Origin of the sequence: Sphaerothrix gracilis Ecp01 (assembly GCF_030405905.1) — a bacterium.
Classification (GTDB): Bacteria; Cyanobacteriota; Cyanobacteriia; order Phormidesmidales; family Phormidesmidaceae; genus Sphaerothrix; species Sphaerothrix gracilis.
Window position 1 is genome coordinate 1 of the sequence record NZ_JASATW010000018.1, and the last position, 112,841, is coordinate 112,841.

Annotated in this window: 102 protein-coding genes and 1 tRNA gene; 57 read left to right on the top strand and 46 right to left on the bottom strand. The window is 53.4% G+C overall.

Annotated elements, in window-relative coordinates:
- A partial coding sequence (locus QJQ48_RS18765) for a ribonuclease toxin HepT-like protein (RefSeq protein WP_346292782.1) occupies positions 1-469 on the top strand: 469 nt, incomplete at its 5' end.
- Between the two features lie 48 nt (positions 470-517).
- Here QJQ48_RS18765 and QJQ48_RS18770 read toward each other — a convergent pair.
- Entirely contained in the window at positions 518-781 is a 264-nt protein-coding gene (locus QJQ48_RS18770) for a hypothetical protein (RefSeq protein ID WP_346292783.1), read from the bottom strand.
- Between the two features lie 401 nt (positions 782-1,182).
- Positions 1,183-4,140, bottom strand: a complete 2,958-nt coding sequence (locus QJQ48_RS18775; protein ID WP_346292784.1) for a tetratricopeptide repeat protein — start codon at positions 4,138-4,140, stop codon at positions 1,183-1,185.
- A gap of 318 nt (positions 4,141-4,458) precedes the next feature.
- On the opposite strand from QJQ48_RS18775, the gene clpB reads away from it, so the two are divergent.
- Both clpB and QJQ48_RS18785 read left to right on the top strand, forming a co-directional pair.
- The gene (gene clpB / locus QJQ48_RS18780) at positions 4,459-7,077 is read left to right on the top strand and encodes an ATP-dependent chaperone ClpB (protein WP_346292785.1); all 2,619 of its coding nucleotides are present in this window, start codon (positions 4,459-4,461) and stop codon (positions 7,075-7,077) included.
- Positions 7,078-7,548: 471 nt separating this feature from the next.
- Entirely contained in the window at positions 7,549-8,169 is a 621-nt protein-coding gene (locus tag QJQ48_RS18785) for a late competence development ComFB family protein (RefSeq protein ID WP_346292786.1), read from the top strand.
- A gap of 3 nt (positions 8,170-8,172) precedes the next feature.
- Here the strand turns inward: QJQ48_RS18785 and QJQ48_RS18790 are convergent, their stop codons facing one another.
- Positions 8,173-9,411 (bottom strand): glycosyltransferase, encoded by a 1,239-nt coding sequence (locus QJQ48_RS18790; RefSeq protein ID WP_346292787.1) that lies wholly within the window; start codon positions 9,409-9,411, stop codon positions 8,173-8,175.
- 313 nt (positions 9,412-9,724) lie between these two features.
- On the opposite strand from QJQ48_RS18790, the gene QJQ48_RS18795 reads away from it, so the two are divergent.
- On the top strand, positions 9,725-10,264 hold the full coding sequence (locus QJQ48_RS18795; protein WP_346292788.1) for a DoxX family protein: 540 nt from the start codon (positions 9,725-9,727) through the stop codon (positions 10,262-10,264).
- 163 nt (positions 10,265-10,427) lie between these two features.
- Here the strand turns inward: QJQ48_RS18795 and argH are convergent, their stop codons facing one another.
- From argH to QJQ48_RS18830, 7 genes are all read right to left on the bottom strand, one after another.
- Complete coding sequence (argH, locus tag QJQ48_RS18800) at positions 10,428-11,822, bottom strand: argininosuccinate lyase (RefSeq protein WP_346292789.1); 1,395 nt, start codon at positions 11,820-11,822, stop codon at positions 10,428-10,430.
- 56 nt (positions 11,823-11,878) lie between these two features.
- Positions 11,879-12,184, bottom strand: a complete 306-nt coding sequence (locus QJQ48_RS18805) for a hypothetical protein (RefSeq protein WP_346292790.1) — start codon at positions 12,182-12,184, stop codon at positions 11,879-11,881.
- Between the two features lie 83 nt (positions 12,185-12,267).
- On the bottom strand, positions 12,268-13,806 hold the full coding sequence (locus QJQ48_RS18810; protein WP_346292791.1) for an N-acetylmuramoyl-L-alanine amidase: 1,539 nt from the start codon (positions 13,804-13,806) through the stop codon (positions 12,268-12,270).
- 235 nt (positions 13,807-14,041) lie between these two features.
- Positions 14,042-15,379, bottom strand: a complete 1,338-nt coding sequence (locus tag QJQ48_RS18815) for a DUF2330 domain-containing protein (RefSeq protein WP_346292792.1) — start codon at positions 15,377-15,379, stop codon at positions 14,042-14,044.
- Between the two features lie 53 nt (positions 15,380-15,432).
- On the bottom strand, positions 15,433-16,299 hold the full coding sequence (locus tag QJQ48_RS18820; RefSeq protein ID WP_346292793.1) for an RnfABCDGE type electron transport complex subunit D: 867 nt from the start codon (positions 16,297-16,299) through the stop codon (positions 15,433-15,435).
- A 137-nt stretch (positions 16,300-16,436) separates the two neighbouring features.
- Positions 16,437-16,901, bottom strand: coding sequence for a hypothetical protein (locus QJQ48_RS18825; RefSeq protein WP_346292794.1), 465 nt, complete (start codon positions 16,899-16,901; stop codon positions 16,437-16,439).
- A 281-nt stretch (positions 16,902-17,182) separates the two neighbouring features.
- Positions 17,183-18,058 carry an alpha/beta fold hydrolase gene (locus QJQ48_RS18830; RefSeq protein WP_346292795.1) on the bottom strand — a complete coding sequence of 292 codons (876 nt, stop codon included), beginning with the start codon at positions 18,056-18,058 and terminating at the stop codon, positions 17,183-17,185.
- 262 nt (positions 18,059-18,320) lie between these two features.
- Between QJQ48_RS18830 and QJQ48_RS18835 the strand changes: the two genes are divergently transcribed.
- From QJQ48_RS18835 to mgsA, 4 genes are all read left to right on the top strand, one after another.
- Positions 18,321-18,893 carry a hypothetical protein gene (locus QJQ48_RS18835; protein ID WP_346292796.1) on the top strand — a complete coding sequence of 191 codons (573 nt, stop codon included), beginning with the start codon at positions 18,321-18,323 and terminating at the stop codon, positions 18,891-18,893.
- A 790-nt stretch (positions 18,894-19,683) separates the two neighbouring features.
- A complete protein-coding gene (locus QJQ48_RS18840) occupies positions 19,684-22,419 on the top strand; it encodes a caspase family protein (protein WP_346292797.1) in 2,736 nt (911 codons plus the stop codon).
- 103 nt (positions 22,420-22,522) lie between these two features.
- On the top strand, positions 22,523-25,282 hold the full coding sequence (locus QJQ48_RS18845; protein WP_346292798.1) for an AAA family ATPase: 2,760 nt from the start codon (positions 22,523-22,525) through the stop codon (positions 25,280-25,282).
- 17 nt (positions 25,283-25,299) lie between these two features.
- Positions 25,300-26,634: a methylglyoxal synthase gene (gene mgsA / locus QJQ48_RS18850; protein WP_346292799.1), complete on the top strand. Its 1,335-nt coding sequence runs from the start codon at positions 25,300-25,302 to the stop codon at positions 26,632-26,634.
- 31 nt (positions 26,635-26,665) lie between these two features.
- Here the strand turns inward: mgsA and QJQ48_RS18855 are convergent, their stop codons facing one another.
- Complete coding sequence (locus tag QJQ48_RS18855) at positions 26,666-26,893, bottom strand: photosystem II protein, Psb35-related (RefSeq protein WP_346292800.1); 228 nt, start codon at positions 26,891-26,893, stop codon at positions 26,666-26,668.
- Positions 26,894-27,287: 394 nt separating this feature from the next.
- On the opposite strand from QJQ48_RS18855, the gene QJQ48_RS18860 reads away from it, so the two are divergent.
- The 3 genes from QJQ48_RS18860 (at position 27,288) to QJQ48_RS18870 (ending at position 30,435) form a co-directional block, all read left to right on the top strand.
- Positions 27,288-27,557: a hypothetical protein gene (locus QJQ48_RS18860; RefSeq protein ID WP_346292801.1), complete on the top strand. Its 270-nt coding sequence runs from the start codon at positions 27,288-27,290 to the stop codon at positions 27,555-27,557.
- A gap of 53 nt (positions 27,558-27,610) precedes the next feature.
- Positions 27,611-27,850 carry a membrane protein insertion efficiency factor YidD gene (gene yidD, locus QJQ48_RS18865; protein WP_346292802.1) on the top strand — a complete coding sequence of 80 codons (240 nt, stop codon included), beginning with the start codon at positions 27,611-27,613 and terminating at the stop codon, positions 27,848-27,850.
- Positions 27,851-28,161: 311 nt separating this feature from the next.
- Positions 28,162-30,435 carry a DEAD/DEAH box helicase family protein gene (locus QJQ48_RS18870; protein ID WP_346292803.1) on the top strand — a complete coding sequence of 758 codons (2,274 nt, stop codon included), beginning with the start codon at positions 28,162-28,164 and terminating at the stop codon, positions 30,433-30,435.
- Between the two features lie 14 nt (positions 30,436-30,449).
- Here QJQ48_RS18870 and QJQ48_RS18875 read toward each other — a convergent pair whose 3' ends face one another.
- Entirely contained in the window at positions 30,450-31,385 is a 936-nt protein-coding gene (locus tag QJQ48_RS18875; protein ID WP_346292804.1) for a glycosyltransferase family 2 protein, read from the bottom strand.
- Between the two features lie 63 nt (positions 31,386-31,448).
- Entirely contained in the window at positions 31,449-34,709 is a 3,261-nt protein-coding gene (locus tag QJQ48_RS18880) for a valine--tRNA ligase (protein ID WP_346292805.1), read from the bottom strand.
- A 46-nt stretch (positions 34,710-34,755) separates the two neighbouring features.
- Here QJQ48_RS18880 and QJQ48_RS18885 point away from each other — a divergent pair, with 46 nt between their 5' ends.
- Both QJQ48_RS18885 and QJQ48_RS18890 read left to right on the top strand, forming a co-directional pair.
- Positions 34,756-35,001, top strand: a complete 246-nt coding sequence (locus QJQ48_RS18885; protein ID WP_346292806.1) for a hypothetical protein — start codon at positions 34,756-34,758, stop codon at positions 34,999-35,001.
- A gap of 131 nt (positions 35,002-35,132) precedes the next feature.
- Positions 35,133-36,011, top strand: a complete 879-nt coding sequence (locus QJQ48_RS18890) for an NAD(P)-dependent oxidoreductase (protein ID WP_346292807.1) — start codon at positions 35,133-35,135, stop codon at positions 36,009-36,011.
- A gap of 104 nt (positions 36,012-36,115) precedes the next feature.
- Here the strand turns inward: QJQ48_RS18890 and QJQ48_RS18895 are convergent, their stop codons facing one another.
- Entirely contained in the window at positions 36,116-36,316 is a 201-nt protein-coding gene (locus QJQ48_RS18895; RefSeq protein ID WP_346292808.1) for a hypothetical protein, read from the bottom strand.
- Between the two features lie 192 nt (positions 36,317-36,508).
- Here QJQ48_RS18895 and QJQ48_RS18900 point away from each other — a divergent pair, with 192 nt between their 5' ends.
- A complete protein-coding gene (locus tag QJQ48_RS18900) occupies positions 36,509-37,480 on the top strand; it encodes an alpha/beta hydrolase family protein (RefSeq protein WP_346292809.1) in 972 nt (323 codons plus the stop codon).
- Between the two features lie 174 nt (positions 37,481-37,654).
- Here QJQ48_RS18900 and QJQ48_RS18905 read toward each other — a convergent pair whose 3' ends face one another.
- The 3 genes from QJQ48_RS18905 to QJQ48_RS18915 all read right to left on the bottom strand — a co-directional run bounded on the left by QJQ48_RS18905 (position 37,655) and on the right by QJQ48_RS18915 (position 41,030).
- Positions 37,655-38,014 (bottom strand): Lin0512 family protein, encoded by a 360-nt coding sequence (locus QJQ48_RS18905; protein WP_346292880.1) that lies wholly within the window; start codon positions 38,012-38,014, stop codon positions 37,655-37,657.
- Between the two features lie 8 nt (positions 38,015-38,022).
- Entirely contained in the window at positions 38,023-40,281 is a 2,259-nt protein-coding gene (locus tag QJQ48_RS18910) for an amylo-alpha-1,6-glucosidase (protein WP_346292810.1), read from the bottom strand.
- 269 nt (positions 40,282-40,550) lie between these two features.
- Positions 40,551-41,030, bottom strand: a complete 480-nt coding sequence (locus QJQ48_RS18915; RefSeq protein WP_346292811.1) for an Hsp20/alpha crystallin family protein — start codon at positions 41,028-41,030, stop codon at positions 40,551-40,553.
- Positions 41,031-41,065: 35 nt separating this feature from the next.
- Here QJQ48_RS18915 and QJQ48_RS18920 point away from each other — a divergent pair, with 35 nt between their 5' ends.
- The 4 genes from QJQ48_RS18920 to QJQ48_RS18935 all read left to right on the top strand — a co-directional run bounded on the left by QJQ48_RS18920 (position 41,066) and on the right by QJQ48_RS18935 (position 44,902).
- Entirely contained in the window at positions 41,066-41,191 is a 126-nt protein-coding gene (locus QJQ48_RS18920) for a hypothetical protein (RefSeq protein ID WP_346292812.1), read from the top strand.
- A gap of 295 nt (positions 41,192-41,486) precedes the next feature.
- Positions 41,487-42,917 (top strand): folate/biopterin family MFS transporter, encoded by a 1,431-nt coding sequence (locus tag QJQ48_RS18925; RefSeq protein WP_346292813.1) that lies wholly within the window; start codon positions 41,487-41,489, stop codon positions 42,915-42,917.
- 89 nt (positions 42,918-43,006) lie between these two features.
- Positions 43,007-44,509 carry a carotenoid oxygenase family protein gene (locus QJQ48_RS18930; protein ID WP_346292814.1) on the top strand — a complete coding sequence of 501 codons (1,503 nt, stop codon included), beginning with the start codon at positions 43,007-43,009 and terminating at the stop codon, positions 44,507-44,509.
- 75 nt (positions 44,510-44,584) lie between these two features.
- A complete protein-coding gene (locus tag QJQ48_RS18935; RefSeq protein WP_346292815.1) occupies positions 44,585-44,902 on the top strand; it encodes a hypothetical protein in 318 nt (105 codons plus the stop codon).
- A gap of 15 nt (positions 44,903-44,917) precedes the next feature.
- On the opposite strand, the gene QJQ48_RS18940 is transcribed toward QJQ48_RS18935, so the two are convergent.
- Entirely contained in the window at positions 44,918-45,406 is a 489-nt protein-coding gene (locus QJQ48_RS18940; RefSeq protein WP_346292816.1) for a hypothetical protein, read from the bottom strand.
- A 23-nt stretch (positions 45,407-45,429) separates the two neighbouring features.
- Here QJQ48_RS18940 and folD point away from each other — a divergent pair, with 23 nt between their 5' ends.
- The 5 genes from folD (at position 45,430) to QJQ48_RS18965 (ending at position 49,340) form a co-directional block, all read left to right on the top strand.
- Positions 45,430-46,308 (top strand): bifunctional methylenetetrahydrofolate dehydrogenase/methenyltetrahydrofolate cyclohydrolase FolD, encoded by an 879-nt coding sequence (gene folD, locus QJQ48_RS18945; RefSeq protein ID WP_346292817.1) that lies wholly within the window; start codon positions 45,430-45,432, stop codon positions 46,306-46,308.
- A gap of 54 nt (positions 46,309-46,362) precedes the next feature.
- Positions 46,363-47,283 carry a geranylgeranyl diphosphate synthase CrtE gene (crtE, locus tag QJQ48_RS18950; RefSeq protein WP_346292818.1) on the top strand — a complete coding sequence of 307 codons (921 nt, stop codon included), beginning with the start codon at positions 46,363-46,365 and terminating at the stop codon, positions 47,281-47,283.
- Positions 47,284-47,293: 10 nt separating this feature from the next.
- The gene (locus tag QJQ48_RS18955; protein ID WP_346292819.1) at positions 47,294-47,749 is read left to right on the top strand and encodes a divergent PAP2 family protein; all 456 of its coding nucleotides are present in this window, start codon (positions 47,294-47,296) and stop codon (positions 47,747-47,749) included.
- A gap of 90 nt (positions 47,750-47,839) precedes the next feature.
- Positions 47,840-48,487, top strand: coding sequence for a Uma2 family endonuclease (locus QJQ48_RS18960; RefSeq protein WP_346292820.1), 648 nt, complete (start codon positions 47,840-47,842; stop codon positions 48,485-48,487).
- Between the two features lie 253 nt (positions 48,488-48,740).
- Positions 48,741-49,340: a YkvA family protein gene (locus tag QJQ48_RS18965; RefSeq protein WP_346292821.1), complete on the top strand. Its 600-nt coding sequence runs from the start codon at positions 48,741-48,743 to the stop codon at positions 49,338-49,340.
- An 86-nt stretch (positions 49,341-49,426) separates the two neighbouring features.
- Here QJQ48_RS18965 and QJQ48_RS18970 read toward each other — a convergent pair whose 3' ends face one another.
- Entirely contained in the window at positions 49,427-49,816 is a 390-nt protein-coding gene (locus QJQ48_RS18970; RefSeq protein ID WP_346292822.1) for a XisI protein, read from the bottom strand.
- Positions 49,817-50,144: 328 nt separating this feature from the next.
- On the opposite strand from QJQ48_RS18970, the gene QJQ48_RS18975 reads away from it, so the two are divergent.
- A complete protein-coding gene (locus QJQ48_RS18975) occupies positions 50,145-50,408 on the top strand; it encodes a hypothetical protein (protein WP_346292823.1) in 264 nt (87 codons plus the stop codon).
- A 111-nt stretch (positions 50,409-50,519) separates the two neighbouring features.
- On the opposite strand, the gene QJQ48_RS18980 is transcribed toward QJQ48_RS18975, so the two are convergent.
- Positions 50,520-50,960, bottom strand: coding sequence for an iron uptake porin (locus QJQ48_RS18980; RefSeq protein ID WP_346292824.1), 441 nt, complete (start codon positions 50,958-50,960; stop codon positions 50,520-50,522).
- A 141-nt stretch (positions 50,961-51,101) separates the two neighbouring features.
- Here QJQ48_RS18980 and thrB point away from each other — a divergent pair, with 141 nt between their 5' ends.
- From thrB to QJQ48_RS18995, 3 genes are all read left to right on the top strand, one after another.
- Positions 51,102-52,004 (top strand): homoserine kinase, encoded by a 903-nt coding sequence (gene thrB, locus QJQ48_RS18985; RefSeq protein WP_346292825.1) that lies wholly within the window; start codon positions 51,102-51,104, stop codon positions 52,002-52,004.
- 287 nt (positions 52,005-52,291) lie between these two features.
- Positions 52,292-53,908, top strand: a complete 1,617-nt coding sequence (locus QJQ48_RS18990; RefSeq protein WP_346292826.1) for an NAD(P)H-quinone oxidoreductase subunit 4 — start codon at positions 52,292-52,294, stop codon at positions 53,906-53,908.
- 231 nt (positions 53,909-54,139) lie between these two features.
- Positions 54,140-54,748 (top strand): hypothetical protein, encoded by a 609-nt coding sequence (locus tag QJQ48_RS18995; protein ID WP_346292827.1) that lies wholly within the window; start codon positions 54,140-54,142, stop codon positions 54,746-54,748.
- Between the two features lie 93 nt (positions 54,749-54,841).
- Here QJQ48_RS18995 and QJQ48_RS19000 read toward each other — a convergent pair whose 3' ends face one another.
- The 4 genes from QJQ48_RS19000 to QJQ48_RS19015 all read right to left on the bottom strand — a co-directional run bounded on the left by QJQ48_RS19000 (position 54,842) and on the right by QJQ48_RS19015 (position 58,986).
- The gene (locus QJQ48_RS19000; protein WP_346292828.1) at positions 54,842-55,441 is read right to left on the bottom strand and encodes a fasciclin domain-containing protein; all 600 of its coding nucleotides are present in this window, start codon (positions 55,439-55,441) and stop codon (positions 54,842-54,844) included.
- A 194-nt stretch (positions 55,442-55,635) separates the two neighbouring features.
- Complete coding sequence (locus tag QJQ48_RS19005; RefSeq protein WP_346292829.1) at positions 55,636-56,457, bottom strand: sulfite exporter TauE/SafE family protein; 822 nt, start codon at positions 56,455-56,457, stop codon at positions 55,636-55,638.
- Between the two features lie 162 nt (positions 56,458-56,619).
- Entirely contained in the window at positions 56,620-57,534 is a 915-nt protein-coding gene (locus QJQ48_RS19010) for an alpha/beta fold hydrolase (RefSeq protein ID WP_346292830.1), read from the bottom strand.
- A gap of 111 nt (positions 57,535-57,645) precedes the next feature.
- A complete protein-coding gene (locus QJQ48_RS19015) occupies positions 57,646-58,986 on the bottom strand; it encodes a hypothetical protein (protein ID WP_346292831.1) in 1,341 nt (446 codons plus the stop codon).
- Between the two features lie 297 nt (positions 58,987-59,283).
- Between QJQ48_RS19015 and QJQ48_RS19020 the strand changes: the two genes are divergently transcribed.
- Positions 59,284-60,489 carry an argininosuccinate synthase gene (locus QJQ48_RS19020; protein WP_346292832.1) on the top strand — a complete coding sequence of 402 codons (1,206 nt, stop codon included), beginning with the start codon at positions 59,284-59,286 and terminating at the stop codon, positions 60,487-60,489.
- Positions 60,490-60,635: 146 nt separating this feature from the next.
- Entirely contained in the window at positions 60,636-61,655 is a 1,020-nt protein-coding gene (locus QJQ48_RS19025) for a hypothetical protein (RefSeq protein ID WP_346292833.1), read from the top strand.
- A 62-nt stretch (positions 61,656-61,717) separates the two neighbouring features.
- Here the strand turns inward: QJQ48_RS19025 and QJQ48_RS19030 are convergent, their stop codons facing one another.
- From QJQ48_RS19030 to QJQ48_RS19045, 4 genes are all read right to left on the bottom strand, one after another.
- Positions 61,718-62,128 carry a DUF1499 domain-containing protein gene (locus QJQ48_RS19030; protein ID WP_346292834.1) on the bottom strand — a complete coding sequence of 137 codons (411 nt, stop codon included), beginning with the start codon at positions 62,126-62,128 and terminating at the stop codon, positions 61,718-61,720.
- A 77-nt stretch (positions 62,129-62,205) separates the two neighbouring features.
- On the bottom strand, positions 62,206-62,652 hold the full coding sequence (locus QJQ48_RS19035; protein ID WP_346292835.1) for a PPC domain-containing protein: 447 nt from the start codon (positions 62,650-62,652) through the stop codon (positions 62,206-62,208).
- Positions 62,653-62,924: 272 nt separating this feature from the next.
- Positions 62,925-64,934, bottom strand: a complete 2,010-nt coding sequence (locus QJQ48_RS19040) for a serine hydrolase domain-containing protein (protein WP_346292836.1) — start codon at positions 64,932-64,934, stop codon at positions 62,925-62,927.
- 77 nt (positions 64,935-65,011) lie between these two features.
- Complete coding sequence (locus QJQ48_RS19045) at positions 65,012-65,851, bottom strand: alpha/beta hydrolase (protein ID WP_346292837.1); 840 nt, start codon at positions 65,849-65,851, stop codon at positions 65,012-65,014.
- Positions 65,852-65,859: 8 nt separating this feature from the next.
- Here QJQ48_RS19045 and QJQ48_RS19050 point away from each other — a divergent pair, with 8 nt between their 5' ends.
- The 3 genes from QJQ48_RS19050 (at position 65,860) to QJQ48_RS19060 (ending at position 70,177) form a co-directional block, all read left to right on the top strand.
- On the top strand, positions 65,860-66,498 hold the full coding sequence (locus QJQ48_RS19050; RefSeq protein WP_346292838.1) for an ABC transporter permease: 639 nt from the start codon (positions 65,860-65,862) through the stop codon (positions 66,496-66,498).
- Between the two features lie 49 nt (positions 66,499-66,547).
- Positions 66,548-69,235, top strand: coding sequence for an MGH1-like glycoside hydrolase domain-containing protein (locus QJQ48_RS19055; protein WP_346292839.1), 2,688 nt, complete (start codon positions 66,548-66,550; stop codon positions 69,233-69,235).
- A 633-nt stretch (positions 69,236-69,868) separates the two neighbouring features.
- Positions 69,869-70,177, top strand: a complete 309-nt coding sequence (locus QJQ48_RS19060) for a P-II family nitrogen regulator (RefSeq protein WP_346292840.1) — start codon at positions 69,869-69,871, stop codon at positions 70,175-70,177.
- 27 nt (positions 70,178-70,204) lie between these two features.
- On the opposite strand, the gene QJQ48_RS19065 is transcribed toward QJQ48_RS19060, so the two are convergent.
- The 4 genes from QJQ48_RS19065 to QJQ48_RS19080 form a co-directional block, all read right to left on the bottom strand.
- On the bottom strand, positions 70,205-70,831 hold the full coding sequence (locus QJQ48_RS19065) for an ABC transporter permease (protein WP_346292841.1): 627 nt from the start codon (positions 70,829-70,831) through the stop codon (positions 70,205-70,207).
- An 87-nt stretch (positions 70,832-70,918) separates the two neighbouring features.
- Complete coding sequence (locus QJQ48_RS19070) at positions 70,919-71,884, bottom strand: ABC transporter ATP-binding protein (RefSeq protein WP_346292842.1); 966 nt, start codon at positions 71,882-71,884, stop codon at positions 70,919-70,921.
- Between the two features lie 66 nt (positions 71,885-71,950).
- Entirely contained in the window at positions 71,951-72,859 is a 909-nt protein-coding gene (locus tag QJQ48_RS19075; protein ID WP_346292843.1) for a glycine betaine ABC transporter substrate-binding protein, read from the bottom strand.
- 77 nt (positions 72,860-72,936) lie between these two features.
- Entirely contained in the window at positions 72,937-73,806 is an 870-nt protein-coding gene (locus tag QJQ48_RS19080) for a LysR family transcriptional regulator (protein WP_346292844.1), read from the bottom strand.
- 116 nt (positions 73,807-73,922) lie between these two features.
- Between QJQ48_RS19080 and QJQ48_RS19085 the strand changes: the two genes are divergently transcribed.
- Positions 73,923-74,411, top strand: coding sequence for a redox protein (locus QJQ48_RS19085; protein ID WP_346292845.1), 489 nt, complete (start codon positions 73,923-73,925; stop codon positions 74,409-74,411).
- Here the strand turns inward: QJQ48_RS19085 and QJQ48_RS19090 are convergent.
- On the bottom strand, positions 74,408-75,565 hold the full coding sequence (locus QJQ48_RS19090; RefSeq protein ID WP_346292846.1) for a quinone-dependent dihydroorotate dehydrogenase: 1,158 nt from the start codon (positions 75,563-75,565) through the stop codon (positions 74,408-74,410). The genes QJQ48_RS19085 and QJQ48_RS19090 overlap by 4 nt on opposite strands.
- A 338-nt stretch (positions 75,566-75,903) precedes the next feature.
- Here QJQ48_RS19090 and QJQ48_RS19095 point away from each other — a divergent pair, with 338 nt between their 5' ends.
- The 3 genes from QJQ48_RS19095 (at position 75,904) to QJQ48_RS19105 (ending at position 82,941) form a co-directional block, all read left to right on the top strand.
- Positions 75,904-78,741 carry a sensor histidine kinase gene (locus tag QJQ48_RS19095; RefSeq protein WP_346292847.1) on the top strand — a complete coding sequence of 946 codons (2,838 nt, stop codon included), beginning with the start codon at positions 75,904-75,906 and terminating at the stop codon, positions 78,739-78,741.
- A 74-nt stretch (positions 78,742-78,815) separates the two neighbouring features.
- Positions 78,816-81,935, top strand: a complete 3,120-nt coding sequence (locus QJQ48_RS19100) for an ATP-binding protein (RefSeq protein ID WP_346292848.1) — start codon at positions 78,816-78,818, stop codon at positions 81,933-81,935.
- Positions 81,913-82,941 carry a diguanylate cyclase domain-containing protein gene (locus QJQ48_RS19105; protein ID WP_346292849.1) on the top strand — a complete coding sequence of 343 codons (1,029 nt, stop codon included), beginning with the start codon at positions 81,913-81,915 and terminating at the stop codon, positions 82,939-82,941. The genes QJQ48_RS19100 and QJQ48_RS19105 overlap by 23 nt, the downstream gene beginning before the upstream one ends.
- Before the next feature lie 13 nt (positions 82,942-82,954).
- Here the strand turns inward: QJQ48_RS19105 and QJQ48_RS19110 are convergent, their stop codons facing one another.
- Positions 82,955-84,253: an aspartate aminotransferase family protein gene (locus tag QJQ48_RS19110; protein ID WP_428843066.1), complete on the bottom strand. Its 1,299-nt coding sequence runs from the start codon at positions 84,251-84,253 to the stop codon at positions 82,955-82,957.
- Between the two features lie 196 nt (positions 84,254-84,449).
- Here QJQ48_RS19110 and QJQ48_RS19115 point away from each other — a divergent pair, with 196 nt between their 5' ends.
- Positions 84,450-84,872 carry a hypothetical protein gene (locus tag QJQ48_RS19115; protein ID WP_346292850.1) on the top strand — a complete coding sequence of 141 codons (423 nt, stop codon included), beginning with the start codon at positions 84,450-84,452 and terminating at the stop codon, positions 84,870-84,872.
- A 311-nt stretch (positions 84,873-85,183) separates the two neighbouring features.
- Here the strand turns inward: QJQ48_RS19115 and QJQ48_RS19120 are convergent, their stop codons facing one another.
- Positions 85,184-85,714, bottom strand: coding sequence for a hypothetical protein (locus QJQ48_RS19120; RefSeq protein WP_346292851.1), 531 nt, complete (start codon positions 85,712-85,714; stop codon positions 85,184-85,186).
- A 277-nt stretch (positions 85,715-85,991) separates the two neighbouring features.
- On the opposite strand from QJQ48_RS19120, the gene QJQ48_RS19125 reads away from it, so the two are divergent.
- The gene (locus QJQ48_RS19125) at positions 85,992-86,579 is read left to right on the top strand and encodes a DUF2808 domain-containing protein (protein WP_346292852.1); all 588 of its coding nucleotides are present in this window, start codon (positions 85,992-85,994) and stop codon (positions 86,577-86,579) included.
- A gap of 26 nt (positions 86,580-86,605) precedes the next feature.
- On the opposite strand, the gene QJQ48_RS19130 is transcribed toward QJQ48_RS19125, so the two are convergent.
- Entirely contained in the window at positions 86,606-88,000 is a 1,395-nt protein-coding gene (locus tag QJQ48_RS19130; protein WP_346292853.1) for a glycosyltransferase family 2 protein, read from the bottom strand.
- A 492-nt stretch (positions 88,001-88,492) separates the two neighbouring features.
- On the opposite strand from QJQ48_RS19130, the gene ebsA reads away from it, so the two are divergent.
- The 5 genes from ebsA to QJQ48_RS19155 all read left to right on the top strand — a co-directional run bounded on the left by ebsA (position 88,493) and on the right by QJQ48_RS19155 (position 91,834).
- On the top strand, positions 88,493-88,873 hold the full coding sequence (gene ebsA, locus QJQ48_RS19135) for a type IV pilus biogenesis protein EbsA (protein ID WP_428843067.1): 381 nt from the start codon (positions 88,493-88,495) through the stop codon (positions 88,871-88,873).
- A 300-nt stretch (positions 88,874-89,173) separates the two neighbouring features.
- Positions 89,174-90,265, top strand: a complete 1,092-nt coding sequence (locus QJQ48_RS19140) for a phosphotransacetylase family protein (RefSeq protein WP_346292854.1) — start codon at positions 89,174-89,176, stop codon at positions 90,263-90,265.
- 66 nt (positions 90,266-90,331) lie between these two features.
- On the top strand, positions 90,332-90,847 hold the full coding sequence (locus tag QJQ48_RS19145; protein WP_346292855.1) for a DNA recombination-mediator protein A: 516 nt from the start codon (positions 90,332-90,334) through the stop codon (positions 90,845-90,847).
- A 61-nt stretch (positions 90,848-90,908) separates the two neighbouring features.
- A complete protein-coding gene (locus tag QJQ48_RS19150) occupies positions 90,909-91,307 on the top strand; it encodes an MAPEG family protein (RefSeq protein WP_346292856.1) in 399 nt (132 codons plus the stop codon).
- Positions 91,308-91,342: 35 nt separating this feature from the next.
- Complete coding sequence (locus tag QJQ48_RS19155) at positions 91,343-91,834, top strand: YajQ family cyclic di-GMP-binding protein (RefSeq protein ID WP_346292857.1); 492 nt, start codon at positions 91,343-91,345, stop codon at positions 91,832-91,834.
- On the opposite strand, the gene QJQ48_RS19160 is transcribed toward QJQ48_RS19155, so the two are convergent.
- From QJQ48_RS19160 to QJQ48_RS19175, 4 genes are all read right to left on the bottom strand, one after another.
- A complete protein-coding gene (locus tag QJQ48_RS19160) occupies positions 91,821-92,306 on the bottom strand; it encodes a GNAT family N-acetyltransferase (protein WP_346292858.1) in 486 nt (161 codons plus the stop codon). The genes QJQ48_RS19155 and QJQ48_RS19160 overlap by 14 nt on opposite strands.
- Before the next feature lie 16 nt (positions 92,307-92,322).
- Positions 92,323-92,544 carry a hypothetical protein gene (locus tag QJQ48_RS19165; RefSeq protein ID WP_346292859.1) on the bottom strand — a complete coding sequence of 74 codons (222 nt, stop codon included), beginning with the start codon at positions 92,542-92,544 and terminating at the stop codon, positions 92,323-92,325.
- Between the two features lie 48 nt (positions 92,545-92,592).
- Positions 92,593-94,404: a sodium:solute symporter family protein gene (locus QJQ48_RS19170; protein WP_346292860.1), complete on the bottom strand. Its 1,812-nt coding sequence runs from the start codon at positions 94,402-94,404 to the stop codon at positions 92,593-92,595.
- 70 nt (positions 94,405-94,474) lie between these two features.
- Entirely contained in the window at positions 94,475-95,644 is a 1,170-nt protein-coding gene (locus QJQ48_RS19175) for a cysteine desulfurase family protein (RefSeq protein ID WP_346292861.1), read from the bottom strand.
- 749 nt (positions 95,645-96,393) lie between these two features.
- On the opposite strand from QJQ48_RS19175, the gene QJQ48_RS19180 reads away from it, so the two are divergent.
- Together QJQ48_RS19180 and QJQ48_RS19185 are read left to right on the top strand one after the other, a co-directional pair.
- Positions 96,394-96,723, top strand: a complete 330-nt coding sequence (locus QJQ48_RS19180; RefSeq protein WP_346292862.1) for a hypothetical protein — start codon at positions 96,394-96,396, stop codon at positions 96,721-96,723.
- Positions 96,724-96,955: 232 nt separating this feature from the next.
- Complete coding sequence (locus tag QJQ48_RS19185; protein WP_346292863.1) at positions 96,956-97,252, top strand: small RNA NsiR4-regulated ssr1528 family protein; 297 nt, start codon at positions 96,956-96,958, stop codon at positions 97,250-97,252.
- Positions 97,253-97,308: 56 nt separating this feature from the next.
- On the opposite strand, the gene cysH is transcribed toward QJQ48_RS19185, so the two are convergent.
- Entirely contained in the window at positions 97,309-98,040 is a 732-nt protein-coding gene (gene cysH / locus QJQ48_RS19190) for a phosphoadenosine phosphosulfate reductase (RefSeq protein WP_346292864.1), read from the bottom strand.
- Between the two features lie 295 nt (positions 98,041-98,335).
- On the opposite strand from cysH, the gene QJQ48_RS19195 reads away from it, so the two are divergent.
- The 5 genes from QJQ48_RS19195 to QJQ48_RS19215 all read left to right on the top strand — a co-directional run bounded on the left by QJQ48_RS19195 (position 98,336) and on the right by QJQ48_RS19215 (position 104,044).
- Positions 98,336-98,620, top strand: coding sequence for a glutaredoxin family protein (locus QJQ48_RS19195; protein WP_346292865.1), 285 nt, complete (start codon positions 98,336-98,338; stop codon positions 98,618-98,620).
- 30 nt (positions 98,621-98,650) lie between these two features.
- Positions 98,651-100,162, top strand: coding sequence for a UDP-N-acetylmuramoyl-L-alanyl-D-glutamate--2,6-diaminopimelate ligase (locus tag QJQ48_RS19200; RefSeq protein ID WP_346292866.1), 1,512 nt, complete (start codon positions 98,651-98,653; stop codon positions 100,160-100,162).
- A gap of 215 nt (positions 100,163-100,377) precedes the next feature.
- Positions 100,378-101,883, top strand: coding sequence for an ATP-binding protein (locus QJQ48_RS19205; protein ID WP_346292867.1), 1,506 nt, complete (start codon positions 100,378-100,380; stop codon positions 101,881-101,883).
- A gap of 80 nt (positions 101,884-101,963) precedes the next feature.
- Positions 101,964-103,157, top strand: coding sequence for an NAD(P)/FAD-dependent oxidoreductase (locus QJQ48_RS19210; protein ID WP_346292868.1), 1,194 nt, complete (start codon positions 101,964-101,966; stop codon positions 103,155-103,157).
- Between the two features lie 224 nt (positions 103,158-103,381).
- Positions 103,382-104,044, top strand: a complete 663-nt coding sequence (locus QJQ48_RS19215) for an HAD-IA family hydrolase (protein WP_346292869.1) — start codon at positions 103,382-103,384, stop codon at positions 104,042-104,044.
- Between the two features lie 287 nt (positions 104,045-104,331).
- On the opposite strand, the gene QJQ48_RS19220 is transcribed toward QJQ48_RS19215, so the two are convergent.
- Positions 104,332-104,404: transfer RNA gene (locus QJQ48_RS19220), tRNA-Arg, on the bottom strand.
- 321 nt (positions 104,405-104,725) lie between these two features.
- On the opposite strand from QJQ48_RS19220, the gene QJQ48_RS19225 reads away from it, so the two are divergent.
- From QJQ48_RS19225 to QJQ48_RS19235, 3 genes are all read left to right on the top strand, one after another.
- Positions 104,726-105,400 (top strand): Npun_F0813 family protein, encoded by a 675-nt coding sequence (locus tag QJQ48_RS19225; RefSeq protein ID WP_346292870.1) that lies wholly within the window; start codon positions 104,726-104,728, stop codon positions 105,398-105,400.
- A 303-nt stretch (positions 105,401-105,703) separates the two neighbouring features.
- Complete coding sequence (locus tag QJQ48_RS19230) at positions 105,704-106,606, top strand: hypothetical protein (RefSeq protein ID WP_346292871.1); 903 nt, start codon at positions 105,704-105,706, stop codon at positions 106,604-106,606.
- Positions 106,607-106,718: 112 nt separating this feature from the next.
- The gene (locus QJQ48_RS19235; RefSeq protein WP_346292872.1) at positions 106,719-107,927 is read left to right on the top strand and encodes a transposase; all 1,209 of its coding nucleotides are present in this window, start codon (positions 106,719-106,721) and stop codon (positions 107,925-107,927) included.
- Positions 107,928-107,958: 31 nt separating this feature from the next.
- Here QJQ48_RS19235 and QJQ48_RS19240 read toward each other — a convergent pair whose 3' ends face one another.
- Positions 107,959-109,212 (bottom strand): cysteine desulfurase-like protein, encoded by a 1,254-nt coding sequence (locus QJQ48_RS19240; RefSeq protein WP_346292873.1) that lies wholly within the window; start codon positions 109,210-109,212, stop codon positions 107,959-107,961.
- A gap of 312 nt (positions 109,213-109,524) precedes the next feature.
- Here QJQ48_RS19240 and QJQ48_RS19245 point away from each other — a divergent pair, with 312 nt between their 5' ends.
- Complete coding sequence (locus tag QJQ48_RS19245; protein ID WP_346292874.1) at positions 109,525-109,701, top strand: hypothetical protein; 177 nt, start codon at positions 109,525-109,527, stop codon at positions 109,699-109,701.
- Here the strand turns inward: QJQ48_RS19245 and QJQ48_RS19250 are convergent.
- Complete coding sequence (locus QJQ48_RS19250) at positions 109,698-110,348, bottom strand: DUF1361 domain-containing protein (RefSeq protein WP_346292875.1); 651 nt, start codon at positions 110,346-110,348, stop codon at positions 109,698-109,700. The genes QJQ48_RS19245 and QJQ48_RS19250 overlap by 4 nt on opposite strands.
- Before the next feature lie 299 nt (positions 110,349-110,647).
- Between QJQ48_RS19250 and QJQ48_RS19255 the strand changes: the two genes are divergently transcribed.
- Positions 110,648-111,010: an ArsR/SmtB family transcription factor gene (locus tag QJQ48_RS19255; RefSeq protein WP_346292876.1), complete on the top strand. Its 363-nt coding sequence runs from the start codon at positions 110,648-110,650 to the stop codon at positions 111,008-111,010.
- A gap of 41 nt (positions 111,011-111,051) precedes the next feature.
- On the opposite strand, the gene QJQ48_RS19260 is transcribed toward QJQ48_RS19255, so the two are convergent.
- Positions 111,052-111,282 carry a helix-turn-helix domain-containing protein gene (locus QJQ48_RS19260; protein ID WP_346292877.1) on the bottom strand — a complete coding sequence of 77 codons (231 nt, stop codon included), beginning with the start codon at positions 111,280-111,282 and terminating at the stop codon, positions 111,052-111,054.
- Between the two features lie 132 nt (positions 111,283-111,414).
- On the opposite strand from QJQ48_RS19260, the gene QJQ48_RS19265 reads away from it, so the two are divergent.
- Complete coding sequence (locus tag QJQ48_RS19265; RefSeq protein WP_346292878.1) at positions 111,415-111,666, top strand: hypothetical protein; 252 nt, start codon at positions 111,415-111,417, stop codon at positions 111,664-111,666.
- A 111-nt stretch (positions 111,667-111,777) separates the two neighbouring features.
- Complete coding sequence (locus QJQ48_RS19270) at positions 111,778-112,350, top strand: REP-associated tyrosine transposase (protein ID WP_346292879.1); 573 nt, start codon at positions 111,778-111,780, stop codon at positions 112,348-112,350.
- On the opposite strand, the gene QJQ48_RS19275 is transcribed toward QJQ48_RS19270, so the two are convergent.
- On the bottom strand, positions 112,339-112,841 hold a 503-nt coding region (locus QJQ48_RS19275), incomplete at its 5' end, for a WD40 repeat domain-containing protein (RefSeq protein WP_428843068.1). The two genes, QJQ48_RS19270 and QJQ48_RS19275, sit on opposite strands and share 12 nt — an antisense overlap.

The window sequence follows — 112,841 nt, forward strand, 5'->3', positions numbered from 1 at the left end:
GACCCCTCAGAATTCTGCCTTAATTGGGCGGCTTCAGCGGAACCTGGCCGATATCGAACAAGTTGTCGATCGAACGGATGCACTTCTGCAGAAATATCTGACAACTCAAGATGAAGATTACTTGGGTACAATCGCTCTGAACCTGCATGGCTTTTATACGGGCACAGAGCGCGTGTTTGAGGAAGTTGCCCGCAGTCTGGATGAGTCTTTGCCCGCTGGCTCGGATTGGCACCGACCTTTATTGCAGCAGATGTCGGCTGACTTGCCTGAAATTAGGCCCGCTGTTATTCAGCCTGCAACCAGACACCTGCTTGATGACTACCGAGCATTTCGGCACGTTGTTCGCAATATCTATACGTTTGATTTGCGGGGTGACAGAATTCAAGCTCTGGCCGCAGGCTTACGAACCTGCTACCAGGAGGTAAGACAAGACACTGATCGGTTCTGCGCTTTTTTGCGGCAGCTATAGCAAAAGCACGCTCAAGGAAGCCAGGCCCCTTGAGCGTGCGAATGCCGACTACTCTAGACGCACCAGCTTGACTAGCAAGCTCATGACGTGACCTGCATCCGGGGTGATGATGATCCGATCGCCGGGGATGCTGATGGCGTTTGTCCAGCGGGCGAACTCGGCATAGTGCAGGGTGTGCAGGTGCAGCTTGGTGCGCTCGACTAGGGGCGGCGGGCCGATGAGAATATGGCGGATGGGCTGGCGATCGCCGTCGCTAGGAACTGTCAGCTCAGCCGGGAGAGGCTGAGCCGGATCTGGGCCATGTTGAAACATGGGGATTCTCCGTTTTTTTGGGTTTACAGGTTCCCTGTGTCCCAGGTGCGATCGCCGTTAGCGGGTTTTCACACCTGGGCTGAGTGTCAGGGAAGGAAACCCAAAAATTTACCGCCCCGTTTGCCAGAGTGTTGCAAGTCGGAGCGGCTAGAGTAAAATACCCCAAGCCCATGCTTCCGGACTGGTCTGTTCAGTCTGGCTGGGTTAGAGGCCCGTTGTTGTTACAGCAACTTCGGGTCTCGCGCGGACAAATTTTTGGGAATAACGCAGGCGCAGGGAAGAATTTTGCAGACCTCCGTTAAGCCCACACATTAGCGTGTCTGGGAATTGGAGTCAATATTTTTGAGTCAGGGACAACGAGGGGCGATCGCCTCCTGCCCTTAAAATCCAATACTTTTTGCTTAGCCCTCTTCTAATAACTGCTGAAATCGCTCATCATCTCGAATTGCATCAAAGTCTGAATCTGTTTTAGCCATTTCTCGATATTTAGAATCAAGCTCAATGGCGCGACTGAGAAATTCAATGGCTAACTCAGTTTCTTTTTGCAACCCATAGCAACAAGCCTTGTTATAGAGCGCTTCGTGCAAGTCTGGCTTGGTGCTCAGCGCCTGCTCATAGCAGGCGATCGCTTCTTCTTTGCGGCCTAAAGCAGATAACGCTACCCCTTTGTTGTTGAGCGCTTCATAATAGTCTGGCTTGATGCTCAGCGCCTGTTCATAGCAGGCGATCGCTTCTTCTTTGCGGCCTAAATCATCTAACGCTACCCCTTTGTTGTAGAGCGCTTCGTGCTTGTCTGGCTTGATGCTCAGCGCCTGCTCATAGACGGCGATCGCTTCTTCTTTGCGGCCTAAAGCAGCTAGCGCTAACCCTTTGTTGTTGAGCGCTTCGTGATAGTCTGGTTTGATGCTTAGCGCCTGCTCGTATGCGGCGATCGCTTCTTCTTTGCGGCCTAAAGCAAATAACGCATTCCCTTTGTTGCAGAGCGCTTCGTGATCGTCTGGCTTGATGCTCAGCGCCTGCTCATAGGCAGCGATCGCTTCCTCTTTGCGGCCTAAATCATCTAACGCTACCCCTTTGTTGGTGAGCGCTGCGTGATCGTCTGGCTTGATGCTCAGCGCCTGCTCATAGGCAGCGATCGCTTCCTCTTTGCGGCCTAAATCATCTAACGCTACCCCTTTGTTGTAGAGCGCTTCGTGCTTGTCTGGCTTGATGCTCAGCGCCTGCTCATAGGCAGCGATCGCTTCCTCTTTGCGGCCTAAAGCAAATAACGCATTCCCTTTGTTGTAGAGCGCTTCGTGCTTGTCTGGCTTGACGCTCAGCGCCTGCTCGTAGGCAGCGATCGCTTCCTCATAGCGGCCTAAAGCATCTAACGCTACCCCTTTGTTGTAGAGCGCTTCGTGCAAGTCTGGCTTGATGCTCAGCGCCTGCTCATAGAAGGCGATCGCTTCTTCTTTGCGGCCTAAAGCAGATAACGCTACCCCTTTGTTGTAGAGCGCTTCGTGCTTGTCTGGCTTGACGCTCAGCGCCTGCTCGTAGGCAGCGATCGCTTCCTCATAGCGGCCTAAAGCATCTAACGCTACCCCTTTGTTGTAGAGCGCTTCGTGCAAGTCTGGCTTGATACTCAGCGCCTGCTCATAGAAGGCGATCGCTTCTTCTTTGTGGCCTAAATCAGCTAACGCTAACCCTTTGTTGGTGAGCGCTGCGTGATCGTCTGGCTTGATGCTCAGCACCTGCTCATAGAAGGCGATCGCTTCTTCTTTGCGGCCTAAATCAGCTAACGCATTCCCTTTGTTGGTGAGCGCTTTGTGATCGTCTGGCTGGATGCTCAGCGCCTGCTCGTAGGCGGCGATCGCTTCTTCTTTGCGGCCCAAGAAATACAAAGCATTTCCCTTAAAGAACCAAACAGTATCATCTTTGGGTTCGTACTCTAAAACTTGGGCAAAGAGGGTAACGGCTAACTCGTACTTCTCCAACTGATGAATAAACAGACTAAAATCTCTCAAAGATGACAGACAGGTTGCTGGATCTTGTTCGGTCAGCCGCTGCAAAATTTTGATTAGCTTGGGTAAATACTGACCAATATTGAGCGGAGCTGCGCTTCTGGCCTCAAGTTGCCCATCCGCTGGAGTCAAAATGCCTTCAAAGTGAATGAGATAGTCTAACGCGGCCCGAAGCTGCCAGATTCGCCAGATATCTAACCTCAGCCTGTGTGTCAGCAACATGCGGGCCGTTGCTAGCACAATTGGCTTTTTCAGTTCTACATTCACCTGCCGCAGCAGATCAACCGCATTATAGAGATACTTTGCCACCGGATATTGCTTGACTACGGTTCGATAGCTTTCTATCCAGGTACCCTTTAGCGTTTCTTCAAACGTCGCTAAACTCAGCTTATATTTGCGGTTGTGGGCTTGCTTGAGCTGTTTCACAATATTGCGATAGTTGCGATCGCTCTTGCGAGCCATTTGAGGAATGTCTGCTGTTTCAATTGAGATGTTGGCAGTTTGGGTGCGATTGCTTAGCACCGCTGCAATATCGTCTACATCTGGCTTCAACAGCTCGTAGTGTGAAAAGTAATCTCGAAACTGAGGGAACTGATTGAAATTCAAGATCTCCGCTGGACTCAGTACGCTAGGGACATCCGGTTCTGTCTCATTTCGAGCCGTAGCAATCACCCGTACCCGTCCCGAACACGCTGTCTGATAGAACCGCAGCGTTTCCACTAGCCGCTCTTGAAACGGCACCTTCAGCGGATCAGCAATCGACGCATCTTCCGCTATCGGCGCTGACTGCCTACCCAGAAAAATTGCCTGAGTTAGGTCATCTAGAAGAAATAGCAAAGAAGGCTGAGAACCCAGACGATTAGCATCAAAGTGGGTCGGCACATTTAGCCACTCGTGATTTTTGAGCTTGAGAATCGTCCAGCCCTCGTGATTAAGCTGTCCTGCTAGCTGAATCGCTTCCCGCGTTTTACCTCGCCCCGACGGCCCTAAAATCAAAACGCTCCGTTTTCCAACCCTGAGCAAAGTTTCCAACTCCGCCTGCACATCTCGCCCTTCCTGCGTCGGCTGATAGGGAATATTGACATCTGCAAGCACATCATTTTGATCTTGCTGATTCGGCCAAAGCGCTGCCATCACATTTGGGGTCTTGGGAGCAATCACCTCAAATGGAAACGAGTCTATTTTAGGTAGCGGCTTAGGCTGAGAGCGTCGTCTGAGCGATCGCCAAATTTTAGGAATTCTTGTTGCCAGCCACCATAGAAAGCCTAAGATTCCACTGGCAATGGCAACGGCTATTTCTTGGTTGTCTAACGACCACTGCCAGAGATCGGTTAAAAGCTGCCAGAGGGTAGTGAGCAAAAGATACTAAGGCTCAAAAGACTTGCCCCCAATTCTAACCAGTGTTGACTGCGTTGGGTTTCGCTATGCTCAACGCCAACCTACAAAAGCCCTAATTCTAGCTGTGTCATGAAATATTGTACTGACAACGAAACTTAAGAAAATCATCTTGAAGGCGGGCAGTGCCCGCCCTACCGTGATAACCGTCCCCAGATGGCCTTTAGACGGCAACCCCCCTTAGAAACAGCGTGAACACCGATCCCTGCGATCGCTCCTGGCTGCCTACAATGCAGACATATCATGTTGACTCAAAATCATTGCTAGCCGGGGAGAGCGTGTATGCAACCAACCAACCCCAATCAGTTCACCGAAAAAGCCTGGAGCGCGATCGCCCGGACCCCGGAGATCGCCAAGCAGTCTGGGCACCAGCAAATTGAAAGCGAACATTTGATGGCAGCCCTGCTAGAGCAAGAGGGCTTGGCTATCAGCATTTTGAATAAGCTGGAAGTGCCCGTACAGCAGCTCCGCGATCGCACCGACGCCTTTGTCAAAAAGCAGCCCAAAGTTTCAGGCAGTGCCTCTTCTGTATATTTAGGGCGATCGCTTGATGCCCTGCTCGATCGCGCTGAGAACTACCGCAAAGAATACAGCGACGACTTTATTTCGATTGAGCATCTCATTCTGGGCTATCTCAAAGACGATCGCTTTGGTAAAAGCATTTTTCAAGAGTTTGGCATCAGCGAAAATCGGCTACGAGATGCCATCACTCAGATTCGAGGCAATCAAAAAGTGACCGATCAAAATCCTGAAGGCAAATACGAATCCTTAGAAAAATATGGCCGCGACCTGACCCAGCTGGCTCGTCAAGGCAAGCTTGATCCGGTGATTGGCCGGGATGACGAAATTCGCCGCACCGTGCAGATTCTCTCCCGCCGCACCAAAAACAATCCGGTGCTGATTGGCGAACCCGGCGTCGGTAAAACCGCGATCGCCGAAGGGCTGGCCCAGCGGATTGTCAAAGGCGACGTGCCAGAATCCCTGCGCGATCGCAAGCTGGTAGCCCTCGATATGGGAGCGCTGATTGCCGGGGCTAAGTATCGCGGTGAGTTTGAAGAACGGCTCAAGGCGGTGCTCAAAGAAGTAACAGACTCCAGCGGCCAGATTATTCTCTTTATCGACGAAATTCACACCGTTGTGGGCGCAGGGGCGACCCAGGGCGCGATGGACGCGGGTAACCTGCTGAAGCCGATGCTGGCGCGGGGCGAGCTGCGCTGCATTGGGGCCACGACCCTAGACGAGTACCGCAAATACATTGAAAAAGACGCGGCTCTAGAGCGGCGTTTCCAGCAGGTGTTTGTCGATCAGCCCAGCGTGGAAGATACCATTTCCATCCTGCGGGGTCTGCGAGAGCGCTATGAGGTACACCACGGGGTGAAAATCTCCGACAACGCTCTAGTGGCTGCTGCGACGCTTTCGACTCGCTATATCAGCGATCGCTTCCTGCCCGACAAAGCCATTGACCTGGTAGACGAAGCCGCCGCTAAGCTGAAGATGGAAATCACTTCCAAGCCAGAGGAGCTAGACGAGGTAGACCGTAAGATTCTGCAACTGGAAATGGAGCGGCTGTCTTTGCAAAAAGAAACCGACCCGGCTTCTTTAGAGCGGTTGGATCGCTTAGAAAAAGAGATTGCTGACCTGAAAGAAGACCAGCGCACTCTCAACGCCCAGTGGCAGGCGGAAAAGGGCAGCATTGACCATATCCAGTCCCTGAAAGAAGAGATCGATCAGGTCAATATCGAAATTCAGCAGGCCGAGCGGGACTATGACCTCAACAAAGCCGCCGAGCTGAAGTACGGCAAGCTGACTGACCTGCAGCGGGAGCTAGAGCAGGCGGAAACCCAACTGGCTGAGGCCCAAACCAGCGGCGCGTCCCTGCTGCGGGAAGAAGTCACCGAAGAAGATATTGCCGAAATCATCTCCAAGTGGACGGGCATTCCGGTGAGCAAGCTAGTGGAGTCAGAAATGCAAAAGCTGCTCAACCTGGAAGAGGAACTGCATCAGCGGGTAATCGGCCAGGAAGAAGCTGTAACCGCCGTAGCCGATGCAATTCAGCGATCGCGGGCCGGACTGGCTGACCCCAACCGTCCCACCGCTAGCTTCATCTTCCTTGGCCCCACGGGCGTCGGCAAAACGGAACTGGGCAAGGCCCTAGCGGCCTACCTCTTCGACACCGAAGACGCGATGGTGCGCATCGACATGTCAGAGTACATGGAGAAACATTCCGTCTCCCGCCTGATCGGTGCCCCTCCGGGCTACGTCGGCTATGACGAAGGTGGTCAGCTCACGGAGGCGATTCGGCGACGGCCCTATTCCGTCATCCTGTTCGACGAGATTGAAAAAGCTCACCCCGACGTGTTCAACGTCATGCTGCAAATCCTCGATGATGGCCGCGTCACCGATGCTCAAGGGCACACGGTTGATTTCAAAAACAGCATCATCATCATGACCTCCAACATCGGCTCCCAGTACATCCTGGATGTGGCCGGAGACGATGAGCAGTACGACGAAATGCGATCGCGGGTGCTAGATTCCCTGCGCTCCAACTTCCGGCCTGAGTTTCTCAACCGGATTGACGAAATCATCATCTTCCACGCCCTGCGCAAGGAGCAGCTGCGGGAAATCGTCAAGCTGCAGGTGCAGCAGCTTTCTAAGCGTCTTGATGATAAGAAGATGGCCTTACGCCTGTCGGAGGCAGCCTTAGACTTCCTAGCCGAAGTGGGCTACGACCCCGTCTATGGGGCCCGGCCTCTAAAGCGAGCTATTCAGCGCGAACTGGAAACCCAAATTGCCAAGGCCATTCTGCGCAGCGAGTTCACGGGCGGCGATACCATCTATGTCGATGTCGAGAATGAGCGTCTGTCCTTCAAGCGCTTACCGGCAGAGCTGCTGACCACATAGCCCACAGCGACTGATCTTGTCTGGATTGGGTACGAGGCGGCGATCGCACTTACCCAATCCGCCCTTTTCTCGTGCTTTTCTATGAAAAAAGGTGATCTTTGGCGGATCTACCATCGAAACAAGCGAAGTTAACAAAATAAGCTGTGTGATCTTAGTTGTTAAAACGGATCCATAGTTTATAGAATAGTGTTCTAGGACTGGGTGCTTGTTGCTCTAGTAAAAATCCGCAAAGACATCATTAAAATTTCGACAAAAAAGTCTTTGCTATTACATCTTAAGTCCGTAAACTCTAGCAAAAATCAGGTTTACAAGACTCTAGGCAGTAAAGAAGATTTGGGTTGGTACGTGGCTACAGTTAGCAGTCGATGATCGAGCGACGGCTTGATTAGCGTTCCAACAAGCAGCAGATAGCGCTTGACTATCAGGGATCGTGCATCGTTTACCCCATGCTGTTAGTGCGAGTTGTAATACATGACCGTGGTTCCCACAGCCCCGAAACGGGAATACATCAACGTGATGGAGGTCTTAGTTGCGGAAGAAGTTGTCCAGCAGCTAAAGAAACTCCCCCCGCGCGTTTTGAAATACGTTAAGCGTGCAGAAGTTGAAACCTATGCTCTGAATCGACTGCCAGCTCTCTATGCCTCTAGCGAGAAGGGCTGGGAGCATCAGGTTGAGAAGGCTCAGGGAGAGCTGCACAGCAAGATTGTGCACGCGGTGCGTCAGGCTTTTGCAGCCGTTCAGGTTGATCCAATTCGCCTATCCCAGCCGCTCAATTTACAAGCAGAGGCGGATTCGCAAGCGATTTTACAGGCTTTTCGCGAACTGCTGAAGCAGCCTGACCTTTCCTGGGAAGAAGTGCTCAAGCGCATCAAGCAGATAATCCGTACCAAGTCCTCAGCGCCACCGCCACCGCCACCCCCGCCACCCGGTCAGCATGGAACTTCTTGGCGTCCGGGAACTTACGGCGGCGAACTCTCCTGGCGACACCGACAGCCGCGATCGCCCCAACCTCCTCGTCCCCCCCGTCCCTCGCAGTCTTCACAGGGAAGGACCTCTTCCTACGGCTGGGATGACCCCCACTACCGCACCTAGACGTTAAGAACTAGATACGGTCATCTGCTTGAGTCCCTGCTTCAGGCGCGTCGCCGTCGCCGGATCGGTTTTTTCGTAAATTGCAATGGCCTGCTGGAATGCTTGCTGGCTCTCCGGCAGCTTGCCCAGCTTAAACAAAGCCACGCCCAGATTTTGATGGGCCTCCGCGTAATTTGGCTGTAGCGCGATCGCCTGTCGGTAAGCACCTATAGCCGATTCTAAATAGCTATAGCCTCGTACTCGGTAAGCTAGGCCCAAATTGTAATGGGCGATCGCTAAGCTAGCATCAACCGCAATTGCTTTTTGGAAGCAGTCAATTGCTAGCTCTGGCTGCTGCTGGGCCAGGTAGACAGCGCCTAGGTTGAGGATGGCCCCTAGCTTCAGCTTGGCCAAAATGGGCTGGGCGATCGCCTGCTCATAGTGCGCCGCTGCGCCGCTTAGATCTTGCAGGTGGCGATGAGCTAGCCCTAAATGATAGTGCAGCTCGTACAGCGTCAGCGCCTCTGTTGCGGCTGCCGGAGCCTGAGCGGCTGCGAGTCCTCGATTTAGCAGCTCTATTCCCTGCTGCCAATCTCCCGCCTGACCGTAGAGCGCGCCCAGCTTGTTGTAGGCATAGGCATCCTGGGGCTGCGCCGCCAAGTAGCCCGCTAGAATCTCTCTGGCCCGGTTAAACTTGTCTGCAGCCGCGATCGCCTCAGCGGTGTAGCCTTCATGCCAAATGGCAGCTTGGGGCCAGTCAGCGACCTGCCAGTGAGTCTCCTGGGCCAAAATGGCCTGAACGCTGTGGTCTATGGTTTCGTGATAGGGGCGATCGAAGCGGATATCGGCCCGATTGCGAAACAACCGCGAAACCAGCGTATAAGGTGACTGGCTCGCCCCTACCTCTCGGCGCAGCAGGTTAAGAACGAGGACAGGCTCTAACGAGAAGCCGTTAAGGGTTTGGCCTTGTAGTAGACGTTTGATCTGAGCCGCCGCCTGAGGCATTAGGGCTTCATCGCCGTCAAGGACAAGCACCCAGTCCTGCGTTGCTTTGGCGAGAGAAAAATTGCGCGCGGCGGCAAAGTCATTCTGCCAGCTAAAAGAGTAGACCTGCGCCCCTAAACTTTCAGCGACCTGGACAGTCTCATCCGTCGAACCTGTATCCACCACAATGATTTCATCAGCCAGTTGCTCAACGCTGCTGAGGCAGCGGCCAATCCGGGCAGCCTCGTTTTTGACAATCATGCAGAGGGACAAAGCCATAGGTAGAAATGACGGGCGATCGCCGCAATAACGTCTCAGCCAGAAAAGCAGCCCTATTAGCCCGCTAATCCGGATGCCAACTTTTCCCGATCCAGTGTATACCCCAGCTCGTCAAATCAGGCTGTCTATCAAAAGTGATGGCCAAACCAGCCGTGGTTGATACCGACCTGCTGCTTTGGACTGAGCGAGAGCAAAAACCGCCTCTGACAGATATTCCTATGGACAGAGAATATTAGCCACCCCATTTACTTTCCTTAATATTCTCGTTAAGATTATTAATATATATGAAGCCACTCTCATGCACTCCTCACCTATGTCTATTACCTCTTTAGCAACTCGTGTCTTTAAGCCCAACGTCAGCCCCAACTTCTGGAACCAAACGACTTGGGCCATCCTACGGGTCGTCATCGGCGTTGTCATGGTTCACAACGGTCAGGACAAACTGGCCAATATCGAAAGCTTCGCTCAGGCTTATGTGGCCTATCTCGGCCTGCCGTTTCCCATCTTTCTCAGCTACGTTGCCGCCTTCACTGAGCTCATTGGCGCACCTTTAGTTGCGTTTGGTTTCCTCACTCGCCCAGCGGCTTTGGGACTCTTCTCTACCATGTGCGTGGCGATGTACCACCACGTCTCAGTAGCGGGCCTCAGCTTGCCCTATCTGGAACTCTCTGCCATCTACGCAGCTTCCTTTCTGTTCTTCTTTGTCAACGGCGCAGGTCTGTTCTCAGTTGATGCGCTGCTAGCCAACTGGTTAGACACCTCGGCCCTCTCCGCCCGCGCGAAGCAGATCATGCGTTTAGAGAGCGCTTATCAGGCCAGCACCGAACCAGAGACTGCCGATACGGCTGCTTAGTAAAGCGCATTTACGTTCGATTCTGAGTAGTTTCAGGCTTGAGCCTGCTCAGCTAAAACCGGTTGAGGACGGTGTTCGTAGCACCGTCCTCATCCTGTCAGGAGGTGAGGCGGCGGGAGCCGCGTCTTTCGACTAAATCAGTGCCTAGTTTGTCTAACCAGGCTCATGACTGCATTTTAGCCGCTGCCGCTGCGATCGCCTGCCGCACCTGCTCGAAGCCAGTGCCGCCATAGCTATTGCGAGCCGCGACAACCTGATGGGGCGCGATCGCCTCGTAGATATCCGCCTCAAAAGCCGGATGGAGGGTCTGCCACTCTTCCAGGGTCAGATCTTTCAAAAGCTTGCCAGCCGCCAGCGACGTTTTCACCACTTTGCCCACCAGGTTGTAAGCCTCGCGGAAAGGAACGCCTTTGCCCGCTAGATAGTCAGCCACGTCTGTTGCATTAGAAAAGTCTTCAGCAACGGCCTGGGTCAGCCGCTGGGGCCGAAACTCCAGTCCTTCCTGCAGCAGAATCGTCATAGCACGCAGACAAGTTTGCGTCGTCTTGACGGTATCAAACAGAGCTTCCTTATCTTCCTGCAGGTCTTTGTTATAGGCCAAAGGGAGTCCCTTCATCATCACCAGCAGTCCCTGCAGATGCCCAAAAACCCGCCCGGCTTTACCCCGCACCAGCTCCGGTACATCAGGGTTTTTCTTCTGGGGCATGATGCTGGACCCTGTAGAGCAGCTATCTTTGAGGGTGACAAAGCGAAACTCTTCTGAGGCCCAAAGAATAATTTCTTCAGATAGGCGAGTCAGGTGCAGCACAATCAGGCTGGCACCGCAGGCAAACTCGATGGCAAAGTCGCGATCGCTGACGCCATCGAGACTATTGCTGTAGGGGCGATCGAAGCCTAAAAGCTCAGCCGTGTAGTGGCGATCGATGGGAAAGGTGGTGCCGGCTAAAGCGCCACAGCCCAGGGGGGAAATATTCACCCGCTTTAAAATATCGCCTAGGCGCTCCCAGTCCCGCTGAGCCATTTCAAAATAGGCTAGCAGGTGATGGGCCAAGCTCAACGGCTGTGCCCGCTGCAGGTGGGTGTAGCCCGGAATTAAGGTTTCAACATGCTGCTGAGCCTGCTGTAGCAGAGCTTGCTGAAACTCTCTCAGGAGGGTACGAATTGTCTGAATTTGCGATCGCAGGTATAGCCGCGTGTCGGTGCCCACCTGATCGTTGCGGGAGCGGGCCGTATGCAGCTTTTTGCCCACATCTCCCACGATCTGGGTTAGCCGATGCTCTACCGCAAAATGGACATCTTCATCGTCAACGCCTGGCTGTAGCTGCCCCTGACGATATTCCTCTAAGACCTGAGCCAGCCCTTGTACAAGCTGCTGACCCTCCGCAGCGGAAATAATGCCCGTTTTAGCCAGCATTTTGGCATGGGCCTGGGAGCCAGCAATATCGTACTCAATCAGGTTGATGTCAAAGCCAATGCTGGCATTGAACTCAGCAATCTCAGGATGTAAAGCCGACTCAAATCGCTGGCTCCAAGTTGAGGAAGAAGGGGATGTACTCAAGGTCTCTAGATTCCTAAGCGGTTAACCACCTCACAGAATATAGCAGCCCTGTTTACTTAGTTATAGGTTGTCATGCCGCGAATTAAATATCCGATGACAATACCGATGATCAAAGCCCAAATCTGGCCTGACTGGTAGAAAGTGCTAAAAGCGTTGCCAAAGTCACCTAAGACATCTTGATCAAACTGTTGGGCAATGACCGCTGACTCAGGCCGGAAAGAGAGGTCACTAGCCATAGGAGTAGGCTGGATAAAGGCGATCGCCGGAACTTCAGAATTCCAACCATCGCTGACGGCGGGGAGGGGGCTGAGCTGTGAGGGGACAGCCGCAGCACTTTCACGCAGAACTAACTGTTTCAGCATAGACAGGTCTCCAGCAGCATAGAAGGGATACAACCCCAAACTATACAGCAGAAATTTCGAGATGATCCGGGTTTGACTCGGGGCTAGCGCAAATAGGTATTCACATATTGCAAAATACCGTCAGCAATTCCCTGGGCCATCCGCTCGCGCCAGCCGGGATCTGCCAGTAGAGGAGCATCTTGGGCACCCGTAACAAAGCCAACTTCTAGCAGGACAGCAGGCATGGAGGTATTGCGAATCACGTAGAAACGGGCTTGTCGCACCCCCCGATCATTGAGGCCCCCCGCTGCCAGCATACTGGTGTGCATGATCCGGGCTAAACGCAGCCCAGCATCAGAATAATAATAGGTTTCGGTGCCGTTTACCTCCGGGCGGCTGAGGCTGATGGCATTGGCGTGAATGCTGACAAACAAGTCCGCATCAGCCCGCTCTGCAATTTGCACCCTGGGTTCTAGATCGAGGGTGACATCCTGTTCGCGGGTCATCACTACGCTGACGCCGTTTTGCTCCAAAATTTCCCGCACTCTCAGCGAAATCGGAAAGATCACCATCTTTTCTTGCAAACCGCCGCGGCCCACCGCCCCTGGATCGCGGCCTCCATGTCCTGGATCAAGGGTGATAACAACGCGCCCCTGCTGGGCGGGTAGGGGGCTGACAACGGGCGGTGTCACCGTCGGTGGAATGGCAGGCGGGTTGGGGCGAGGGGGAATAACAGGTGCCTGGGGTGCCGGCGGCACGGGGATGGGTTCAGTTTGAGTGCTGGCAGTCGATGAAGGGTTAGAAGCGCCGGGGCGATCGCCAATTGAGTTAATCGAAACCCCAGCAGGCGGCACGATAATAATGCCGCCCAGATTAGTCGTGTTAATTTGCCAGTCGGGGCTGCCAGCAGCTAAATCTAAGGTGATCTGAGCACTCGGCGGCGAGGTCTGCTGCTGGGTAATCTGCCAGCTACGGATACTGTAGCGATTGTTGGGCAGGTCTTGAGCCGAGAGACTGGCGGCGATCGCCGTATTGGGCAGGTCAATCGTAATTTGACGGTCATCGCGCCGTCCGCTGCGCTGCACCTGAATATCCGGTACCTGTCCGCGGGTCCGCACGAAGAAGCCATCCGGAGTTGCAGTCACCGATTCTAGTCGGGTCGCCGCTCCAGCTGCTGGCTGACCGCTGACGGTATTGGGCGAAGGCCCAGCCGCAGTCGCTGGCGGCGGTGACGCCTGCGCGGCAACTCGCTCCGGCGTCGGTAGCTGCACCACCCACTGATTGGCCCGCTGTCCCCGCACCTGTACCTGCTGCGGATCGACCGTATAGCCTGCATCCAGCTCAATCACCAGGCGGGCGGTTTGCTCGTTGAACTGTCCGGCCCGGACTTCGCGGATAGCCCCGCCGACCGGCTGGCGAGACGTGGGACTGCCTAAAACCGTATTGGGCAAGTCGATTACTATCCGGGTGGGATTAAAAATGAGCTGGGCACGCGGTTGAACACCAACGTCGGTTGTAAAGACTAGCTGATTCTCGCGGGCATCAAAGCGCCAGTACTGTAACCGAGCTGCCTCAGCGGGAAGGGTAACGACGAGTGCGCTAGCAGCTCCTAGAGCGCTCGGTATTAGCCAATTAAATCGCAAACTGCCTCTCTCTCCTCAATTGCTAGACGCAACTGCAATGACGGTGTGACCGTTAAATCGGTGCCAGGGGATACGCAAATTTGGCCAGTCAGGCTAGTGTCGCACTTCATTGAAACCTGTGCAATGCCTCGCTACTTGATTCAGGGCTGGCTCTCCCAATTCAGGAGAAACTGGGCAATTATGCTTGCCCATTGTGCCCTGACTGAGCTAAATTCGCCTATCCCCCCCGACGGGACTAATCCCACAGCCGCCGCCACCAGGGTTCTGGAGCGATCGCAGTGGCTTCAGGCAGTTTGGCCCGAATCTCGCTGATGTCCCATCCCGTCAGCCGCGCTAGAGTTTGCGCTTCCTGCTCAAAACGCTCCGGCAGCGATCGCTGATAGGCTTCCCCAGCCGGGCAGTCCATCTCGCCCGTATAGGGATGACGCAGGATGTAGCGTCCTTGGAAAAACTGCTGGTTTGAGGTGGACTGAAAGATCAGATCTTCGGGAAACTTGTCGCGGGTGTAGCGAACATGCAGTCGGGTCACAAAAGCGCGGCTCGTAGGGCCAGGGCGAAAGCGATCGCTCGGCTGGCTCAGCCAAAAAACACCCGCTTGACGCAGTTCCTCCGGGGACAGCGGATCTGCCGCACAGGGATCACAGCCCGCCATGTTCCAGGCATATTCTAGAAACGCTACGTTGCGGCCCTCTCGCTCATAGGCCGTCTGAAACATGGCCTGATAAAAGTCGCCAAACTCTTCTTTAACAAACACCGGAATTTCGGCATCAGAAGGTACATTCACAGTGCGATAGTTGGTCAGTTCCGCCTGCCCCTCCGGCGTGATGATATAAACCACTAAGTCCTGCGCGGCCTGAGCGTTAATCATGCCTAAGCGAATTGGCAACATGAAGCGGGGCGACTCGTACGCCATTTGCAGCGGGCGCAGCGACTGAAAGCCAGCGCGATCGAACTCTTCCAAGTTCACCTTAGCTACAAAAAACTTCATCCCCTGGCGAATATAGGGCCGCAGCAGCTCGCTGGCACCGGGGGGAATGCGATAGTTGTTTTGACGCAGCCAGGTTTCTAGCCCGTCCGACTCGCGGGCGCTGAGAATCACGATGTCGTACTCACCGACCGTAAAGCTCGACTCAACCGTCACCCCTAGCACCTCATCCTCTGCCTGCTCTGCGACAGCATTGTTGGCTCGCTGCAGCAGGGCATCCGCAGCAGGCGCATAAACCAGCGGCGGGCGGCAGGGGTCGGGGTCAAAATACTCCACTAGGCGCGGGGCGCTGAAGGCGTCTAATCGCTCCACAATTGCTGGCTCACCCACGTTTACCTGTTCTTCTGCCAATACGGTGGGGACAGGAACCACCATGGCAAAATCAGTTACCTCTCCCTGATAGTCATTCGCCATCGTCAGTACCGTGCGATCGCCATCGCGGGCAATAATCACCTGTGAGGCTTGGTTATAGAGGCTAGTGTCGGCTTTGGCAACGTAAAAGCCGCAAAAGGCCCAGGCACTCGGCGCCAACCCCAGAAAAAAAGCGATCGCCGCTAAGCTTAGAAAAAGAGAACGCCAGCGATTCATAACTCCAACTCCCACTGCAAAACTTCCTACTTACTTGCAACCTGCTACTCGTCTTAATTTCCCTCCAGCAGGGCGGCTGATCGTGTCCCTGCCTGCCATTCAAACCGCTGAGCGCTCCACAGACGATCCAGCAGCAACGTACCAGGAGAAACAATAAACAAGGCCCAGAAAACGGCGTCCGGCTGATAGAAATAATTACGTAGAACAAAAGTAAGCACAGCGATCGCACTGGCCCACAGCAGCCGCGCCGCTCTGGCATTAGGAATTGAGCGCGGATCGGTCACCATGAACAGCGCAAACAGCAGCAGGGAGCCGCTCATCAGTCGGTGGGCCAAGACATCCCAAGTCCAGCCCAAATAGACGTTGCGCAGCGCTTCCAGCAGCGTGTAGCTGCCCAAAAAAGCCACCGTTGTATCCCAGCGACCTACCCGCTTCAGCACTAAACCGCCTGCCCCTAAAAAGATCAGGCCGTACCACATATCTTCGCCCCACTGCCCCGGCGAAACCCAGGCATCCTGGGTCAGCAGCAGCACTGCAATAATGCCAAAGTTGGCCGGATTGAAAAAATGCTTATCCTCGGTTTTAAGCAAAAACTTGCTGGCGATCGCTAAGCTGCTAGCTAAAGCCATCGTGCTGAGGTGATCGACTCGCAGTAGTAAACTCAGGCCCAGAGCAGTAATCAGGGGGCTGCGCCAGTTGAGCTGAAGATGAGATGCTTTGGGCTGAGCCGATTGCTCGTTGAGACTGCTGGGCTGCAGCCAGCGACTCTGCAGCAGTGACAGCAGCCCCTGCGTGCTCAAACAGGTCACGGCGGCGATCGCCACCATCTCTGGTCGCAGAGTCCAGTCTCGTAGGGCTATCCCCAAGACTAAGAAGAGACTCAAAAACAAAATTTGGTAATCACGGGCATCGCGTAGCAAGGGTTTACCTCCTTTGCCAGCTAACGTTGCCCCTAGTATGGCTATTCAATTGGGAAAATAGGTCAGAGTTTCAGGTTCTGTAACGAAGCCGAGATGCATCAGAATGACCACTACCATAGACGCTGTTGACGCTCGCTCTAGGTCAACGCCGAGGTAGGTAACTGCCAGCAGGGAGAGGGGACGCTAGCGGGCATCTCTTGCAAAAGCCACTGGGTGGGTTCCCAACCGGAAGCAATCCAGCAAGAACCATCAAAGACAGAAGCTTCCCCGCCGCGATCATTGAAGCTAAAAAAGGCCCCTGAAGCGGTATTAGTGCCTAAAAATAAAACTTTGGGTGAGTCCAGATGAAACTGACCAAAACCTTGATTGAAGTGAAGCTGTATTTGATTAGCCCGGTCTAGGTAAACCGCCTCAACCGCGTGGAGGTTAAAGGCTAAATTCGGCAAGTTGCACAGCACTTCACCCCTGACCGTCCCCTGAACAAGCTGCCTTGGCCCAAACCGATAAAAAAACTTGAAATTAGCCATTCGCAAACGCTTCCGAGAGCGATCGCGTTTAAACCAGCCTTGATTCTGCACTAAATTGAGCTTGTTTACCTGCATGGTATTCATTAACTGAAGCGAAAAATTTTAGAGTCGCTTTTAGGCCAAATTGCCTAACTTTTGCGCAATTTGAGACTTGCCCTTGTCAGCCGGTAAAACTACGGCTTTTGCCCCTAAGCCTGATTCTTCAAAAGATTTGCAGATACAGCCCGTAGTCATATATACGGATATGTCTCTAATCAGCGTAAGAGATCTAAATAGTGGATCTGGGTGTAAACCCAGAATCTTTATCAGTCCTTTGCAAATATTTAGAAATTATCTCTGAGATCGCGACTGTCTTGTCACTCTGTTAACCCTCGCAGCCACCGCTCTATCAGACCAATCATGACCGCCGGGACTTCTAGCTGCGGCGTTAGCCCAACTCCCGCCAAGATTTCCAAAGATTGAAAAGCCTGCGGATTGAGTGCCATCAAACGCTCTCCGATTGCGGGCGGCGTAAACTGGGCGGCGCTCCCCCAGATTAGAGCGGTGGGCGTCGATAACTGCTCAATCCCTTCAGCGACATCAAAGCAAAGATCGCCTCTGACGAAGGCTAAAGCTGCCGCTGCCGCGTTGGGCTGCTGGGCCGATTGTAAATAGGCGGTGACAATCTCAGCCGAGATGCGCTTAGCCTCAGCGAACTGTCTTTGTTCCAAAAAACTGCGAATTCCCACTTCTGTAGCGATCGCGCCGCTGTACAGAAGCTGCTCTACAACCGGGAGACTGACTAGCTGCGAGAAGAAGTTGCCGTAGTTTTCGCCAAAATCAGACAGTCCTGCCGGAGCCACCAAAATTAAAGCCTGAAATAGCTGAGGCTGAGCGATCGCCAGCCGAATTGTCATAGCAGCGGTCAGAGAGGAAGCAACAGCAATCACGGGCTTGGAGCTGACCTGCCCTAGAAAGTCTGCCAGCGTCTCTAAATAGTCTTCTAGCTGATAGCGCCGTTCAGGATGGTCAGATCGGCCCCAGCCCAGTAAATCAGGAGCCAGTATCCGGTAGCGCTCAGCAAAAGCCGGATACACCTTTGACCATTCATAGGCAGAGGACCCCCCGCCAAAACCGTGCAGGAAGATCAGTGCTGTCTTATCCGGCTCGGATGATTGACTAGACCTGTAGTAGACTAGAGTGCCCAGCCGGGTCACAACAGAGTTGGATTCAAAGCCAGGCGGGATCAGCATTATTCTGGAGATTTTTGATAAGGAACTGATGAAGTTGGCGGGGCGTCTTTTAAAGTTGTTATGCCATGATAATGATAGGGCAGAGACTGTGAGAAACGTGCAAGCACAAATCGATCTACGCCAAAACACGTATATTTACGGTTTCAACCCATATTTTTTTGAGCAATCGTGCAAAATATGGGTGAAGGCATCTACTAGATTGTGCGGATTCTTGTTTGATTGACTAGAAAGCAGTCTTAGCGTCTTTTTACCCAGTTTTTTTATGGTTCCTCAACAATCCCGGCAACCGCTTTCATCACAACCCTTTGCAGATGCGCAGTACGATTGGGACAGTATTGCAGTAGAGGCGATTCCCCAGCTTTTAGAGATTGAAGCAGCGACAGAAGCGCCACTAGCGCCTCGTTCGATCACTGAAACCTGCTTGAACTGGGACAGTCTTTCGACCTTCACCTTGCTCAGCGACCAGTTCCAGGATTTAGGCGTTGTTTTTGACAATGCCGTGGTGGTGGAGCCTTCTAATCCGGCTTATCCTACCTACTCTGGCGATCGCCTTGTCACGGGTTCGCCCAAGTCAGGCTGGATCACGGCCTCCTTTATTCGGCCGGTCAAGTCAGTGAGCGGGCGTATCACCTGTTCCCAGCCCATGCTGCTCATTGCCTTTGATCCGCAGCAGCGCATTGTGGCTCAAGAAGAAATTACCGACGCCAATTTGGCTACCTCGGAAACTGGCCTCGACCCCAATCAGCTCTTGCAGGTCAAAGCAGAAGATATTCAAAGCGTTAAGTTTCACTGCTTAGGCGGACAGCTCACCATTGCCGAATTTTCTTTTTACTAAAAGCAGGCCAGATTTCACTATTAACTGCTCTCTCTATTAAAAAACTGGGCAAGGAAAAATCAAAGACTTAGCTAGCAGCCTATTAAGGCAGCTACACAGTTAGACTCATTTATCTATCAGAACGCTTTTTAGCTGTCGGTGTTTCAATTCCTAGCGATCGCCGCTTCTAATGATTGCGAATATTTAATATTTTATTCAATCCCGCAAATCGCTTTAAGATTACGACTTTTAGCTGAAACTCCACTAACGCTACTGTGGCAAATACTTAGAAACCGTTTCATTAGTCAGTAAAAACTACTAAGCCAAGTTTAAACATCCCCTTTCTTCGGCCTTTAGAATCACAGAATATGCTGAGAAAGCGGCAAAGTTATTGCGGTATTACCTCTACGCACGCAGAGGATTGCTAGACCCCTCAGGGGTAACGCCCCCCTTGAGAGGTTGAGATTAGCGCGGATATGTTTGAATAGCGAGCGTTAATCCACTTACTGTCCTGACAAAATCTCAATGTCTGCATTTGAACCAAGCATTTTGTTTCTAACGCGGTCTTTTTTTAGAGACTGATGAAATATTTACGCTTAGTTCGTTGCTTAAAAGAAATAGATAGTCAGCCATTTACACAGCCGCTTTAGTCATTCGCCACGTTCCCTGTTTTTAGTAGCTATTTATCTATGTGCTTTTCTATATTCACACTTTCAGAAATAGATTTATTATTCGAGTTTTTTTCTGACTGCAATCCCATTTGCTGACGATAAATTAACTCATTGCGACTCCTCGGAGGTCATCTACAAAAATGGTACGAGATGCTTTAGTGGTTGGTGTGAGCCACTATCAAAAACTGCCGCGCTTGCAGTCGCCTAGTTATGATGCAGAGGCGATCGCTAGTTGCTTACAAAATCACGGTGAATTTCGGGTTCACCGCATGCCAGAGATCATTGAATCCAGCACGCCCAAGGTTGGTCAGCACACCGCTGTCACGACCCGGCAGCTGGAAAATGCGCTGATTCAGCTTTTCAAACCAGCTGGTAAACACGTTCCGCAAACCGCTGTTTTCTACTTTTCCGGTCACGGGTTTCAGCGCGAGGCAGGCATTCGTGAGGGCTATTTAGCCACTAGTGAAACCGATCCGGAAATGGGCATTTATGGTCTTTCTCTATTTTGGCTGCGGCGACTGCTGCAAGAAAGCCCGGTGCCGCAAAAAGTGATTTGGCTAGACTGTTGCCACAGCGGCGAGTTACTAAACTTTTTAGAAGCCGATCCGGGCGCACATCAGGGCAGCGATCGCCTGTTTATGGCGGCCTCCCGCGAATTTGAGTCAGCCTACCAGTCGTTAGGCTCAAACTACAGCGTCTTTACAGAAGCGCTACTCGCTGGACTCAAGCCTGAAAAATCTGAAACCGGCATTGTCACAAATCACAGCCTGCTACGCTCAGTCAGCCAGCAGCTCAAGGGGGAAATTCAGCAGCCCCTGTTTGAGACATCCGGCAGCGAAATTATGCTGACTCGCTCTTCAGGCCGTACGGCAACGCTCTCAACCTCTCCTGTCCCAACGCTCGATCGCCTCAAGCAGTTTGCGCTCAAATTTTGTCCCTATCAGGGACTGTCTGCCTTCACCGAGCGCCACGGCGACTTTTTCTTTGGCCGGGAAGAAGCGACCGCCCAGCTACTACAAAGCATCGAGCGCCAGCGCTTTTGCGCTGTTATCGGGGCTTCCAGCAGCGGCAAAACATCTCTCTTGCGAGCGGGGCTAATCCATCAGCTTCAGCAGAACAAACTGCCGGGTAGTCGTCAGTGGCAGATTAGATATATAACGCCGACTGACTCACCCCTGACGAGTCTAGCAGCGGCCTTCATCGATCCCAATGCCTCAGGGCTGGTACGGGCAGAGCAGCTACGTCAAGCCATGAGCTTTTTGCAGGCAGGCGGTCAGGGTCTCAATCAGCTTGTCCAGACCAGCTTTGCCCCCCAGCAGGCCGCCACGCAAACTTTTATTCAGCAGCAGACACAGTTACAAACCGCAGCTAAACCCCAGCTATTGCTGGTGATTGACCAGCTAGAAGAACTCTTCAGCCACTGCCAAGAGGAGTTTCAGCGACAGCAGTTTTTAGACTGCATTCTGCAGGCTCTACAAGAACCGGAAACCCGCCTGCGGGTCGTGGTCGCCCTGCGGGGTGACTATCAAGATGCGCTCAATCGCTATCCCACCTTGTCGGTTTTGATGCGTCAAAATCTATTAGTGGTGCCTCCCCTCAGCTATGAAAAGATTAAGTCTACGATTACGGAGCCAGCTAAAAAACTCAAAATTCAGTACGACCCAAATTTGCTCTACAGCATTTTGTTAGATATCGTCGGTGCGCCGGGGGAACTGCCCCTGTTGCAGCTGACACTAGCAGAGCTATGGCAGCGACAAATCGCCAATGCCTGCGACGCTTCCACCGAGCTTACCCTGGAAGCCTATGCTGAACTAGGCGGTGTCCGTCAAATTCTTAGCCAGCGAGCCACCGCAGTTTATGAAAGCCTAACAGAGGCTGAACAGCAGGCCGCCCGGCGTATTTTTCTCTGTCTCTGTGAGCTGGGAGAGGGAGCTGAAGACAGCCGCCGCCGGATTCAGAAAGCTGAGCTGATCAATCACGAATTCTCAGCTGAGCTGATTGAGCAAACCTTAGAGAAGTTGGTAACGGCCAAGTTAGTAATCGTAAATTCTGCTCAGCGCTCTGACCAGACGCAGCCCAGAGGACAGTGGCCGAAACCGGCTCCGAGGGATAGATTAGCTCCGGTCACAAGGGATACGGTTGATATTGTGCACGAGTCTCTGATTCGCAACTGGTCACTTCTGCGCGAATGGCTGCAAGACAAGCGAGAAATTTTGAGGCAGCAGCGACGGCTAGAAGCAGCCGCTCAGGAATGGCAGCAGCAGGGACAACCGCTCGCCTTAGACTATCTGCTCTCTAAAAACCGGCTGAGCGAAGCTGAGCTTTTTTGGCAGCGTCATCCTTCGGAGCCATCGGCTCTGGCCCAGCAGTATCTGAAGCAGAGCCGCCAGGTGCGGCGGCGAACTTACTTGCAGGTAGGTATTTTGGGATTTCTGTTGCCCTGCATGGTTTCCACCGGGCTGGTTTGGCTATTAAGCAGTCGTCAAGGCGCCCAAGAAGCCCTCTCTTCGGCTCAGAGGGGAGAAATTGCAGAAATGCGATCGCGTTCTGGCCTTGCTTCCCTCGCTACTCCACAGCCCTCAGCCGCCCAGCCCCGAACGACTCAAACTGAAGTGGCAGCGCCAACGACTGCTTCGCCGCTAGAGCAGCGCCAGCTAGCCAACGAAACGGACTCTATTGAGACTAATTTCTCTGCTGCAGATATAGCTTCACTGCTGCAGCTGCAAATTTCTCAGACCTCAGAGAGTCAGTTAAACACCTGGGAGTGTCCACCGACAATTTTTACCCATCAGGCGATAATGCCCACCTCAGCTCCTGCAACCTATTCGTTCTCAACAAGTAGCTCTGATATAAGCGCAGTCACCGTTTGCCAGTAATCCGATTTAGAGAACGGCAAGGTTCTACGGAAGCGGCTATGCTGTTAGAGCAGGTGTACTGATTAGCAGTACTCTAACCGTAACGACCGTTGCCGCAAACCCAGTGCAGATTCTCTCACTCACCCTCAAAAACTTTAAAGCTCACAGCGATCGCCACTTTGAATTTCAGCCTGGCACCAACGCGATCTGTGGTGAGAATGGGGCTGGCAAGACCAGTCTTTTAGAAGCGATCGCCTGGGCACTTTTCAACTACCAGGGCGATTACAAACGAGAAGACCTGATCCGCAACGGCAGCAGCAGCGCCCAGGTCAGAGTCGTTTTTGTCTCTAGTCACGACAGCCGGACTTATGAAGTGCAGCGCTGTACCAGTCGCGGCTATACCCTGTTTGATCCACAGCTTGACCAGCGTTTGGCGCTCAGCCGCGTCAAGGATGAGGTGCTGCCTTGGCTGCGTCAGCATTTGGGAGTAGAGCCAGGCACGGATTTAGCCCAGCTTTTTGCCAATACAATTGGTGTCCCTCAAGGCACCTTTACCGCTGACTTTTTGCTGCCGCCGGATAAGCGCAAGCCCATCTTTGATACCGTGTTGAAGGTTGAGGCTTACCGTACGGTCTATAAGCAATCCAACCACTTGAGAAAGTATGCTGAGGCCCAGGTAGAAGCCCAGCAGCGAGAAATTGCCCAGTACGAGGAAAGCTTACAAAACTGGGAAGCGCTTCAGCAGCAACAGCAGCAGGTCAGCCAAAGCTTGAGTCAAAGCAAAGCGCAGCTCCAGATGCAGCAGACTGAGCTGGCAAAGCTAGCTGAACAATTACAGCAGCAGCGCCAGCAGGCAGCTGAGCTGCAGCAGGCGCAAAACCAGCTCCAGCAAGCCTATACCCAGCTTCAGGCCCGGCAGCAGGCCAATCAGCTCCTGCAGCAAAATTTACAGCAGGCCCAGCAGGCAGCAGCGGTTTGTCAGGCCCAGCAGGCAGCTCATCATGCCTACCTGCAAACCAGCGAAACCCTACAGCAGCTAGAAGCGCAAAGTCAGCAGCAGCAGCAGATCCAGTCTCAGCGGCAGGCCCTGGAGCGCCAGCTAGCCCAGCGCCAATCTGAACTAACGCGGTTAACCTTGCAGCTAGAGCAGGCCAGCGCCACTGAGGCGGAACTGGCTCAGCTCCAACCCCTAATCCAGCAGCAGGCGGACTTAGAGACGCAGCTCCAGCACATAAACCAGCAGCAGCAAGCCGCTCAGCAGCAGCAAACCCTACAGCGGAGCTGGCAGCAGCAGCTAAGGCAGGTAGCAAGTGAACTGGGTCAAACCCGACAGACCATTCATCAGCTAGGGCAGCTCAAACCTGTGATAGAGCAAATTGCTGCCCACGAGCAGCAGCGCGATCGCCTACAGCAGCAGCTCAGCCGCGTAGAGGCCGCTCAGCAGTTTGAGACCGAACTCAAGCAGCTCGTAGAGCGCAGCCAAAACCAGGGCGATCGCTATGCCAGTCAGGCTGCGGCGGCGTTGCAGAACTTAGAGACGCTGCAGGAAAGTGCCCCCTTGCTCAGCCACGCGGCCATTGAGTCCCTACGACAGGCAATTACTGAGGGACTGACGCTGAATCAGGAAACCTCAGCAGCGATCGCCAGCATTTTGCAAGACCTAGCTGCTCAGACCGCCACCAGTTCCTTACAGCAGCAGCTAGTTCAGATACGGCAGCAGTTGCAGCAAGGCTATCAGCAGCGCTCCGAATTTGATACGCTGCCGGTTCACCTGAGCCGCCAGCAGCAGCTACAGCAGCAGCAGACCGAGCTCCAGCAGCAGCTTCAGGCTTTGGAGCAAACGCTGTCTGTATCCCATCTGCAGCAGCAGGCCGCCCCGCTCAATGCGGCGCTAGCTCAGCTCCAAGATCCTCGCAGTCGTGGCCGTGTCTTGCAGCAGTCTCTGCGGCAGCAGCCCCAAATTCAAAGCCGTCAGCAGCAGCTCGCCGCTGCTCAGGCTAAAGTGCAAGGTCAGATTAGCGACCTCGATCAGCAGCTCAGTCAGTTTGAAAGCCTCGCTGCCCAGATTACAGAGCTGCGGCAGCAGCAGCAGGCGCAGCAGGCGGGCTATCTGCTCTATGTGCAAAATCAGCAGCAGGCCCAAGCCCAACCCCAACTTGCCGCCGATCTAGAAGCAGCGATCGCGGAACTAGACCAAATGACGACCGCTCATAGCCAGCTCCAGCAGCGGCTCCAGCAGCTCCAGCAAGCCCATGATCCCAAGCAGCTTCAGCAGCTCGAACATGCTCAGCAGCAGGCGCAGTCTCAGGTCGATCGCCTGTTGGGCAGCTTGCCCCAACAGCAGCAGCTTCTAGAGAATTTGAACCAGCAGCTAGCCAACTTACAGCAAATTGCCGCCAAGCGCGATCGCGCTCAAAGCGATTTGCAGCAGCGCGATCGCGTCCGCCGCTTTATCAACTTTGCCCGCAAGGTATACAAAGAGGCGGGGCCACGTATCACCGAGCGCTATGTGCAAACCATTTCTAGAGAAGCCGATCGCCTGTTTCGGGAGCTGCTAAACCGACAAAACGTTGCCCTCACCTGGACGCGCGACTATGAAATTTTGGTGCAGGAAGGGGCCCATGCCCGCCGCTTCATTAATCTTTCCGGCGGAGAGCAAATGTGCGCGGCGCTGGCGGTGCGGCTGGCACTGTTGAAGGTGCTGGCAGATATTGACGTTGCCTTCTTCGACGAACCGACGACCAATATGGATCGGCCTCGCCGCGACAGCCTAGCCGAGGCGATCGCCCGCATCAGAACCTTTAACCAGCTTTTTGTGATCAGTCATGACGATACGTTTGAAAAGGTAACAGAGAACGTAATCTTAGTAGAACGAGAAAATTAGTTTACCAGCGGTAGTTTATGCCCACAACGATTGCGCTGATTGCCCATGATGGCAAAAAGGACGACATGGTAGCCCTGGTGCGGCGTTACCAAGATGTCTTGCAGCGCTATCACCTGGTAGCTACCGGGACGACCGGCCAAAGAATTCGGGGGAATACGGATTTAACGGTCGAGACTCTGCTCTCAGGGCCGCTGGGAGGAGACGCTCAAATCTCAGCGCAGGTCGCGAGTCAAGCAATATTGGCCGTCATTTTTCTGATTGATCCGCTCTATGCCCAGCCCCACGAGCCTGATGTCAATGCCCTTCTACGCATCTGCAACGTTCATAATGTGCCGCTGGCGACCAACATTGCTACGGCTGAAGCCCTGCTCAATCAGTTCGCCCGCCAGCGCGTTGCCCACCTGATTTTCAACCCGACTGCCGGACAGGGTAATCCGCAGCAGCAGCTTAGTCTAATTCGCGAGATCCTAGAGCCTCGCCTACACCTTGCGGTTCACTGCACTACCCCCACTATGGATGCAGTGACGCTGGCCCAAGCGGCGATCGCAGCAGACGCAGATATGCTAATTGCTTCCGGCGGCGATGGCACAGTTTCAGCGGTGGCTAGCACCTTAGTCAATACTCACATTCCGCTGGGTATCTTGCCGCGAGGCACCGCTAATGCCCTGGCGGCTGTGCTCAATATTCCGGCTGATTTGCGAGCCGCTTGCGAGATTATTTTGACAGGACTGACCGCGATTATTGATACGGCGCAGTGCAATGGGCAGACCATGACGCTCTTAGCAGGCATTGGCTATGAAGCAGGTATGGTGGAGCGAGCAGACGGCGATTTGAAAGCTCGATTTGGCGTTTTGGGCTATATCTTCGCAGGCATTCAACAGCTCAACGAGCAAGAACTCTTTGATACCCAGATCGAGATCAACGGTGAGGTTCGTAGCTTCCAATCCGGGGCAGTCACGGTTGCTAATGCAGCCCCACCGACCTCGGTGCTGGCTCAGGGGTTGGGGCAGGTCATTGTCAACGATGGTTTGCTAGATGTCACTATTTCAACCGCCCAAACTAAGCTACAGAGCCTCAATACTTTGCTGAACCTCTTTGGTTCAGCTCTCGTCCGCACAGTGCCAGAGCGCGAAGATATGGTCGCCCTGCGCGCGTCTCAAATTCGGATTGAAACTACGCCGCCGCAAAAAGTTGTCCTCGATGGTGAAATCATCGGCACGACACCGGTTGAAATTATCTGTCAGCCGCGCAGCCTGGTCGTCGTGGTGCCGGAGCTGCCGCCCTTGGTTAAAGAAAAAGCTCCTAGCGATTTGCTAGAAGCTGATGACTCTCAAGATGAAGAATTAACCTAGTTGTCTGCCCGCAGGAGGCAATTAGAAGAAACTACTTGGCAAGCATTTCGCTGGTGTAGGCGTCGCCGCTGTAGGCAGGGACGCGATCGCGATAGCTGGTTTCTCGACCTGTTACGGATGTGGCGATCGCCTCAAAGCCGTTGGAGTTCCAGTTGCGCTCGTGAATCGGTTTGGACTGTTCGCCGCGAAAGTAAGCCTGGGTGCCAATTAGCGCTACGGCTGCCCAGCCCACGACCAATAAAGCAACTACGATTGCCATCTATATCTCCTTCTACTTGTAGCGGTTGATAAAGGGCCAGATTGAGGATGATTCTCTCAGTCTGGCCGCTGTTTTGTAAATCAATGTAAACAATATAGCCATTATTGTAACAAAATGTCAAATTAGCTTGACGAATTTATCTTTCATCTTCAAACAGTTCTACGGTTAGTGCTTCTGGCGAATACAGCAGACAGCCTCACGCCCGATATGGCTAAAAAATATGCTGCAATTTCCCCTTCTCAGTTGCCGCCTTTTTTGAGTATGCTGGCGAAAGTGTGACTTGCTCATCGAGTCTGATGGCGTTCACACTGCTTCGCATTCAGCTATTTCACAACTTTATAGGTTCAGTTTCGCTATCGGCTGAGTTCCGCTCAATCACTCGCTGGCACGGAGCATGATGCAAGATCTTCGCGTTCGCTTTCATCCTGCTGGATTCACTTGGGGACAGGGGGTCGTCTGGACGGCCACGGTTCACTATTGCTGGATCAATCTGATGATTCTGCTACAGGCGATCGCCGTGGAAGAGTTTGAGTATTACGCTGTGTACGAGTCAAATCTGTGGGACTTGGGCCTGAGTTTCCTCATGTTTAAGCCATTTGAAACTCTCTGTGAGCACGTGTTGGCGCTACTGGTTGCTCAAATAGATCTGATTAGACTTCGGTAGGATAGGGATATCGCTTAGAGAATAGCTATTACAGCGATCGCAAAGATCAGCTAATGAAAAGAGTATTGCTAACGCTCATTCAAGTTTATCGACGACTGATTTCGCCCCTCCTGCCGCCAAGCTGCCGCTTTCAGCCCACTTGCTCCCAATACGCGCTGACAGCGATCGATCGTTTCGGTCCCTGGCGCGGCAGTGGCTTAGCAATTCGTCGCATTTGCCGCTGTCATCCGTTTCATCCGGGGGGCTACGATCCAGTACCGACTGAGATATCAGGCGATCGGCGTCAACCGTAAAATGAGGCTACGAGCCTAGAGAATTTCGCACTCTTCTGCAAAATGTCCTATGACCATTCAGCCTGAAACTCATTGTGGATATCTAGATTAATACTGAAAAGTAAAATAACAGTCATACCACTCAGTCTGTCGATACAGAGACAATCAAAATTAGCCTATCAGTATCTAACTTGTTCAAATCTCATACTCATCAACAAGAACTCTCGATGCAGAAATCGTGAAGTTTGGGAATATTTAGGGCAAGAAACAACAGGGTCATGTAGAGTTGGGAAAACCTCCCTAAATTAAGATAGCTTTTTGATTTCAGTGCCATGCAAACAGTTCCAGTTGAGTACTCAGGTCAGATTCAAGTTATTGCAGGCAAAAATCCTAAAGAACTGTACGTTCATCAAAATGAAGCTATTAAGGCGCTAGACAAAATTAATCGGTCTTCATTTGAAGGATTATTAGTCTTACCAACAGGGGGTGGTAAAACACTAACAGCTATTCACTGGCTACTACGGAATTTTATAGATAAACGAAAAAAGGTATTGTGGATTGCCCATCGGCACGAGCTACTAGATCAAGCAGCTGAGACACTACAGTTTAGTGCCTATACGTCATTGTTGAATAATATTGATGAGTTTAGATATCGGGTAATTTCAGGGCATCCAAAGCACGATCGGCCCGTCAATATTGATCCCTCCGACGATATTATTGTTGCCAGTAAGGATAGCCTTAATGGCGGACTTAAATATCTTACAAACAACTGGATAAATCACGCTGATACGATTCTTCTAGTTGTTGATGAGGCGCATCATGCTACGGCAAAGACCTATCGCAAGCTAATTACTAATATTAAGCAAAATTTTAGCGATAGAGGAAAGTCTAGCAATTTTAGAATGTTGGGACTAACCGCAACTCCTTTTAGGACAGATGAAGGTGAACAAGGCTTACTTAAAAAGGTATTTCCCGACGATATTATCTTTTCAGAGCATTTGCGAACCCTAATTACGCGAGGCATTCTTTCTGAGCCTATTTTCGAGAATTTAGAGACAAATTTAGATTTTCATCAAACGCTGAATGACAAAGATATCAGGGCAATTGAAAATTTTGACAAAATACCAAAGAAAGTAGCCGAGAATATAGCAATTTCTAAAGTTCGTAATCAGCGTATTGTCCAGCATTACATCAATAATCGAGAAAAGTATAAGCCTCTACTTGTCTTTGCCATCGATGTTGCTCATGCCATCGCCTTAAATGCTGTCTTCAGAAGCAAAGGTGTCGAGTCTGAGTTTGTAGTCGGCAAAATAGTGGATATAAATACAGGAGTGACTACTTCGCCCAAAGAAAATTCAGAAAAAATCAAAAGATTTAGAGCAGGCGAAATTGAAGTCCTCATCAACGTAGAAATGTTGACTGAAGGAGTTGATCTACCTAATGTTCAAACAGTTTTCCTGACTCGCCCCACGACATCTACAATCTTGATGACTCAGATGATCGGTAGAGCTTTACGAGGAAAGACGGCAGGTGGTACCGAAAAAGCTTATGTAGTTAGCTTTATTGACAATTGGGAAGACAAGATTAACTGGGTCAATCCTGAAAAACTTCATCTTGACGAAGATACAGAGCACATTGAGAAGAATGTCGAGACAATGAAGCGAATTGCTCGACTTATTTCTATCGAAAAGATTGAAGAGTTTGCGCGAATGATGGATGACTCCATCGATACAACTACTTTAGAAAAGTTGTATTTCCTCAAGCGAGTACCTGTTGGAATTTATCGATTTTCTATCCTTGAACCTTCTGAATCCGGAGAACCTGTTAACCGGAATTACGATGTTTTACTGTATAACGACACTGAGGAGGCTTATGACAGCTTTGTCAATGATTTAGAGGCTGTGTTTAAAGATATCAGCATTGACGATAGAGAGATACTAACTGATGAAGAGTTAGAAAAACTTTTGCAGTTAACTAAATCTCTTTATTTTCCCGATTATTCATTCTTACTAGGCTATAGAGATGAAGATGTTAAAAATATTCTACGCTTTTATGCTCAAAAAGAAATGGAGCCGGAGTTTATAGCTTTTAGCGAGCGAAGAAAGTGCGATTTGACGATTGTAGCCAAGCATATCTATGACAGTGATTTTACGCTCAAACAAATGACTGAGTATCTTAATTCCTTATGGAATGATAGCGCTACATTCTGGCAAGTCCTATTCGGATACAACTTTTTGTACTTCAAAAAGCAAATTGACATTGAAATAAATAAATTACTGGGCGTATATAGTGACTTAACTGTAACTCCGCCAGTTTTTATTCCAGATGAAATCCCCATTGAGAAACTTTCTCTCTTTGAAATGAGAGAGCGGGATCCAGCTCAATATCGGAACCTTAAGGACGATGTCTTTGCCAAATACACAGATGCACAAGGGTTTATAACCTGTGCCCTTAGCGGTTTGAGAAGTTCTATGCGAAGGAACTTTCAAATTGACCACATTGTACCTATGTCAGAAGGCGGCTTAACAGTTTTAGAAAACCTTCAGGTGCTTTCTCGTGAAGCCCATACAGAAAAGACACGTTTGGAAAACTTGCAGCGTTGGTAAACTACAACGTTTTCTTAAACCAGTTTGATTTTGGCAATAATATTTGACCGAGCCTGAGAACTACGCGCAGCGCGGGCCTGTTTTAGTAATTGCCAAGCAGCAGGTGAAAACAGGGCAGGCCAAGTCAGCGCGATCGCCTCACTGAGCCGCTTTTGCTTCAGCGCTACTAGGCCCCAATGCAGGTGCAGGTAGCGGCGAATATCTGTCATTGCGGGCAGCTCGGTCTGATGCTTATTGCTGACGTTATGATAAATTCGCTCTTTGATCAGGACATTGGTATCTAAGCGCTGACGCAGGGCAATTTTTTGGTCATAGCCACCGGGCCAAACCGTACGATAGGCCAGGCACTGGTTGAGGAACAGAGCGTCTCCAAACTGAGCCACGCGAATCCAGGAGTCGATATCGTCACAGCTCGTCATGGTCAAATCCCAACCGCCGGACTGGAGAAACGCCTCTCGCCGTACCGCCACCTGAATCGGCGTACCAAAGGGGACCACCTCTAGCAACATGCCATAGTGAATATCGGCCTGAGGAATATAGAAAATCGTGCCGGGGCCGGTTGGGGCCGTGCGGCTGAGTTCCTGCCCGTCAGTATCTACCTGGGCCGCCTGACAGGAGCAGATCACTGCTTGGGGCCGCAGGGCGATCGCTGCCTGCATTTGCTCAATACAGTTTGGGGCTAGATAGTCGTCGTCATCTACAAACTTGATCCAGTCCCCCGTCGCCATTTCTACCCCAGCGTTCACCGCTCCAGCATGTTGCAAGTTGGCTGAGTTGCGCTGATAGCGGATGCGATCGCCCAGACTTGCCGCATACGCCTCAGTGCCATCAGCAGAGGCATTGTCCACCACAATCACCTCACAGGGAACCGTCTGTTCTAAGGCCGAGGCGATCGCCCGCTTGAGCAAATCGAGGCGATTGTAGGTGGTGATGACGATGCTAAAAGTCACAAGCGGCTCCTGTGATCACAGCTTTCAGAAGCTTGCCCAAGTTTCAAGCAGCAGTTTACGCCGCTACAGACGGGCTAAGCGATCGCGCAGAATTTCCGCCTGAGTCTCGGCTTCAGCTAGGGCGTCGCGGGCACCCTGCACCACCTCGGCAGGGGCTTTCTCCACAAAGCCCTGATTGCTCAGACGACCAGAGAGGGACTTGATCTCTCCTTCGACCCGGCTTAGATCTTTCTCGATCTTGGCCCGCAGCGTCTCTACATCGGCTACTCCCGTCAGCGGAATCAGTACCTGGACAGTGCCGACAACTCCCGCAAACATTTTAGGTTGAGCGGTTTCTGGCTCTGTAGGCGTAGGCGCAGGCGTGTCTGCCGCTTTCAGTAGCGCCTTCGGTTCAGCAGCAGGCTCTAGTCTGGCCGTTTCCGTTTGATCGCCTCTCACCTGCTGCCAGAGAGCCTGGATTTGCCGACCGACTTCCTGACGTTTTTGGCCGCGCAGCAAGTTCTGGCTAGCAAACCAAAGCACGTAGGTCAGACCGATCAGTTTTAGAGTCGGTGCGATTAGCGGTAAACTTGCCAGCGTGTTCAAGACAGCGCCCGATACTCGCAGGAGCAGCAGCAGGCCAAATAAGAGCCCCAGGGTAATAGCAGGTCTGCGAATACTGCTGAAGAATTTGCCTAAATACTGCCGTGGATTAGACAGCAGTGTCAGCACAGACTGACTGATTTCACTGGCTTCGGCGACTACATCTTCTGAAGTAATCACAATGGTTTCTGGCTCAGCAGATGCTTCGGGACTGGCCTCGGCGGCGGCAGGCTGAGGAGCAGGCACATGAACCTCCGGCTCGACTCTCTCAGCTGTTCCAGGATCTACTTCTAGACTAGCCACCGTGAGTTCCTTTATCTTGGCTAGATCTTTGATATAGGCCGCAGTGGCGTCCAGGATTTGGCGTTCCTGAGCATCATCACTTTGCAAAATCGCTTCTACTTTCACCGAAGGCTTTACTCCGGCCTCAGCGCGAAGATTGCGGATGGTGCGCACCGCACCAATCAGCAGGTCAAACTGCTGCTCCAAATCGGCATTGATAAGTGCGGGATTGACGCTGGGATATGCCTGGATTGCTAAGAACTGGTCGTCCCCGGCCTGATTCAGGGTATGCCAAACTTCCTCGGTAATGTGGGGCATAAAGGGGTGTAGCAGCCGTAAGATGCCATCCAGCACGTAGGCTAGGGTTTGCTGGGCAACGTGCTTAGAAGCGCCTTCAGACTGAAGCCGTGACTTCACCAGCTCAATGTACCAGTCGCAGAAATCGCCCCAGATAAACTCATAGAGTTCCTTCGCCGCCTCGCCCATGCCGTAGGCATCAACGTAGTCACAGGTTTGCTGCACCACCCGGTAGAAGCGGGAGAGAATCCAGCGATCGCTCAGCTCTAGATTTGCCTCATCTGGTTGACCCAGGGCCGCTGGCGTCTGTCCGCCCAGGTTCATCATCACGAAGCGGGAAGCGTTCCACAGCTTGTTGGCAAACTTGCCAGATGCCTCAACTGAAACCGACTCATCTGACTGGCGATCGTACTCTAAGCGAATATCCTGTCCGGCTCCGGCTACCTCGCGGATGAGGGTATAGCGTAGGGCATCGCTGCCGTATTTGTTAATTAGCAGCAGCGGGTCGATACCGTTGCCTTTGGACTTGGACATTTTTTGACTATTTTCATCCCGCACCAATCCGTGAATATAAACCGTTTCAAACGGCATCTGGTCGGTGAAATGTCCCGCCATCATGGTCATGCGGGCCACCCAGAAGAAAATAATGTCAAAGCCCGTGACCAAGGTGGTGGTGGGATAGTAGGTCTGAAAGTCCTCAGCGGTTTCATTCGGCCAGCCCAGGGTAGAGAAAGGCCAAAGCCCAGAGGAGAACCAGGTATCCAGCACATCAGGATCCTGGCGCAGCTCTACCCCTTCACCAAACTGGGCGATCGCTTTTTCCCTGGCCGCCGCCTCAGACATCGCCACCACAAACGGCGTATCGTCCGTAATCTTACCGTCGGTCTGACTCACCGCATACCAGGCTGGAATTTGGTGGCCCCACCAGAGCTGTCGGGAAATACACCAGTCTTTCAGGCTCACTAGCCAGTCGCGGTAGACCTTGCGCCAGCGACTAGGGACAAACCGGGGCGACTCGTGGTTGTCTAGGGCATCCAGGGCTTTTTCAGCCAGCGGGCGAATTTTGACAAACCATTGGGTAGACAGTAGCGGTTCCACAGGGACTTTGCCGCGATCGCTATAGGGCACTGAATGCTTGTAGTCCTCAGTTCTGACTAAAAAGCCGTCATCTTCTAAACGCTTGACGACGGCGGTTCTAGCCTTAAAGCGATCGAGTCCGGCAAAGATACCGGCCTGCTCGTTCATGCTGCCGTCTTTGCTCATGATGGTGATCATGGGCAGCTGATGGCGCTGACCCATTTCAAAATCGTTGGGGTCATGAGCTGGGGTGACTTTGACGCAGCCAGTGCCGAAAGCAGCATCCACGTACTCATCGGCAATAATCGGAATTTCTCGCTCCATGATTGGTAGGGTTACGGTTTTGCCAATCAGGTGCTTATAGCGATCGTCATTAGGATTCACCGCCACGGCTGTATCCCCCAGCATGGTTTCGGGGCGGGTGGTGGCGACCTCTACATGACCAGAGCCATCGGTGAGGGGATAGCGGAAATGCCAGAGATGGCCGTCAACTTCTCGGTTCTCAACTTCCAGATCGGAAACGGCGGACTGGCTGGCGGGGCACCAGTTGACCATGTACTTACCGCGATAGATCAACCCTTCTTCATAGAGCCAGTTAAACGCTGTGATCACCGCATTGGACAGGCCCTCGTCCATCGTGAAGCGCTGCCGCGACCAGTCTACGGAAACGCCGAGCTTGCGGAGCTGGTTAACAATGGTGCCGCCCGATTCCTCTTTCCACTGCCAAGCCCGTTCTAGGTACTCATCGCGGCTGATGTCCTGACGGGTCTGGCCCTGTTCCTTCAGTTCTCGATCCAGAATGGCGCTGACGGCAATGCTGGCGTGGTCAGTGCCCGGTAGCCACAAAGTATTGCGCCCCCGCATCCGGTGATAGCGCACCAACAGGTCAATTAGCGCCATCTCAAAGGCGTGGCCCATGTGCAAGCTGCCCGTGACGTTGGGCGGCGGAATCATCACGCAGTAGGGATCGCCCTCATGCTTGGGGTCGGCCTGAAAGATCTGCTGATCTTCCCAGCGCTGCTGCCATTTGGCTTCAGTCTGGGCCGGATCATACTGGCTGGAGAGGCTGGGAGTGGTGGCGGTCATAACAATAGAGCGATCGCGGTATTACAGACAATGTTACTTAACGATTTTGACACGGTGTTGGAGACTAGAGGGAGAAGAGGTCTACTGTGATTTTTATATTCGCTTAGGCCGAGTCTATGTCGAGTATTGGGGACTGGAGGACAACCCGCGATATGCTGCCCGCAAAACTCAAAAACAGCAGATTTACGCCGCTAACGACCTGAACCTGATCGAACTAACCGACGAGCATATCCAGCACCTAGACGACTACCTACCCCAAGCCCTGCGAAAATTCAACGTCCCTGTCAACTAACTCCTTCCCTACCTCCCTCATCCTCCCCACCTTCCTCATCTCCCTCATCCCCCCCACCTTCCCCATCCATCCCTTGCACAGAACTATCAACTAGTGCTCAATAAAAGGAATGCGAGGCAAAAGAGGTATTTGTGAAAGTTGCATTCATTGGGTTAGGGACAATGGGCAGGCCGATGGCGATGAATTTGCTGCAGGCGGGGCATCAGGTGACGGTGCATAATCGCACCCGCGATCGCGAAGAACCGCTAGTTATAGCAGGGGCGAGGCGGGCAGAGTCCCCTCAGGCAGCGGCGGCAGGGGCAGAGGTGATTATTACCTGCGTCAGCGAGACGGCAGACGTGGAGGCAGTCTTGGTAGGAGACGATGGTGTGATTTATGGGGCCACAGCAGGGGCGATCGCCGTCGATATGTCTACCATTAGCCCCACCGTGACCCGGCAGCTAGCCGCGCAGTTAGGGCAGCAGGGCATTCGTATGGTAGATGCGCCCGTCTCCGGCGGCTCGGAGGGGGCACAGCAGGGGACGCTCTCTATCATGATGGGCGGGGAAGCGGCGGACGTAGAGCAGGTGCGCCCGCTGCTAGCGGCAATGGGCAAAACGATTACTCACGTTGGCCCCATCGGTTCAGGTCAGCTTACCAAGGCGATCAACCAGGTTATTGTGGCGGGCACCTACTGGGCCGTCGCCGAAGGGATGGCTGTGGGGCTGAAAGCGGGCTTGGATATGGGTAAAGTGGTGCAGGCAGTGGGCGGCGGGGCCGCAGGCTCCTGGGGGTTGACCCACCGCTCTGGCAACATGATTGAAAACGAGTATCCCCTGGGCTTCCGGGTACGGCTGCACCGCAAAGACCTGCTAATTGCCCTAGAAGCAGCGCGGGAGCTGGGAGTAACGCTGCCGATGACGGCCTACGTGGAGCAGATTGAAACGGGACTGATGGCGCGGGGCTATGGGGACGAAGACATTTCCGCGATCGCCCGCAGCGTTCGCCAACAGTCTGGCATTGAGGGGTAGGATGGTTCGCGAACTCTCCACTATCCATCGGAAAACTGCCAGCAGGCGCTATCCATCAGGAAATTGCCAGCAGGCGTTAGCCATCAGGAAATTGCCAACAGGCGCTAACCATCGGGAAATTGCCAGCAGGCAATATATTCCACCCGTTTGCTGCCGCACTGACAGGGTACGTCGTCGGAGGAAGCTACCCACTCGCGATCGCAGTCTTTGCAGTGGCAAAAAATATTATTGCGGTTGGCTTCTGCTAAGCCGCGCTGCCAGGCTTGCAGTTCTTCCGGGGTAAATTGACGGGATCGATTCTCCATGAGCAATCAGGTGGTGTTGTGGTAGAGGGCGTTGCTAATCTGCCAGGCAATTACAAGATAGTCACAGGTGTCCGTTATACTGCGCACAGCAGCCACTAACCCATCAATCATTCTTGCGCACTGGCAGGACGAGCTACACGCGTTCCTAATTGCACCTGCGACAGTTCCAAAAGGACTAGAGGAGAAATCACCATGAGCGGAATACCCAAAGAAAGGATGGCGAAAGCGCTGCAGCAACTCGAAACTATCTCCCAAGAAGACTACGAAAAAGTTAAAGGTCTTGCCGCAGTGTGTAAACCGCTGAGGAGCGTACTATTCAAAAATCCCGCCGATCACGGGATGACTGAGTGGGATGATTTAGTCATTCCATCCGACGATGGCGTGCCCCTAGAGGCATGGTACATTCCAGCGAAAGGGGGACCGAGTGACAAGCTGATTATTTTCAATCATGCATTACCAATGTGTCGTGCAGGTTTCCCTGGCCACTTAGGTGAACCGTGGAGTAACTACGACGGTGTCGAGATCGACTTTGTTATTCAATACAAACACCTGACCGATGCAGGATATAACGTGCTCACCTACGACATCCGAAATCATGGTCAAAGCGGCTCGGCCAATGGCGGGATGAGCGGCATCGGAGTGTGGGAGTGGCGCGATTGTGTTGGGGTCAAGAAATGGGTCGATGCGCATCCAGAACTGGGTAAGATGACTGTCGGCCTATATAGCCAGTGCATGGGTGGAAATTCTCAATACCATGCAATTCAACAGCGGCCCGAGCTTTTTGAAAATGTCAAATGCATGGTCAGCCCAATGGTTGTTTCCATGACGGCAATATATGATGCATTTTCGGAGCTTCAGGGCGTTAGCCAATATCAAGAGTTGATCGATTTAGAACTGGTAAAGATGGGCGGTTTCGTAGCTGCCGAGATGACTCCTCATCATTGGGCTCCGGCAGTGAAAATGCCAGTTTTAATGGTTCAAGTTTTGAAAGATGCTTGGACACGCAATCCAGAAGATGCCCAAAAGACGTTTGATCTCCTCGGCAGTAAAGATAAAGAACTGTTCTGGATCGAGAACACTACGAGGCGTTTTAAGGACGGCTACAACTACTTTGGACGACACCCTGAAAAGGTTATCGAGTTTCTTAGTAAACACATGAAGTAAAGCGTGGGTAAGCTCGAAGGCCAGACTGCCTAGCTTAGCTGCTCTTCCACTGCAATTCAGCTAGCATTATTTGCCCTAGATCTAGGCTAAATCGCTGTGCACAAGCACTGCGCTTGCTGTTTGCAAACAGCTACTCATACGAGAATGGAGGGAAAACCTATAGTTAATGCACGACTACGGTATGGAAACCGTGACAGCCGCCACCGCAATGTACATGTCATCGTTTTTATCGTCTAGCTCTGGAATGGCTTTGCCTGCTACCACCATGCCGCCTGTTTCCAGCTTCAGCGTCTTTTGCCCAAAGGGGAGGACAGCTAGCACCTCTTCCTGCCGTACCTGGTCTGGATGGGGCACAGATACCTGCACCTCCACAATCATCTGGTTGGGATGGTCAAGACCCGCCACCTCCCAGACACCGGGGAGGGCATTGTGGGCGATCGCGTTCCGAACGGCTCTGGCAGCGGCCACGGTGGGATCCTGACCGTGCTGATCAATCCCCATCCCCATTTCGATAATCAGGCGTTTTGGCATCAGTGGCTATCCTAAGTTTCAATCACCACGCGCAGATTACCGCGTTTGCGCACCACCCGGCAGGCCGTAGATCCGTTAGAGCGCTCGAACTCTAAGTCCAGCACCGTTGAGCCAATTTTAAGATTGCGCACTGCCAGCTTTTGTAAAAAGTCGGGCAGGACGGGGTCAACGATACGCAGAGAGTTGCTGGGCGCGTTAGGGATCAAATGCAGCATCATCTGCAATAGGTGAAAGACGCTGCCTGTAGCCCAAGCTTGGGGGGAGCAGGCCACCGGATACTGCACAGGCGGTATGCGCTCAATGCGTTCAAAGCCGCAAAACAGCTCTGGGGGGCGCTGGTAGGGCTGGTAGGTCATCATGTCGAAGATGCCCTTAGAGACTTCTAAGGCCGCATCGATTTGATTGAGCGATCGCAGTCCCTCTACAATCAGGGCATTATCGTGGGGCCAGACCGAGCCAATGTGGTAGCCCATCGGGTTGTAGGCGGGAGAATGGCTGCTCAAAGTCCGGATCCCCCAGCCGCTGAACATGTCGGGGGCTAGCAGCCGTCCGGCGACGCTCTCGGCTTTTTCGGGGGTCAAAATGTCTAAGGCTAGGCAGTGGCCGGGGTTGGAGCTGATGCTGTCTACGGGCTTACCTTCGCCATCTAGGGCCAAAGCGCAGAAATCTAAATCATCAATCCAAAAGTCCTTATTAAAGCGGTGTTTTAGGTCTCTGGCTGACTCTTCCCAGGCTTCTGCCAAATCTAAGCGCTTCTTCATGCGGGCAATTTTTGCTAGCCGAACTCTAGCGGCATAGACATACGCCTGCACTTCGCACAGAGCAATCGATCCCTGAGCCAGATGACCGTGGCGATCCACAATACAGTTCCAGGAATCTTTCCAGCCCTGATTGTCCAAGCCACCTTTGGATTTGCGGTAGTAGGCCAAATATCCGGTTTCCGCGCAGGCGCGATCGATCCACTCCATCGCCTTGAGAGCATTGGGCCACAGCGTTTCTAGGGTGGACTGGTCGTTTGTCCAAGCGTAGTAGTCGGCATAGAGCATAACCCACAGCGGCGTAGCATCTACGGTGCCGTAGTAAGGCGTATGGGGCATTTCGCCGCAGCGCACTAGCTCACCGTGGCGCAGCTCGTGCAGAATCTTACCGGGCTGCTCCTCGCGCCATTCATTGTCAGTTTTGCCCTGGTAGTGGGCCAGCAGCTTCAGGGTGGACTGAGCAATGCTGGGGTCGAGCATTAGGGTCTGGGTGGCGGCAATAATTGTGTCGCGGCCAAACAGGGTCGAGAACCAGGGGACGCCTGCCGAGAGGGTGGTTTCTTCATGAAAGTCCTGCCGCAGCAGGTAGGTATCCTGCTCGGCCCGCGAAACCACTAGGTTGAAGGTTTCGTTATCGGAGCTAATCCGGGCTACCTGACTGAGCCACTGGTCTTCTTCTGAAGTTTTAGAGGCGATCGCCTGCCCTAAGTTAGCAGGTAAACCGTCTGAGGGAGTTTGCTCACCGTCCGTTAGAAGCTGCAGGCGATAGCCTAATTTTTGCGACTGATGCGGCTCTAAGGTCAGATGCCACAGAGCTGTATGCCCCTTACAGATATCGGGAGGGCGGTGCAAAAATTCAATCTGGGACTCCATCACGATGCCATCTAGGCCTATGTAGGCCAGATGCAGGCGATCGCTGACTCGCTCGCTCAGGGCTTGTAGGTCTGCTTCGTTCTCAATTTGCTTACCGTGCTGGCTAGGCAGCCGCTGAATTTTAGTGCCGCGCTGCTCTCGCTGGGTATAGCCCCGCAGCTCAAAGACATCAATGAAGTCGGCATCAAAGCTGAGAGACAGCGTAAAGCTAGCAGGCTCAGTGCTGTAGTTAGTCACCTCAATGTCTTCAAACAGACCACCGTTGAGCACCATGTCGCGGCGAATGCCAATGGTGTCGTGGGTGATGTCGGGCAGGGGCGGATTGGCGCACAGCACCGACAGAGCAAATCCCAAGTCGGCATTGCTGCTGAGCAACACCGGCGATCGCCCGTCAATTTGCAGCTCCAAGCGACTCAAAAACCGCGAATCCCGGCAAAAAAGGCCCATGCTGGTGTTCTGATTGCCCTCTAAACAACCAGAGATATTGCCGAGCAGATCTGTGATCATAAACAGATCGTCTTCTTTCAGCGTCAGCGTCGGCAGGGGCTGCTTGCTAACTACGCAGGGCCATTCGGGTAAGGGCCACTGAGCAGCAGGCAGATATTGCTGGCCGTTTTGCTCAAGGATATCTAGAGCCATGATTGTCTAAGTCCGAGAAACGAAAAGGATGTGTAGCTGGCTCAGTCAGATAAACGGAAACGCCAGCCTCAGTTTGGCAGTCGCGATCGCGGCTGCTTTTTCACAATGTAGCGATTCGTCAGCCCATCGGGGCAAACAATTCACTATTTGACTCCAGCCACATACCGGCATCAAGAAAAAGGCCAGAGAACTTTTCTCTGACCTCAGGCAGTACATCTGTTAGGTAGAATTTATCAGCAGGGCCGGGCGGGTATTGCCCACCTCACTGGCTACTGGGCTGCTTCAGCGATCGCTTCCGGCGCGTCAGCAGCAAGCTGGCCGATATTGACCTTGACCACCCGGTTGCGCACTTCCTCAACTTTAGGCAGCGTTAGCATCAGGATGCCGTTGTCAAAGTTGGCGGCAATTTCGGTGTTCTGAATGGCAACGGGTAGGGGGACAACCCGGCGGAAGGTGCCATAGCGCAGTTCAGAGTGGAGCAGGCGCTGACCTTCAGACAGTTCGGCCATCTGACGCTGGCCGGAAATGGCAACTGCTTCGCGGCTAGCTTGAATGTCAATATCCTCGGCGGTGACACCCGGTAGCTGGACTTGCAGCAGCAGGTTGTCGCCTTGGTCAATTAGGTTAACGGCAGGTGTCCAGGTAGTTCTTACGTTCATATCTGCGGAGTTCATTTCATCAAAAACACGATCGAGCTGACGATGCAGGGATTCAACTTCACGAAGGGGTTGCCAGTAACGAACGATCATAGTTTCTAACCTCTCAATCTAATGCTGAAACTGGTTTGCGGCTCCCAAACCGCGCTCTCAATCTCTCTACAGTTCCTATGATGCCGGGGGAAACGCGATCGCCCCAGTCCAGAGAACCCTACCCGGAGGTGGGATTTTCTCACCGAACCTCGACCGTATAGGGGAGGTGGGGGAGAGGGGGGAGATGAGGGAGATGGGGGAGATGGGGGAGAGGGGGAAGGTGGAGAAGTAGGGATAAGGGTGTTGTCGGCGGGGCCGAATGGATGGGGACGCCGTGAGCACAGTCATAGAAGGGCTCGCCGTGAGTGCAGTTACAGAAAGGCTCACCGTGAGCGCAGTTACAGAAAGGCTCGCCGTGAGCACAGTCACAGAGGGGCTCGCCGTGAGCGCAGTCGAACGGCGTTATCATGGGGAGCAGTTGACATTTCTTAACGTTTTGAACGTTAGCTAAACTGCATGAGTCTTTCTGTCCCCAATCGCGATCGCGTCAAAGCCTTTGTCGAAAAGCGGATTTTGCTGGGTCAGCCGCTGACTTTGGAGCTGACGGCGATTCTGCTGGTCTATTTTGTCCAGGGAATTGTGGGGCTGGCTCGCTTGGCGGTGAGCTTTTTTCTGAAGGACAGTATTGGCCTGACGCCTGCTGAGGTGGCGGCCATGACGGGAATTGCGACGCTGCCCTGGACGATTAAGCCGCTCTTTGGCTTTATTTCAGATGGCCTGCCTATTTTTGGCTATCGGCGGCGGCCCTACCTGATTTTGTCGGGGCTGCTGGGAGCGGCGGCGTGGCTGGCGATGGCGACCGTGGTGCATACGGCTGGGGCGGCGATCGCGGCGATTACCCTCAGTTCTCTAGCGGTAGCGGTTAGCGATGTCATTATTGATTCGCTGATTGTGGAGCGGGCCCGGCAGGAGACTCAGAGCGCTGCCGGATCAATTCAGTCTCTGGCTTGGGGAACTTCTGCCCTGGGCGGATTGATTACGGCCTATCTGGGCGGGCTGCTGCTAGAGCAGTTCGGCACGCGGGTGATCTTCGGCATTACGGCTGTGTTTCCCCTGATTGTGTCTCTGGTGGCGGGACTAATTGCGGAGACGCCTGTGACCGAGTCGTCTAGCTTTGCCGTCGTTCGCACCCAGGTAAAACAGCTTTGGGGAGCGATTAGCCAAAAGGCTATTTGGATGCCGGCCCTGTTTCTGTTTCTCTGGCAGGCGACACCCACGGCAGATGCGGCCTTCTTCTTCTTCACCACCAATGAGCTAGGTTTTGAGCCAGAGTTTTTGGGCCGGGTGCGGTTGGTGACTAGCGTGGCAGCGCTAATTGGCATCTGGATTTTTCAGCGCTTCTTGCGATCGGTGTCGTTTCGCCGCATTTTTGCCTGGTCTACGGTGCTGTCAGCGCTGCTGGGCCTGACCATGCTGCTGCTGGTGACTCACACCAACCGGGCACTGGGCATTGACGATCACTGGTTCAGCCTAGGGGACAGCCTGGTGCTGACGGTGATGGGAGAAATTGCTTTTATGCCAGTGCTGGTGCTGTCAGCGCGGCTGTGTCCGCCGGGGGTAGAAGCGACCCTGTTTGCCCTGCTGATGTCCATTGTCAATCTGGCAGGGCTGCTCTCCCACGAGTTTGGCGCTTTGCTGACCCACTGGCTGGGCGTCACGGAAACCAACTTTGATCGCCTGTGGCTGTTGGTACTAATCACGAATTTCAGCACCCTTTTGCCCTTGCCTCTGCTTTTCCTCCTGCCTAAAGCCTCAGCGCAGGATCAGACCGATGGTTCAACCCCCGTCCCTTCACTGGGGGCGGCAACAGCGGCAGAAATGTCCCCGCTGGAGTCTCAGGCCACTGAAGCGCCGGTCCCCGTGGGAGTTGAGCTAGACCCGCAATAATTTCTGCGATCGCTATAAAATACATCTTCCGAGACATTACAAAATGTTTCGGTTTCGTTAATGTCTTAATAAATCTTCCAGTAGGCGCCATGCAGTCCATTGAAAATCCGATGCAAACCCTGTCCCATCAGTCTTTTGAAATGGATGACTGGCGCAGCGGTTATCGCTCTCAGCCGCAAGAATTTGACTACTGGATCGAAGAGATTGAGGGCCAGATTCCGCCAGAGCTAGAAGGTACCTACTTCCGCAACGGCCCTGGCCTGCTAGACATTCACGGCTACGACATTCGCCATCCCTTCGACGGCGACGGCATGATTAACGCGATCGCCATTTCTAAAGGTCGCGCCCACTACTGCAACCGCTTCGTCCGCACCCAGGGCTATGTCGAGGAGCAAAAGGCTGAAAAACCCCTCTATCGCGGCGTCTTTGGCACCCAGAAGCCGGGAGGCTGGCTAGCCAATGCCTTTGACCTGCGGCTGAAAAACATTGCCAATACCAACGTGATTCACTGGGGCGGTAAGCTGCTGGCGCTGTGGGAAGCGGCTGAACCCCACCGGCTCGATCCGCATACCTTAGAGACGCTAGGGATTGACTACCTGGATGGGGTGCTGCAGGAAGGATCTGCCTTTGCCGCCCACCCCAAAGTTGATCCGAGCTGCGATCGCGCCGGCGGCGAGCCTTGCCTGGTTAACTTTGCGGTCAAACCGGGCCTTTCCACCACCATCACCCTTTATGAGTTCAATCCGCTGGGGCAGCTATTCAATCAGCACAGCCACTCAGTTTCCGGCTTTGCCTTCCTGCACGACTTTGCCATCACGCTCCACTACGCCATCTTCTTCCAAAATCCGGTCAGCTTCAATCCGCTGCCCTATTTGTTCGGCTTTAAGGGCGCGGCTGAGTGCATTCAGTTTGACGCCAAAGCTCCCACAAAGGTGATTCTGATTCCTCGTAGCGGCCAGGGTGAGGTAAAAATTATTGAGACAGATCCCTGCTTTGTCTTCCACCACGCCAATGCCTTTGAGCAAGACGGCAAGGTCTACGTGGATTCTATTTGTTACACCGATTTTCCCACCGTAGAAGAAGATAGCAGCTATAAGCAGGTAGATTTCTCCGCCGTTCCTGAAGGCCAGCTCTGGCGCTTCGCCCTTGATCTTGAGGCAGAAACGGCTACCTCTGAAAGCTTGATTCAGCGCTGCTGCGAATTTCCCAGCCTCCACAGCGACCAGGTCGGCCAGCCTTATCGCTTTGTCTATTTAGGCGCGGCGGATGCCCCCAGAGGCAACGCCCCACTGCAGGCCGTCTTGAAGCGCGATCTCGTTACCGGAGAGGAGCAAATCTGGAGTGCGGCTCCCAGAGGCTTTACCGGCGAACCACTGTTTATAGCTCGACCGGGCGGGACGGCAGAAGACGACGGCTGGGTGTTAATCCTGCTCTATGACGCTGAGCGGCGCTGCTCAGAGCTAGCCATTCTCTCGGCCCAGGCAATCGATCAGGGGCCAATTGCCAGGCTGAAGCTGAATCACCACGTTCCCTACGGCCTCCACGGCAGCTTTACCTATCAATACTTCGGCCCCTCGACCGTAGCCGGATAATTAGTCAGACAGAGCTGGGCATACTAGAAGCGATTGTGTGATAAGGCTTGTGGTCTATACCCCTAGCGCTTAATTATGTTCCTGAAATCTCATACCGTCTGCTATCGTTTGACCCCTAAAAAAGAGGGATATCGGCTAGAAATTTGGGAGCCAGCCGCTCCGGAGAGTCCTGCCAGTAAGCCCTACTGCTTTATGGTGGGCTACGTGGTGAAATCTAAACATGAAGCTCAGCAAATTCTCAACAGCTACCTGATAGCAAACGGCGGTCAGGCAGCAGATATTTCTCTCTGTCCGGCAGACGGAGAGGTTTACACCACTTCCTACTGGCCTTTGGAAATCAGCGATTTTGCCGAAGAAACCCAGATTATTCACAATCCTCTGGGCCGCAGCTAGCGCTTTGAACAGTTCTTATTTAATCTGCTCAATTTCTTCGATGTAGCGCTCGTCTGAGGTCTGATCGACAATTTGAATATTTTCCTGTCTGACCTGCCCTTTCACGGTGATTTCTGCGCCCAGGGCAGGTTTTTCGGCTTGAGTGACGATCCAAACTAGACCCGTCTCATCTTGGAGCTGATAAATCCAGCCGTCTAGCAGCGGCACGTGTTGCTGCACTTTGCCACGGAGATAAACCGGATCGCCAGAGAGGGGCTGATTGTGAATATCGGCGATCGCTTCAATTCGCCCCGTCAGCCGCATCGGCGCGGGGACTGACAGATCGGCAATCGGATTACTGTCTCCCGCTAGGCCGCAGCCCGACACGCCAGCAAGCAATACCCCCAAGCCCAGCGCCAAACAGACCCGATAGGCGCGTAAGATTGAATAAGGGCGATGCCGAAAAGTTACGTGAGAAACTAGAGCAGGGCCTTTTTTAGAAATGGCTGCAATTTTGGCTGTCATTGCTCACCTATGCACAGTTTAGTATGGCGCAGATTCTCGACGGCAAATCTCTGGCTCAGCAAATTCAGTCTCAGCTCCGGGAAAAAATTCAGACCTTAGAGCCGCAGTTAGGCAGACCGCCGGGCTTAGCCGTTCTGATGGTGGGGGACAATCCAGCCAGCGCTGCCTATGTTCGCAACAAGGAACGGGCCTGCGATCGCGTTGGCATTGCCTCGTTCGGTCAGCAGCTTCCAACTTCTACCAGCCAGGCAGACCTTACCCGGATTATTCACCAGCTTAACCAAGATGAGCGGATTGATGGCATTTTAGTCCAGCTTCCCCTGCCTGCGGATCTCGATGATGTAGCCCTGCTAAATGAGATTAAGCCGCGTAAAGATGTAGATGGCCTGCACCCCACTAATTTGGGCCGTTTAGTCCGTCAGGAGATAGGGCTGAGAAGCTGTACGCCTGCCGGCGTCATGCGTTTGCTCAAGGCTTACGAAATTGACCCAGCAGGCAAGCAGGCGGTGATTTTGGGCCGCAGCATTTTAGTGGGTAAGCCAATGGCGCTGATGCTGCTGGAGGCCAACGCCACGGTGACTATTGCCCACTCGCAATCGCAGGATCTGGCTAGTCTGACCCGCGCGGCTGATATTTTGGTGGTCGCGATTGGCCGACCGGGGCTGATCAGCGCTGAGAGGGTGAAGCCCGGTAGTACCATTATTGACGTGGGGATCAATCGTATCGTCGATGCAGAGGGGCAGTCACGCCTGGTTGGAGATGTTGATTTTGACTCAGTTGAGCCAATTGCAGGCGCTATTACCCCTGTTCCGAAAGGGGTGGGGCCGATGACTGTGACCATGCTGTTGCAAAATACAGTATGGAGCTACTGTAGACAGCACGGCATTGACGCCGAATTTTAGCTATCTAGCTATCTAGCTTCTCCTGTAGATAGAAATGACCGCGAGTTAAACCCAATGGTGCTATCCAATACCACCCATTCCCAAACGACGCCTTTTGATCTATCAGCTTATCTGAGCGATCGCAAGCAGCAGGTAGAGGCGGCGCTAGAGCAGGCGATCGCTGTGGTTTATCCTGAGCGCATTTATGAATCGATGCGCTACTCGCTGATGGCGGGGGGAAAGCGCTTGCGGCCTATTTTGTGCTTGGCGACGGCTGAACTGGCGGGCGGGACGCCTGCGATCGCAATGCCCACCGCCTGCGCCTTGGAAATGATTCACACCATGTCGCTAATCCACGACGACCTACCCGCAATGGATAACGACGACTTTCGGCGCGGCCAGCCCACCAATCACAAGGTCTACGGCGAAGATATTGCCATCTTGGCGGGGGATGCGCTGCTGGCCTATGCCTTTGAGTTTATTGCCACCCAAACTCAGGATGTCCCGGCTGAGCGCATATTGCGCGTTGTGGCTCACTTGGGCCGAGCAGCGGGGGCGGCGGGCCTAGTTGGGGGGCAAATTGTAGATCTAGAGTCAGAGGGTAAATCTGAGGTAGGGGTGGAAACGCTGAACTTTATCCATATGCACAAAACGGCGGCGCTGTTAGAAGCCTCGGTGGTTTCAGGGGCGATGCTGGCGGGAGCCCCCCAGAGCGATATTGAGCGGCTATCGGGCTATGCCCAGCGAATCGGCCTGGCATTTCAAATTGTGGATGACATTTTAGACATCACTTCCACGCAGGAAGAACTGGGCAAATCTATTGGTAAAGATGTGCAAGCGCAAAAGGTGACTTATCCTAGCCTTTGGGGCCTTGAGGAATCTAAGCAACAGGCCCAGCAGCTAGTGGAAGCCGCTAAGCAAGAATTACAATCTTTTGGCGACTACAAGCGACCTCTGGCGGCGCTTGCAGACTACATCACAGCTCGTACACATTGAGGTTGGCTACATGCAGGACGTTAGCGAAATCTTGGATAATCATGTGCTTTTAGTGGCGCTAATTGCCTGTCTGATTGCGCAGGTGCTCAAGGCAGTGATTGAGTATCTGCGGCACGGCAAGATTAATCTACGGGTTTTGGTGGAAACGGGCGGTATGCCCAGTGCCCATTCCGCTCTGGTGACGGCGCTGGCGAGCGGCATTGGTCAGACAATGGGCTGGGGCAGTCCAGCGTTTGCGGTAACATCTGTGTTTGCGGTGATTGTGATGTATGACGCCACGGGGGTGCGGCAGGCGGCAGGCAAGCAGGCGCGAATCCTAAATCAGATTGTGGACGAGTTTTTTCAGGAAAATACGGAGTTTAACGAGGATCGGCTGAAGGAGCTGCTGGGGCACACGCCGGTGCAGGTGATTGCGGGATCGGCGCTGGGGGCAGCCATTTCCTGTCTAGCGGCTCCTGCCTATTAACCAAAGCTTGCATAGACACGTCTAGCCTTTCCTACGAGATGTTCTGAGGGGCTATATTAGGCTCATGTCGCGGAGGCAAAAAGCTCAAACATGGTGACGCTACAGCTCCGTCAGCTCCAGATACCGTCCGGTCAGCGATTAGATTTGCAGGATGTGAGCTGGGCTGAATTTGAGGCAATTTTGCAGGAGCTAGGAGAGGCTCGCAATACGCGCATTGCCTATAGTGATGGGATGCTTTCGATTATGTCGCCGCTACCAGAGCACGAGAAGGCTAAGGTCTTAATTGGCGATTTGGTGAAGGTTTTGCTGGAGGAGTTGGATAGAGATTGTGAGTCGTTTGGCTCGACGACGTTTAAGCGGCAGGATATGGCGAAGGGGGTGGAGCCGGATGATTCTTTTTACATTCAAAATTACGCGCGAATGATTGGTAAAGTGCGAATTGATCTAACGGTTGCCCCGCCCCCTGATTTGGCGATCGAGATTGATCTAACTTCTAAAACCCAGACAGAGGCGTATGCAGCGCTGGGGGTGCCAGAACTGTGGCGCTATGACGATGACAGACTCCAGATTGAGGTCTTGCAGGAGGGGCAGTATGTGGCAGCATCGGAAAGTCCGACGTTTCCAGGCTGGCCGATCGCGGAGAGGGTGAATGATTTTGTCGCGCGATCGCGCGAGGTAGGCCGAAGTCAAGCATTGCGAGAATTTCGGGTTTGGGTGAGGCAGTCACACCCTCAGTAGGGGCTTGACACTGCCCATCCCTCTAAATAGTGAATAACGCCTACGAGTCACCATGAAGCTTTTACATAGAGCGCTGATTAGTGAGCAATTACCGCACAGGCTGGGTACTGTAGAGGCCATCAAAGCAGAAAAATAGGATGTGCTCTCAGTGACTTCCACTAACTATAGACTAGAAAAACTGCCAACTTTTCCTAGAACCCTATTTCATTTCAGGCAATACGATGGTTGGAAATTTTTGACAGTAGTCTTTCTAATGATTACTTCGTTCTATCTTTTGCTAGGGATAGTTGGATATAGTTTAGATCACAATACTTGGCTGAGAGAGATCATCTTTGGCTATCAACCAGAGCAGTTAATTGATAAAGAGCCTTGGTGGAAAGTCTGGCGAATTATCACAAAGCCTGCTGGAGCAGTCACAAGAGAAATTCTGCAAGCTACAGATATTGTCTTTAGAGGTTTGATCTTTCTCTGTGCGTACTGCTTAGCCTGGGCCGCTTTTGATCGTAGAAGTATTGAAGGTTATATTATGGGAATCTTCAATATAATTTTAGGATTAGTTTATATTCTTTCTCCCACAGATGTTATTCCTGACGTATTACCTGTAATTGGTTCAATTGACGATACGATTTTCAGTTTTGGAATGACCTCTCTCGGAACTTACGTTTGGTACCGCAATTCAATGAGAGAGCAAAAAACTACAACCATTCTGGAAATGGTTAAGCAAGACGACATTTTAGATCATCGCAATGTTGAAAAAGCTTTGCAGCTTCTTTTGGAAGATCGAGGTGTTCATATTGAGTTTTTAAATGAAGAAGTCACCTCTAAGCCTAAACTACCTCCTTCTCAAGCTTAGATTTGCTGCTATTAATTCAATATAGCTGTTTTTGCCGTTTGTTTCTGCAGCAAAAGAGCAAAAAAGTAGGGTGGGCATTGCCCACCCTACATACTCAATTCAGCTATTTTTGTCTGATTGCTTTTTTCCTGAATTTGCAACAGGTCAAATTCAGTTAAGGGACGCTTACTAGGATGATGAAAGCCTAAAACAACATCTTCTTTTGAAATGTTATGAGCAAGCAAATCATTTACAATACCTTCCTGTGTCCAATCTTCTTCCACCCAAATTTTGTTATCTTGAATTCGCAGATAGACAACTATATTAAAAACTCGCTGCTTGCCTGACCAACCAATGTTGAACCAAAAATAGTGATCACGGTTTTCATCAAAGCAAACGTGTTCCTGTATATCTTTTGCAGGAGCATTAGCTGCCCAACCGCAATACTCGTTGAGAATTTTCTGAATAATTTCTCGGTACCAAATTATTTTATCCATTTCATTTCTCAGTTGACGCGATCGCCCAAATACGGTAACGTCTCTATCTAATGCAGACAAGTTGCACGCACACAGCTCTGCATTACACAACCAAAAACTAGCTGCGCGGCCCGAAGTTGCGTCACCAACCTCGAACCGCTAACCGACCAGACTGAGGCAACCAGTCCGGTGGCTGAGCGAATTTTATCAGTTTCAGCCGCCCCGACTCGCTTTGCGCTGGTACGGGGCGGCTTGTTTTTGGGTTCATTCACCCCTTGCCGAGGCGCGGTGCTGCCGCGTCACCGTTTGCAATGGGTCAATTCAGCCAACCCAAAACTGAGAAAACACCATGTTTCAAGAAACCAATCACAGCCAGCCCAGCCGCTCTGAAAGCTTTGCCGCCGCCAACGACGGACGCGAACCCATCCGCCACATCCTTATTGGCAGCCCCCGCATCGTCAAACGCACCATCTACCAGCTCCACCAGCAAGCCCGCTACGCCGACCCCCTGCGCTGGACATACCCCATCGAAATTCCCGACAATCGGCTGATTTTGCAGACCGATCCGGGGGAGGTGATGGGGCTGTTAGTGAAGCTGATGCGAATTGAGTAGCCGCAGGACGGGAAAAGATCGGGGACGGAAAATGTGAGGAGAATAAAGGCGATACGTCTTCGGCTCAGCGCCCTTTGCGGTGGCAGGTGAGGGCAGACTGTTATCGATTTGCTAATCGGCGCAAACCTCGGTCGCTGCCCCTGCTTCTAACTCCGTCACGTCCGCTTCCAGGCAAAAAAGCTGCTGCTGCAAATCTTGCTGAGTCGCCAGCACTTCTGTCGTCTCGCTTTGGGTTCGATTCACCTGGATGAGCTGCACCAGCGTATCGAGGCAGGCATTCATCGCCGCCGCAAACTCATAGCGCGTCAGTTCTTGCTCGCCGCGAAAAGTCCCATCGGGATAGCCCGTGATACAGCCATATTCATTGACCAGTCGCTGCACAGCGGTATAGGCCCAATGGGTTGGCGGTACATCTAGAGGCTGCTCTGTGGCTGTCGGAGTCGTCTGAGCGATCGCCTCAGTTTCAGCCACTGGCGCCGCGATCGCCCCGGTGGCGCTAACGCCAAAAATCAGAGCCGTTCCCATCAGTCCCCAAGCGCTCAAACGTTTCATGACTTCACCTGTTTCCGGTCATTCTAGGCAGCGCGATCGCTGTAGCTCGCTTACCTGATAGCATAGACAATCTGACACCTGCCTGTGTTTAGGGATGTGTCACTTCTCTATATGACGCAGGTTTAGCGCTGCGGTGCCGCGATGCCAACGATTACTGTCCCCGCCACCACTGCCAATATTGGCCCCGGCTTTGACTGTTTGGGAGCAGCCCTCAGTCTTTACAATCGCTTCCATTTTTCACGGCTGGAGGGAGACGGCTTTGAGATTGCGGCCAGAGGGTTAGCGGCAGAGCGCGTGTCTACCGGAGCAGACAATCTGGCATATCAGTCATTTGTGCAGTTGTTTCACCATATTGAGCGAGCGGTGCCGCCAATTCGGCTGGAGATTGATTTGGCGGTGCCGCTCGCAAGGGGACTAGGCAGTTCTTCCACGGCAATTGTGGGGGGGCTGCTGGGAGCCAACGCGATCGCTGGCTTGCCGTTATCACCGTCTGAGATTACGGCGCTGGCGATCGCCATTGAAGGCCATCCCGACAACGTGGTGCCCGCCCTAGTCGGGGGCTGCTGCTTAGCGGCCACTGACAGCAGCAACGGCTGGGTGATTTGCGATGTGCCCTGGCATGAATCGGTTAAGGCTGTCGTAGCGGTACCCGATTTTCAGCTTTCTACTGCCGCCGCCCGTCAGGTTCTGCCTGACAGCTATGCCAAGGCCGACGCCATTTTTAATACGGCCCATCTAGGGCTATTGCTGCGGGGACTAGAAACAGGTGAACCAAGCTGGCTGGCAGCGGCGCTGCGCGATCGCATTCATCAGCCCTATCGCCAAGCGCTGATTCCTGGCTATGAGGAAGTACATCAGGCCGCGATCGCAGCAGGTGCTTACGGTCTGGTAATTAGCGGCGCTGGCCCCACCCTGCTGGCCTTGACGTCTGACCCCCAAACGGCAACGGTTGCTGAGGCCATGACGCAAACCTGGAGCCAGATAGACATCAGCGCCACGGCCCATATTCTGGCGATCGATACCGACGGCGCTCAAACCGCTTAGCGAGAAAGTCAGGTATTCGCCAAAATACTTTACAAATCTAAATATTTATTTGTTAATATCTGTAACAGAGCGGCTGAGTATTAACTCACGTTGACCCCAGGCGCTCGCACGAGGTTGCTTGCGGCCAGAACATTCACCAATCCTTGACAAGATTGAGAATTTTGAAAAATTAGGTGCTTTTCCCTTAGCAAAAGTTCACTAAGTTTTCTATACTAGCTACGAGCGCATACGAATAGGTATTTATCCTCACTGTGCTTTTGTTATTTACTGACCTCACGTGAATTGTGATGATTAGCGAACAATTTCCGTGGCTGACAACCCTAATCCTGTTACCCCTGCTGGCAGCTCTGCCAATTCCTCTGCTCAGCAACAAAGGTAAGCTCATTCATACTTATGCTCTTGGAGTAGGCTTACTGGAATTCGGCCTTATACTATTTACCTTTGGTCGTTACTACGACCTGCAGCAAGCAAGCTTTCAGCTTGCCGAAACCTATGCCTGGGTGCCCCAGCTTGGCCTTAACTGGTCGGTGGCAGCAGATGGCTTGTCTATGCCGCTGGTGATTCTCTCGGGCCTAGTGACCACTCTGGCGCTGCTGGCTTCCTGGAATGTTACCCACAAGCCCAGACTGTACTTCAGCTTGCTGCTGATGATGTTCAGCGCTCAGCTTGGCGTCTTTCTAGCCCAAGATATCCTGTTGTTCTTCCTCATGTGGGAACTGGAGCTAGTGCCGGTTTACCTGCTGATTTCTATTTGGGGCGGTCAAAAGCGACTCTACGCAGCTACCAAGTTTATTCTCTACACCGCAGTCGCTTCCGTCTTCATTCTAGTCGCCGCCCTCGCAATGGCTTTCTATGGCGACACCGTCACCTTCAACATGGCGGAGTTAGGGTTGAAGAGCTATCCCCTGGCTTTCCAAGTATTCGCCTACACAGGATTTTTGATTGCCTTTGGCGTCAAGCTGCCAATTTTTCCCTTTCACACCTGGCTGCCGGATGCTCACAGTGAGGCACCTGCCCCCGTTTCTATGATTTTGGCAGGCGTACTGCTGAAGATGGCGGGCTACGGTCTAATTCGCATGAATATCGAAATGCTGTCAGACGCGCATCTCTACTTTGCGCCGGTTCTGGCAGTCTTCGGCGTTATCAATATTCTGTATGCGTCCTTGACTGCGTTTGCTCAGGACAACCTGAAGCGCCGTCTCGCCTATTCTTCGATTGCTCATATGGGCTTCGTTCTGCTGGGCCTCGCCGCTTTCACCACCCTGGGCATCAGCGGCGCGCTGCTACAGATGATTTCCCACGGCTTGATTGCAGCGGCTCTATTCTTCCTGTCTGGTGTGACCTATGAGCGCACTCACACGCTGGCAATGGAAAAAATGGGCGGTATGGCTAAGTCTATGCCAGTTGTGTTTGCCCTGTTCACCGCTGGCGCTATGGCTTCTTTGGCCCTGCCAGGAATGAGCGGTTTTGTCGGTGAGCTTTCCGTTTTCCTGGGTCTAGCCACTAGCGATGCCTACAACGCTTTCTTCAAGGCTTTGGTTATTTTCCTAGCGGCAGCGGGCGTTATTTTGTCTCCGATTTACCTGCTTTCAATGCTGCGCCGCATTTTCTACGGTGAGCCGAGTCCGGCCCTGGCAGAAATTTCGGCCCAGTTCTCCGACATTAAGCCCAGAGAATCGTTCATCGCTCTCTGTCTGATCATCCCCATTATTGCCATTGGCCTTTACCCGCAGATTGCCATTCAAACCTACAACGTTAAGACCGTTGAGGTGGCCAACCGCGCCCAAAGCGCCCTGCCGCTAATTGCCGATCGCTCTGTGCCTCTCTACTCGCAGATTCTAGCTACACCTCAGTTGACCACGGCTGCTAATCCGCAGATGGAGGCAGAAACCGTTATTGACTAGTCTGGTGCTGCTTTCGGCTCCCGGTTTTTTCAGCCGGTTCAGCGGCTGACGGGCCAAAGTCAAAACTCAGGAGTTTACTGAATCTAAAATACGGTAAAACAGCGGATGGGGAAGTTTCCCCATCCGCTGCTGCATTTTCTCAGCGCATTGTGCCTGCGCCTACCTGCCTAAAAGATCTAATATCAAAATAAGGTAGGGCTTTTAGCCGCGTGAAAGTTTCTTAGGGCGTCGATGGTCAATCCAGACAACCGGCTTCTGTATGGCATAGGGCTGCTGGTTCTGCTGTTTTTGATTTATTCAATTGTGAGAGTGCTGCTACCCTGGCTGATAGCAGCAGGTTTAGGCGTGAGTGTTTTGTTGCTCTGGAAACGGTGGCGATCGCAGATTCGCAGTGAAGAAAGCCAGCTCAACCAGATTTTTTACGATTTTCTACGGCAGCATCAGGGGCGTATCAGCGCCTTAGACTTTGCGATGACGGCTAATCTCAGCCCCCAAAAGGCTAAAGCTTATTTGAATGTGCGGGCCAAAGAATTCTCTGCCCTGTTTGAACCGACCGATTACGGCGATGTCCTCTATCGCTTCTACAGCCTGACCATTCCACCCCCCAGTCCGGTAGCCCCTCCCCTGCAAATTCAGAAGATGTCTCTCGAATCAGATGCCAGCACAGCCCTCAGCCCGGCAGCCCTAGCCCGCCGCTTTGAGCTTTCTACTGAAATTATTCACCGCCGCAAGCAGACCCCCGACTTTCTCGACTGGTCAAAGCTGCAGGATCCAGAAGGAATTGCCTGGCGCTATTCAATCAGCGATCGCGCCTTCTATCCGGTCAGGGCTGTCGAATGAGCGGTTGGCTCCCCGTTCAGCAAAATTTTGCTCCAGTCAGACTTGATCTGACTGGAGCGAAGAGGCGAAAAATACGGGTTTAAGCCGCGTAGCCTAGAGGTTTACATCGGGCGGTAGGAGCACCTGATCGATGGCATGAATAACCCCGTTGCTAGCTTGCACGTCAGGCTGTACAACGGTTGCGCCATTGACCATCACGGTTCCGGCTGACTCATCAATAGCGATGTCGAGGGGGGCCTCTGCAACCGTAGGCACTTCGCCCTCGGTGATTTCTGCGGAAGTAACTTCCTGGGAAACAACGTGATAGGCGAGAATCTGCGCTAGCTGCTCCTGATTTTCAGGCATCAGCAATGTTTCCAAAGTACCTTCTGGCAGAGCTTCAAAGGCTTCATTAGTCGGCGCAAAGACGGTGTAGGGGCCGCCCATTGACAGGGTATCTGCCAGGCCAGCTGCTTCAATCGCCGTGACTAGCGTGCTGAACGACTCATCGCCAGCAGCGACTTCCACTACGCTCTCGCCGGACTCAGCCGCCATCGGCTCCTCAGTCGGTTCCGTCTCAACGGCAGCCGGGTCTTCTCCCGTAGGCTCAACAGTAGACGTATCATTAGGTTCACAGGCGCTTAGCGTAGCTACAGCCCCCAAACCAGCTAGACCTATCAGCAGCCGCTTGGCAAAAGGTTGAAGTAAGTTCATTTAATTAAATCTCTAATAGACAGCATTTATGCCGATCAAACAGCCTTATGCTTTAAAAGCACTTCACAAAAGTTAACCAATAAGTCTGACAATGCCTTCGGTCTATAGGCAGATGTTGTCTGGAATACAAATACGCCTTGAAGTGGAGTACATTTCTGGGATTGAGCCAAACCCAAGCTGTCAGCCAGTCCAATTTAAGCAGAATAGCTCTGCCAGGCTTGCCAAAAGATGTATACGGCTAAGATTCCTAGCATGGTGCGGAACAGCCAGCTCACCATCTTGTCTGAAAGTCGGGGCAAAAAGCGAGTACTGATCTGAACGCCGATGAGGCCACCAACTCCCAGCAGCAGCCCCGGTTCAAAAAGAACATTCCCCTGTAGCGCATGTCCCACACAGGCCGAAACCGCCGTAATCACGATTACACCCAGGCTAGTGCGGACAGCCATTTTAATCGTTTCTCCCAGCAGCAAAATCTGCAAAGGTACCATAATCACGCCGCCACCAATGCCAAACAGCCCGGCCAGAAAACCGGCGGTGCCCCCCGTAATCAGTCTGGCCGCCAGCGGATTGAGCGGCAAAGTCTCCGCTGCTGCCGCATCAGCCGTCTGGGCTGCCTCACCCGCTTGAGCCTCCTGCAGGCTTTTCTGAGCAGTAACTCGCTTGCGCACCCCAACTAGGTACACATTGACCAACAGCAAAATGCCAAACGCCAGCAGCAAGATATAAGGAGGAACACCGCTAGCGACCAAAGTGCCGAGCTGAGCTGTCACCACCGCCGGAAATCCCAGCAGCAGAACGCGGCGAGGACTGAGGTAGCCCATGCGCCAGTTTTGAAAACTGCCCGTCAGCGACGTAATCAAAATAGACAGACTGCTGGTAGCAACCGCCTGCAGCGGCGTAAACCCCAGAGCCACCATCAGCGGCACTAGCACTGTACCGCCCCCAATCCCTAAGAAACCGGCCAGGATGCCGGAAATCAAACCTCCCACCCCTAAAATTAAGCTACTCTGCTCCATGCTGTCTCTGCCAAATGGTACTGAGTCACCCTATCGCGTTTTGCGCTGGGGTCTGAGTATTTAATTTCGGCCCTCTAGAACTTCATCGCCGAAGCTTGTCTGACTCTAAGCCTCTGAGAAAGGCTGTATTCAATCAAACATCGGTTTCAGGGCGAAGAATTCTTAGGGACAGGGGCTAGAACTTGCGGCCAAAAATTTTCTCAGCAAACTGATCACGATTGCGGGTAGTTCTAAATGGGGCAGCACGCCTGCGTCTGGGATCACCTCTATCGGCTTGACAACAGCCTCGCTCAGGGCAGCTAGCCGCTGACCGATCTCAGGCCGATTAAAGCGCGATTCCTTGCCCCAGACAAACATTGTTGGGATTTGGAGCTGCCCTATATAGCGAGATAGATCACAGCAGAGCGAACCTTTGAGTGAGGCGAGAGCTGCGTATTCTGCCTGACGCTGGGTGGCGGAAGCGAGATAGGCCGCAATCATTTCTGGGGTAATGCGGTCGGGGTTGGCAAAGAGAAAGGTCGCCATAAAGTTGGCGATCGCGCCCTCATTCGCCGCTCCCAGAGTATAGATTAAATTGTCTAGTCCCGGCGTCCCAGCCAGCCGCGCCGCGATGCCCTGCTGATAGCCGTTGCCAAAGTCTTCGTAGCCCGACGGCGATACCAGAAACAGCTGAGAAAACAGCTCCGGGCGCTGAGTCGCTAAACGGACTACGATTGAGGCCGTCAGTGAAGTGGCCGCGACCACGGCAGGCCGCTGTGCCACTTTTTCGAGCAAAATAGCGATCGCTTCAAAATAGTCTTCGGCCCGGTAGTCATGCACCGGATGAGCCGACTGGCCCCAGCCAATTAGATCAGGAGCAATCACGCGGTAGTCAGCGGCAAAGGCAGGATAGACCTGTGACCACTCATAGGCCGAAGAACCACCGCCCAAGCTGTGTAGAAAAACCAGCGGCGGTCTGTCCTCTTCAATCTGAGCTTCATTAACCCAGGGCGCAGCGGTTGGCGTATAGTAAGCCATTGCGCCCAAGGCCGTCTCCACCACTCGCTGACCAAACCCGACTGGCTGAAATTGCAGCATTCCTTTCTCAGTTCACGACTTGCCTTCTCGTAGATTAACCTGAGTCAGGGAGGAACGACGTTGCCTATTGCAAAGACAGTTCAGGCTATGACGTGACAGCGCGATCGCCGCCTATCCCGGAAAAGAGCTAGCCACCTCAGCCACTACCGCATCAAACTGAGGCTGCAGCGCCTCGTCATAGGACAGCACTAAGGACTTGAAGACGCCGTTTTCCAGCACTGTCTTCTCGTAGAAAATTCGTCCGGCCTCATAGCCGGAGACGACAAAATAGCGATCGCCCAGGGTGTTGTAGGTCACGTCTCGATCTTCGGCCTGCATAGCCTGCTGATAGGCTGTTTCTAAAGAGGTTGACAGGCTGTTGTTACGGCCAAAGGCGCGGATTGTAATTTGACTATTAGCCGACTGAAAGACTCGGCCATCGTTATTAGTTGGCGCAGCTTGAGGCGTAACTAGATTGGCCGGATACCGGAGTGAGAAGTCAAAGCGATTGTTGCTGTAGCGCTCATAGACTATATTTTCCGGAATTTCCAGCGGCTGGGTGGCCGCTGCCTCTTCCCCTAGCTGATTGCAAACAAGCTGATTGGCCCGGTACTTATCGGCATTGGTGCCTTCAGGTGAGAGGGGCTGCACTTGATCGACTTCTTCAACCTCGCTGACGTCACCCCTGTCGTAGTAGCGCGATCGCAGCCAGCGCACCTGCTCCGGCTGGCTACAGTCCACGATTAGATCGGACTCTACTTCAGGAGAGGTGATGCCAATGCGGGTGGTGTAGCGATAGGTCTGATCGGCAACCGACTCCACGCTGTCTGTATTGAGATAAATAGGCTGAGCGTAGTATTCTGACTCACCAATGAAGGTCAAAAATTCAGGCACGGCGGCATATTGGCGGTTCACAGCCGGATCGGTGGCGGAGTCGAAGCAGCTAGCGGGCGGCAAGACCGTACCTGCGTTGTACCAGTAGAAATTATTCAGGTTTAGTATCAGGCTGCGATAGCGGATGCGGTCAGGCTGTTCGTTTCTGACAACGAGCTGCGATCGCCCCACCTGCAAAAAAGTCTCGTCAAAAGTCTCCGAGCGCCAAGCGGCTCGTGCTTCGGGTAGGCCGTATAAGGGGCGATCGCTGTTAGGCCCTAAGCGCTCCACCCCCTGCCCGGTAACGGTATTGCCGTTGACCTGACCGTTAATACAGAGGCTCGATCCCTCATAGGGATAGTAATAGTCACCGACTACGCTGTTTCCCTGCTTGCGAAAACGAAAGCAGACCCCCGACACCTGCTGAATATCTTCCGGCGGGCGATCGCTGCAGAAGCGATAGTTGCCGTCCGAGAGCTGCCCGATCTGGAACTGGCTACCCGTGGGGCCACCGATGACCTCAGCCGCCTGAATTGGAGAGCTAGCCCCTACAGCCGCGCTCATCCCCGCCGCGAGTCCTAAAGCTTTAGCAAGTCTCATGGCATTCTCCTAACCGTGTCAGCAAACCTGTGAGCAAAGACGAGAATGAGGTCATGCAGCGATCGCTCTCCTGCCCGCTTCGATCTTGAAAGAATTGAGCGCATCACTCATCCGGCCTAAGCGAGACTCTGCTGCAGCTAAGTCCAGCAGCGCTCTACCGAAATGGGTACCCCCCTAGAGAGGAATAACGGGCCAGGATGCCTAAAATGTCACCAAATTCTGTTGAATCTCAACCAGATTCCGGAACGATTAGGTAGATAATAAAAGGCTTGTAATGTGTAAGCAGGTCAATAAGTTATGGGTCGCGCTGAAAGAGTTGTACTAGCCTATTCTGGCGGTGTAGACACCACAGTCTGCATTCCATACTTGATGAACGAATGGGGCGTGAAAGAGGTGATCACGCTGGCAGCGGATCTAGGACAGGGAGATGAGCTAGACCCCATTCGGCAAAAAGCCCTCACTGCCGGGGCCAAAGAATCTTTAGTTGGCGATGCTACTGAGCGCTTTATTGCAGAGTATGCCTTCCCCTCGATTCAAGCCAACGCGCTTTACGAAAATCGCTATCCCCTCTCAACCGCTCTGGCGCGACCGCTGATTGCCAAACTGCTGGTAGAAGCGGCTGAAAAATATGGCGCGGATGCGGTCGCCCACGGCTGCACCGGCAAGGGCAACGACCAGGTCCGCTTTGATGTTTCGATCGCCGCCTTAAACCCCAATCTAAAAGTGCTCGCTCCGGCGCGGGAATGGGGCATGAGCCGAGAAGAAGCGATCGCCTATGGCGAAAACTTTGGTCTCAGCTTTCCGGTCAAAAAGTCTTCTCCCTACAGCATCGATCGCAACCTGTTGGGCCGCAGCATTGAGGCGGGGCCGCTGGAGAACCCCTGGAACGAGCCGCTAGAAGAAATTTATCTGATGACTCAGGGGATTGCCGCCACTCCCGACGAGCCAACCTATGTTGAAATTGGCTTTGAGCAGGGCTTGCCGGTCAGCCTCAACGGTTCAGCCCTATCGCCAGTAGATTTGGTCAGCCAGCTCAACGCGATCGCAGGCGAACACGGCGTTGGTCGCATCGACATGATTGAGAATCGCCTAGTCGGCATCAAGTCACGGGAAATTTACGAAGCGCCAGCCCTGATGGTGCTGATTTTGGCCCACCGTGACCTAGAGAGCCTCACCCTCACTGCCGATGTCACCCACTATAAGCGCGGCATTGAAGAGAGCTACAGCCAGCTCGTCTATAACGGCCTCTGGTACAGCCCGCTCAAGTCAGCCCTAGATGCCTTTATCCAACAAACTCAGAAGCGAGTTTCGGGCACTGTGCGGATGAAGCTGTTTAAGGGCACCGCGACTCCGGTTGGGCGCAAATCGGACAAGGCTCTCTACAGCGAAGAACTGGCCACCTACAGCAGCGACGATCAGTTTGATCACAAGGCGGCTGAAGGCTTCATCTACGTTTGGGGCTTGCCGACTCGCGTGTGGTCAGAGAAAAATCGTCAAGGCTAATCTGTCTGAGCGCGATGGTTACACCGTTGGGGCGCTGCGCGCAGCGCCCCCGTGCTTGAGCAAGGGATTTATTAAGAAAGCTTCCAGGCCCCAAAGCATCTTCTAAGGGGTGAGATACCCTATAGGTGTCAAATTAGACAGCGGCAATGCCAGAAGACAGAAGCTCTCATTGGTTTGTGTCCCTAGCCGATTTGGATAATGCAGCGGGCGCAAAGCTACGGCGATCGGATTCAGAGCTTGTAGCCACGGATCAGACAATCGAGACAGGCGACTCGTTTACGGTTTCGCTGAAAAGCTTCTACGTTTCTGAGGGGCACGAACGCGACGGTAGCGGCAATGATTTACTGGTGCGATCGCGGGTGCGCTATGGCGACGAACCACCTACCGAAGTGATCAATTTCTTTGAGCGGGATGTGCCGCCAGCAACCGTCAAGGACAATTTAGAGTTTGAGCATATCTTTTCGCGGCAAGACTACTCAGCCGACGCTAGGCTTTGGCTAGAGCTACAGATTTTTGAGATTGACAAGGGGATTGATAGAAACAGCGAAATACTGCAGGGACTGAACACGGTCTATGCGGAATTTGGCGGCATCTTTTCAACCCTGATACCCTTTGCGACCCTAGCGCCTTCGATTATCAGACGAATTGAAAAAATTAGTCAGCTACGCGATCAAAATAAACGGCTGTTCAATAGTCAATTGGATCTATTTGCCAAAGAAGTCAGCGGCGGCGATGCCCCCCTGCGCTGTGGCGCTTACGTCTTTTTTCAGCAGCCCGTCGAAGGCGTGCAGTACAAACTGCGAGGATTACGGTTAGAGAGAGCGGCCCTCAACCAGCAGCACGTACCGATTATGGATGACTATGCGGTGCTCAAAATCGTACCGGCAGTGGTGCGATCGGTGACCAGCGGGGAAGAACTGCTGCAAAACCAGCAGCTAGCAACAGTTTTGAGCCATCTTGAGCCAGCGGCTGAAAACGACGCCTTGGCCAAGAAACAACATCTGCAGTTTCTGCAAGGCGTCATTCAAGACGCCAGAAAGATTGAAGAACTAGACTATTTCTATCGGCTCAAGCGGCAGAAAAAGTTTGGTCAGGCACTCACAGAGGCCCAGCAAAAACGCTTCTTTGAGATTGCACAGAAGCTCAGCCAGTATATTCCTGACTGATATTTTTGATGACTGCCGGAATGGCCAATCTCAGCCCCACAGACAGCCGTTGGCTCTAGCGGTCAGCGGGTAAATTGCTGACGAATTGCTTCAATTCGCTTACGGTTGACGCCCAGATCAGACTTGCCTAAGCGAGAGGCCGAGCGCACATGCACGACGCTTTCTCCGGCAGGGGCAAAGAATTCTACGTCATCGACAAACCCCATTAGCTGGCTCGTGAACTCCGCGTAGAGATAGTCACTGCTTTCTTTAACAATTTTGGTGCGATCCATTGCTTGAATAATGGACTTGAGCCGGGCGATCGCCTCGCTAGGAGTGCTGCTGGCGCTGTCGTAGCGGAGAGGGGCAATGCTGTGCTCTGAATCGGTGGCCTGACTGTTGACGCAGTTGGGGGAATCTGGACAGGCGGCTAGCTGCCCCTCCTTGACCCCTAAACGGCTAGGACGCTCCCCTGAAAATGAAAATAACGGCATGGGTAATCTTCTCTTAAAACGAATGCCCATTCTACGAGGAATGGGCATTGAAAATCTAGCAGCCACAGGGGCGATCGCTAATTTGCAGGCTTGGCCTCAGCCGCCGAGGCCATCACTGAGAGCTTATACTGGCCGTTACCGAGATCGTTATAGGCATTAGCCACAATCCGGTAGAGTCCGTCCTCTGGTACCGTGACCGTCACTGACGCGTTGCGATTGTCCGGCGAGATGTCATCGTTTTGCGCAATGCGCTGTCCCTGGGTGTCGTAAACCATCAGGTAAGCGTCAAAGTCGCCGCTCTCTAAAGTGATAGTCAGCGTTTGCCCCGACCGACACTCAATCATGTACTTGTCGAAAAGGCTGTTGTCGCCGAGGGTGGCATCTCCATTTTGCAGCATACCGCGCACCTGCAGCATTGGCTGATTGACGACAGCTCGCGCCTCCTGAGCCTGGGCGATCGCCCCCATTAGGCCAACCAACGCGATCGCTAGGCTGCCGCCAACCCCAAACTGACTCAACTTCATAAGGTTCTAAAAGCTATAACAACTAAACAGGCAACACATTAGGGAAAGACCAGCGCTCAATCTGCTGCCATGCAGCAGCAAAGCACTGACCAAAACGCTTTCTACTGTAGAGCAATCATAAGCTTAAGAAATGTATCGCAGATATCATTAAAAATTATTCTCTGATAGTAAAAGTCTGCAGCTCGTTCTATTGCCTGAAACTGGCTTTCAAACCACAGCTTTGGCAGAACAAACTGCTTAATTTTTAGTGGCTGTAGCTATTAGCCAAAAGGCTAAAACTGAAAGCCGAGCAGATTCCAATACAGCAAAAGGGGTACAAATCCGACAGCGCCCAAAGTAAACAGCCCATAGCGAATACGCGCTCCCGTTGGCCAGTCCTGAGCGCGGCTGACTTTGAAAGCAGCCAGCAGCACCAGCGGCAGCAGCGCCGTCGTCAAAATGGGCAGACAGAACAAGGCGATCGCGAAGCTAGGCATACCATAGGCCAGCTTCCAAGCTCCTATTAGCCACAGGCCAAGGGGTAGACCTATCAAGAAAACGAGATTCAAAAGGCCGCTCAGTCCGGCTAGCTGCAGAACCCACGGGTGCGATCGCGGTTTATGAGTCTTTGAGTCCTGTTTAAAGATCGGCCCGATCAGCCCCGCCACAGTCGCCCAGAGAAAAGTAAGAGCGCAAAACAGCAGCGCTACGCCATGAATCCAGCCAACTTCGTACCAGGGCACCCGCTGATAAGCCCCAATCGTGCCGAAAAGAGGATTGAACAAATAGCGAATCTGACCTGTTTGATCCGCTTCAAATGCTGCTAAGGCATCATCTTCTAACCGCCTAAAAACCAGAGGTTCTACAGGGGCCAACTGCTGAGACTCAACCTTTTTGGCAAAGAATAAGTTGGGAGCTTTAATGGTCAAAGTCTGATCGTCTGCATCAACCCAGATACGCTGGGCTAAGGCCGTCAGTTTAGCAGGCGTATGGCGGGGATATTCTAGATCACGGTACACGCCAGTCAAACGGCTGAGGTCGTCAGGCTCGTAGACCGACTCGGTGGAGGGGGACTCGGCTGGAAAATAGCGATCATAAAAGGCTTCGAGAAACTGATCATGAATGCCGCTGAAGCTGTTAGCTGAAATAAAAATGCCAATATTTTGTGCGGGAATCAGCATCAGAGCGCTGGAGTATCCGCGCAGGCTGCCCAGATGGCCCAGGGTGTTGAGGCCATTAGCATAGCGCTGGTGAAAGCCATAGCTAGTACCCGGCAGGCGAGGATGGTGACGAAAATGAATTGTATGCATCTGCTGAACCGTCTCTGGCTGCAAAATTTGCTGGCCCTGGTAGCCCCCCGCTTGTAGATGAGCCAGCATAAAGTGAGCCATATCGGTCGCCGTGGCCTGCAGGGAAGCGGCAGGGTAAATATTGAGGTAGAGATAGGGCACTGGCTCAAATTGCCCTTTACGTTTTTGGTAGCCCGTCGCCAGATGGGGCCGCAGAGCCGCCGCAGGCGGTTGGGCAAAGGTGCTGCGCTGCATCGCTAGCGGCTGCAGAATATGCTCGTCAATATACTGATTAAACGGCTGGCCTGAAACCCGCTCAATCAAGTAGCCCAGCAGCGCAATGCTGTGGCTGGAATAGCTGTAGAGCTGTCCCGGTGGCCACTCAACTGGTGGCATATGGGTGGCCAGATAGTCACCTAGAGGCGTTTGTCCAGCGGCAGTACGGGCGGCTAAACCAATCCGGCGCTTGCTGAAGCCATCGGTGTGCAGCATCAGGTGCCGCCAGGTTATGGGCGTCGGGAAAGGGTTGTCTATGGCGAAGTCCAGCAGCGGTGCAATGTCGTCATCAAGCTGGATCAACCCTTGTTCAGAGAGCTGCATTGCGGCTGTCGCTGTTAGCAGCTTGGAGAGAGAGGCCACTCGGAAGAGGGTCTGATCGGGATCGGCGGGGCGCTGCTGCGCTAAGTCTGCATAGCCATATCCACCTTTGAAAAAAACTTCGCCGTCTTTGACGACTGAGATCACGCCCCCCGGAATTTCCTGATTGGCAACAGCCCGCTGAAAAAACTGATCCACAAACTGTCCAAAGGCAGCGACATCCTCTAGCCCAGCGGCATCTGCCTGAGCTGGCACAGGTTCACCAGATTCATCGAGCTGAATGGGTTGAGGCGTTGGAGCGGTAGCCTGCACTGATGACTGCGGCACGATAAAGCTGGCTGAGAACAAGACGAAGAAAAAAGCGGTTAGGCTAGCTGCGACGAATCGCCTGAGCGCTTTTGCCGATATTTCCGCCATAGTACCGGGTTGCTAATAACTGCCGTTCATAAGCTAAGCAGACATTCTGCCGTAGCACATCTCCCAACCGGGTGAAACTACTGACGCGGCTCAAGCTGGCGTTCTAACCAGTCTAGTAAGTCCTGGACGACCTGTTCTCGCTCCAAGTCGTTGTGAGGCTCATGGTAGCCTCCGGCGTATATTTTTAGGGTTTTATCGGCAGCCCCTAAACGATTAAAGTACTGGCAAGCTGGCTCTAATAGGCTAATCTGATCGGCTTCCCCATGAAGCATGAGAACGGGACAGCTCACTTTAGGCGCCTGATACTTGATGCGCTCGATCGCCTTGAGGGATTCAGCTCCCCAGCGCACCGACACAGCGCTGTGAACCAGAGGGTCGCAGGCATACTGCTGTCGCCGCCCTGAGTCTCGTGAGAGCAGCGTGGCATCTAGCTTAGTTTTGAAGGTCAGGGTCGGCCAGATTTGTGAGAGCAGGCGGGCGATCGCTATCAGCACCGGATTGCCAAAGCGGCCAGCCGGGCAAACCGGCATACCGCTAATAATCAAGCCTGTCAGCGCCTGACACTGCAGGCTGTAGTCTACGACGATGAGAGCGCCTAGACTGTGACCATAGAGAAAGAGGGGAGCCTGGGGATAGTCTTGACGGATAAGCTGTAGAAACAGACCTAAGTTTGTGCCATAGTCCTGCCAGCGTTGAATATGACCGCGCGTTCCAGGCGATCGCCCATGTCCGGGATGATCAAAACTAGCCACCAAAAAGTTAGCCTTAGTCAGCGCAGTCGTTAAGCTCTCATAGCGTCCACTGTGCTCGCCAATACCATGCACTAAGACGACAATGCCCCGAATCTCTGCCGGACGCCAGACCTGATAATACAGTTGTGTGCCTCTGGCTGCCGTAAAATAACTATCCTGCCGCATCCTAATCCATGCAACTTGTATTCGAAGCTTACGACTACGCTATCAGTAATTTAGATAAATTCTGGGACGCTTTGTTACAGCATTTGCTACTGGTTGGTGTGCCGTTGACAATTGGGCTGCTGGTGGGGTTACCGCTGGGGCTGTGGAGCGCGCGATCGCAGCTTGCCTCTAGCCTCCTAATCAATAGCTTCAATGCGCTGCGGGTGATCCCCAGTCTAGCAGTTTTGTTTATTGCCATTCCCTACTTTGGCCTCAGCTTTCAGTCAGCGGCGCTCGCCCTAACGCTGCTGGTAATGCCGCCGATTTTGATCAGCACGGACGTAGCGTTTCGGGGAATTGACCCCATGATTCGAGAAGCGGCTGTGGGCATGGGTCTGTCGGCTGGCCAAATTTTGCGGCAAATCGAAGTTCCTTTGGCCCTGCCGGTGATCATTGCCGGCGTTAAAACCGCAGCAGTCGAGGTCATTGCTAGCGCCACCTTAGCGGCGTTTATCGGAGCGGGCGGGCTGGGAGATTTTGTGGTGCTGGGCTTTGCCGCCTATGACAACGCGATTTTGCTGGTAGGGGCAGTGCCCGTAGCGCTGCTGGCCCTGCTGGTGGAAGTCAGTCTCAGTCGTTTGCAGAAAGCCGTACAGCCACCTATTTAAGGCGATCGCCCTCTATTTCTTATCTACAGTCTGCTCAGGAGAACCGATCATGACCGTCGAACAGCAGCGCCTAGAAGCCACCCAAGCCCGTGAGGCCGACTGGAAGCACTGGGGGCCTTATCTCAGCGATCGCCAGTGGGGCACCGTCCGAGAAGACTACAGCGCCGATGGCTCAGCCTGGGACTACTTCTCCCACCAGCAGTCTCACTCGCGGGCTTATCGCTGGGGCGAAGACGGGCTGCTGGGCATCTGCGACGACAAGCAGCAATTATGTTTTGCCCTAGCGCTGTGGAACGGCCAAGATCCGGTGCTCAAAGAGCGGCTGTTTGGCCTGACGGGGCCGCAGGGCAATCACGGTGAAGATGTCAAAGAGTACTACTTTTACCTAGACAGCACGCCGACCCATTCCTATCTGCAGGCGCTTTATAAATATCCACAGGCAGCCTATCCCTACAGGCATTTAGTCGAAGAAAATCAGCGGCGCGGGCGCGAGGCGCTGGAGTTTGAGCTGCTAGATACGGGCATTTTTGAGGAAAATCGCTACTTTGACGTATTTGTAGACTACGCCAAAGCCGCTCCAGACGACATTTTGATTCAAATTTCTGTGGCTAATCGCGGCCCGGACGCTGCGACAATTCATGTTTTACCCACTCTATGGTTTCGCAACACCTGGTCTTGGGAACAGGCAGCCGAAAAACCAGCCCTCAATCTGTCGCCCAATGCCCCAATTGGCACCGTCGGCATTGAAGCTTTTCAGGCTGAACTAGGCCAGTATTGGCTCTATGGCGAAGACCCGGTTGCCGCCAACAAACCCGAACGACCGCTCTACTTCACCGAAAATGAAACCAATTTTGAGCGGCTCTATGGGGCCAAAAATGCCTCGCCCTATACTAAAGACGCCTTTCATCGCTACGTCGTGGAGGGAGAGACGCAAGCCGTCAATCCCAATCAGGTGGGAACTAAAGCCGCTATCCACTATGTTTTAGAGATTCCAGCCGGGGAAACACGGCAGATACGGCTACGACTGAGCCAGGGCGATCGCGCTCCGGCCCCCTTTGCCGAGTTCGCGCAAATTCTGGCGGCTCGAAGACAAGAAGCCGACGATTTTTACGGCAAAATTACCCCCTTTGATCTCAGCGCTGACCTGCGCCAAATCCAGCGGCAAGCCTTCGCCGGACTGCTCTGGAGCAAGCAGTACTATCGCTATGATGTGGCTCGCTGGCTAGGAGGCGACCCGACTATGCCGGAACCACCCCAGGGGCATCAGTTCAGCCGTAACCGCCAGTGGACGCATCTTGACAGCAACGACATTATTTCCATGCCCGACAAGTGGGAATATCCCTGGTTTGCCGCTTGGGATCTAGCCTTTCACTGTTTGCCTCTGGCAATGGTTGATTCGGACTTTGCCAAGCATCAGCTCGATATCATGACGCGGGAATGGTACATGCATCCCAACGGCCAAATTCCCGCCTATGAGTGGGCCTTTGGTGATGTCAATCCGCCCGTTCACGCCTGGGCTACCTGGCGGGTGTACAAAATTGAGCAGAAAATGCGGGGCCGGGGCGATCGCCAGTTTTTAGAGCGGGTGTTTCAAAAGCTGCTGCTGAACTTTACCTGGTGGGTGAATCGCAAAGACGCCGAGGGCAACAACGTATTTGAGGGGGGCTTTTTGGGCCTAGATAACATCGGCGTTTTCGATCGCAGCGCTCCCTTACCCACAGGCGGCTACATCGAGCAGTCCGATGGCACCAGCTGGATGGCAATGTACTGCCTCAACATGCTGACTATGGCCCTAGAGCTAGCGCAGGAGAACGCCGTCTATGAAGACATGGCAACCAAGTTTTTTGAACACTTCGTCTATATTGCCGACGCCATGAATCACATCGGCGGTCATGACAAAACTGAGCTATGGGATGAGGAAGACGGCTTTTTCTATGACGTACTACACCTGCCTGAAGGTCAGCGGCTGCGGCTCAAGGTGCGATCGATGGTAGGACTGATTCCCCTATTTGCGGTTGAGACGATTGAGCCAGATAGCTTGAATAAACTACCAGGATTTAAAGAACGGTTGGAATGGTTTGAACACAATCGGCCTGAACTTAGCCACAACGTCGCTAGCTTCATTGATCAGGGGGTCGGTAAGCGCCGCCTGTTAGCAGTGGTCAGACCTGATAAGCTGCGCCGCATTTTAACTAAAATGCTGGATGAAGCTGAATTTCTGGGGGCATATGGCATCCGGGCGCTCTCTCGCTACCACCTAGAGCATCCTTACTGCTTCAGTACGGACAGCCAGCAGCACTGTGTCTCTTATGAACCGGCAGAATCCAGTACCGGACTCTTTGGCGGCAACTCCAACTGGCGCGGCCCTATTTGGTTTCCGGTGAACTACTTGCTAATCGAGTCTTTACAGAAGTTTGATCACTATCTCGGTGATGCTTTCACCGTTGCATGCCCGACTGGCTCTGATACGCGCAAAACCCTATGGCAGGTAGCGCTAGAGCTAGAGCAGCGCCTAATCCAGATTTTTCTGACCGGCGAGGCGGGGCAGCGTCCCGTTTTCGGTGGGATTGAACCTTTTCAACAGGATCCTCACTGGCGTAACTATCTGCTCTTTCACGAATATTTTCATGGGGACAACGGTGCGGGCTTGGGGGCGAGCCATCAAACCGGATGGACAGGACTGATCGCTAAGCTAATTCAGCAATACAGTGAATACGGCAACGCTCAACTGCATTAACGGAGGCTCAGTCCTATGGCGATCGCTATAAAGGTGCATTAAACCGTATGGCAATGCACCCTGTAGTTAATATTTAAAGAGTTAGATATAGTGAGAGCTGACAACAGCATCTAAGTCTGATTAACCGAGCGATCGCCTCACTTTCCTGCATAAAATTTAGAGATACACTAGCTGAAATCTTATTCAAAGATTATTGGTTTTGCTAGTTCTATTGCTCCCTTTCAGCCATTAGAGGAAATATCAGTTAACAGCCTAGATACTGTTGCGTTTAGACGAGACAGATTAGGATAATACAGTCGCTTTACCTCCTGTTTTGATGGAGTTGACTTGCAATCTGTCAGGGAAGCTTTTGGCTTCAGTTATTACTATACCGCTCCTCTTTCAGGTTAGGGGCTGCTGACAACAAAGTTTACAACCCGTGAGTCAGAGGTCGCTATTCGTAACGTAAAAACATAGATTCCGTCAGGCTTTCAGAGTAAAATAAGTTGGCGCATCAATTGAAAATACGCTGGCAAACTAACAGTTTGAACGGTCTAAAACGCCTGGTTCATACTTGCAGAGGGTAGCTTTTTTATTCTTTTGACGGCAAAATATTTATCGTTGTTTCTAAAGCCAATTACGGGCTATATTGCTATGCCGCCTCAACTCAAGAAAGCCGTTCTATTGACAATTATTGGCGAATCAGTCTTGCAAGATCGCCTCATGCAGCTCATGAAAACGCTGGGCGTTTCAGGGTATACCTTTACCCTCGCTCAGGGCGTTGGCAGCCACGGCGTCCGGATGTCAGACGTATCAGGAATTGCCGGCTACAAAACTAATCTTGAGCTAAAAACGGTAGTTTCTGCAGAAATTTCCGATCAGATTTTGACCGAAGTAAATGAATATCAAGACAAATACGCGCTGATTGCGTTTCGGCAGCCCGTAGAAGCGCTGTTAGATTGACCCAAGGGTTACCCAGTCGCTGCTAGGCTAGCTTTTCTGGCTGTGGGGGCTGACTGCTTGTTCTAGCCATCGCAGCCCCGCATTGAGCAGCAGCGCCAGCAGCGCCACCGCGATCGCCCCGGCCCAGATCTTGTCACTGCGGTTAGTCTGAATCCCCTCAAACAAGAGATTCCCCAGACCGCCAGCGCTGAACTTAGCGCCAATGGTGGCAATGGCGATCGCTACGACTGCCGCCAGCCGTACCCCCGCCAAAAATACGGGCAGCACCAGCGGCACCTGTACCCGCCACCAGCGCTGCCAGCTACTCATGCCCATGCCCTTAGCCGCCTCTAGGATGGCTGAGTCAATGCCGCTTAGCCCCACCACCAAGTTCCGCACCAAAATCACCTGGGTATAAATCACCATCGCCGTAATCACCGATCGCTGATTGAGGCCAAACACGGGCACTAAGAAAATAATCAGCGCCAGGCTCGGAATGGTATAAAACACGCCCAGCACGCCCATAACAGGCACCGCCAATCGCCGCACCCGCGTAATCAGCAGCGATAGGGGAATGGCAAGGGTAATGGCGATCGCTAGGGTAATGCCCACCATTTGCACATGCTCCCAGAGCTGCTGCAGAACGACGGTAGGACTGGCGAAGAGATAGGACATGAAGAGATGTGGGTGATGCCTAGCGGGTAGCGGATGGGTAAACGGGCAGATAGGGGGGCTTGGGCGCGGCCAAGCCCTGATGAAATATCAGCGAGACTCGCTTTGTTTGACGGCTTGCTGAATCTGCGCCAGCGAAAGGACTCCTACGGGGCGATCGCGCTCTGCGATCGCAATCTGACTCGCGCCAGTTCTAAGCATGAGCGACAGGGCTTCTCGGAGGCTAGCCTGGGGGGAAAGCCGAGGCTGACTGTCTAGGTCAAAAGTATCCGGCAGATTCTGCATGGCGGCAGCGACTCGCAGCAGGCCGAGCTGTCGCATCACGTCTTCGCTGCCCAAGAGGCTACGAATAAAGTCATTGCGGGGCTGAGTGAGGAGATTAAACGGCGTGTCGAACTGGACAATTTGACCAGCCTGCATCACCAAAATGCGATCGGCGAGACGCATGGCTTCATCGACATCGTGCGAGACAAATAAAATTGTTTTTTGCAACTGGTGCTGCAGGCGCAAAATCTCATCCTGCAGTGCCGTACGGGTAATGGCATCGATCGCCCCAAACGGCTCATCCATCAAAATCACCTGGGGATCGCCCGCCAAAGCTCTGGCTACCCCTACCCGCTGCTGCTGTCCCCCGGAAAGCTGGGCCGGATAGCGATCGCGGTATTCCTGGGGCGGCAAGGCCACAAGCTGTAGCAGCTCATCGACCCGCATCTGAGTTTTAGAGCGGCCCCAGCCCAGCAGCTTCGGCACCACTGCTACATTCTGCGCCACCGTCATATGGGGAAATAGCCCCGACTGCTGAATCACATAGCCAATTTGCCGTCGTAGCTCAGTGGCCTTCAGCTGGCGAATATTATTGCCCGACAGAAAAATACTGCCCTGAGTTGGCTCATACAGGCGGTTCACCATCTTCAGCAGCGTCGTTTTGCCGCAGCCAGACGGCCCCAAAATCACCACCAACTCCCCCGGCTGCACCGCAAACGTGCAGCCATCCACTGCCGGACGCGCTGCCCCTGCAAACCGCAGCGACACCTGCTCAAACGCGATCGCACTCATGGTTTAGCCCGTTCAACTTCCGTTCGACTCCACTCCCAGCTAGCCCCCTTTTCCCTCCCTCAACCATTACTCCACCACTCCCGACTCCAGCAAAAACTCGCGCGCTACCTCCGCAGGCTCGCGCCCCTCACCAGTCACCTCGTAGTTAAGCTGCTGCATCGCTTCGTTGGTCAGCAGCGGCGCGATGCCGTTGAGGACTTCGGCAATTTCGGGATTGGTTTCTAGCGCTTCCTGCCGGACTACGGGCGCCACCTGATAGGGAGGAAACAGATTTTGATCGTCTTCCAGCAGTACCAGATCAAAAGCGCTGATTTCACCATCCGTTGCAAAGGCCACAGCTACATCCGCCTCGCCATCAACGAGACCCTGATAGCGCAGGCCGGCATCGACGGCTTTGTAGGCTTCTAATTCAAAATCGCCATAAGCCTGCTGTAGTCCCGGCAGACCATCTTCTCGCACCTCAAATTCGGGCGGGCCGATCATAATTAGCTCATCTGCCTGGGCCGCCATCTCAGAAATTGTGGTGATGCCCAGCGCCTCCGACTGGGCCTGGGTCATCGCCAAAGCCTGGGTGTTGTTCATCGGTGCGGGTTCTAGCCAAACAAGATTAAAGTTTTCCTGATACTGGTTAGAAACCGTGTCGTACACCGCCTGCTGATCGCTGCTAACAGGCTGCTTAAGCACCGTCAGCAAGCCCGTCCCCGTGTATTCAGGATAGAGATCAATTTCGCTATTTTCTAACGCGGCCTGGGCGACAGGAGTGCCGCCTAAATTCAGATTGCGTTCGACCTCAAAGCCAGCATCTTCTAGGGCGATCGCATACATTTCTCCCAGGATGAGCTGTTCGGTGAAGTCTTTAGAACCGACGCGAATCACGCTGCCGTCAGGTTCGGAGCCGCCCTGACAGGCGACAACGGTGGCGGCAACTAGAAATGCCAGCAGAGCAAAAAAGAAGCGATGGCGCAGTTTGAACATGGCTTAGCGGCGAAGATTGAATTTTTAAGAGGATAGCACTGATATTGACTATCGCCGTCCTGCCTGAGCAGCGGCAGCTACCGCCGGGACTGCTGCTGCAGCACCTCCAAAAAGGCTTTGACAGAGGGTGGATGAGGCGTATTGACCAAAGTTGCCGCCCCGATCGCCCGCTCTAGCGGTACGGGCAGCGATCGCACCTGCACCCCTTTGGGAATCGGCAGCGCTGCCAGCCGGGGCAAAATGGCGGCTCCCAAGCCCTGAGCTACCATGCTGACAATCGTGGAATCTTCTTTAATCTGGTAGGCCACCTGCAGCGTTTGGCCCCAGGTGCTCCAGTGATCGCGCACGGCCGAGGTGCATTCGGCATAGTTCAGCAAGATAAAGGCGTGCTGGGATAGCTCCGTCCAGGTGAGCTGGGGCGGTACGTGCCCTACCGAGCGCGGCAGCAAAACCACATACTCGTCGCGGGCAATTTCCCAGGTGGCAAATTCTTCCGACCGGGGCAGCGGCACTAGGCCAATGTCGGCATCGCCGGCCCGCAGCGCCCGCTCAACGCCGGTGGGATCGTATTCGCTCAGGGAAACCGCTACGTTGGGAAAGCGCTGACAAAACTGAGCAATGATGGGGGGCAGCAGATGGGTGGCGGCACTGCGAAAAGAGGCAATCCGCAGCTGGCTGCCGTACAGCCCTTTTTCTAAATTGACTTCGTATTCAATCTGCTCCCGTAGCTCTAAAATCTGATCGGCATGGCTAATGATGCGCTCGCCAATGCAGGTCAGCCGCGCTCCAAACCGCCCCCGCACCAGCAGCGGCACTCCCAGCTCAGCCTCTAACGACGCGATCGCCCGGCTCGCAGCTGACTGAGAGATATCGAGCCTGAGGGCCGCATCGGAAAAACTGCCGTGGCGGGCGATCGCCGCCAAAATTTCCAGTTGAGAAATGTTCATAAACTACATCTATTCGCTTTGCGCATAGATGCGACTCGATCTGGGTTTTGTTTTCAATAAAGAGTAAAGATAGCTTAGTCAATAAGCCGCTCATTAATCTATCTCATTCGACTCCCATGTTCGAGCTAATTGACTTCAACAAGTTTCGGGACACGCCCAACGTTCGCTTTTTTGACATTACAATTGACCGCTCCAACGCCCGCGATCTCGTCTTTCACGATGGCCCCGCCGTCAGTCCCCACAACAGCACTGAGGGCAGTTGGCAATTTTATCTCCATCCCCATCAGGAAGATAACTTACTGGCCGTTAGCGGGGGCCGCACCTTCGACTTAGTCAACTTTGCCTGGGCCTATCCCTATCATCGGGTGCGCCTAGAGGCTAACCGTTCCATTCTGCGGATTCCGCCAGGCACCTTCCACCGTTCTGTCTCCGATCGCAAGGGTTCTCTAGTCATCAACCAGGCCGTGAGAAGCGCCCAGGCCACTTTGCAGAATGAGTTTCGCGTCTACAACGCCTATAACATTCCGCGCTTGCGGGCCTTACTCAGCTCTGGTCTTCGCCCTCAAGAGCACGGTTTTGAAGAACCCTATCTCCAGGCTGCCTAGGAAACAGACTGAGCAGACCGATGGCTCCAGCCCACGGCTTCGCCAATATGGTTGAGCTGATGAGCCGCTAGCTTTTGCAGCAAGCCCTGGGAAATGCGTCGCATCAGGCCCGGCCCTTCATAGATCCAGCCCGTATAGACCTGGACAAGAGAGGCCCCGGCAGTAATTTTTTCCCAAGCATCCGCCGCCGTAAACACACCGCCAACCCCAACAATCGGGAGCTGGCCCTGGGTCTGCTGCCAGATAAAGCGAATGACCTCAGTAGAGCGCGATCGCAGGGGCGCGCCGCTGAGTCCCCCCGCCTCTGCGGTTACTGGCTGCCCGGTAGGCTGCACAATGCGAGTCTTGAGGCCGGTGCGGGCCAGGGTTGTATTGGTCGCAATCAGTCCCGCGAGCTGATAGTCCACAGCCAGATTAACAATCGCCGCGATCGCCTCCCAGTCAAGATCGGGCGAGATTTTCACCAGCAGCGGCTTTTGATTCTGGTTAATCTGCTGGATGGCATCGACGATGGCAGCGAGCTGGTCAGCAGCCTGGAGCGATCGCAGCCCCGGTGTGTTGGGTGAAGACACGTTGACCACAAAATAGTCGCCCCAGTTTTGCAGCAGCTTGAAGCTTTCCTGATAGTCGCTGGCCGCCTGATCGAGTGGCGTAATCTTAGACTTGCCCAAATTGATGCCGATGGGAATCGGCACGGCTTGGGGACTGCGGAGCTGCTGCAGGCGCTCGGCTAGAGCCGCCGCGCCCAGATTATTAAAGCCCATGCGGTTGAGCGCTGCCCGGTCGTCCGGCAGCCGAAACAAACGCGGACGCGGATTACCTGGCTGGGGATGAAAAGTGACGGTACCCAGTTCGGCAAAGCCGAAGCCCAAGACTGTCCAAGCTCGCACTCCCACCCCGTCTTTATCAAAGCCCGCCGCTAGCCCCAGCGGATTGGCAAATTGCAGGCCCCAGAGAGACTGCTGCAGTCGCGGATCATTGAGCGTGTAGGTGCGCTGCAGCCAAGCCTGATAGACCGAAGGCTGATCGGCGATCGCCTCATTCACGCCCGGCTGGGTCATCCAGGCTAAACTCCGCAGGGTTTGCTGGTGTAGCCATTCTGGACTCGCCCCCGGCAGCCGAAACAAAAGCGGGCGAAGCAAACGTGTATACATGTCTTGCAAAAAATCTCTCCTTGGCACTATTGCCCAAAATCTTTGTCAAGATAGCGGTTAGTCGATTTCTAGCGGCTCTGCTATTCAACAGCCTCTGTCACTGCAAAGTTCATCTTAGCGATCGCCAGCGAACTGAACCTTAAAAGCTAGATGCATTAAATTAAGCAGGCAGGACCCAGAGTGAGCAAGTAAACTGAAGTCGATAGACCTGCATAAGAATCAGCTCCCCGATTTATCAAACAGCAGAGAGGCAAACTCAGAACTGCGCAGCTGCACTTTTCTAGGTTTAGGCAGGGTCAAGAGCGGGGAAAATTGGGCCGTTAAGGAGTCGATAAGGCATGGGGCAGCCAAAGGCACCAACCAGATTTGAAAAACAAGTTGTGGCTTTGGGACGAATTCTGCAAACCCTCCGCGAGCTGGAGGAGTTAGAGCCGTTAGTCGAGGCTGTTTTAGAATTTGTCAGCTCAGAATTTGCCTATTCGCTGCTGTGGATTGGCCTCTATGACCGGGTGAATCATCAGCTTCGCGGACAGGGCACCCGCGCGCCGATGCCGATGCGGTTATCCCATCAGGTGATTGCCCTCAATCCGGGCGACCTGATGGAGCAGGTCGTGATTCAGCAGCGGCTGCTGGCTGTACCCGACTTGCGGCTTGAACCGAGGGCGGGGACTTGGACAGCTATCGCTGAGCAGCAAAACATTCAGGGGACTTTGCTCTTTCCGATTCGCTACCGCCATACCTGTCTGGGCGTCATGCTGCTGGGAACTGAGCACTGGGGCATGTCACCCACCTCTGCTGAGCGAGCGGTTTTAGCTCTGGTTCTAGGAGCCTTGGCCGAAGCCCTCTATCTACACCAGCAGAGCCAGCAGCAGCAGCTTGTCAAACGCCCCGATCAGCCCCTGCTTGAACTGCTAGAGGCGCTAGAACCGCTGACCAATTTGGAGGAGCGGCTGCAGACCGTTGTGCGTATCACCCATCAGTTTGTGGCTCCCTCGCGCACCAATATTTACTGGTTTGAGCCGTGCGGCAGATTCTTTTGGCATCGGGTAGCCTATCATCGCACTCGGCCCACCGTCTACACCGCCACCAGCCATCCGGCTGATTCTCGCCTAGCAGTTAGCCAGGTGAAAGGGTTTTATCAGCTGCTTCAGGCAAATCAGCTCGCCATCATTGGTGAAGCCCAGTCTTCCCTCAACGCCAACGTCACTAGCCTGCTGATGCAGCAGCTCAGAGCGCGATCGCTGATTGCCGCTCCGATTCGGTTTCAATCTGAGCTGCTGGGGTTTATTTCCGTCGAAGGGGAGGAGGCCCGGATTTGGACAGAAGCGGAGCGCAACTATCTACAGGCCGCTGCTCGGCTCTTGGGGCTAGGGATGCCAACGGCTGAAATGGAAGAAAAGGTGGAGGAAGTCAAAGCAAATCAGGTCCTGACGGCCACCGTTTCCCGCAGCATTCACAATCAAGAAGACTGGCGCAAAACCCTCGATCTCTGCGCCAAGGAACTCTGCCCCCGCCTGCAGGCTGACCAGCTAATCGTGCTGCTGTATAACTCTGAGCTAGACGGGTTTGAGCTGTGCTACTACAGCCGCACTCAGGTTTCCCGCTTTGCCCATACCCCCTGGCCCGCCCTCAGCGATGTGGACTGGCAAATGCTAGAGCGCAGCCGGGAAGCTATTTGTATTGAAGACTTGGAGCAGGAGCTAAAGCTGCTGGCCTGGCAGCCTATTCTGGTTGAGATGAAGGCGCGATCGCTGATTATTTGCAATGTGTCTATCGGCCACGCCCCCGAAGGACTGCTAATTGTCAGCAGCAGCCGGGAGCGGCACTGGAGCCAGCTCGATCAGTCCCTTGTGCAGGTGGTTAGCCAGCAGGTGGGCCTAATTTTGCACCAGTGGCAGTTGCAGCGGCAGGTGAGTCAGCAAATTCAGCTTTACCAGACGATGCAGTGGGGCTTGAAGACGCTGCAGCAAACTTTTCAGCTCGATCAGCTAGAGCAGGGGACGCTGGACTACATTGCCAAGCTGTTGCGGGTGCCCCTGATTGGTCTGATTAGCTGGGTGCCTGAGCAGCCTGCGGCCCGAATTACCAGCGCCGTTGTGCAAAAGCCGTTTGAGCTGGTTATCCAGGAAACTATCCCAGTCGCTTCTGATGCTATTGTCAACTGGGCGCAACAAACAGAAGGCTTGCTGCCGCTGACTTTGGAAGACCTGCCTGACAATACGCGCCAGTGGTTGCGTGCCCCCACAGGCAGCAAATTGCTGGTCATTGCGCTTAAAACTGCTCCAGAGCACACCTGCAACGCGGTGCTAGTGCTGGCGGATCACAGCGATCGCCGCTGGTCAGAATATCATCTCAATGCCTTAGCGCTGCTGACCAATCAGCTTGCCTGGTCGCGCCGCCATCTGGGCCTAGTTGAAATGCTGCTAACTCAGCGAGAATCGCTGGAGGCGCTCAACTGGTATAAGCAAAAACGCTTTGGCGAGATTCACCGTCTGGTGGAACACAGCGTCCGCCGCCTCAACGAACTGAGCATACAGAAAAATATGCCCTCTAGCCCTCAGTACCAGCAGGTTTTGCGGCAGTTAGGGGGGCTGTTGACGACCATAGCCCCGATTTTGAAGCATGAAGAGTGGCAGCTTCACAGCGAGTATGAAACCACGCCGCTGGCCAGTCTGCTCAATCGCCTGATGGAACGGGCGCGCACCGCTATTCAGCGGCAGCAGCTTTGGTCTAAAGTCCATAACGAAAATAATCTCAATATTGGCGGCGACATTCCAAAGATTGAGTTTGTTTTGTACGAGCTGATGGCAGCGGCCTGCGATCGCTCAGCCGTGGGCGGCAGAATCGATGTTTGGTGCCGTCTGTACAATCGTGACTGGATTGAGGTGGCAATTACCGACAGCGGCATTATTGATGAGGCTCTGATTGCAGAACTCCATTCCGGGCGACCTGACGACCTGCTTTCTCCTTCTAAGCTGGAGGAGCCGCCGGGTTTGCACTTCGCGATTTGCCAGTCGATTATGCAGCAGATGGGGGGCGAGCTGAACCTGTTTAAGCTGGATGATGGCAGAATTCTCAGCCGGGTGATTCTCCCCATCGCGCACAAAAATCCGGCCCAGCGGGTTCAGATTGACGGCCCCACAAGCAAACCCTTCTCGCGGCGGCAGGGTCGGTAGAAGCAGGCTAAATTAGATACAACTGGTTGAGATGGGTATGATTACGAAGTTATGACAGCAGCAAGGCAAAACTGATGGAGCCAGCCGCACAATTTAGCCATCCCGAAGCGTTTCCCCTCACCAATGACCAGCTTGCTGCGTTGGAGGCTTGTCATCCCTATCCCATTCGCAATATTGACAGTATTCAGCCTCACGGCATTATCATTTCGCTGCGGGCCGATACCTTTGAAATTTTACAAATCAGCGCCAATACTCAGGAAAAACTGGGAGAAGCACCAGAAAATCTCCAGGGCCAGTCAGTGCTTCATCTCTTTGCAGAGGAGAAGCTGCAGGAGCATTTGCAGCAGCTTGAGGCCGGTACGGCCACATCGACTGAGTTTTGCCTGACTGCTGCTCAAACTGCTCAGGTTTTCTATGCCTATCTGTATCCCCAGCCGCAGACTGACAGCATTTTGTTAGAGCTAGAGCCAAAGCAGGCGGCTGAACCAGAAATGGGGCTAATTCATGAACGGCTGCACCAGGCGATCGCTGTCCTAACGGCTACCTCCTCTTTAGAGGAATATACGCAGGTTCTAGCGCGTGAAGTGCAAGCTCTCACCCAGTTTGACCGGGTGATGATTTACCAGTTTCAGCCAGATTACAGCGGCGTTGTCGTCGCTGAGGCCAGACAATCTAGCTTAGCCAGCTATGAGGGACTGCATTTTCCAGCTACGGATATTCCCGTTGCCGCCCGCGCCCTGTTTCAAGAAAAATCGCTGCGCTTCATTCCGGACGTAAACTATCAGCCGGTTTCGTTTGTCCCCAGCTTGCATCCGCTGACACAGGCCCCCTCAGACCTATCGCCCACTTGGCTGCGCGGTGTTTCACCCCCCCACATTGAATATCTGCAAAATATGGGCGTGGCCGGTTCGATGACGGTGGCGCTGACAGATGAAAACGGCCTATGGGGCTTAGTGGCCTGCCATCACGGCCAGCCGAAGTGGGTAGAGCACACCAATCGAAAGGCTTTTCTCTTACTGGCCAAGGTCGCCAACTTAACCTTATCCCAGCAGCTACAGGCAGAACGACAGCGCTATCAGGAACAAAGCCGCCAGTTGCTCGTAGAGATGCGCCGCATTTTGCCAACTGCCGAAAACCAGATGCTGCCTATTCTGCGCCAGCACGCTCAGGTTCTGCTGGAAACTTTTCAGGCAGACGGCATTGCAATGGTGCTGGATAACCAGTATGAGCTGGTAGGTCAGACCCCCACCGGGTCTGAGGTTCAGACGCTCATACAGAAAAGCCTGCAGTCTGAGCCTTCAGAGGTTTTTGCGACCCAGCAGCTCTCGCAATGGTATCCGGCCAGTCAAAACTGGCAGCAGAAATTTGCCGGTATGCTAGGAGTCTCAATTGTCCTAGCCTCTCCCACGCCAGTGTCCTACCACATCCTCATATTTCGGCTGGAGCAGACCCAGAAGGTTAACTGGGCCGGGCAGGTTCAAGAGTCGGTCAGAATAAATGAAGCCGGTGAGCTAGAGCTGTGTCCGCGAAATTCATTTCATCTTTGGCAGCAGACTGTGCAAGACCAGTCTTTACCCTGGACGGCAGCCGAGCGCGCCGCCGCCGCCGACCTACGCCAAATTTTGATGCTGGCGGTGCTCAATTTTTCCGCGGTTGCCTTAGAGGCAGCGGCTCAGCAGGCTCAAATTGCGAATCGAGCCAAGAGCGAGTTTCTGGCCAACATGAGCCACGAAATTCGGACGCCGATGAATGCCGTTTTAGGATTTACCGATCTGCTGCAGCCCATTGTTACAGACGCTGTCGGTCAGGACTATCTGCGGGCGATCGCCTCTAGTGGTAAAACTCTACTGGCCCTCATCAACGACATTCTCGATCTCTCAAAGATAGAAGCCGGACGGTTAGAACTGCATCCAGAACCGGTAGACCTGCGAGCTTTAATTCAGGATATTCACCATATCTTTAGCCAAAAAGCTGAGCAAAAAGGACTGCAGCTAGAAATTGAAATTGTTGACGATTTCCCCCCATTTCTGCTGTTTGATGAGGTGCGGCTGCGCCAAATTTTGTTTAACGTTGTCGGCAATGCGCTCAAGTTTACAGAAAAAGGGCAGATTACGATTCGAGCTGAACTGACCCCCACGCCTTTATCAGAATCGCAGATGGGGCTAAAACTGAGCGTGAGCGATACGGGTATCGGCATTGCTCCAGCAGATCAAGACTGCATCTTTGAAGCTTTTACCCAGCGGCAAGGGCAAAGTAATCGTAAATTTGGTGGCACGGGGCTAGGACTGGCAATCACTCGCCGACTGGTAACCATGATGGGCGGTACCACAATACTCGATAGCCAGCTTGATCAGGGGAGCACCTTCACTTTTCTCTTTCCCAAAGCTGAAATAGCCGTCCCCAAAGTATCCCCAACCTCTTCTGACCCGACTGACATCAATCTGAATCAGTTTGCGCCTGCTCACGTTCTGATCGCCGATGATGTCGCCTCCAACCGCGAGCTTCTGGCCGGTTATTTCCGCAATACGGCCCATCAGCTTTACTTTGCCAAAAATGGTGAAGAAGTGGTGCGAATGGCCCAAGCGCTAACGCCAGACGTGATTTTGATGGATTTGCGGATGCCCCACCTAGATGGCATAGAGGCATCACGCCGCATCAAAGCCGCCGAGGCCACGCGCCACATTCCGGTGATTGTCATCACGGCTTCAGTCCAGTCCTATAGTGAGGAAGCTCGATACGAGCTGAATGAGCTGTGTCAGCGCTGTATCTATAAGCCCGTCACCCGTGAAAATCTAGTAGCCGCTCTCGAATCCTGCCTGCCTTTGCTCCAGCCTGGCAAGATCAAGGACGCCGCCACGGCGAGACAAAAGCCAGTTGTCACCGCAAATCAGTCTATCTCGGCTGAACAGCAAACCTTACTCGCTCGTCAGCTTCAGCAAATAGCAGCCCAGATTTGGTTTCCTCTGCAGCAGACTTTAGAACTCGATCAGGTGGAAGATTTTGTGAATCACCTGACCCAATTGGCCGCCGAAATTCCGTATCCGCCTTTAGTCCAATACGCCGCTAAGCTGACCCAGCAGCTAGAAGCTTTTGATTGGGAACAGCTCCCTAACTCCATTGCTGAATTTGAGTTTTTAGAAAAGTCTGTCACCAGTTCTAGAACATCTTCCCATGACGGAAAATCTGCGTCTTGATCCCACTGCCAATGCTGCCTCTTCTCTAGGAGAATTCTTTCAACCGCAGGCCCGGTTGATTTTAATTGTGGACGATGTGCCTGCCAATTTGAAGGTGCTCAGGGGGCTGCTAGCGGGGCAGTATCGTCTCACTTTTGCCAGTAACGGCCACCAGGCGCTAGATCGCGTGCAGTCATCTCAGCCAGACCTGATTTTGCTTGATTTAATGATGCCTGGCATGGATGGGCTAGAAGTCTGTCGGCGGCTGAAGCAGGCCCCCAATACTGCCAAAATACCGATTATCTTTCTCACGGCTAGTCATGAGACTGAAAATCTGCTACAGGCTTTTGAGCAGGGGGCCGTGGACTACGTGACTAAACCCTTTCAGTCATCAGAGCTGCTAGCTCGGATCAAAACTCAGCTTGAGCTGACTTATCTCAAGCAGCAGTTAGCCAATACCGTTCAGCAGCTTCAGGATGCCAATCAGGAACTGACCCAGCTTTCTAAGCTAGATGAGCTGACTCAGGTTGCTAATCGTCGCTTTTTCAACGAATATCTGCAGCAAGAGTGGCGGCGTCTGAGACGGGAGGAAGATCCGCTCTCCCTCATCCTGATTGACCTAGATTGCTTCAAGGAATACAACGACACCTACGGCCATCTTCAAGGAGACATTTGTTTACAAGCAGTAGCCAAAACCCTAAGCCAAGTTATCAGGCGTCCGGCTGATTTGATTGCTCGCTATGGGGGTGAAGAATTTGTGGTGGTGCTCTCTAACACTAATACCCAGGGAGCTGCCAAAGTAGCTGAGCGAATGCAGCAGGCGATCGCCCAGCTTGACCTAGTTCATGCAGCTCATCCTTCTAGCTCACACGTCACTATCAGCGCCGGGATTGCCACCACGGTTCCGAGAGTGAAGTCGTCCTGGCAAGATCTGTTAGCTCAGGCCGACACTGCTCTATACGCGGCCAAAGCAGAGGGCCGCGATCGCTACTGTATGGCTAGCAACCATGAGATAGTTGAGTCATAGGTGGTGTTTAGAGTTAGCCAGCAGTAGGGGCTGCCACCTGCTCTAGGGAGCGCTCAACCGCCTGCAGTGCCTGATCCACCTCATCAGCGCTGACAATCAGCGGCGGCACAAAGCGTACCACCTGCGGGCCAGCCGGTACCAGCAGCAAACCTTCAGCGATCGCGGCTTTGACAATATCGGCTGACTTGATCGCCGCGTCCGACTTCAGCACCATGCCGTTAATTAGGCCCCAGCCCCGCACCGTTTCAATCAGATCGGGGTGTTTTTCGGCTAGCGATCGCAGGCCAGAGCGCAACTGCTCGCCCCGGTCTTTGACATTGCTCAGCAGATTTTGCTGCTCCAGGGTTTGGCAGACCGTCAGTGCCACCCCACAGACAAACGGGTTGCCGCCAAAAGTGCTGGCATGTTCCCCTGGCTGCAGCACATCGCAATGGGCCTTACACAGCATCGCCCCAATCGGCACGCCGCCGCCGAGTCCCTTGGCCGAGGTGAACACATCCGGCTCAATCCCCAGATTTTCGTAGCCCCAGAACTTACCCGTCCGGCCTACCCCCGTCTGCACTTCGTCAATCAGCAGCAAAATGCCGGTTTCGTCACAGATTTGGCGAATCCGCTGGAAATAAGCCTGCTCGCCCGGACGAACGCCCCCTTCTCCCTGCAGCGGCTCCAGCATGATGGCGACGACCTGCCGCTGGTCGGCATCTAGCTGAGCGATCGCCGCTTCTAGAGCGGCAATATCGTTGTAGGGGACGTAGTGAAAGCCGGGAACTAGCGGGTCAAAGTTTTTCTGATACTTAGCCTGGCCGGTGGCGGTGACGGTGGCTAAGGTTCTGCCGTGAAAGCTGGCGTTGGCAGTTAAAATGACGGGTGACTCAATCCCTAGCTGGGTCTTACCATATTTGCGAGCCAGCTTGATCGCGCCTTCGTTGGCCTCAGCCCCAGAGTTGCAGAAGAAAACGCGGTCAGCGCAGGAGTGAGCCGTGAGCCAGGCCGCTAGCTGTCCCTGCTCTGGAATGTAATAGAGATTAGAAACGTGGTGCAGCTTCTGCATCTGCTGCGTCACCGCCTCCACCATCACCGGATGGGCGTGTCCCAGGGTGCAGGTGGCAATGCCCGCCACAAAGTCTAAGTAAGTCTTGCCTTCAGTATCCCAAACCTGACAGCCCTGACCGCGCTCTAGGGCCAGCGGGAAGCGCCCGTAGGTCGTCATCACGTGCTGGTCGAAGTGACTAGTCTGAAAATCGGGGTTGACGATGGGCGGCGCTATGTTTAGCGCTCTCAGCGAATTGTGGACTAACGTTTTTAAGCTCACGGGCAATCCTTAGGCAAGAGAAGACTTTAATTATCTAATCTAGCGATCGCAGCTAGCTTTGCAAAGAGATCGGCGTCATCAAGTCTCGACATTTAGAGGCGAGTCTACCTTAAGCAAGAGGTTAAGGATTGTAAAGTTGACTTATTCTACCTTAAGATAAATTTACAAACTCAGCTCGCTAGGCACTCCTCACACTATGACTACCCGAAATTTTGCCCCTATTTTCTTAAGCGTTTGGATTGGTATTTGCTTATTAGTGGTCGGTACCCGCTACCAAGTGACTCGCATCATCGAGTCTGACGCCGCTGATTATGTGGTCAAGCCCGTTGTTCAGGATGTGATCTATTATGTTGAACCGCGCTTTTCTAAGCACATGCATTTGGAGCGAGGTCAGTACTTTAAAGAGCTGGCGGCAGAAAAACTGATGGCATCATTAGACGAGATTGCGGCCAGCCACGCGATCGCGGATACGCGGATTCACCTGCGCAAGGTAGACGGTCAGGACGTACCGGGAATGTTTGTCTTTGTGGAACAGACCCAACTGGCCCAGCAGCCAGCCACCTCAACCGCACCAAGCCTGACCCCAGCGGTTGAGGCGGTCACGGCTGAGAAAGTGTAGTCCTACGACGGTGCCAAACGGCCTGCTTAAACAGGTAGCCCATCGCTTTTTGCCGCTCAGTCTAAGGTTTCTGGCATTGCTGAATTAAGGGATGAACCTGGTGTTTGTCGGTCGTAAGCGAGACGCTCCCTCGCCTATCATTTAGTTAGATTAGTGGGAGCATCTTGCTCGCGCTTTAATTCATAGCCTAAATCAGCAATGCCAGGTTTCTCTATCAACAACGAAAGCGAGGGGACCATCAAAGTCCCCTCGCTTTTCATTCATCTAAATCTGTTTTAGCTCTATAGACTAAGCTAACTTTTTAGCTCAGCCTAGCTTTCTGCCGTGGCGACATCGTGGTAGCAGAAGCCTAGCAGCAGACCTACTGCAGCCAGTTTTAGGACTTCCAGCAGCCAGTAAAAACCGTGTAGCTGGTTCATGCCTGCCGGAATCACTTCAGTAGCTGACTGAAAGCTGTCTAGAGGCAAGCTAAGAGCGCTCATTTCCGGCGCGAGGAAGTAGGTATAGGCCATCGCGATCGCCAACAGCAACCCAGACAAACCAACGGCCCAACGGCTTTTGCTGCCGCTGTTGAAAAGGCTGAACTGATTGCGTCCCTGTCGCAACGCCAGTACGCCCGTCAAAATGCCCGCCGCGCAGAGTAATTCAACTCGATTAAAAACCCAGAATAAGCTATAGCCCATACTGCCAAAGTCCGGCTGATTCATCATTCCAGCACCATACATACTGGGCATAATCAAAAAGTCGAGAAGTAAGCTAGCGCTGAGCCAAAATCCTGCCAGGGCAAAGACTGCAACCTGCCAGTCCAGCGGCTTGGAGACATTTCTGGAAGCCAAATTCATGTGATTAATCTCTGAAAATAATTTGAATGATGATGTTTCCAGAGTAACGAATTCCTTTGGGGCTGACTATGAATTCTCATTACAAGAAACCGTCTGTAAACAAACGGTTAGCCCTAAAAAAGAAGCGTTAAAAAACAATAAGAAAAGTAAAGAATAGCGCCGCAGGCGATCGCTTTTAGCCGTTTTCTACAATAGAGATAGCTACCTCGGATACTCTCGATTGGCAACTCTAATAGCCGTACTGCTATCTATAACCTCAAAAACGAGCTGAAATTTTATGAAACGTCCAGCACTCATCCTCACTGCCCTGGGACTGGGGGCGCTGCTGGGAAATGCCATCCCCGCTCTGACCCAGCCCTCTGCTAGGGCCGTACAGCTCCTCGACGGCGCGATCGCCTTTGTGCAACCGCCGCAGCTTTTAGAGGCCACCACCACTCGCGATCGCGCCCAAACCCGCAACGCTACCTACTACTTCACTTTGGAGCTGCCGGAAGCGGCTGGTGAGCCTTTGGCAAAAGTTGTGATTGAGCAGCACAATGCTCGGTTGACCAGCAATCTGCGCTACCACCTAGATGAAAGCGCAGCCTTTGCGGGCTATCCCAGAGGCGAGCGATCGCCCCTGCCTCTGAGCAATGTCTCCCAGGATGAAGACTCCGAAGCTATTACCTTTACCTTTGAGCCGCCAGTAGAGCCAGGCCAAGTTGTCACCCTCAGCCTCAGCCCGGTGCGCAATCCCCGCTGGGGCGGCACCTACCTTTTTGGCGTGACGGCCTTTCCAGAAGATGAGCAAGTCCGCTCCCAGTTTGCGGGCTATGGTCGGCTCCGCATTTATGACCGCGACAGCGACTCAGATTTTCGGCCCTAGCAAGGCAGTCCTGCGTCTTGGCTTGCCTATATCGAAGCGTCTAGGGGCAGTTCGTCTCGCGCTTCGCCCTGATGGATAGTTTTTACCCATTTCAGCCGCTTAGGCCGCACTGACATGCGCAAGCTGGTGCTGGCAATGATGGGCAGCCAGTGCAGCATATAAACCGTGCCCCGCAGACTGCGAATCAAAGTGATGAGCACAGAGGCTTTTTGGACCCGGCGCTGACCGACAAACATGCCGATTAAAGACAGCATCACTGTCAGGGCAGTCAGGGGGCCAAAAATGGGGGCTTGGCGTCTCAGCGCTGCCATCAGCAGGTCAGCTGGGGTTACCACCGGCAGCATGTACTGCATCACCCAAAAGGCCAGCATGTCGGCTGTTTTCTCTAGACCCATGCGGTTGCGTCCAAGCAGTCGCCAATAGTCTAAATAGCGCTGATAGCCGCCTTCAGCCCAGCGGTTCCGCTGATGCCAAAGGGCGATCGCTTGGGTAACGCCTTCCTCTTTCACGGCGGGAAAGGGCAGAAAACTAATTTCCCAACCGCTGAGATGCAGCCGTACGGTCAGATCTAAATCATCAGTGATCGTCTCTTCATTCCAGCCATCACAGGTTTCCAGCGCCGCTCGGCGCACAAACTGCCCGTTGCCCCGCAGTTCGCCAATGCCCCCAAGGGCAATGCGCTGCTGCTGAAAGTAGCTGTCTAAGACCATCTCTACCTGCTGGCAGCGAGTCCAGAAGTTGGTGCCGCTGTTGGCGATCGCTTTGCGCACCTGCACGGCTCCCACCGATTGAGACTGGAGAAACAGCGGTACCGTCCGCTGCAGCAGATCTGAGGGGACCTGAGCATCGGCGTCAAAGACAGCCACCAGTTCACCCTTTGTCTGCGGCCAGACCAGATTGAGTGCCCCAGACTTACCCCCTTTGGCTTCTGGCCCTCGATGGACTACGTTGAGCTGCTGATAGCGCTGGGCTAAGCGATCGAGCAGGGCGGCTGTGCCATCACTGCTGTTGTCATTGATGATCCAGAGATCGTAGCGATCGCGGGGATAATCTAGCCTGAATAGAGACATGACTAGGCTTTCGATTACCGCTTCTTCATTCTTGGCGGCTACCAGGAGAGAAACATAGGGCCACGGCTCGTCGTCTGCAGTACCCAGCGGCTTCGGCTCATAGACCGACAGCGCGGGCGGTATGGCCTGGGGTCGGGCCAGCAAAACTCGCAGTACGTGAATCCCCATCAGAGCCGTCAAAAACAGGACAACCGCCTGCCCCCAGCGGGAAAAATGAAGGGCAAACGTGCCACCCCAAAGCGTAATTAGGGTAAGCGCCGCCTTTTGCCGACGCCCCGCATAGCCTGGATAAAATGCATCGCCCTCAGAATCTACAATCTCAACCATCAGCGAATTAACCCATTTAGACATCTATCAGCTTGATTGTTCTCCACAAGACCTCAGCCGAACCGAAACAACTTGACCGGTCATCGTTATGACCAGACTCGGCAGAGCGCCATGCCTGCATTGCTGGCTCAGCCATCCTGACCGTTGGCATGATTCCGACTCAGTGAAAAAACCGAACTCGCTGTCGTGATTAAATTTGCTGTGAAGTCGGGAACCCTAACCAAGTAATCAATCGCAAAGCTTTCTTGTGTTACTTTAACAATCTCTCAACTCTTCTTAACAATTAATCATCCTATGGCTTTGTGCGATCGCTCGCTTATCTGCTTGCGGCCAGAATCCATAGAATTAATCTTTTTAATTCCTGAGACAGCTACGGTGTCAACAAGTCTAAGCAGCGAAAACATTGCTTACCATAGGACATTGTCAGTTATCTACCAGCAGAGCTGTCCGGGCAGACTCTAAAATCTGAGAATCTAAGCAAAGCGCTACTTGAGAACGATAGGGAACAGAGAGCCAATGTCTATCTCAATTGAAGAAATTAAGCCCGCTAGCAAGCAGGAAATCGGCGTCTATATGCCCTACTACCAGGGCACGAAGCGGCAAGTCCTGCCTTACGCTATCAGCCTTTATAAGCAAGGCAACTTGGAAGGCGAACGGACGATCGAAGGCGGCAATAGCGTTCCCTTCATCGCCACCTGGAACGTCTCAATGCTACCCGCAGACCTGACTCACTGCCGGATGCAGTTTGATGGCGATGCGGAACTGAGTTACGAGGTGACGATGGCCACCTTTGAGTTTGTTGATTTTCTAATTGACGTAGTTTATTCCATTCGGCGTAAACGGCCTGCTGACTTTGCTAAGCCTTTCTATCGCAAGCTGCTGCGGCTAGACGATTAGGGGCCACGCTAGGCAGCCCCTAATATTTGCTTTTTGCCGCAGGCTGATGGAGACAGCACTAACCTGCGGCAATTCACCCTTTGTGGCTTTCGGCCTGTAGGGCTTCTGCCCCTTTATGCCAAATTTGTTACAGCACTGAGCCGGAAAAACTGGCCATCCTGAAGCTTGGCGAATCTTGGGCAGCTCTTGCTAGTTTTTCAGAATTTAGTTTTCCTGTAAGAAGACTCCAGGGCGAAGACAATGCCAGAATGGAGTCCGTAGCGCAACCAGTCGGATTATATCGAGAGGAGTAGGATCAGCGTGCCCAAACAAGCTCGGCATTTACTAGTTGGCTCCACTGAATCGTACAGTGGCAAATCAGCAATCATTCTGGGACTGGCCTTTCAGCTACAGGCGAGAGGAATTGAAATTGCCTATGGTAAACCTTTAGGCACCTGTCCGAGTGAGCATTCAGATGACCAGCTAGATGAAGACGTTCGGTTCATTGCCGAGGCCCTAAAGCTGCCTGACAACCGAGTCCGACCCACCTTGTTGATGCTGGATGAAGCGACCATTGGGCAGCGCCTATCTGACTACAGGCCGTTCGATAGCCGCGAGGGCTTAGCTCCCTATCGGCAGTCCTCAGGCGAAGACTTGCTCCTGGTGGAAGGTCCCGGCAATTTGGAAGAAGGTATTTTGTTTAATCTGGCCCTGCCCCAGCTCACTGAGGCGGTTGCCGCTTCCGTGCTGATTGTGGCTCGATTCCATTCGGCCCATATTGTCGATAATTTGCTGTCGATGAAGCAGCGGCTGGGCGATCGCCTATTAGGAGTCATCATCAATGACGTACCCGCCGATCAGATGCAGCAGCTCAAAGAGGATATCAGTCCTTTCTTAGAGCAGCAGGGAATCTCCGTCTTAGGCATCATGCCAAGAACAGCGCTGATGCGCAGCATTAGCGTCGAGGAACTGGTGCATCGGCTAGGCGCAGAAGTGCTCTGCTGCGAAAACCGGCTGGATCTGATGGTAGAGAGCCTGACAATCGGCGCGATGAACGTCAGCTCCGCCCTGAAGTACTTCCGCAAAGCCGTCAATATGGCGGTTGTCACCGGGGGCGATCGCACAGATATTCAGCTGGCGGCGCTGGAAACCTCTACCCAGTGCCTAATTTTGACCGGACATCTACCACCGGCCTCTCAGGTCCTGAACCGGGCTATAGATCTGGAAATTCCGATTCTGTCAGTCGATCTCGACACCTTAACGACCGTAGAAATTATTGACCAAACCTTCGGTCAGGTGCGCTTCCATGAGCCTGTCAAAGTTGAGTGTATGCGGCATTTGATGGAGCAGCATTTCGACTTCGATCGCCTGATGTCGGCGCTCAATCTCCAGCCAGCAACCACGGCTTCGTAATCGAGTGCGCTTTAGCTCCGTCCCTTCTGATACAATGAGCCAGTTCCTTAACATTTTGTAGCGCCCTTGAGTCAGTCTATCGAAGCTCCTGCCGAGACTCCGAAAGTTGACCTGTTTTTACAAGAGTTAGCAGCTATCCAGGAATCGGGTTCCAAACGGATTGCTATTTTGGGTTCTCGTCACGTTCCAATTACCCACCAGCGTCTCATTGAGCTAATGAGCTATGCGCTAGTTTTGGGGGGAAATCGGATTTTAACGTCCGGTGCCACAGGCACTAATTCCGCCGTTATTCGGGGGGCCATGAAGGCCGATCCCAATTTGCTAACGGTGATTTTGCCTCAGAGCTTATCCAAGCAGCCGAGGGAGTCCCGCGACCAGCTCGAACAGGTTATGCATTTGGTGGAAAATCCAGAAAACGATTCCCTCTCTCTGGCAGAAGCCAGTTCTACCTGTAACCAGGAAATTATTTCCCGCTGTCAGCAGCTCATCTGTTTCGCCTTCCACGACAGTCACACGCTGCTGCAAACCTGCAGCGCCGCTGAAGATCAGCGCAAGCTAGTGACGCTGTTCTATTTTGACTAAGCTATTTATCTCAACCACGGGAGCGGGAGATTAGCGACGTATGGAAATGTTGAGTTTGCCAATGCCAGAGACTTTGCTAGTCTGCATCGCTTTGGCAGCCGTTTTAATCTACCTGCCCTTTCTGATTGTGGGGCTAGAGCGCTTTCGGCTGGGCTATGACCAGTCAGCGCCCCGCACGATGTCGGATAAGCTGCCGCCCTATGCTCAACGGGCCAACTGGGCACATCAGAATTCATTTGAGTCATTCACTTTGTTTGCACCAGCGGCGCTGATGGCCTACGTGACTGGGCAAACTTCGGCGCTGGTCTTAGGCATTGCGATCGCCTATGTGGTTGCCCGCCTGCTCTATTCGGTGTTCTATATTCTAGACGTGCCGCTGCTGCGATCGCTGATGTTTGCTGTTGGCAGCTTCGGTATTTTTAGCCTGTTTGTGATTAGCTGCCGTTCTGTCTTACTGTAGAGGGCAGTCGGCACTAAAGACTTTTAGAGATTGCGATGGCTTCATCTTATTCATTTGATGTGGTGAGCGACTTCGACCGGCAAGAACTGGTCAACGCCCTTGATCAGACTCGGCGCGAAGTGACTAGCCGCTATGACTTAAAAAATACCAAAACCAGCATCGACCTGGGTGACGAAACCATCACCATTGAAACCGACAGCGACATGACGCTGCAGTCAATTCATGACGTCTTGCAAACCAAAGCCGCTAAGCGTCAGCTCTCTCAGAAAATCTTTGACTTTGGCAAGGTTGAATCTGCCAGCGGCAACCGGGTGCGCCAAGAGATTAAGCTGCAAAAGGGCATCAGTCAGGAAAGCGCCAAAAAAATTACCAAACTGATCCGTGACAACCTGAAGAAGGTACAGGCGTCAATCCAGGGAGATGCCGTCCGGATTTCAGCCAAATCCAAGGACGATCTGCAGTCAGCTATTCAGCTAATCAAGCAGGAAGACTGGCCGATGGCGCTACAGTTTACTAACTATCGCTAACTACCTTCGTCATCCACAGCGCCTGCGGGGAAAAGCCCAGCTTTTCATAGAGCCGCACCGCCGCCTGATTTTGACAAAACACCTGCAGGCCAATCTGGCGATCGCCCCGGGCCTGGCTCCAAGCGATCGCCTGCTGCATCAGGGCAGTTCCTAAGCCTTGGCGGCGATAGTTAGGATCTATATAGAGCAATAGCACGTAGGCATGGCGATCGCCGCTGAGCGGGTCAACCGCATTGCCCAGCCACAGACAGCCCACTGGCTGCACCTGAGCTAAGCTATCTGTTCCTGGCAGGGTCGGGTAAAGCCACCACAGCGGCGTTGCGGTTGAAAAGTGCTGCTCTATTGTGTCGTCTAGGTGCGCAGCCGTCTGGACATTGCCTAGCTCCTGGTAGGTGCGCCGCATAAACTGAGCTAGCAGCGGGCGATCGCGCCTAGAGCCAAGGCGCAGCTCGTAGCCAGGCAGAGAGAACATGCTCACGCGGCCCGGGTTAGGCAGCGTCGGGCTGACCGTGTAGGAGCGCCGAAAGGGTTGGGGGTAAGGCGGTATTCAACGACAGGTCGGGAGCTGCACTGGCCCCGTCCATCTCCTCTATCGGTGCTGGTGCCATCATGTCGCTGGGCAGAACAATGCGGGCACTGACAGCTACTAGGGCAATCAGAAAAACCACCACAATCAAGAACGGAGCGACGTAGGAACGAAAGAAAGCCATCTCGAATCCACCTAAAGCCTATTATCAAGTTTTGTGAATACTCTCATCCTACCGCTCATCGGAGGACTCTGGCCGATCGCTCAGCCCAGGTCGCGGGGCTGGTGCAACCGGATAGCGCTTGCTTAGCTGCCGCAGCCACACGGCCCCAATTACAGCAATAATCAGAGACAGCCAGCCCGTCAGCGACTGCAGCAGCAAAAAGCCGCCAACGGCAAACATGGCCCCAAACAGCAGCAGCAGCGCCGCCAGTACCCGCTGAATATCAACTTTGAGATCTTGGGCTGGACTGAGACCGGTGCGGATCCGCTGGCGGTGCCAGCCAGGGCCACCGGGGCGAACTTTCTGATAAAAACGATCGAGGGTTTCCTCTGACTCCGGCGGCGTCATCAGCATGACGCCAATCCAGATGACAGTGGTGATGCCGGCTGTCACCAGCAAGCGGAGGCCAAAATCCTCAATTGTCAAAACGGGGACGATGCTGGTAAACAGGCCAATGAAAAAGCCAGCCAGCATTGATGCCAGTTCCGCCGCCGCGTTGATCCGCCACCAGAACCAGCGCAGAATCAGAACTAGCCCTGGCCCCGTTCCCACGGCAATCACCAGCCGGAAAATAGTGGTGATATTTTCAAAGTAAAAAGCGGCGATCGCGCCCAAAATCGTTACCAAAATGGAGGCAATCTGGCCGGCTAGCACCAGCTCTGACTGGCTAGCGTCGGGCCGGATGAAGCGGCTATAGAGATCGTTGGTCAAATAGGAAGCGCCCCAGTTGATCAAAGTGGACACCGTACTCATAAACGCCGCCACTAGGGAGGCCACCACAATGCCCAGCAGCACCGGCGGCAGAAAATCCAGCATTAGCTTGGGATAGCCCAGCTCGCGATCGCCTAAGTCGGGATACAGCACAATCGCCGCTAGCGCCACCAAAATCCAGGGCCAGGTGCGTACGACATAGTGCAAAATATTGAAAAACCAGGCGGCCTTTTCGGCTTCAGCCTCGGTTTTAGAGGCCGCCAGCCGCTGAATAAACTCGCCGCCGCCGTCGCTGCGCCGAAAAGCCCACCACTGCAAAAAAACATAGGCCGAAAAGGTACCGGCAGTGATGCCTGCCGTTTCTCCCCAGGCCAGCCCGGAACTGTTCCAGGTGAGGGGCACCAGCGACAGCACATCCTGCTCCGTCACTGCCTGCACCTGAGAGATTAAGCTGCCCATGCCGCCCACGGAACCTACAGCGGCGATCGCCACTACGACTGCGCCAAATAAGGCCAGGAAAAACTGGAAAAAGTCAGTCGCCACCACCCCCCACAGGCCAGAAAATCCGGCATAGAGCAGCACCAAAAAGCTGATGCCAATCACGCTCCACAGCTTCAGCCCTTCACCGGGGTCAATCCCCAAGCTCTGCCACAGTTCTAGGGCATCAATCACTTTGACCATCGCCAGCATGGCATAGCCGATGCCAATACAGTTGATCGGCACCGCAAATAAGAAAGCTTTTGTGCCCCGCAAAATCGCCGCCATTCTGCCGCCATAGCGTACTTCGGTGAGTTCCGCATCGGTGACGATCTCCGAGCGTCGCCACAGCCGCGCAAACACGTAGATCATCACTACATGGGCAATGCCAAAGCTCCACCACTCCCAGTTACCAGCGATACCGCGACTGCCCACGACCCCAGCAATGTAGAGCGGCGTATCAATGGAAAAGGTAGTCGCCGCCATGCTCGTCCCCGCCAGCCACCAAGGCAGCGATCGCCCAGAGACGAAAAAATCCACCAGACTCCCGGACGCTTTGCGGGCTAAAAACAAGCCCAGCCCTAAGGTGAACACCAGGTAGGCTAAAACAATCAGCCAGTCAATCAGTTGCATGGGCAGCTACAGAAAGAATTGCCTAGCCATCTTCCCACAGGTAGGTTCTAGAGGCGATCGCTGCCTGGATTTACCTCAGTTTTGAAATGAGGGGTGCTGCCTGGGAGCGGGCCAAAATCTGCTGCAGCACCAGCGCCGTCCAGTCAACGTCGGCCTCTGTGGTTTGCCGTCCTAGAGTAAGACGAATGCCCGACTTAGCAGCGCGATCGCTGTAGCCCATCGCTTTCAGAATCGGGCTGGGGGAGAGCTTGCCGCTGTGACAGGCAGAGCCAGCGCTGATGCCAATTCCGGCTAAATTCATCTGTCGTACCAGGGTTTTGCCGCTGAGCTGTTCCCCATCGGCTGCCGTCAGGTAAAAGCTGACGTGGTGAGGCAGACGGTTACGGCGATCGCCCGTGGGTTGCAGTCCGGGAGTATCTGCTAACTGGCTAAATAAGCGATCGCGTAGATGAATCAGCCTGACCGTCTCGGCAGGCATTTCTTCGGCGGCCAGCTCTGCCGCCACACCAAACCCGGCAATATTCGGTACGGCCTGGGTGCCTGAGCGCAGCTTGAACTCCTGACCGCCGCCCCCCAGCAGCGGCGTCAGCTCGACGCCGGGTTTGACATAGAGCGCTCCGGCTCCCTGCGGCCCATAGATTTTATGGCTGGACATGGAGAGCAGGTCTACGGGCAGAGTCTGCACGTCTAGCGGCAAACGTCCGGCCACCTGCACCGCATCCGTATGAAAGAGTGCCCCGTGATCGCGCACAAGGCGGCCCAGCGCCTCGACTGGCTGCAGCGTCCCCACCTCACTTTGACCATAGATAATCGACACTAGCACCGTGTTCTGCCGCAGCGCCGCTGCCAGGTCGCGCGGATTCACCTGTCCGGCCTGATCAACTGGCAAGCGCGTGACCTGCCAGCCCTGCGCTTCTAGCTGCCTAGCCGGTTCAGCCACGGCGGAATGTTCCACGCTAGAAATGATCAGGTGCTGGGGCTGCCGGTAGCGACGGGCCACGCCCAGCACCGCCAAATTATCGGCCTCGGTGCCCCCAGCGGTAAAAACAACGGCATCAATCGGGGCGTTGATGAGGTCAGCGACCTGCATCCGCGATCGCTCGATGACGGTTGCCGCTCGGTTGCCCCACTGATGCAGACTCGACGGATTGCCCCACTGCTCAGCCATAACTGCCTGCATCGCCGCGATCGCTTCCGGGCGGGTTGGCGTTGTAGCGCTGTAGTCCAAATAAATTTGCATAGGGGCGATCCTCAGCAACAAACCCAGTCTTACTTCTTAGGATATCTTTATCCGTCCGCTAGACTAGCGTACTGCCCTGAGAGGACGCTGAAATCCACCCCAAGAAAAAACCCCACCAGAGGCAGGGTTGAGGGAGTGTGGTCAAAACTTATGAGAGAAGAGTGAATCAATTAAATGGTGGTCATATGGCAGGATCCTCAAGGCGGGGGCAAAAACGAATCTTGGCTCCTTGTATGTACCTATATTGCAGCGACCAGCAGATTAAAACAGTGACATCAACCGCTAGATTTCGTGATTTTTCTAGGCGTTTACTGTGACAGGTCTTGGACAACACCGTGACAACGGTGACCGTTTGGGATGATAGAGATCACAGTTCCTGACAGGGGCGATCTCTGAGAGGTTAGTTAGGCTGAGTCAAAAGTCCGGTTTTTTTAGCAGCCAATCACAAGACCGGCCTCCGCTTAGTGCGCCGCTACTGCCAAAGCGATCGCCCCGGTAGCGAATCGGATGGGTTTAATAGCAGTTTTGGCTAAACAATTGTAAACAAATAAAGTCAAATTATCACCCTCATGCATTAGCTCCAAAAGGATAGCTAATTGGCTAATCTTAAAGCCGTGTAAGCTGAATATATCCTCAGATAGAAGAGATAAAAACCTCAGATTCATAAAATTCAGCTTGTTCTAATTTTTAACTGTAACTCTGCGCTTCGTATCTACAGAGCTACAGTTTTGTTTCCCCAGGAGACTGCCATGAAACACTTTTCTATCAGTTCAGCCATTGGTCATCGTATTCGTCTTTTTATTGGATTTAGCCTAGCCGTTATTTTAGGCTGGGCGATCCTGCTCAGCCAGCCCAGCTATGCCGCCCCCAAGGCGTCTGAAATTACCCAGACCCAGAATACGGCAGCGGCGGATCGAGAAGATGCGTATGAAAAAGCAGCCGCAGTCATCGACGATCCGAGAGGCGTTGAGAAAGAGTACGAAAAAAATATGGACAACTACAAGCGATCGCATCCTTCAGAAAACGGCATGATTGAAGAGGCGAAAGATCTGGTAGAGAAGGTCACTACGTCCCAGTAAAAAACCTTTTGTTCGAGCAGATCAAAATAAATTAACCGATCAAATTTACTCGGTTTTTAGCTACTAGCAATAGCCTAATATTCTTGGCTAGCGATGTCCGCTTTTTTAGACAGGCGGGCATCGCTGCGTATATTTTAATGAGTTGGATTAATCAATTTAATTCCGGCTGAGTTCAAAAAATGGAACACTCAGCTTGATAAAATACGGTCGCTGAGTTCAAGGCCAATTTTTAATGACTAATAGCGAAGTTCCTGCCATGACCGGGGCTGATGCCGTAGACAACGCGATCGCCCAGGGTACCGATCTAGATGGTTCAGCCATCCCGGCGGCAAAGTTAGACCTCTACAACAGCGTTATGGCCCTAGAAGCCAAGCGCCAGCGCAGCGGCGTCACCAACACCATGCGATCGCGCATTGTTCGCATCGGCGCTAAGCACATTGCTCAAGCTGAGCTAAACCAAATGCTGCTCAAAGCTGACTTTGCGCCGCTTAAGGAAAAAGAAATCGCGTTTTACTACGGCAGCAAATAGCCGACCGCTGGCAGCGATCGGCTATTGGGTAAAAAGGCTTGATTGAGCCGCACCGTTTAGACGTGAATGCCGCATTCCGTCTTGACGCTGCCGCGCCAGCGGCCTGCCCGCTCATCTTCACCTGGCAAAATCGGCGTCGTCAAAGGCTCATCGCCAATGCTGGTGTAGCCGCGATCGTGCAGCGGATTATAGATGACGTTGTTGTTGTAGGTGTAGCTCCACAGCTCTTTGCGCGTCCAGTTAGCCAGCGGATTCACTTTCACCCGGCCCTGGTTGTCCGGCTCAAAGATGGGCATATGCTGACGAGTGCGAGACTGATCGCGGCGGCGCCCCGTCACCCAGGCAGTAACGCCAACTTCAGACAGCGCCCGCTGGAGCGGCTCTACCTTGGTTAAGTAATGGAAGCGATCGACATCGCTTTCCCACAGGGCTTCGCCGTAGCGCGCCGCAAATTCTTCCCGGTTGCTGACGTGCTTAGCCTGATAGACGCGCAGATCCAAGTCGTAAAATTCTTTAGCTCGCTCTGCGGTTTCTAGAGTTTCGGGAAAATGATGCAGCGTATCTAGAAAGATCACAGGAACCGGGGTGTTTAATTCCCGGTAGAGCATGTGGGTAACAGATAAGATGCTGAAAGAAGTGGTCTGCGCCAAACCGTCAGACATATTCTCTACGCACCAAGCCAGAATCTCCATCGGCTCGGAATGCTCAAATCGCTCGTTGAGCCGATCAAAGTCAAAATCTAAGCTGCCGATTTTTGCCCTGACGGGGGATTCCATGCACTGAACCATAATTTGAATTTCCGCTGGTTGACTGCTTGGGCAGTGTCAAATCTGTTATACATCCAATCCTATCTCATAATCACACATAATCCGGTCGGGATTTAGGGATTTAATTACCCCACAGAGAGTGGGGTTATCCGAATAGCCGAGTCTGAATGTATTTCAGCATCCTACCTTAACAAAGGTTAATAAATGCTGCTGGAGTTTCCAAGGGCCGTCGGAGGGAAGTTGCGCTCTATCGGATGAGAGGGATGGGGCAGGTGGGAGAGATACACTTAAAGCTGACCTTCATTCTTCTCATTCCATGCAACTCGTACTGTACAGCAAACCAGGATGCCATCTTTGCGAGGGACTGCAAGAAAAACTAGAGCAGCTCCAGCAGCCTGCGTTTGAGCTGGAAATTCGCGACATTACTAGTCGTCCTGACTGGTTTCAGGCTTATCAGTATGAGATTCCAGTCTTATGCCTGCTGCATCGCGCTGACTCTGAAGTGACAGAAGAACGTTTGCCTCGGCTATCGCCTCGGGCCCCTTTGTCCCAATTGGAGCAATTGCTACAGAAATATCTAAGCCAGAGTAAGCGAAAATAATCGCAGCTCAAAATGTAAGGAGTTGCTGACATGAAGCTGTGGGAACTGCTGGATAAGCTGCCTCAGGCACTACGAACCCCTGGATTCAATCTCCCTGACTATCCGGCGCTCAATGCCGAAGTAAAAGGGCTGTGTACCAATTCTCACGCCTGTCAGACTGGGGATGTGTTTATTGGGATGCCGGGTAGCCGGGTGGATGGGGGTGAATTTTGGCAGAGTGCGGTTGGTTCTGGGGCGATCGCGGCTCTCATCTCCCCGGCTGCTTATGACAAAAAGCCGCCCCTGGCCGATGAGCTGGCCTGCGTAGTGCCTGTAACCGACATGGCGATCGCCTGCGCTGAGGCCGCCGCTGCCTTCTATCACTATCCGGCCCAGCAGCTCAAGCTGGTCGGCGTCACCGGCACCAACGGTAAAACCACCACTACCCACCTGATTGAATTTTTGCTCCTGCAGGCCCAGCACCCAACAGCCCTGTTGGGAACGCTCTACAGCCGCTGGCCCGGCTACCAGCAGACCGCCGTACACACTACGCCCTTTGCGGTGGAGCTACAGGCCGACCTGGCTGCGGCCCTAGCCGCCGGGAGCGAGGTAGCGGTCTTAGAAGTCAGCTCTCATGCCCTGGCGCAGAAACGGGTCTGGGGCTGCCCGTTTGAAGTCGCAGTGTTCACCAACCTGACCCAAGATCACCTGGACTACCATAAGGACTTAGACGATTACTTTGCGGCTAAAGCCCAGCTTTTTGGGCGGGATTATCTCAAAGGGCGGGCTATTATCAATCAGCGAGATTCTTATGGGCGGCAGCTCATTGCCCAAGTCAGCCGCGATCGCGTTTGGACTTACAGCTTAGAAAATCCCGGCGCTGATCTCTACACCAGCGACCTTGAATATCAGGCGACTGGTATTCAAGGACAGTTGCAAACCCCCCAAGGCGCAGCCCCCTTTTACTCTCCCTTAGTCGGCCAGTTTAATTTAGAGAATCTGCTGGCAGCCGTGGGCGCAGCGCTGCATCTGGGCATTTCCCTAGAGCAAATCGTAGAAACTCTGCCTCGCTTTACTGGCGTACCTGGGCGCATGGAGCAGGTGCAGGTGCAGCCCGATCAGGACATCAGCGTCATCGTAGACTATGCCCACACCCCCGATAGCCTGGACAACGCCCTCAAAGCCGCTCGGCCCTTCATCTCAGGGCGGCTAATCTGCGTTTTTGGCTGTGGCGGCGATCGCGATCGCACTAAGCGGCCTCAAATGGGTCATATTGCCCAGAGCCTAGCCGACAGCGTCTGCGTCACCTCTGATAATCCCCGCACTGAAGAGCCCCAAAAAATCCTGCAGGACATTACGGCGGGCATGACCAATACAAAAGCTTTTACCGTGATTGGCGATCGCGCTGAAGCCATTGCCACCGCCATTCTAGAAGCCCAGCCCGGCGACGGCATTTTGATTGCGGGCAAAGGGCACGAGGACTATCAGATTCTCGGCACCGAAAAAGTTCACTTCGACGATCGTGAGCAGGCCCGCGCCGCTCTCCAACAGCGCTACCGCTAGCCGTGCTCCTGGGGAGAGTCAATCCCAATTCTTGCCAGCCACCCCTACTCTCCCCAGATCTCTACCTCTCCTCGTATCTTTCTCATCTCCCCATCCCCCGGCTAAATCTTGCAATACCCATTCCCAAATCGGTGACTTAGTCTTTAATGTGTTCAGATACCCTGTTGATGATTTTCTAGGTTTGACGTGGAACGCCCTCATTCTCCTAAAACTTCATGCCCTCGCCCCGCTACCCCGACGTTTCTCTCTATCAGCTAGCGCTTGACTATCAGCCTGTTCCGCAGCCAGCCAAGGTCTGGCCTAAAGAATTTAAGGGTATTATCCGCTCGGTTACCGAATATTTAGCCGAACAGCAGATTGCAGCTACCTGTTGGCTAAAGCTACCAAGCGGTAACGCTTGGCAAGAAGCAATCCGGACTTATCTAGCTCAGTCCCAACTCATTGAGGCTGTTTACTTTCTCAGCAGTCATGGCCTAGACGATGACAGGCTGCTGAACTATGGCGGCGTAGACTTGGCAGAGCGAATTTCAATTATTCCCCTCGCCCCCCGGAGTGGCCTGCGAGGAGAATATGTGCTGCTCTTTATATCCGAGCAGATTACGGGGATAATTTTGGCGCGGCGGTTTCGAATGCAGCCTGGCAGTAGCTCTCCCGATGATGAGGCCGCAGCCGAAGATACCGCTTTGGGCATAGCTGAAGTCGCTGAGCGCACCAAAGAGAAAAAATACTATCTCCGGGTTATTTGCTCTTTTGATCCGCAGTTTGTACAGCATATATTGCAGGGCTTGCAGACTGTGATCGCGGCCAGTGCCTCTGGCTATTCTGAGTCCACCGAGGCAATTTCAATTGTCCAAAATCTGGCCTTGCAAACGGAAAGGGTAACGGCCCGGCCTGTCAATTTTTCGCTCTTAGATCGTCTAGTAACCCAGCAGCTCACTAGTCAAACCCGCCTGCGCCAAAACCTGACTGATATGCGGCGTCAGGCGGTGGCCGTTTCTGACCTGTCTTCCCAAAATGAGGAACTGCTCAATACCCTCAGACTGCGCGACGACTTCCTCAATACGGTCGGCCAAGAGCTGAGAGCGCCCTTAACCAGTATCAAAACAGCCTTGACCCTGCTGTCTTCACCCAGCCTCAAGGGACCGCAGCGACAGCGCTACCGGGAGATGATTGGCCATGAGTGCGATCGCCAGAGCACTTTAATCAATGGCGTGCTGAACTTGCTACAGCTAGAAGGAGAGCTCAGCCACATTGCCGTACAGCCCCTACAGCTAGCGGATGTAGTCCCTGGCGTCGTCAGCACCTATCAGCCCATAGCGCAGGAAAAAGGCATCATGCTGGCCTATACCATTCCAGAAGACCTGCCGCCGACGGCCTGCCCTGAAGCCTGGGTGCGCCAAATTGCGATCAATTTGCTGCACAACAGTATTCGCTTTACGTCTCAGGGGGGCGAAGTTTGGGTCACAGCCCAGCCCCAGCCAGAGCTGATTGAGCTACAGTTTCGCGACACGGGCATTGGCATTCCCAGCGCCGATTTGCCCAAGATTTTTGCTCACTTCTATCGCGGTCGCCAAATCAATGACGGTGAGCCTGAAGGCGCAGGACTGGGCCTCACCATTGTCCAACAGCTCCTTTTCTACTGCGGTGGCTCTATCAAGGTCGATAGCACAGTGGGGCAGGGCACAACTTTTCGAGTCTCGCTGCCCATCTATCAGCAGTAGCGTCCTTCTCTATGGAGAGGGCAGAGAGGGCGGAGGTTGCTATTCTGTAGAGAGGATTTTACCCACTTCTCAGCGCCACCATGACCCAATCGGCTCATCAGATTTGCATTCTAGGAGGTGGCTTTGGCGGACTCTACACCGCTCTAAGCCTCAGCAAGCTGCCCTGGTTAGCCCCTCATCAGGCAGAAATCGTGCTGGTGGATCAGCGCGATCGCTTTTTGTTTTCCCCTTTGCTCTACGAGCTAGTGACTGAGGAGCTGCAAACCTGGGAAATCGCGCCGCCCTACGAGGAGCTATTTGCCAATACTCAAATTCGCTTTCACCAAAGCGGCGTAGCAGACATTGCCCCTGCCACTCAGCAAGTTAGCCTCAGCGACGGTACCACCCTGCCTTACGATCGCCTCGTACTGGCAATGGGAGGTGAAACGCCAATGGATTTAGCCCCCGGTGTGGCAGATCACGCGATTTCCTTCCGCACGATTGAGGATGCCTATCAGCTCAAGGAGCGCCTGCGGGAATTAGAAGCTAGCGCCGCCGAGAAAATTCGCATTGCCGTTGTGGGCGGTGGCTACAGCGGCGTCGAGCTGGCCTGCAAGCTGGCGGATCGCCTGGGCGATCGCGGTCGCATCCGCATTGTAGAAATGGCAACCGAAATTCTGCGCACCTCTGCTGAATTTAATCGTCAGGCGGCAGAAAAAGCCCTGGCGGAGCGAGGCGTGTGGCTCGATCTCGAAACCACCGTCGAGTCCGTTACCGCCGATTCGGTGTCTTTAAAGTATCGGGGCCAGGTAGATACCATTCCGGCTGAGCTAGTGCTGTGGACGGTAGGCACCCGCCCCGCTGAGGTGACTCAGAGCCTAGATTTCAAACGCAACTCGCGCGGACAACTGACGGTCGAGCCGACTTTGCAGGTGACAGGGTGCAGCGATATTTTTGCCCTGGGTGATTTGGTTGACTGCCATGATGCCACCGGGCAGCAGGTACCGAATACGGCCCAGTCTGCCATCCAGCAGGCCGACTATGTCGCTTGGAATGTTTGGGCCTCGCTGAGCGATCGCCCGCTGCTGCCTTTCCGCTACAACCACCTGGGAGAAATGATGACGCTGGGGACGGATAACGCTACGCTGACTGGCATGGGCATGAAGCTAGACGGCGTCTTTGCGCACGTAGCCCGCCGCCTAGCCTACCTCTACCGGATGCCCACGCTCGACCACCAGATTCGGGTGGGGCTGAACTGGATGGGGCAGCCGCTGCGGGACTTGCTCAAAGCTTAGCTGAACAGGCATGAGCTGGCTTGTCTGACGGTAGGCTGGCTCTAGCGGCCCATACGCCCTGCAGGACTGACGCATTGAATCAGGTTTCAGCTAATCGCCAGATCCTCCCGGCCATTGCCACCTTCCTCACTAGGGGAGAATAGGGGAGAGCTTATCACTACCCCCCGCGTCTCGAATTGTGAGCTGCGTAGCTCCTAAGCCCTGTTGATTTACGCTTGCCTAAGATGTCTCAGCCTCAGGTTATTTTTCTAGATGCGGTTGGTACCCTGTTTGGGGTGCGCGGCAGTGTGGGACAAATCTATGCGGATATGGCCCGCTCAGCGGGCGTAGAAACGGACGCCGCCGCCCTCGACCAGGCTTTTATTCAGGCTTTTAGCAGCGCCAGCCCAATGGCGTTTCCCCAAACGGAAACCACAGCCATTCCCCAGGCCGAGTATCGCTGGTGGCACGCCATCGCCCAGCAGGCTTTTACCCAAATCGATGCCCTGGCAGCCTTTTCTGATTTTGAGGGCTTTTTCACCGATCTCTATGCTCACTTTGCCACGGGTGAGCCTTGGTTTCTCTACTCAGATACGCTGCAGGCGCTCCAGAACTGGCAGGCACAGGGAATTGAGCTGGGCATTATCTCCAACTTTGACTCTCGTATCTATGCGGTTTTAGACGCGCTTGAACTTAGCCACTGCTTCCAAACCATCACTATCTCCACCGAAGTAGGAGCCGCCAAGCCCCATCCTTTAATTTTTGCAACAGCCCTTCAGAAACACGGCTGTCAGCCAGCGGCAGCTTGGCATATTGGTGATAGCTATCAGCAAGACTACGAGGGGGCTAAAGCGGCTGGCCTCAAAGGCATCTGGCTGAACCGATCTGAGAATCAGCCTAACAAGTGAAAACACTGATTACGGACTGTAACAGTCTCCAAATAGCCGTGTTTTTTCCCTGATAGGCTAGCTATGCGATCGCCACAATAAGCTCAGTACTTTTCCGGGAGTTTGTATAGCCAATGGATATTCTCCTGATTGCGGCTACCGTCCTCTGCGCCACACTAGGCTCGCTGCTGCTCTACAACCGCGTTGTTTTAGGCTAAAAATCCAAGACCGCCTTAGCAGTCGCCTCTATCGCACCACTGTCACAGCCTTGATACTCCAAGGCTTCAACTCAAAAACTTCAGTTAAAACGGGCCCTACAGGATTCGAACCTGTGGCCGACCGCTTAGAAGGCGGTTGCTCTATCCACTGAGCTAAGGGCCCCTATACCTAACACACTGAGCTAGTTCCTCACAAATTGTAGCGATCGCTGAGGCGATAAAGCAATGGGGAACACTCAGCAAGTGTTATCAGGGCTACGGGCTGGCCAAAAGTTCTGAGAGATACGCGTAAAGCGCCGTCTACGTTCTAAAGTAGGGATGTAACGGGGTCTTAACCGTTTGAACAGGTAGGTTTCTTCAATAGAAGGGAGTCTACCCGTTACAATCAGATATCTTCTCAACTGTTTCAGCGGCGGATGTGTTCTAGTTGGTTAATAATCACCTCTGCAATCCACGGCCCGATTAGGAGTGAATTGGCAGCGCTATGTTTATTCTCAAGCGACAAGATGTTGACATTAAAAGCGTTCAACATCCTACCAAAGACCAAAAAATTCCGATTCTCTCCTATCAGGATCAAACTTTTCGATTACTCAGCGTTTTTAATGCGGCTCAGGAAGAGGAAGCCAGAGCGCTTTGGCGCGACCTGACCGATAATCGGGGCAAAGCCTGTGTGCTGCTAGAAGAACCTGAGCGCTTTAGCGTTTGGGGCAAAGTTCGAGTTGAGCAGATAGATGCCGCCGAAGGCAGCGATGTGGCTAGCGGCCCAGCCGCCTCAGCCGCTCTGATTCAGGGCTGTTTGCTGCTGCTACAGGCCCTCTATATTGATGTCGAGGATTTGTTGGGAGACAAGCAGGCAGCCCTGTTTGAAAAAGACATTACCGATCTATTTGAGCAGTGGAACTTCCCGCAGATAGACTCGGCTAAATCAGTTCATGCAATCCTGACGGTCGATCCGCTGGCAATGGCCCAGATGCCTGCCTGGCAGGAACATCACCTCAACACGCTGCTGCAGGAACTCTATCGCATCAGTAAGAGCTATTTCGGCAACGCCAACTTTACAGAAAGAGCCTTAGAGGTACTGGAAGATATGACCCCTGCCAATCAAAAGCAGTTTACAAACTGGCTGAGTCAGTCCCCGATGGGCCAGCTTTGGCAGTAAACGGCTGCGCCATTTCCCAATTGTGGCTATAAGAAAACGACAAATTAGTTCGACTTTAAGAATTTTGGCTAATATTTTGCATGTTCGGCATCGTGTGCAAGGCTGAACCATTGGCAACTAGGGTTAAAGTCAACTACTCAATAGCTGTAGCGGCTCCCTGAGCACACAGCCATTACTGTTTAAATGAGGTGGGTTTTGAGTCGTTCTTCCTCGGGTCTAAAATCGATTGTATCTACCCGCAGCCTTGTCCTATTCTGTCTTGCCTGGGCAATCGTTGCGCTGATCTTTTTCTTATTGTTCAGTGTGCCGCCACCGGGCGCAGAGCATCCGGACTGGTTTTTCTACGGGATTACCATATTAGAAACAGGCGCATTCGTCATTGCGACGCTGCTGTGCTTTCGCAACTGGGGCAGTAGCCAAATTGTCAGCGGTCGTAATGTCTGGCTGTTTCTGGGTTTAGGGATGCTGTGTTTCACCTTAGGCAACATCTTGTTTTTCCTTTGGGGAACCGTGTGGAACCTAGATCCGGCTGTCTCCCTAGGCGACTTTTTCTATATTCTTAGCTACGTATTTTTAGTGCTGGGGATGCTGCGGGCCGTCTTACCCCGCCGCCTCAACCTAGAAACGCCTCAGTGGCTCATCATTGCGGGCATTGGCTTCGTCGGTGTCGCCCTAGCTATCTTTCTTAATTACTTTGCCGTCGCCGAAGTTTCCAGCCTGCCCAGACCTTCCCTGATGCAGGCGGCCCACGCCCAAGAAAGCCCGCCGTTAGATCCGGCGGAGGCAACGCCCCCGGCAGAGCTAGAAATCACCGATCCAGAGGCAGTCCCTCCAGCAGCAGCGGTGGAAACCACTGCGCCCGGTTGGGTAGTGGCCTTAGACAACTACCTGAGCCAGTATGAGGAAGCGGCTGGCTGGCTCTACGTGATTGGCGACTGCATTCTGGTAGTGATTGCGGCGACGATGCTGGTGGCCTTTTGGGGCGGCCGATTTTCGCAGTCTTGGAAGCTAATTGCGATCGCGGCTTTCTGTCTCTATATTGCCGATATGTTCTTTGCCTATCGTATCAATGCCGCTTCCTACGAAGAGGGCGAACTTTGGGAAGTCTTTTGGACATTTTCAGCCATTTTCTTTGCGATTGGGGCTACCGTAGAGCACGCCATTTCAACCCAGTCTCGCCGTAGCAGTCGCCGCCGTCGCAGCTAAGCGTGGATTAAACACCTGATTGCGGATGCAATCAGTCATAATAGTAGTCCTAGCTGGGTTATCTCACTCAGCAGAGCAGACAAGATTCAGCAGTGCAGGGATTACGGTCAGCATGGCTCCAAGCAAACTATCAGACGCAGACAAGCAGGCGATTATTGAAATCTACAAGCAGCCAGGAGAAACCACCTCTACCATTGGCGATCGCTTTGGAGTGAGCAATAGCACCATCAGTCGCGTCCTCAAAAGTTCGCTACCCGCCGAAGAATATAGCGCCCTAATTCAGCAAAAGCGCTCGTCTAGCGAGCCGGCCCCGGCTCCTAAGCCCTCTGAGCCAGAACCTGCCGCCAAACAGCCAGCCGCGACCAAAACGGATAAGAAAAAGACGGCTAAAAAGGATGCAAAAAAAGCATCTGACCCGCCACCAGCGGCAGAGGAAGCTACCGTCGCAGCGGCTCCCCCTAGCGATGAGCCAGAAACCGAGAAACCGACGACGAAGCAAAGTCCGGCTAAACCTAAACTCAAATCAAAGACGCCAGCAGAATCAGTCCCTGAACCTCCCAGCGAAGAGGCCAGCGCCGCCGCTTCTGCCGCTGAGACAGCTAGCAGCCCTGAACCGGACGGCGAACCGATTGAAACCGTCGAGATTCCGCCGACAGAAATATCAGTGCCCCGCCGCCGGCGACGCTCTCGCAGTCCAGAAGAGAGTGAGGAAGACAGCACTCAGCTACCCCTGTTGAAAACGGACAGCGACAAGCAGACTGCCGCTCCCATCCTCAAGACGGACGCTGACAAGCAGGCTGAAGCTGCCCCTGCAGCCCCTGAACTCAAAGGCAAAACAGCCCAGCCAGCCACCGCAGTTGACGAGGAGGACGAGGACGAGGAACTTCCAACTCCAGATGACGACTATGGAGACGACTTAGACGAAGACGACGAAGACGACGGTGACGATTGGGATGAGAACGATGAAGCGCTACAGCCCCATTTGCAGGGAAATGCTGCCATCGAAATTGTCCCCCTCACCGAGGCCAGCTTGCCCAAAACCTGCTATCTCGTTGTCGATCGCATTGCCGATTTAATCACCCGCCCGCTGCGAGAGTTTGGCGAACTGGGCCAAATTCCGGAAAGTGAAATCGACGAGCGTACGCTGCCTATCTTCGATAACCACCGGGTAGCCCGGCGCTTTTCACGGCGCAATCAGCGCGTGGTTAAGATCCCAGATGGCGAAATTCTGCATAAAACTGGCCGCTATCTCCACGCCAAGGGCATTACCCGCCTGCTGATTGACGGTCAGGTCTATTCGCTAGCTAGCGAAGAAAATTAGGGGTTAGAGAGCCGCACCGTCTCCTCTCGTGTCAACCTGCCAACAGGGGTTCCAATAGCTCAATTAGGCGATCGCACTCTTCTAGGGTGTTGTAGTGTACTAAGCTGAGGCGCACCACGCCATTTTGGGCTGCCAGCCCCAAGTCTTGAATCAGGCGCTTGGCGTAAAAGTCGCCGTAGCGAAGGCCAATCTGATGGCGATCTAGCTGGGGCGGAATCGTGGCGCTGTCGGTATGGGCGACGGTGAAGGCAATGGTCGGGACTCGCAGTTGGCGATCGGGGCTAGTTTCACCGATGACTTTGACATTGGGCTGATGGGTCAAAAAGCGCAGCAGGCGATCGCTCAGGGCTTCTTCATGCAGGCTAATGCGCTCAAACGCCTCCACCAGGCGATCGCGCTGGTGAGGGATCTCCGTGTCAGCGACCAACTGCTCTAAATAATCCAAAATGCCCAGGGTACTGTAGGACAGCTCATAGTTAGCGCCGCCGGGCTGAAGCTTATAGGGCAGACTGTCGCGCCCGATGAAGCTGTGGTTGAAGCTGGGGAGGGGCAGCAGATGTTTGCGCTTGCCGTAGAGCAGGGCATGGTGCGGCCCGTAGACTTTGTAGTAGCTAAAGACGTAAAAATCTACGTCCATCGCCTGCACGTCAATTAGACGGTGGGGAGCATAGCCGACCCCATCAACGCAGATCAGAGCCTCGTAGCTGTGAACCAGATCGGCGATCGCCCGAATCGGATTGATCGTGCCCAGCACGTTAGACGTATGGGTCAAAGCCACCAGCCGGGTTTTGTCCGTCAGCAGCGCCGCTAAATCTTCTAAATGCAAAGACAAGGTTTCCGGACGCAAACACCAAAACTTCACCCCGATGCCTTGGGACTCTAGCTCCAGCCAAGGGGTGATATTGGCCTCATGATCGCAGTTAGTAACGATCACTTCATCGCCGGGCTGCCAGGTCTGCCCCAAGCAGTAGGCCAGGATTCTCAATAAGAGAGAGGCTGAGGCTCCCATCACCACCTCTGCCGGATCCGCCGCATTGATGAACGTTGCGGCTGCCTGATTGGCTTGGGCCAGCCGCTGGCTGGCTAGCTGCGATACGGCATAAGAAGCGCCTAGCTGCACGTTGGAGGTCAGCAGATATTCGTTGAGGCGATCGATTACGGGCTGGGCGATCTGCGAGCCGCCCGCATTGTCTAAAAAAGTCCAGTCTGAGCCGACACTGGGAAAGGCCGAGCGGACAAGTTCGAGGTTGAGGGGCGACTGAGCTGCTGCAGGAACTGACGTCATATCGGAGAAAATAAACTGCTTTAGAGCTTACCCTAGCGCTATCAGAACTTGCGCACTCGACGAGGTTGAACTGCCCACGAGATTCCCCCGCCAGTGTCCCGGCTTCTGAACGGTGACTGCTATCTAGGTCAAGAATTGTGGCCGCTTCAGTTTTATCTGGCAAAAGTTAGCAAACTCTCACAGATGAAGCCGTTTTTACTACAAAGTATTGCGATATTAGACATTACATTCCAGACTGTTCCTAGCGATCCAAAGGAAGACTTTCGCATTTGTAAGATGGAAGTGAAGATCCCCACAAACCGGAGGATACTGATGGACAAATCACTCCTGTCCCTCTTAATTTTGAGCGTTGTCCTGATTGCGATGCTGTCGCCCTTTGCGGTGATGACGGTTACCAGCAGTATCCTCTTAGCCTATGGATTTGCCTGGGCGGCGTGGACGCTGATTCAGCAGCTAGGGGAAGGAAACCGACAGCGGGCAATTGACTAAACATTAAGTTCTTCGTTTTTGGTCTGGCGTAGCGACTGGAGATAGAACGCCAGCGCCAGCGTTACCTGCTTCAGCAGCCAGTAAAGCACGGTAATGACGCAGAAGGTGACGACCATAATGGCGGCGGGTCGCTGCGCCATCAGGGTTGACAGCAGGTTGTGGAAAAGTGGTTCCGGCTGGGTGACGATATCCCAGCTATTAAAGCGCTGAAACCGCCCCAGATAGATGCCGATCGCTGATAGGGCGTGGATAAACAGCTCTGTGGGCACAATCAGCCGGGTTAGACGGCGGCGGCGCAGAAAATAGCCCAGATTAATCAAAGAGACAACATAAGCCTGAAATCCTACTGCCATAAACAGCAGATATTGGGGCACCAAAACTAAGGTAATAATCCAGATGGAGTAGCCGTAGCGAATGTCGTGAACCAGATGAATAATGTCGGTGAGGACATAAGGGGCGTTGGGCAAGAAGGCAATAAAGGCGGCAAAGCCAATGAGCCAGGGGACAGGCTTGAGCTGGCGGCTGCGAAAGAGCCAAATGCTTAAAAGCAGCGGAATGATGGCGAGAAAGGAGTTCCAGGTCATGAACCGCATGTTGTTGTGAGCGGCTTCTAGGGCAGCGGCTAACCAGTATCCAATGGAGGTCATCGGCGATCGCCTCGATATCAACTAACTATTTCCTAATGACTACAGTAAACAAAAAAACTGTTCCGTAAAGCTGTCATAATCTTTGGGGTGATGCTCAGAGCAAATGGAACTAAAGGGCAATATATCGCTTCACTTGTTAAGTTAGTATCCTGTGACATTACCGCTGAAATTGGGCAGTCTAGGTAGAATCACGCTCGCCGCTAAACCTATCGCCAGCCAGAGCGGAATATCGGTGTTACCCAATAGACTGCTAAAATAGCGGGGATCGTTCCTTCACAGCACGTTCGGAGTGAATGTTCATGGAGCCTGTATCCACAGAAGTGGTCCAGCAGGTAGCTGAATATTTCAGCATTCTTAGCGAACCAATGCGTTTGCGACTGTTGAATCTGCTACGCCATCAGGAAAGGTGCGTTCAAGAACTGGTCGAGGCGACAGAAACCAGTCAGGCAAACGTTTCTAAGCACCTGAAGGTGATGTTGCAGGCCGGTTTTTTGACCCGTCGCACTGAAGGCACTTCAGCTTATTACAGCGTCTCTGACAATTTGACCTTTGAGCTGTGTCAGCTTGTCTGCGATCGCATTGCCAGCCGCATTGAGGAACAGGCGCAGCATTTCCGCGCTTTTAGCCTCACGGCGAGCAACGGCAGCAAGCCGACTCCTTGAGCTTGATTGTGGTTTGTGCTTAAACAGGGCGATCGCGCTCCTTACTTCAATAAGTCACCCAGATAGAGATGCACAAACGCTTCAGCAGCCTGCGGATTGAGGGTTTTGAGGGCTTTGACAATATCGGCCACGGTTTCGGCAGTGGGATCGGTAAGTTCGTGGAACCAACGGTAAACAACAGACCGTCTCACGCCCAGCGTGGTTGCTAGCTTGTTTTGACTGATGCTGTAGTCATCAAGAATCTGTCTGAGCGCTTGTCCGGCTCGGCCCATAAACTGCTGGCCTAGAACTGCGCCTCAATCATTTCAGAGGAATTAAGGCTAAGTAAATGACTACATTTATATAGACAGAGAAGCCAAAAGTGACTATATTTATGTAGTCACTTTTCATTAAATTACTCAGAAATGCATCAAAACTTTCTTGAAACCTCGCCGCTTTCAGTTGAAACCTCAGCGGTTCAGCCAGAGCTGGCAGACGTGCCCAGAGCCGAGATCGCCAGGGTGACGGTGTCGGGTTCGCCGGAGGCGGTGAAAGCGATCGTCCACGATTTGCACAATCGCCGTTTTGCCGAGGCGAACGATTGGTGTCCGCCGGTGCCGACGGGTAAGGTGGGCGAGGTGATTCGGGTGTTGCTGAAGCGGGTTTGGATTGGGTGAAGTGAGGCGATCGGGTTGGGGCAGACCCCAGGGTTTTTAGAAAACCCTGGGGTCTTGGGGTCTTGAGGATGTAAGGGAACTCTAGGGTAGATTTCCGCGATCGCTCAACCTATGCCACGTCGTAAAATGGCCTTTATGCCAGGCTGCTACTACCATCTCTACAATCGCGGGCATAACCGTCAGGCGATCTTTTTTGGTCGGGAGAACTATCTGTTTTTTCTCAAACGGTTTCGCCACTATCTAGCTGAGCAAACGCTGCAGGTGATGGCCTATTGTCTAATGCCGAATCACTATCACTTTTTGGTGTGTCTGCGCGAGAGCAATCTATCAGAACAGATGGGATTACTCTCCCTGTCGTATACGAAGGCGATCAATCGCCGTTTGAATCGCTGCGGGAGCCTCTTTCAGGGGCCATTCCGGGCAATTTTGGTGAACGAAGAAGCGTATTTGCTACATCTGTCGCGGTATATTCACTTGAATCCGGTAAAGGCGGGTTTGGTGGCGCGGGCTGAGGATTGGGAGTTTTCTAGCTATCCAGAATATGTAGGGCTGCGACAAGGGACGCTGCCTCAGTTTGAGGCGGTGCGGCGGCGAGTCGGGGCTGAGCAGGATTATCGGCTATTTGTGGAGGCGGAGGCGGGGCGGCTAGAACGGCGTTGGCGGCGTCTGCTGCTAGATGAGTGAGTGGGAGCGATCGGCGAGGGGAAGCCGAGATCCCAGGTTTTTTGAAAAAACCTGGGATCTGGTGATTTTGTTTTTCAGTTGACGAAAGGCGATGTCTAGGGTGGCGGCGGTTTGGCCGAGGCGAGGCTGAATGTCTGGCTCAGGGGCTTGGGCGGGAATATCACACAGCTCGCGTTCTGCTTGGGTGATGTTGGGATTGGTTGAGAGATAGTCGTGCAGCCAGTCGCAGCTCCAATCGAGCAGCGACTCCATATCGATTGGCCAGAGCTTCACCGTATCGTCCCCACTGCCCGAGGCTATCGTCTGACCATCGGGGCTGAAACTGACGCTCCTGACCCAATCGCGATGCCCTTCGAGGGTGGTCAGTAAGGTGCCATCTTTGTCCCACAGCTTCACCGTGCCGTCAGCACTGCCCGAGGCCAGGGTGTTGCCATCGGGGCTGAAACTGACGCTCCTGACCCAATCGCGATGCCCTTCGAGGGTGGTCAGTA

Coding starts and splice junctions, on each gene's coding strand:
- QJQ48_RS19225 (WP_346292870.1), top strand. CDS start 104,726: ATGTTTATTCTCAAGCGACAAGATGTTGACATTAAAAGCGTTCAACAT.
- QJQ48_RS18975 (WP_346292823.1), top strand. CDS start 50,145: ATGTTTCAAGAAACCAATCACAGCCAGCCCAGCCGCTCTGAAAGCTTT.
- QJQ48_RS18870 (WP_346292803.1), top strand. CDS start 28,162: ATGCAAACAGTTCCAGTTGAGTACTCAGGTCAGATTCAAGTTATTGCA.
- QJQ48_RS19215 (WP_346292869.1), top strand. CDS start 103,382: ATGTCTCAGCCTCAGGTTATTTTTCTAGATGCGGTTGGTACCCTGTTT.
- QJQ48_RS18815 (WP_346292792.1), bottom strand. CDS start 15,379: ATGAATCGCTGGCGTTCTCTTTTTCTAAGCTTAGCGGCGATCGCTTTT.
- QJQ48_RS19075 (WP_346292843.1), bottom strand. CDS start 72,859: ATGTTCAAACTGCGCCATCGCTTCTTTTTTGCTCTGCTGGCATTTCTA.
- QJQ48_RS19065 (WP_346292841.1), bottom strand. CDS start 70,831: ATGTCCTATCTCTTCGCCAGTCCTACCGTCGTTCTGCAGCAGCTCTGG.
- QJQ48_RS19260 (WP_346292877.1), bottom strand. CDS start 111,282: ATGGGCCGAGCCGGACAAGCGCTCAGACAGATTCTTGATGACTACAGC.
- QJQ48_RS18835 (WP_346292796.1), top strand. CDS start 18,321: ATGGTTCCTCAACAATCCCGGCAACCGCTTTCATCACAACCCTTTGCA.
- QJQ48_RS18895 (WP_346292808.1), bottom strand. CDS start 36,316: ATGGAGAATCGATCCCGTCAATTTACCCCGGAAGAACTGCAAGCCTGG.
- QJQ48_RS18970 (WP_346292822.1), bottom strand. CDS start 49,816: ATGGATAAAATAATTTGGTACCGAGAAATTATTCAGAAAATTCTCAAC.
- QJQ48_RS19015 (WP_346292831.1), bottom strand. CDS start 58,986: ATGAGACTTGCTAAAGCTTTAGGACTCGCGGCGGGGATGAGCGCGGCT.
- QJQ48_RS18770 (WP_346292783.1), bottom strand. CDS start 781: ATGTTTCAACATGGCCCAGATCCGGCTCAGCCTCTCCCGGCTGAGCTG.
- QJQ48_RS19000 (WP_346292828.1), bottom strand. CDS start 55,441: ATGAACTTACTTCAACCTTTTGCCAAGCGGCTGCTGATAGGTCTAGCT.
- QJQ48_RS18990 (WP_346292826.1), top strand. CDS start 52,292: ATGATTAGCGAACAATTTCCGTGGCTGACAACCCTAATCCTGTTACCC.
- QJQ48_RS19070 (WP_346292842.1), bottom strand. CDS start 71,884: ATGAGTGCGATCGCGTTTGAGCAGGTGTCGCTGCGGTTTGCAGGGGCA.
- clpB (WP_346292785.1), top strand. CDS start 4,459: ATGCAACCAACCAACCCCAATCAGTTCACCGAAAAAGCCTGGAGCGCG.
- QJQ48_RS19095 (WP_346292847.1), top strand. CDS start 75,904: ATGGGGCAGCCAAAGGCACCAACCAGATTTGAAAAACAAGTTGTGGCT.
- QJQ48_RS19170 (WP_346292860.1), bottom strand. CDS start 94,404: ATGCAACTGATTGACTGGCTGATTGTTTTAGCCTACCTGGTGTTCACC.
- QJQ48_RS19125 (WP_346292852.1), top strand. CDS start 85,992: ATGAAACGTCCAGCACTCATCCTCACTGCCCTGGGACTGGGGGCGCTG.
- QJQ48_RS19115 (WP_346292850.1), top strand. CDS start 84,450: ATGACTACCCGAAATTTTGCCCCTATTTTCTTAAGCGTTTGGATTGGT.
- QJQ48_RS18930 (WP_346292814.1), top strand. CDS start 43,007: ATGCAGTCCATTGAAAATCCGATGCAAACCCTGTCCCATCAGTCTTTT.
- QJQ48_RS18900 (WP_346292809.1), top strand. CDS start 36,509: ATGAGCGGAATACCCAAAGAAAGGATGGCGAAAGCGCTGCAGCAACTC.
- QJQ48_RS19210 (WP_346292868.1), top strand. CDS start 101,964: ATGACCCAATCGGCTCATCAGATTTGCATTCTAGGAGGTGGCTTTGGC.
- QJQ48_RS19100 (WP_346292848.1), top strand. CDS start 78,816: ATGGAGCCAGCCGCACAATTTAGCCATCCCGAAGCGTTTCCCCTCACC.
- QJQ48_RS18955 (WP_346292819.1), top strand. CDS start 47,294: ATGCAGGACGTTAGCGAAATCTTGGATAATCATGTGCTTTTAGTGGCG.
- QJQ48_RS19180 (WP_346292862.1), top strand. CDS start 96,394: ATGAAACACTTTTCTATCAGTTCAGCCATTGGTCATCGTATTCGTCTT.
- QJQ48_RS18805 (WP_346292790.1), bottom strand. CDS start 12,184: ATGCTGAAACAGTTAGTTCTGCGTGAAAGTGCTGCGGCTGTCCCCTCA.
- QJQ48_RS19195 (WP_346292865.1), top strand. CDS start 98,336: ATGCAACTCGTACTGTACAGCAAACCAGGATGCCATCTTTGCGAGGGA.
- QJQ48_RS19090 (WP_346292846.1), bottom strand. CDS start 75,565: ATGTATACACGTTTGCTTCGCCCGCTTTTGTTTCGGCTGCCGGGGGCG.
- QJQ48_RS19255 (WP_346292876.1), top strand. CDS start 110,648: ATGGAGCCTGTATCCACAGAAGTGGTCCAGCAGGTAGCTGAATATTTC.
- QJQ48_RS19050 (WP_346292838.1), top strand. CDS start 65,860: ATGCAACTTGTATTCGAAGCTTACGACTACGCTATCAGTAATTTAGAT.
- QJQ48_RS19175 (WP_346292861.1), bottom strand. CDS start 95,644: ATGCAAATTTATTTGGACTACAGCGCTACAACGCCAACCCGCCCGGAA.
- QJQ48_RS18935 (WP_346292815.1), top strand. CDS start 44,585: ATGTTCCTGAAATCTCATACCGTCTGCTATCGTTTGACCCCTAAAAAA.
- QJQ48_RS19130 (WP_346292853.1), bottom strand. CDS start 88,000: ATGTCTAAATGGGTTAATTCGCTGATGGTTGAGATTGTAGATTCTGAG.
- QJQ48_RS18910 (WP_346292810.1), bottom strand. CDS start 40,281: ATGGCTCTAGATATCCTTGAGCAAAACGGCCAGCAATATCTGCCTGCT.
- QJQ48_RS19040 (WP_346292836.1), bottom strand. CDS start 64,934: ATGGCGGAAATATCGGCAAAAGCGCTCAGGCGATTCGTCGCAGCTAGC.
- QJQ48_RS18995 (WP_346292827.1), top strand. CDS start 54,140: ATGGTCAATCCAGACAACCGGCTTCTGTATGGCATAGGGCTGCTGGTT.
- QJQ48_RS19045 (WP_346292837.1), bottom strand. CDS start 65,851: ATGCGGCAGGATAGTTATTTTACGGCAGCCAGAGGCACACAACTGTAT.
- QJQ48_RS18825 (WP_346292794.1), bottom strand. CDS start 16,901: ATGCAGGTAAACAAGCTCAATTTAGTGCAGAATCAAGGCTGGTTTAAA.
- QJQ48_RS18880 (WP_346292805.1), bottom strand. CDS start 34,709: ATGACCGCCACCACTCCCAGCCTCTCCAGCCAGTATGATCCGGCCCAG.
- QJQ48_RS19205 (WP_346292867.1), top strand. CDS start 100,378: ATGCCCTCGCCCCGCTACCCCGACGTTTCTCTCTATCAGCTAGCGCTT.
- QJQ48_RS19080 (WP_346292844.1), bottom strand. CDS start 73,806: ATGAACATTTCTCAACTGGAAATTTTGGCGGCGATCGCCCGCCACGGC.
- QJQ48_RS18965 (WP_346292821.1), top strand. CDS start 48,741: ATGATTACTTCGTTCTATCTTTTGCTAGGGATAGTTGGATATAGTTTA.
- QJQ48_RS18940 (WP_346292816.1), bottom strand. CDS start 45,406: ATGACAGCCAAAATTGCAGCCATTTCTAAAAAAGGCCCTGCTCTAGTT.
- QJQ48_RS18790 (WP_346292787.1), bottom strand. CDS start 9,411: ATGGCTTTGTCCCTCTGCATGATTGTCAAAAACGAGGCTGCCCGGATT.
- yidD (WP_346292802.1), top strand. CDS start 27,611: ATGAAAAGAGTATTGCTAACGCTCATTCAAGTTTATCGACGACTGATT.
- QJQ48_RS19010 (WP_346292830.1), bottom strand. CDS start 57,534: ATGCTGCAATTTCAGCCAGTCGGGTTTGGTCAGCGAGTGGTGGAGACG.
- QJQ48_RS19005 (WP_346292829.1), bottom strand. CDS start 56,457: ATGGAGCAGAGTAGCTTAATTTTAGGGGTGGGAGGTTTGATTTCCGGC.
- QJQ48_RS18830 (WP_346292795.1), bottom strand. CDS start 18,058: ATGCTGATCCCGCCTGGCTTTGAATCCAACTCTGTTGTGACCCGGCTG.
- QJQ48_RS18915 (WP_346292811.1), bottom strand. CDS start 41,030: ATGATCGTTCGTTACTGGCAACCCCTTCGTGAAGTTGAATCCCTGCAT.
- QJQ48_RS18925 (WP_346292813.1), top strand. CDS start 41,487: ATGAGTCTTTCTGTCCCCAATCGCGATCGCGTCAAAGCCTTTGTCGAA.
- QJQ48_RS19085 (WP_346292845.1), top strand. CDS start 73,923: ATGTTCGAGCTAATTGACTTCAACAAGTTTCGGGACACGCCCAACGTT.
- QJQ48_RS19120 (WP_346292851.1), bottom strand. CDS start 85,714: ATGAATTTGGCTTCCAGAAATGTCTCCAAGCCGCTGGACTGGCAGGTT.
- thrB (WP_346292825.1), top strand. CDS start 51,102: ATGCCAACGATTACTGTCCCCGCCACCACTGCCAATATTGGCCCCGGC.
- crtE (WP_346292818.1), top strand. CDS start 46,363: ATGGTGCTATCCAATACCACCCATTCCCAAACGACGCCTTTTGATCTA.
- QJQ48_RS19155 (WP_346292857.1), top strand. CDS start 91,343: ATGGCTTCATCTTATTCATTTGATGTGGTGAGCGACTTCGACCGGCAA.
- QJQ48_RS19105 (WP_346292849.1), top strand. CDS start 81,913: ATGACGGAAAATCTGCGTCTTGATCCCACTGCCAATGCTGCCTCTTCT.
- QJQ48_RS18855 (WP_346292800.1), bottom strand. CDS start 26,893: ATGGCAATCGTAGTTGCTTTATTGGTCGTGGGCTGGGCAGCCGTAGCG.
- QJQ48_RS18980 (WP_346292824.1), bottom strand. CDS start 50,960: ATGAAACGTTTGAGCGCTTGGGGACTGATGGGAACGGCTCTGATTTTT.
- QJQ48_RS19270 (WP_346292879.1), top strand. CDS start 111,778: ATGCCACGTCGTAAAATGGCCTTTATGCCAGGCTGCTACTACCATCTC.
- QJQ48_RS19055 (WP_346292839.1), top strand. CDS start 66,548: ATGACCGTCGAACAGCAGCGCCTAGAAGCCACCCAAGCCCGTGAGGCC.
- QJQ48_RS19060 (WP_346292840.1), top strand. CDS start 69,869: ATGCCGCCTCAACTCAAGAAAGCCGTTCTATTGACAATTATTGGCGAA.
- folD (WP_346292817.1), top strand. CDS start 45,430: ATGGCGCAGATTCTCGACGGCAAATCTCTGGCTCAGCAAATTCAGTCT.
- QJQ48_RS19035 (WP_346292835.1), bottom strand. CDS start 62,652: ATGAAGTTGAGTCAGTTTGGGGTTGGCGGCAGCCTAGCGATCGCGTTG.
- cysH (WP_346292864.1), bottom strand. CDS start 98,040: ATGGTTCAGTGCATGGAATCCCCCGTCAGGGCAAAAATCGGCAGCTTA.
- QJQ48_RS18840 (WP_346292797.1), top strand. CDS start 19,684: ATGGTACGAGATGCTTTAGTGGTTGGTGTGAGCCACTATCAAAAACTG.
- QJQ48_RS19025 (WP_346292833.1), top strand. CDS start 60,636: ATGCCAGAAGACAGAAGCTCTCATTGGTTTGTGTCCCTAGCCGATTTG.
- QJQ48_RS19265 (WP_346292878.1), top strand. CDS start 111,415: ATGCATCAAAACTTTCTTGAAACCTCGCCGCTTTCAGTTGAAACCTCA.
- QJQ48_RS19235 (WP_346292872.1), top strand. CDS start 106,719: ATGGCTCCAAGCAAACTATCAGACGCAGACAAGCAGGCGATTATTGAA.
- QJQ48_RS18860 (WP_346292801.1), top strand. CDS start 27,288: ATGATGCAAGATCTTCGCGTTCGCTTTCATCCTGCTGGATTCACTTGG.
- QJQ48_RS19160 (WP_346292858.1), bottom strand. CDS start 92,306: ATGTTCTCTCTGCCTGGCTACGAGCTGCGCCTTGGCTCTAGGCGCGAT.
- QJQ48_RS19200 (WP_346292866.1), top strand. CDS start 98,651: ATGAAGCTGTGGGAACTGCTGGATAAGCTGCCTCAGGCACTACGAACC.
- QJQ48_RS19250 (WP_346292875.1), bottom strand. CDS start 110,348: ATGACCTCCATTGGATACTGGTTAGCCGCTGCCCTAGAAGCCGCTCAC.
- QJQ48_RS19165 (WP_346292859.1), bottom strand. CDS start 92,544: ATGGCTTTCTTTCGTTCCTACGTCGCTCCGTTCTTGATTGTGGTGGTT.
- mgsA (WP_346292799.1), top strand. CDS start 25,300: ATGCCCACAACGATTGCGCTGATTGCCCATGATGGCAAAAAGGACGAC.
- QJQ48_RS18785 (WP_346292786.1), top strand. CDS start 7,549: ATGACCGTGGTTCCCACAGCCCCGAAACGGGAATACATCAACGTGATG.
- QJQ48_RS19030 (WP_346292834.1), bottom strand. CDS start 62,128: ATGCCGTTATTTTCATTTTCAGGGGAGCGTCCTAGCCGTTTAGGGGTC.
- QJQ48_RS18795 (WP_346292788.1), top strand. CDS start 9,725: ATGTCTATTACCTCTTTAGCAACTCGTGTCTTTAAGCCCAACGTCAGC.
- QJQ48_RS19020 (WP_346292832.1), top strand. CDS start 59,284: ATGGGTCGCGCTGAAAGAGTTGTACTAGCCTATTCTGGCGGTGTAGAC.
- QJQ48_RS18960 (WP_346292820.1), top strand. CDS start 47,840: ATGGTGACGCTACAGCTCCGTCAGCTCCAGATACCGTCCGGTCAGCGA.
- QJQ48_RS19245 (WP_346292874.1), top strand. CDS start 109,525: ATGGACAAATCACTCCTGTCCCTCTTAATTTTGAGCGTTGTCCTGATT.
- QJQ48_RS19185 (WP_346292863.1), top strand. CDS start 96,956: ATGACTAATAGCGAAGTTCCTGCCATGACCGGGGCTGATGCCGTAGAC.
- QJQ48_RS19150 (WP_346292856.1), top strand. CDS start 90,909: ATGCCAGAGACTTTGCTAGTCTGCATCGCTTTGGCAGCCGTTTTAATC.
- ebsA (WP_428843067.1), top strand. CDS start 88,493: ATGTCTATCTCAATTGAAGAAATTAAGCCCGCTAGCAAGCAGGAAATC.
- QJQ48_RS19240 (WP_346292873.1), bottom strand. CDS start 109,212: ATGACGTCAGTTCCTGCAGCAGCTCAGTCGCCCCTCAACCTCGAACTT.